115 protein-coding genes and 1 tRNA gene (2 of these 116 cut by a window edge) are annotated in these 113407 nt (G+C 69.3%); 46 read left to right on the forward strand and 70 right to left on the reverse strand.

Translation table 11 applies throughout. The features are described from left to right. The 12 genes from QY307_01475 to uvrA form a co-directional block, all read right to left on the reverse strand. On the reverse strand, nucleotides 1–145 hold the beginning of the coding sequence (locus QY307_01475; protein ID WKZ82950.1) for an ABC transporter permease. The gene continues 857 nt to the left of window position 1, outside the view; only the first 145 of its 1002 coding nucleotides appear in the window; it begins with the start codon at nucleotides 143–145; its stop codon lies off the left edge, out of view. A gap of 164 nt (nucleotides 146–309) precedes the next feature. Further along, complete coding sequence (locus tag QY307_01480) at nucleotides 310–2256, reverse strand: ABC transporter substrate-binding protein (protein ID WKZ82951.1); 1947 nt, start codon at nucleotides 2254–2256, stop codon at nucleotides 310–312. 56 nt (nucleotides 2257–2312) lie between these two features. After that, entirely contained in the window at nucleotides 2313–2546 is a 234-nt protein-coding gene (gene secG, locus QY307_01485) for a preprotein translocase subunit SecG (protein ID WKZ82952.1), read from the reverse strand. 98 nt (nucleotides 2547–2644) lie between these two features. Next, nucleotides 2645–3403 carry a 2,3-diphosphoglycerate-dependent phosphoglycerate mutase gene (gene gpmA, locus QY307_01490; protein ID WKZ82953.1) on the reverse strand — a complete coding sequence of 253 codons (759 nt, stop codon included), beginning with the start codon at nucleotides 3401–3403 and terminating at the stop codon, nucleotides 2645–2647. A 31-nt stretch (nucleotides 3404–3434) separates the two neighbouring features. Next, complete coding sequence (gene tpiA / locus QY307_01495) at nucleotides 3435–4205, reverse strand: triose-phosphate isomerase (protein ID WKZ82954.1); 771 nt, start codon at nucleotides 4203–4205, stop codon at nucleotides 3435–3437. Beyond that, nucleotides 4195–5376: a phosphoglycerate kinase gene (locus tag QY307_01500; GenBank protein WKZ82955.1), complete on the reverse strand. Its 1182-nt coding sequence runs from the start codon at nucleotides 5374–5376 to the stop codon at nucleotides 4195–4197. The genes tpiA and QY307_01500 overlap by 11 nt, the downstream gene beginning before the upstream one ends. Nucleotides 5377–5386: 10 nt before the next feature. Further along, nucleotides 5387–6346, reverse strand: coding sequence for a uridine diphosphate-N-acetylglucosamine-binding protein YvcK (yvcK, locus tag QY307_01505; GenBank protein ID WKZ82956.1), 960 nt, complete (start codon nucleotides 6344–6346; stop codon nucleotides 5387–5389). After that, on the reverse strand, nucleotides 6343–7209 hold the full coding sequence (gene rapZ, locus QY307_01510; protein ID WKZ82957.1) for an RNase adapter RapZ: 867 nt from the start codon (nucleotides 7207–7209) through the stop codon (nucleotides 6343–6345). Before rapZ ends, yvcK begins: the two co-directional genes overlap by 4 nt. A 39-nt stretch (nucleotides 7210–7248) precedes the next feature. Beyond that, nucleotides 7249–9075, reverse strand: coding sequence for an excinuclease ABC subunit UvrC (gene uvrC, locus QY307_01515; protein WKZ82958.1), 1827 nt, complete (start codon nucleotides 9073–9075; stop codon nucleotides 7249–7251). 43 nt (nucleotides 9076–9118) lie between these two features. Then, nucleotides 9119–11977: a hypothetical protein gene (locus QY307_01520; GenBank protein ID WKZ82959.1), complete on the reverse strand. Its 2859-nt coding sequence runs from the start codon at nucleotides 11975–11977 to the stop codon at nucleotides 9119–9121. Nucleotides 11978–12003: 26 nt separating this feature from the next. Continuing rightward, nucleotides 12004–12714: a class I SAM-dependent methyltransferase gene (locus QY307_01525; GenBank protein ID WKZ82960.1), complete on the reverse strand. Its 711-nt coding sequence runs from the start codon at nucleotides 12712–12714 to the stop codon at nucleotides 12004–12006. Further along, nucleotides 12711–15530, reverse strand: coding sequence for an excinuclease ABC subunit UvrA (uvrA, locus tag QY307_01530; GenBank protein ID WKZ82961.1), 2820 nt, complete (start codon nucleotides 15528–15530; stop codon nucleotides 12711–12713). Before uvrA ends, QY307_01525 begins: the two co-directional genes overlap by 4 nt. Before the next feature lie 136 nt (nucleotides 15531–15666). On the opposite strand from uvrA, the gene tatA reads away from it, so the two are divergent. Continuing rightward, nucleotides 15667–15846, forward strand: a complete 180-nt coding sequence (gene tatA, locus QY307_01535; protein WKZ82962.1) for a twin-arginine translocase TatA/TatE family subunit — start codon at nucleotides 15667–15669, stop codon at nucleotides 15844–15846. Nucleotides 15847–15950: 104 nt separating this feature from the next. Here tatA and uvrB read toward each other — a convergent pair whose 3' ends face one another. The 10 genes from uvrB to QY307_01585 all read right to left on the reverse strand — a co-directional run bounded on the left by uvrB (nucleotide 15951) and on the right by QY307_01585 (nucleotide 26994). After that, entirely contained in the window at nucleotides 15951–17963 is a 2013-nt protein-coding gene (gene uvrB, locus QY307_01540; protein WKZ82963.1) for an excinuclease ABC subunit UvrB, read from the reverse strand. A 41-nt stretch (nucleotides 17964–18004) separates the two neighbouring features. Next, nucleotides 18005–18592: a dephospho-CoA kinase gene (gene coaE, locus QY307_01545; GenBank protein ID WKZ82964.1), complete on the reverse strand. Its 588-nt coding sequence runs from the start codon at nucleotides 18590–18592 to the stop codon at nucleotides 18005–18007. A 9-nt stretch (nucleotides 18593–18601) separates the two neighbouring features. Continuing rightward, nucleotides 18602–18793 carry a hypothetical protein gene (locus tag QY307_01550; GenBank protein ID WKZ82965.1) on the reverse strand — a complete coding sequence of 64 codons (192 nt, stop codon included), beginning with the start codon at nucleotides 18791–18793 and terminating at the stop codon, nucleotides 18602–18604. Between the two features lie 46 nt (nucleotides 18794–18839). Continuing rightward, nucleotides 18840–20114, reverse strand: a complete 1275-nt coding sequence (rpsA, locus tag QY307_01555; GenBank protein WKZ83733.1) for a 30S ribosomal protein S1 — start codon at nucleotides 20112–20114, stop codon at nucleotides 18840–18842. Nucleotides 20115–20556: 442 nt separating this feature from the next. Then, on the reverse strand, nucleotides 20557–23166 hold the full coding sequence (gene polA / locus QY307_01560) for a DNA polymerase I (GenBank protein ID WKZ82966.1): 2610 nt from the start codon (nucleotides 23164–23166) through the stop codon (nucleotides 20557–20559). A 37-nt stretch (nucleotides 23167–23203) separates the two neighbouring features. Continuing rightward, the gene (locus QY307_01565) at nucleotides 23204–23476 is read right to left on the reverse strand and encodes a hypothetical protein (GenBank protein WKZ82967.1); all 273 of its coding nucleotides are present in this window, start codon (nucleotides 23474–23476) and stop codon (nucleotides 23204–23206) included. A gap of 61 nt (nucleotides 23477–23537) precedes the next feature. Continuing rightward, nucleotides 23538–23620: transfer RNA gene (locus QY307_01570), tRNA-Leu, on the reverse strand. Between the two features lie 21 nt (nucleotides 23621–23641). Beyond that, complete coding sequence (locus QY307_01575) at nucleotides 23642–25345, reverse strand: NAD+ synthase (GenBank protein WKZ82968.1); 1704 nt, start codon at nucleotides 25343–25345, stop codon at nucleotides 23642–23644. Between the two features lie 42 nt (nucleotides 25346–25387). Further along, the gene (locus tag QY307_01580; GenBank protein WKZ82969.1) at nucleotides 25388–26188 is read right to left on the reverse strand and encodes a hypothetical protein; all 801 of its coding nucleotides are present in this window, start codon (nucleotides 26186–26188) and stop codon (nucleotides 25388–25390) included. 59 nt (nucleotides 26189–26247) lie between these two features. Next, complete coding sequence (locus tag QY307_01585; protein WKZ82970.1) at nucleotides 26248–26994, reverse strand: cytochrome c biogenesis protein CcdA; 747 nt, start codon at nucleotides 26992–26994, stop codon at nucleotides 26248–26250. A 68-nt stretch (nucleotides 26995–27062) separates the two neighbouring features. Between QY307_01585 and QY307_01590 the strand changes: the two genes are divergently transcribed. Both QY307_01590 and QY307_01595 read left to right on the forward strand, forming a co-directional pair. Then, the gene (locus QY307_01590; GenBank protein ID WKZ82971.1) at nucleotides 27063–27389 is read left to right on the forward strand and encodes a tRNA-binding protein; all 327 of its coding nucleotides are present in this window, start codon (nucleotides 27063–27065) and stop codon (nucleotides 27387–27389) included. Between the two features lie 5 nt (nucleotides 27390–27394). Further along, complete coding sequence (locus tag QY307_01595; protein WKZ83734.1) at nucleotides 27395–28636, forward strand: MFS transporter; 1242 nt, start codon at nucleotides 27395–27397, stop codon at nucleotides 28634–28636. Here QY307_01595 and QY307_01600 read toward each other — a convergent pair. Both QY307_01600 and nth read right to left on the reverse strand, forming a co-directional pair. After that, a complete protein-coding gene (locus tag QY307_01600) occupies nucleotides 28578–29891 on the reverse strand; it encodes an MATE family efflux transporter (protein ID WKZ82972.1) in 1314 nt (437 codons plus the stop codon). The two genes, QY307_01595 and QY307_01600, sit on opposite strands and share 59 nt — an antisense overlap. 2 nt (nucleotides 29892–29893) lie before the next feature. Next, a complete protein-coding gene (nth, locus tag QY307_01605; protein ID WKZ82973.1) occupies nucleotides 29894–30562 on the reverse strand; it encodes an endonuclease III in 669 nt (222 codons plus the stop codon). A gap of 87 nt (nucleotides 30563–30649) precedes the next feature. Between nth and QY307_01610 the strand changes: the two genes are divergently transcribed. Then, nucleotides 30650–31402, forward strand: coding sequence for a hypothetical protein (locus QY307_01610; GenBank protein WKZ82974.1), 753 nt, complete (start codon nucleotides 30650–30652; stop codon nucleotides 31400–31402). Here the strand turns inward: QY307_01610 and QY307_01615 are convergent. Then, the gene (locus QY307_01615) at nucleotides 31392–31859 is read right to left on the reverse strand and encodes a hypothetical protein (protein ID WKZ82975.1); all 468 of its coding nucleotides are present in this window, start codon (nucleotides 31857–31859) and stop codon (nucleotides 31392–31394) included. The genes QY307_01610 and QY307_01615 overlap by 11 nt on opposite strands. A gap of 85 nt (nucleotides 31860–31944) precedes the next feature. Here QY307_01615 and QY307_01620 point away from each other — a divergent pair, with 85 nt between their 5' ends. Next, nucleotides 31945–32826 carry a DMT family transporter gene (locus QY307_01620; GenBank protein WKZ82976.1) on the forward strand — a complete coding sequence of 294 codons (882 nt, stop codon included), beginning with the start codon at nucleotides 31945–31947 and terminating at the stop codon, nucleotides 32824–32826. Here QY307_01620 and QY307_01625 read toward each other — a convergent pair. After that, nucleotides 32791–33105 carry a hypothetical protein gene (locus tag QY307_01625; protein ID WKZ82977.1) on the reverse strand — a complete coding sequence of 105 codons (315 nt, stop codon included), beginning with the start codon at nucleotides 33103–33105 and terminating at the stop codon, nucleotides 32791–32793. The two genes, QY307_01620 and QY307_01625, sit on opposite strands and share 36 nt — an antisense overlap. Before the next feature lie 75 nt (nucleotides 33106–33180). Between QY307_01625 and QY307_01630 the strand changes: the two genes are divergently transcribed. Then, the gene (locus QY307_01630; GenBank protein WKZ82978.1) at nucleotides 33181–34857 is read left to right on the forward strand and encodes an FAD-dependent thymidylate synthase; all 1677 of its coding nucleotides are present in this window, start codon (nucleotides 33181–33183) and stop codon (nucleotides 34855–34857) included. On the opposite strand, the gene QY307_01635 is transcribed toward QY307_01630, so the two are convergent. Next, nucleotides 34854–35066 carry a hypothetical protein gene (locus tag QY307_01635; protein ID WKZ82979.1) on the reverse strand — a complete coding sequence of 71 codons (213 nt, stop codon included), beginning with the start codon at nucleotides 35064–35066 and terminating at the stop codon, nucleotides 34854–34856. The genes QY307_01630 and QY307_01635 overlap by 4 nt on opposite strands. Nucleotides 35067–35121: 55 nt before the next feature. Between QY307_01635 and QY307_01640 the strand changes: the two genes are divergently transcribed. Then, complete coding sequence (locus QY307_01640) at nucleotides 35122–35964, forward strand: ArsA-related P-loop ATPase (GenBank protein WKZ82980.1); 843 nt, start codon at nucleotides 35122–35124, stop codon at nucleotides 35962–35964. Next, entirely contained in the window at nucleotides 35961–36959 is a 999-nt protein-coding gene (locus QY307_01645) for an ArsA-related P-loop ATPase (GenBank protein ID WKZ82981.1), read from the forward strand. Before QY307_01640 ends, QY307_01645 begins: the two co-directional genes overlap by 4 nt. Nucleotides 36960–36966: 7 nt before the next feature. Here the strand turns inward: QY307_01645 and dnaE are convergent, their stop codons facing one another. Further along, a complete protein-coding gene (gene dnaE / locus QY307_01650) occupies nucleotides 36967–40431 on the reverse strand; it encodes a DNA polymerase III subunit alpha (protein ID WKZ83735.1) in 3465 nt (1154 codons plus the stop codon). A 162-nt stretch (nucleotides 40432–40593) separates the two neighbouring features. Here dnaE and QY307_01655 point away from each other — a divergent pair, with 162 nt between their 5' ends. Together QY307_01655 and QY307_01660 are read left to right on the forward strand one after the other, a co-directional pair. Beyond that, nucleotides 40594–41493: a DUF2090 domain-containing protein gene (locus tag QY307_01655; protein ID WKZ82982.1), complete on the forward strand. Its 900-nt coding sequence runs from the start codon at nucleotides 40594–40596 to the stop codon at nucleotides 41491–41493. Between the two features lie 4 nt (nucleotides 41494–41497). Then, nucleotides 41498–42514: an ATP-dependent 6-phosphofructokinase gene (locus QY307_01660; GenBank protein ID WKZ82983.1), complete on the forward strand. Its 1017-nt coding sequence runs from the start codon at nucleotides 41498–41500 to the stop codon at nucleotides 42512–42514. Nucleotides 42515–42530: 16 nt separating this feature from the next. Here QY307_01660 and QY307_01665 read toward each other — a convergent pair whose 3' ends face one another. Genes QY307_01665 through QY307_01680 form a run of 4 tightly spaced genes read right to left on the reverse strand, consistent with a single transcriptional unit; the run spans nucleotide 42531 to nucleotide 44598 of the window. Next, nucleotides 42531–43436 carry an RluA family pseudouridine synthase gene (locus QY307_01665; protein ID WKZ82984.1) on the reverse strand — a complete coding sequence of 302 codons (906 nt, stop codon included), beginning with the start codon at nucleotides 43434–43436 and terminating at the stop codon, nucleotides 42531–42533. After that, complete coding sequence (lspA, locus tag QY307_01670) at nucleotides 43433–43903, reverse strand: signal peptidase II (protein WKZ82985.1); 471 nt, start codon at nucleotides 43901–43903, stop codon at nucleotides 43433–43435. The genes QY307_01665 and lspA overlap by 4 nt, the downstream gene beginning before the upstream one ends. Next, nucleotides 43882–44256, reverse strand: a complete 375-nt coding sequence (locus QY307_01675; GenBank protein ID WKZ82986.1) for a TraR/DksA family transcriptional regulator — start codon at nucleotides 44254–44256, stop codon at nucleotides 43882–43884. The genes lspA and QY307_01675 overlap by 22 nt, the downstream gene beginning before the upstream one ends. A gap of 45 nt (nucleotides 44257–44301) precedes the next feature. After that, nucleotides 44302–44598, reverse strand: a complete 297-nt coding sequence (locus QY307_01680; protein ID WKZ82987.1) for a DUF167 domain-containing protein — start codon at nucleotides 44596–44598, stop codon at nucleotides 44302–44304. Nucleotides 44599–44904: 306 nt separating this feature from the next. On the opposite strand from QY307_01680, the gene ileS reads away from it, so the two are divergent. Next, entirely contained in the window at nucleotides 44905–48090 is a 3186-nt protein-coding gene (gene ileS, locus QY307_01685) for an isoleucine--tRNA ligase (GenBank protein ID WKZ82988.1), read from the forward strand. 19 nt (nucleotides 48091–48109) lie between these two features. Here the strand turns inward: ileS and QY307_01690 are convergent, their stop codons facing one another. From QY307_01690 to mraZ, 18 genes are all read right to left on the reverse strand, one after another. Beyond that, nucleotides 48110–48361 (reverse strand): YggT family protein, encoded by a 252-nt coding sequence (locus QY307_01690; GenBank protein WKZ82989.1) that lies wholly within the window; start codon nucleotides 48359–48361, stop codon nucleotides 48110–48112. A gap of 4 nt (nucleotides 48362–48365) precedes the next feature. After that, nucleotides 48366–49094 (reverse strand): cell division protein SepF, encoded by a 729-nt coding sequence (locus QY307_01695; protein ID WKZ82990.1) that lies wholly within the window; start codon nucleotides 49092–49094, stop codon nucleotides 48366–48368. Nucleotides 49095–49099: 5 nt separating this feature from the next. Next, nucleotides 49100–49765 carry a YggS family pyridoxal phosphate-dependent enzyme gene (locus QY307_01700; protein ID WKZ82991.1) on the reverse strand — a complete coding sequence of 222 codons (666 nt, stop codon included), beginning with the start codon at nucleotides 49763–49765 and terminating at the stop codon, nucleotides 49100–49102. Continuing rightward, nucleotides 49750–50376: a polyphenol oxidase family protein gene (locus QY307_01705; GenBank protein ID WKZ82992.1), complete on the reverse strand. Its 627-nt coding sequence runs from the start codon at nucleotides 50374–50376 to the stop codon at nucleotides 49750–49752. The genes QY307_01700 and QY307_01705 overlap by 16 nt, the downstream gene beginning before the upstream one ends. Continuing rightward, nucleotides 50373–51467, reverse strand: a complete 1095-nt coding sequence (gene ftsZ / locus QY307_01710) for a cell division protein FtsZ (GenBank protein WKZ82993.1) — start codon at nucleotides 51465–51467, stop codon at nucleotides 50373–50375. The genes QY307_01705 and ftsZ overlap by 4 nt, the downstream gene beginning before the upstream one ends. Nucleotides 51468–51570: 103 nt before the next feature. Next, nucleotides 51571–52323, reverse strand: a complete 753-nt coding sequence (locus tag QY307_01715) for an FtsQ-type POTRA domain-containing protein (GenBank protein WKZ82994.1) — start codon at nucleotides 52321–52323, stop codon at nucleotides 51571–51573. After that, the gene (gene murB, locus QY307_01720) at nucleotides 52320–53222 is read right to left on the reverse strand and encodes a UDP-N-acetylmuramate dehydrogenase (protein WKZ82995.1); all 903 of its coding nucleotides are present in this window, start codon (nucleotides 53220–53222) and stop codon (nucleotides 52320–52322) included. Before murB ends, QY307_01715 begins: the two co-directional genes overlap by 4 nt. Continuing rightward, nucleotides 53219–54583 carry a UDP-N-acetylmuramate--L-alanine ligase gene (gene murC, locus QY307_01725; GenBank protein ID WKZ82996.1) on the reverse strand — a complete coding sequence of 455 codons (1365 nt, stop codon included), beginning with the start codon at nucleotides 54581–54583 and terminating at the stop codon, nucleotides 53219–53221. The genes murB and murC overlap by 4 nt, the downstream gene beginning before the upstream one ends. Next, nucleotides 54576–55643 (reverse strand): glycosyltransferase, encoded by a 1068-nt coding sequence (locus QY307_01730; protein ID WKZ82997.1) that lies wholly within the window; start codon nucleotides 55641–55643, stop codon nucleotides 54576–54578. Before QY307_01730 ends, murC begins: the two co-directional genes overlap by 8 nt. Then, entirely contained in the window at nucleotides 55640–56809 is a 1170-nt protein-coding gene (gene ftsW / locus QY307_01735; protein ID WKZ82998.1) for a putative lipid II flippase FtsW, read from the reverse strand. Before ftsW ends, QY307_01730 begins: the two co-directional genes overlap by 4 nt. Further along, the gene (gene murD, locus QY307_01740; GenBank protein ID WKZ82999.1) at nucleotides 56809–58089 is read right to left on the reverse strand and encodes a UDP-N-acetylmuramoyl-L-alanine--D-glutamate ligase; all 1281 of its coding nucleotides are present in this window, start codon (nucleotides 58087–58089) and stop codon (nucleotides 56809–56811) included. The genes ftsW and murD overlap by 1 nt, the downstream gene beginning before the upstream one ends. After that, entirely contained in the window at nucleotides 58086–59132 is a 1047-nt protein-coding gene (gene mraY / locus QY307_01745) for a phospho-N-acetylmuramoyl-pentapeptide-transferase (protein WKZ83000.1), read from the reverse strand. The genes murD and mraY overlap by 4 nt, the downstream gene beginning before the upstream one ends. Continuing rightward, complete coding sequence (gene murF, locus QY307_01750; protein ID WKZ83001.1) at nucleotides 59129–60463, reverse strand: UDP-N-acetylmuramoyl-tripeptide--D-alanyl-D-alanine ligase; 1335 nt, start codon at nucleotides 60461–60463, stop codon at nucleotides 59129–59131. The genes mraY and murF overlap by 4 nt, the downstream gene beginning before the upstream one ends. Continuing rightward, nucleotides 60460–61908: a UDP-N-acetylmuramoyl-L-alanyl-D-glutamate--2,6-diaminopimelate ligase gene (locus tag QY307_01755; GenBank protein ID WKZ83002.1), complete on the reverse strand. Its 1449-nt coding sequence runs from the start codon at nucleotides 61906–61908 to the stop codon at nucleotides 60460–60462. The genes murF and QY307_01755 overlap by 4 nt, the downstream gene beginning before the upstream one ends. Then, nucleotides 61901–63601 carry a penicillin-binding protein 2 gene (locus QY307_01760; protein WKZ83003.1) on the reverse strand — a complete coding sequence of 567 codons (1701 nt, stop codon included), beginning with the start codon at nucleotides 63599–63601 and terminating at the stop codon, nucleotides 61901–61903. The genes QY307_01755 and QY307_01760 overlap by 8 nt, the downstream gene beginning before the upstream one ends. Before the next feature lie 64 nt (nucleotides 63602–63665). Continuing rightward, entirely contained in the window at nucleotides 63666–64079 is a 414-nt protein-coding gene (locus QY307_01765) for a hypothetical protein (protein WKZ83004.1), read from the reverse strand. After that, nucleotides 64079–64996 (reverse strand): 16S rRNA (cytosine(1402)-N(4))-methyltransferase RsmH, encoded by a 918-nt coding sequence (gene rsmH / locus QY307_01770; protein WKZ83005.1) that lies wholly within the window; start codon nucleotides 64994–64996, stop codon nucleotides 64079–64081. The genes QY307_01765 and rsmH overlap by 1 nt, the downstream gene beginning before the upstream one ends. Nucleotides 64997–65093: 97 nt before the next feature. Further along, nucleotides 65094–65549, reverse strand: coding sequence for a division/cell wall cluster transcriptional repressor MraZ (mraZ, locus tag QY307_01775; protein ID WKZ83006.1), 456 nt, complete (start codon nucleotides 65547–65549; stop codon nucleotides 65094–65096). Between the two features lie 170 nt (nucleotides 65550–65719). Here mraZ and QY307_01780 point away from each other — a divergent pair, with 170 nt between their 5' ends. The 4 genes from QY307_01780 to QY307_01795 all read left to right on the forward strand — a co-directional run bounded on the left by QY307_01780 (nucleotide 65720) and on the right by QY307_01795 (nucleotide 67969). Continuing rightward, complete coding sequence (locus tag QY307_01780; protein WKZ83007.1) at nucleotides 65720–66466, forward strand: SDR family NAD(P)-dependent oxidoreductase; 747 nt, start codon at nucleotides 65720–65722, stop codon at nucleotides 66464–66466. 10 nt (nucleotides 66467–66476) lie between these two features. Then, nucleotides 66477–66779, forward strand: a complete 303-nt coding sequence (locus QY307_01785; GenBank protein WKZ83008.1) for a lipopolysaccharide assembly protein LapA domain-containing protein — start codon at nucleotides 66477–66479, stop codon at nucleotides 66777–66779. A 57-nt stretch (nucleotides 66780–66836) separates the two neighbouring features. Continuing rightward, nucleotides 66837–67340: an HNH endonuclease gene (locus QY307_01790; GenBank protein WKZ83009.1), complete on the forward strand. Its 504-nt coding sequence runs from the start codon at nucleotides 66837–66839 to the stop codon at nucleotides 67338–67340. A 62-nt stretch (nucleotides 67341–67402) separates the two neighbouring features. Beyond that, nucleotides 67403–67969, forward strand: coding sequence for a recombinase family protein (locus QY307_01795; GenBank protein WKZ83010.1), 567 nt, complete (start codon nucleotides 67403–67405; stop codon nucleotides 67967–67969). A gap of 18 nt (nucleotides 67970–67987) precedes the next feature. Here QY307_01795 and QY307_01800 read toward each other — a convergent pair whose 3' ends face one another. Then, nucleotides 67988–68596, reverse strand: a complete 609-nt coding sequence (locus QY307_01800) for a hypothetical protein (GenBank protein WKZ83011.1) — start codon at nucleotides 68594–68596, stop codon at nucleotides 67988–67990. Between the two features lie 221 nt (nucleotides 68597–68817). On the opposite strand from QY307_01800, the gene QY307_01805 reads away from it, so the two are divergent. From QY307_01805 to QY307_01815, 3 genes are read left to right on the forward strand one after another with little or no spacing between them, the layout of a single operon-like run. Further along, nucleotides 68818–69717, forward strand: a complete 900-nt coding sequence (locus QY307_01805) for a MoxR family ATPase (GenBank protein WKZ83736.1) — start codon at nucleotides 68818–68820, stop codon at nucleotides 69715–69717. Further along, entirely contained in the window at nucleotides 69717–70886 is a 1170-nt protein-coding gene (locus QY307_01810; protein ID WKZ83012.1) for a DUF58 domain-containing protein, read from the forward strand. Before QY307_01805 ends, QY307_01810 begins: the two co-directional genes overlap by 1 nt. Continuing rightward, complete coding sequence (locus QY307_01815) at nucleotides 70871–73234, forward strand: DUF3488 and transglutaminase-like domain-containing protein (GenBank protein WKZ83013.1); 2364 nt, start codon at nucleotides 70871–70873, stop codon at nucleotides 73232–73234. Before QY307_01810 ends, QY307_01815 begins: the two co-directional genes overlap by 16 nt. A gap of 16 nt (nucleotides 73235–73250) precedes the next feature. Here the strand turns inward: QY307_01815 and QY307_01820 are convergent, their stop codons facing one another. Together QY307_01820 and QY307_01825 are read right to left on the reverse strand one after the other, a co-directional pair. After that, nucleotides 73251–73742 (reverse strand): MerR family transcriptional regulator, encoded by a 492-nt coding sequence (locus QY307_01820; GenBank protein ID WKZ83014.1) that lies wholly within the window; start codon nucleotides 73740–73742, stop codon nucleotides 73251–73253. A 72-nt stretch (nucleotides 73743–73814) separates the two neighbouring features. After that, entirely contained in the window at nucleotides 73815–74147 is a 333-nt protein-coding gene (locus QY307_01825) for a DUF3040 domain-containing protein (protein ID WKZ83015.1), read from the reverse strand. A gap of 87 nt (nucleotides 74148–74234) precedes the next feature. Here QY307_01825 and QY307_01830 point away from each other — a divergent pair, with 87 nt between their 5' ends. Genes QY307_01830 through QY307_01850 form a run of 5 tightly spaced genes read left to right on the forward strand, consistent with a single transcriptional unit; the run spans nucleotide 74235 to nucleotide 77207 of the window. Next, a complete protein-coding gene (locus tag QY307_01830; GenBank protein WKZ83016.1) occupies nucleotides 74235–74849 on the forward strand; it encodes a histidine phosphatase family protein in 615 nt (204 codons plus the stop codon). Between the two features lie 50 nt (nucleotides 74850–74899). Continuing rightward, complete coding sequence (locus QY307_01835; GenBank protein ID WKZ83017.1) at nucleotides 74900–75325, forward strand: hypothetical protein; 426 nt, start codon at nucleotides 74900–74902, stop codon at nucleotides 75323–75325. Nucleotides 75326–75359: 34 nt separating this feature from the next. Next, entirely contained in the window at nucleotides 75360–76118 is a 759-nt protein-coding gene (locus QY307_01840; protein ID WKZ83018.1) for a hypothetical protein, read from the forward strand. Beyond that, nucleotides 76115–76390 carry a hypothetical protein gene (locus QY307_01845; protein ID WKZ83019.1) on the forward strand — a complete coding sequence of 92 codons (276 nt, stop codon included), beginning with the start codon at nucleotides 76115–76117 and terminating at the stop codon, nucleotides 76388–76390. Before QY307_01840 ends, QY307_01845 begins: the two co-directional genes overlap by 4 nt. Before the next feature lie 28 nt (nucleotides 76391–76418). Further along, a complete protein-coding gene (locus QY307_01850; GenBank protein WKZ83020.1) occupies nucleotides 76419–77207 on the forward strand; it encodes a thioesterase family protein in 789 nt (262 codons plus the stop codon). A gap of 17 nt (nucleotides 77208–77224) precedes the next feature. On the opposite strand, the gene fabF is transcribed toward QY307_01850, so the two are convergent. From fabF to QY307_01890, 8 genes are read right to left on the reverse strand one after another with little or no spacing between them, the layout of a single operon-like run. Beyond that, on the reverse strand, nucleotides 77225–78472 hold the full coding sequence (gene fabF / locus QY307_01855; GenBank protein WKZ83021.1) for a beta-ketoacyl-ACP synthase II: 1248 nt from the start codon (nucleotides 78470–78472) through the stop codon (nucleotides 77225–77227). Then, complete coding sequence (gene acpP / locus QY307_01860) at nucleotides 78472–78717, reverse strand: acyl carrier protein (protein ID WKZ83022.1); 246 nt, start codon at nucleotides 78715–78717, stop codon at nucleotides 78472–78474. The genes fabF and acpP overlap by 1 nt, the downstream gene beginning before the upstream one ends. A gap of 44 nt (nucleotides 78718–78761) precedes the next feature. Next, nucleotides 78762–79502, reverse strand: a complete 741-nt coding sequence (gene fabG, locus QY307_01865) for a 3-oxoacyl-[acyl-carrier-protein] reductase (protein WKZ83023.1) — start codon at nucleotides 79500–79502, stop codon at nucleotides 78762–78764. After that, nucleotides 79499–80569 (reverse strand): beta-ketoacyl-ACP synthase III, encoded by a 1071-nt coding sequence (locus QY307_01870; GenBank protein WKZ83024.1) that lies wholly within the window; start codon nucleotides 80567–80569, stop codon nucleotides 79499–79501. The genes fabG and QY307_01870 overlap by 4 nt, the downstream gene beginning before the upstream one ends. A gap of 14 nt (nucleotides 80570–80583) precedes the next feature. Then, on the reverse strand, nucleotides 80584–81513 hold the full coding sequence (locus tag QY307_01875; protein ID WKZ83025.1) for an ACP S-malonyltransferase: 930 nt from the start codon (nucleotides 81511–81513) through the stop codon (nucleotides 80584–80586). After that, complete coding sequence (locus QY307_01880) at nucleotides 81513–82196, reverse strand: LiaF-related protein (GenBank protein ID WKZ83026.1); 684 nt, start codon at nucleotides 82194–82196, stop codon at nucleotides 81513–81515. Before QY307_01880 ends, QY307_01875 begins: the two co-directional genes overlap by 1 nt. Further along, nucleotides 82193–82561: a DUF1232 domain-containing protein gene (locus QY307_01885; protein ID WKZ83027.1), complete on the reverse strand. Its 369-nt coding sequence runs from the start codon at nucleotides 82559–82561 to the stop codon at nucleotides 82193–82195. The genes QY307_01880 and QY307_01885 overlap by 4 nt, the downstream gene beginning before the upstream one ends. Continuing rightward, nucleotides 82558–83481, reverse strand: a complete 924-nt coding sequence (locus tag QY307_01890; GenBank protein WKZ83028.1) for an ROK family protein — start codon at nucleotides 83479–83481, stop codon at nucleotides 82558–82560. The genes QY307_01885 and QY307_01890 overlap by 4 nt, the downstream gene beginning before the upstream one ends. Before the next feature lie 109 nt (nucleotides 83482–83590). On the opposite strand from QY307_01890, the gene QY307_01895 reads away from it, so the two are divergent. Beyond that, entirely contained in the window at nucleotides 83591–84010 is a 420-nt protein-coding gene (locus QY307_01895; GenBank protein ID WKZ83029.1) for an Hsp20/alpha crystallin family protein, read from the forward strand. 104 nt (nucleotides 84011–84114) lie between these two features. Here the strand turns inward: QY307_01895 and QY307_01900 are convergent, their stop codons facing one another. From QY307_01900 to QY307_01930, 7 genes are all read right to left on the reverse strand, one after another. Beyond that, nucleotides 84115–84312: a hypothetical protein gene (locus tag QY307_01900; protein ID WKZ83030.1), complete on the reverse strand. Its 198-nt coding sequence runs from the start codon at nucleotides 84310–84312 to the stop codon at nucleotides 84115–84117. Further along, nucleotides 84305–85477, reverse strand: coding sequence for an ArsA family ATPase (locus QY307_01905; GenBank protein ID WKZ83031.1), 1173 nt, complete (start codon nucleotides 85475–85477; stop codon nucleotides 84305–84307). The genes QY307_01900 and QY307_01905 overlap by 8 nt, the downstream gene beginning before the upstream one ends. Continuing rightward, nucleotides 85474–85917, reverse strand: a complete 444-nt coding sequence (locus tag QY307_01910) for an SRPBCC family protein (protein ID WKZ83032.1) — start codon at nucleotides 85915–85917, stop codon at nucleotides 85474–85476. The genes QY307_01905 and QY307_01910 overlap by 4 nt, the downstream gene beginning before the upstream one ends. Nucleotides 85918–85965: 48 nt before the next feature. Further along, nucleotides 85966–86721 (reverse strand): metallophosphoesterase, encoded by a 756-nt coding sequence (locus QY307_01915; GenBank protein WKZ83033.1) that lies wholly within the window; start codon nucleotides 86719–86721, stop codon nucleotides 85966–85968. After that, nucleotides 86721–87917 carry a 4Fe-4S double cluster binding domain-containing protein gene (locus QY307_01920; GenBank protein ID WKZ83034.1) on the reverse strand — a complete coding sequence of 399 codons (1197 nt, stop codon included), beginning with the start codon at nucleotides 87915–87917 and terminating at the stop codon, nucleotides 86721–86723. The genes QY307_01915 and QY307_01920 overlap by 1 nt, the downstream gene beginning before the upstream one ends. Nucleotides 87918–87937: 20 nt before the next feature. Further along, complete coding sequence (locus tag QY307_01925) at nucleotides 87938–88129, reverse strand: hypothetical protein (GenBank protein WKZ83035.1); 192 nt, start codon at nucleotides 88127–88129, stop codon at nucleotides 87938–87940. A gap of 74 nt (nucleotides 88130–88203) precedes the next feature. Further along, on the reverse strand, nucleotides 88204–89436 hold the full coding sequence (locus QY307_01930; GenBank protein ID WKZ83036.1) for an NYN domain-containing protein: 1233 nt from the start codon (nucleotides 89434–89436) through the stop codon (nucleotides 88204–88206). Nucleotides 89437–89506: 70 nt separating this feature from the next. Here QY307_01930 and QY307_01935 point away from each other — a divergent pair, with 70 nt between their 5' ends. The 13 genes from QY307_01935 (at nucleotide 89507) to QY307_01995 (ending at nucleotide 103013) form a co-directional block, all read left to right on the forward strand. Continuing rightward, complete coding sequence (locus QY307_01935; protein ID WKZ83037.1) at nucleotides 89507–90976, forward strand: M1 family metallopeptidase; 1470 nt, start codon at nucleotides 89507–89509, stop codon at nucleotides 90974–90976. A gap of 62 nt (nucleotides 90977–91038) precedes the next feature. Then, nucleotides 91039–92445, forward strand: coding sequence for a decarboxylating NADP(+)-dependent phosphogluconate dehydrogenase (gene gnd / locus QY307_01940; protein WKZ83737.1), 1407 nt, complete (start codon nucleotides 91039–91041; stop codon nucleotides 92443–92445). Then, nucleotides 92442–93875 carry a glucose-6-phosphate dehydrogenase gene (gene zwf, locus QY307_01945; GenBank protein WKZ83038.1) on the forward strand — a complete coding sequence of 478 codons (1434 nt, stop codon included), beginning with the start codon at nucleotides 92442–92444 and terminating at the stop codon, nucleotides 93873–93875. Before gnd ends, zwf begins: the two co-directional genes overlap by 4 nt. A 36-nt stretch (nucleotides 93876–93911) precedes the next feature. Continuing rightward, nucleotides 93912–95030 carry an NAD(P) transhydrogenase subunit alpha gene (locus QY307_01950; protein ID WKZ83039.1) on the forward strand — a complete coding sequence of 373 codons (1119 nt, stop codon included), beginning with the start codon at nucleotides 93912–93914 and terminating at the stop codon, nucleotides 95028–95030. Beyond that, the gene (locus QY307_01955) at nucleotides 95030–95335 is read left to right on the forward strand and encodes an NAD(P) transhydrogenase subunit alpha (protein WKZ83040.1); all 306 of its coding nucleotides are present in this window, start codon (nucleotides 95030–95032) and stop codon (nucleotides 95333–95335) included. Before QY307_01950 ends, QY307_01955 begins: the two co-directional genes overlap by 1 nt. Continuing rightward, nucleotides 95332–96705, forward strand: a complete 1374-nt coding sequence (locus QY307_01960; GenBank protein ID WKZ83041.1) for an NAD(P)(+) transhydrogenase (Re/Si-specific) subunit beta — start codon at nucleotides 95332–95334, stop codon at nucleotides 96703–96705. Before QY307_01955 ends, QY307_01960 begins: the two co-directional genes overlap by 4 nt. Continuing rightward, nucleotides 96705–97307, forward strand: coding sequence for a nitroreductase family protein (locus tag QY307_01965; protein WKZ83042.1), 603 nt, complete (start codon nucleotides 96705–96707; stop codon nucleotides 97305–97307). The genes QY307_01960 and QY307_01965 overlap by 1 nt, the downstream gene beginning before the upstream one ends. A 30-nt stretch (nucleotides 97308–97337) precedes the next feature. Continuing rightward, on the forward strand, nucleotides 97338–98504 hold the full coding sequence (gene metK / locus QY307_01970) for a methionine adenosyltransferase (protein WKZ83738.1): 1167 nt from the start codon (nucleotides 97338–97340) through the stop codon (nucleotides 98502–98504). Between the two features lie 55 nt (nucleotides 98505–98559). Further along, nucleotides 98560–99681, forward strand: coding sequence for an ABC transporter ATP-binding protein (locus QY307_01975; GenBank protein WKZ83043.1), 1122 nt, complete (start codon nucleotides 98560–98562; stop codon nucleotides 99679–99681). Continuing rightward, on the forward strand, nucleotides 99678–100352 hold the full coding sequence (locus QY307_01980; GenBank protein WKZ83044.1) for an ABC transporter permease: 675 nt from the start codon (nucleotides 99678–99680) through the stop codon (nucleotides 100350–100352). The genes QY307_01975 and QY307_01980 overlap by 4 nt, the downstream gene beginning before the upstream one ends. Beyond that, complete coding sequence (locus QY307_01985) at nucleotides 100349–101080, forward strand: ABC transporter permease (protein WKZ83045.1); 732 nt, start codon at nucleotides 100349–100351, stop codon at nucleotides 101078–101080. Before QY307_01980 ends, QY307_01985 begins: the two co-directional genes overlap by 4 nt. Nucleotides 101081–101173: 93 nt before the next feature. Beyond that, the gene (locus QY307_01990) at nucleotides 101174–102088 is read left to right on the forward strand and encodes an ABC transporter substrate-binding protein (protein WKZ83046.1); all 915 of its coding nucleotides are present in this window, start codon (nucleotides 101174–101176) and stop codon (nucleotides 102086–102088) included. Nucleotides 102089–102248: 160 nt separating this feature from the next. After that, complete coding sequence (locus tag QY307_01995) at nucleotides 102249–103013, forward strand: TrmH family RNA methyltransferase (protein WKZ83047.1); 765 nt, start codon at nucleotides 102249–102251, stop codon at nucleotides 103011–103013. On the opposite strand, the gene QY307_02000 is transcribed toward QY307_01995, so the two are convergent. After that, nucleotides 103010–103408 (reverse strand): cupin domain-containing protein, encoded by a 399-nt coding sequence (locus QY307_02000; GenBank protein ID WKZ83048.1) that lies wholly within the window; start codon nucleotides 103406–103408, stop codon nucleotides 103010–103012. The two genes, QY307_01995 and QY307_02000, sit on opposite strands and share 4 nt — an antisense overlap. Before the next feature lie 102 nt (nucleotides 103409–103510). Between QY307_02000 and QY307_02005 the strand changes: the two genes are divergently transcribed. Continuing rightward, nucleotides 103511–105127: a DEDD exonuclease domain-containing protein gene (locus tag QY307_02005; GenBank protein WKZ83739.1), complete on the forward strand. Its 1617-nt coding sequence runs from the start codon at nucleotides 103511–103513 to the stop codon at nucleotides 105125–105127. Here the strand turns inward: QY307_02005 and QY307_02010 are convergent. Further along, the gene (locus QY307_02010; protein WKZ83049.1) at nucleotides 105037–106098 is read right to left on the reverse strand and encodes a pyridoxal-phosphate dependent enzyme; all 1062 of its coding nucleotides are present in this window, start codon (nucleotides 106096–106098) and stop codon (nucleotides 105037–105039) included. The two genes, QY307_02005 and QY307_02010, sit on opposite strands and share 91 nt — an antisense overlap. A 44-nt stretch (nucleotides 106099–106142) precedes the next feature. Between QY307_02010 and QY307_02015 the strand changes: the two genes are divergently transcribed. The 8 genes from QY307_02015 to QY307_02050 form a co-directional block, all read left to right on the forward strand. Next, on the forward strand, nucleotides 106143–108128 hold the full coding sequence (locus QY307_02015) for an AAA family ATPase (protein ID WKZ83050.1): 1986 nt from the start codon (nucleotides 106143–106145) through the stop codon (nucleotides 108126–108128). A 74-nt stretch (nucleotides 108129–108202) separates the two neighbouring features. Next, complete coding sequence (locus QY307_02020) at nucleotides 108203–108607, forward strand: thioredoxin domain-containing protein (GenBank protein ID WKZ83051.1); 405 nt, start codon at nucleotides 108203–108205, stop codon at nucleotides 108605–108607. Beyond that, a complete protein-coding gene (locus QY307_02025; protein ID WKZ83052.1) occupies nucleotides 108607–109302 on the forward strand; it encodes a prolipoprotein diacylglyceryl transferase in 696 nt (231 codons plus the stop codon). The genes QY307_02020 and QY307_02025 overlap by 1 nt, the downstream gene beginning before the upstream one ends. A gap of 25 nt (nucleotides 109303–109327) precedes the next feature. Continuing rightward, nucleotides 109328–109972, forward strand: a complete 645-nt coding sequence (gene ccmA / locus QY307_02030; protein ID WKZ83053.1) for a heme ABC exporter ATP-binding protein CcmA — start codon at nucleotides 109328–109330, stop codon at nucleotides 109970–109972. Beyond that, nucleotides 109969–110622 (forward strand): heme exporter protein CcmB, encoded by a 654-nt coding sequence (locus QY307_02035; GenBank protein WKZ83054.1) that lies wholly within the window; start codon nucleotides 109969–109971, stop codon nucleotides 110620–110622. Before ccmA ends, QY307_02035 begins: the two co-directional genes overlap by 4 nt. 35 nt (nucleotides 110623–110657) lie before the next feature. Continuing rightward, complete coding sequence (gene ccmC / locus QY307_02040) at nucleotides 110658–111323, forward strand: heme ABC transporter permease CcmC (GenBank protein ID WKZ83740.1); 666 nt, start codon at nucleotides 110658–110660, stop codon at nucleotides 111321–111323. Nucleotides 111324–111435: 112 nt separating this feature from the next. Beyond that, nucleotides 111436–111846: a cytochrome c maturation protein CcmE gene (locus QY307_02045; GenBank protein ID WKZ83055.1), complete on the forward strand. Its 411-nt coding sequence runs from the start codon at nucleotides 111436–111438 to the stop codon at nucleotides 111844–111846. After that, nucleotides 111843–113407 carry the 5' portion of a heme lyase CcmF/NrfE family subunit gene (locus QY307_02050; GenBank protein WKZ83056.1) on the forward strand. 403 nt of this gene lie beyond the right edge of the window, so the window shows 1565 of its 1968 coding nt (coding positions 1–1565); the start codon lies at nucleotides 111843–111845; its stop codon lies beyond the right edge, outside the window. Before QY307_02045 ends, QY307_02050 begins: the two co-directional genes overlap by 4 nt.

Genomic DNA, 113407 nt, shown 5'->3' on the forward strand with positions numbered 1-113407 from the left:
TAGTCTCCGGCTTGATACGAGGGTTGCTCTTCAGCCGATCCAGGGGGTCGCCGCCGGTGTTCTGCATCAAGGTGAACGTGATGACGGAGAGGGCGACGATCGTCACCAACCCGTAGACGAGGCGTCGCACCACGTACTGCAGCACCGAGATTCTCCCCTTCCTGGACCCCTCACCGGGAGGAGCGGTCGCCGGAGTATAGCGAGCGACACCCTGGCCCGACCGGCTGCGGATCACGGTCGCAGCGCGAGGCCAACGGAGAGGGGGCCCGCCTTGCGGCGGGCCCCCTGCTCACTCGAATCAGGAACGGATCACTGCTCAGCCGGGCTGTACCAGAGCTCCATGTTCCAGGTGACCGCCGAACTGGTCGGGTTGTGCTTGAAGTTGCCCACCCGATCGCTCCACGCCGCACCCGGGTCGAGCCGGGCGTACAGCGGGATGAACACCGCCTGATCCGCCAGGATGTTCTCCATCTCGGCGATGTAGGCGATCAACGCCGTCTCGTCGACGGTGGAGTTCGCCAGGTCACGCAGTTCGGCAAACCGCTGCGAGTGCTCGTCCACGAGCCCGGGGCCCTGGTCGTAGTTGCCCTGGCCGGTCACGGCCGGCGAACCGTAGCGGTAGTAGTTGTAGCCAGCGGGCGGCGACTGCTCGCCATCCCACACGTCGTGCATCCCGATGAGCTCCGAGAAGCCCGGAGCACCGACCCATGCCCACTCGCCGAGGTCGAACGAACCGAAGTCCGTCGTCTCGCCGAAGAACAGGGTGCTCGGCTCGAGAGCGATCGTGAACTCGAGCGGGAAGCCGTACTGGTCCTCGGTGAGCGCGCTCACGTCGGCGAACATGCCAGAGAGCAGCTGTGCGATCTGCTCACGGGCCGCGTTGCCGGCCGTGGTCGAGAACACCGAACGCGGCGGCGTCGTCGCGCAATCCACGCCGTCCTTCGAGCAGAGCTCGTTGAGGAGGTCGGCCGCCTTCTGCGGGTCGTAGTCGTACTGCGCCCAAGAGCCCTGGGACAGAGTCGGGGAGAAGACGTCGACATAAGAGTCGATCGGCTCCACCTGGCCGGCGAGGATCTCGTCGACGAGCAACTCCTTGTTGGTCAGGTGCGCCACCGCCTGGCGGTACTCCAGGTGCTCGTTGTAGGAACCACCGTTCTTGAAGAACCGGTTCTCACCGAACTGGAAGTTCAGGTGCTCCCAGACGGCGCCCGAGAGCACCTCGACCTGGGCACCCTGCGGCGCCAGCGCCTGCAGCTCTTCGATCGTGCCGATCGAAGGCGGCGGGTTGATGATGTCGACTTCCTTCTCCTTGAAGGCGTTGACCAGGGTCGTCGAGTCCGGAACGAACTGGAACACCACGCTGTCCAGGTAGGGCAGCGTCTGACCGGTGGCCGGATCCTTGCGCCAGTAGTTCGGGTTGCGAACCACCTTGAGGAACTGACCCTTCTCGTAGGACTCAAACATGAACGGACCACCCGACAGCCACATGGTGTCGTTGTAGTCGTTCACGAAGTCGGAACCCTCGACGTCATGCTTCGGCAGGATCACCCCGAAGATGAACTCGAACTGGGTGGTCGGGGCGGCGAGGGTGTACTCGAACGTCTTCTCACCAGGAGTGGTGGAGATGATGTCCTCGTACACCGTCTTGGCGATCGGCAGGTCCTCGTCCATGATCATCTCGTACGTGAACTGGAAGTCGTCACCCGTGATCGAGGTGCCGTCCGCCCACATCGCCTCGGGGACGATGTTGTACCTGACGGTCATGGTGCAGTCTGCGTTCACCGTCACGCCGCCGTTGGCCACGGTCGGCAGCTCGGTGACCAGCACCGGAATCCGCTCCAGGGTGAACCCGTCGACGGTCGCAACGCCGGTCCAGTAGGCGTTGCCCACGATGGACACGATGAAGTTGTTACCGCCCGGGATGAACGTGTTCAGCGTCGGGGGCTCCTGCTCGTTGGCGTAGATCACCTCGCCGCCGTACTGGATCTCGGGATCCGTCGGCTCCGGATAGGTCACCTCGGTGGCCATCTCCGAAGTCGGGGCCGGCGACGGCTCGCAGGCCGGCCCGGCCTCGGTCGTGGTGGTCGTCTCACCAGCCGTGGTCGTGGTCTCCTCCGCGGCCTTGGTGGTCGTGGTCTCGGCTGCTGCAGTGGTGGTCGTGCCGGCGTCGTCGTCGCCACAGGCGACGACCACCAGCGCGAATGCCAGCAGCAGGCCCAGCCACGCCACACCCCGGCGTTGCTTGTTGTGCTTCAAAGCGCTCTCCTCCTTGTTGGTTCGCCCGGAAACGGGCCATCGTCCCCCGAAGGGCTTCATTCGAGCACCCACGCCAGGGCGAGGGTGGTGAAGGCGAAAAGGACGGCCACGGTCACCGTGATCCGGTTGAGGTTGCGCTCCGCCAGGGTGGAGCCTTGCACTCCACCCAGCGGGCCCATGCCCCCACCGAACGCCTCCGAGATCCCGCCACGGCCGGCGTGCAACAGCACGAGACCGATCAAGGTCAACGAGAGGACGAGGTGAAACGCGATGGCAATCGCCGCGATCAAATGGCTCCCTTTCCAAACGCGCAGCCCGCGTCTCGGCGGACCGCAGCCGCAAGTATGAATGAGCGGACCCCCCGCCGCAAGTCGTTCGGGGTGGTCTCTCAGGAAGTAGGAGAGACCCGGGCCTGGGCCGCCACCTCTGCAGTGGCGGCGACGACGGCGGCGGGATCGCCCAGATACCTCGACTCCTCGGGGCGCAGCCGCCCGTCCAGTCGATACACCAGCGGGATCCCGGTGGGGATGTTCAGGCCGGAGATCTCATCGTCTGAGATCCCGTCGAGATGCTTGACGAGGGCGCGCAGGCTGTTGCCGTGGGCCGACACCAGGACCACCTCCCCGCCGAGGAGGTCGGGCACCAGCCGGTCGTGCCAGTAAGGGAGGAGGCGCTCGACCACCTGCTTCAGGCTCTCCGACGCAGGCAGCAGGTCGGGTGCCAGGGCGGCGTAGCGCTCGTCGTGGGAGGGATGCCCGGGATCGTCCTCGGGCAGCGGAGGCGGGGCGACTTCGTAGGAGCGCCGCCAGGTGTGCACCTGCTCCTCTCCGTGCTGTGCCGCCGTCTCCTTCTTGTTCAGCCCCTGAAGCGCCCCGTAGTGACGCTCGTTGAGGCGCCAATGGAGGTGGACCGGGATCCAGAGCCGGTCGAGCGCCTCGAGGGTGAGGTGCAGCGTTGTGATGGCCCTGCTGAGCACAGAGGTGTGGGCCACCGTCGGCTCCAGCTCGGCGGCGGCGATCAGCCCCCCTGCGGTGGCGGCCTCCCGGCGGCCCCGCTCGGTGAGCCCGACATCGGTCCAGCCGGTGAAGCGCCCGTCCCGGTTCCACTCGCTCTCTCCGTGGCGGAGCAGGATCAGCAGGCGGCTCATGGCCGACAAGGTACCAGGGGCGGATCGAGCCTCACCGGCGGTAGCGGATGATCGATGCGAACTGGTCGGGGTCGAGCGAGGCGCCCCCCACCAGTGCCCCGTCGATGTCGCGCTTGGCCATGAACCCGGCGATGTTGCCGCCGTTGACCGAGCCGCCGTACAAGATGCGTAGCGACTCGGCGGCGTCGGCGCCGTGGATCGCCGAGACCACCTCCCGCAGATGCCGGCATGCGGCTCCGGCGACGTCGGGATCTGCGGTGCGGCCGGTCCCGATCGCCCACACCGGCTCGTACGCCACCACCATGCTCGCCACCGACTCGGGTGACATCCGGCGCAGCACCACCTCCAGCTGCCCTCCGATCACCGCCTCCGTCTCCCCGGCTTCCCGCTGGTCGAGCGACTCGCCCACGGCAACGATGGGGGTCATCCCGGCGGCGTGCACAGCCACTGCCTTCCGGGCAACGGTTGCGTCTTCCTCTCCGAACATGGCGCGCCGCTCGGAGTGACCGACGATGACGAAACGCACCCCCAGGCTCTTCAGCATCCCGGGCGACACCTCACCGGTGTAGGCCCCCGCCTCCTGCCAGTGGACGTCCTGGGCGCCGAGGCGGATCGGCACGTGATCCGACTCGATCACCGTCTGCGCCGAGCGCAGGGCGGTGAACGGCGGGCAGACCACCACCTCGACCTTCTCGTAGTCCTCCGGCTCCAGCCGGTACGACAGCTTCTGCACCATCTGGATCGTCTCCAGATGGGTGGCGTTCATCTTCCAGTTGCCTGCGATCAGATCCTTACGAGCCATCGTCCCTCCGCAACACCTCGACGCCGGGCAGCGACCCGCTCTCGATCAGCTCCAACCCGGCTCCACCGCCGGTGGAGAGGTGCGACACCGCCCGGTCGAGGCCCAGGCCGCGCAGGGCGGCCACGCTGTCGCCCCCGCCCACCACCGAGTAGGCGCCCGAGCCGGCGACCGCCTCGGCGATCGCCCTGGTGCCGGCGGCGAACGGCTCCCACTCGAACACCCCCATCGGCCCGTTCCAGAAGATCGTGTCCGAGCCGGCGAGGATGGCGGCGAACCGGCGGGCCGTCTCGGGACCGATGTCGAGCCCGAACCGACCATCGGGGATGGCGGTGGCGGGCACCACGCGATGGGCGGCGTCGGTGGCGAAGCGGTCCGCCACCACGATGTCGACCGGCAGGATCAGGCGAGAACCGTGTGCGGAGTCGAGCACGTCGCGCACCTCGGAGACCAGGTCGGGCTCCACCAGGGACTCCCCCACCCGGTATCCCTCGGCAGAGAGCACCGTGAAGCACATGGCTCCCCCGACCAGCATCACGTCGACCTTGGGAAGCAGCGCCCGGATCACCCCCAGCTTGTCCGACACCTTGGCGCCGCCCAGGACCACCACGAACGGCCGGTCCGGCGACCCGAGTATCCGCTCGAAGGCCTCGACCTCGGCGATGAGCAGTGGCCCGGCAACCGAGGGAAGCCTTTCGGCCACGCCGACGGTCGAGGCGTGGGCCCGATGTGCCGAACCGAAGGCGTCCATGACGAACAGGTCGGCGAGGCCGGCGAGCCGGTCGGCCAGCTCCGGGTCGTTGACGGTCTCCCCCGATTCGAATCGGGTGTTCTCCAACAGCACCACCTCGTCGCCGATCGCCTCGACCGCTGCTGCGGCGCCGGGCCCGGCGACGTCGGGTGCGACCGTCACCGTCAGGCCGCTCAACTCCGACAGGCGCCTCCCCACGGGGGCCAGCGAGAACGCCGGATCGGCACCCTTGGGCCGGCCCAGGTGGCTGCACAGGACGACCCGCCCCCCATCCCTTCGGATCCGATGCACCGTGGGCAGGGCGGCGAGAAGCCGGAAGTCGTCGGCGACCTCCCCCTCGGCGAGGGGAACGTTGAGGTCGGCTCGCACCAGCACCGTGCGGCCCGCCACGTCGATGTCGTCGAGAGTGGGAAGCGGTTTCACCGGCGAGAGGTCACGCTAGCCGCCGGAGCAAGGCGCCCAGGCGGGCCGGATCGTGGGCGGGCCACTCGGTGTCGGCCCGGGCGAGGTCGGCACGCTCCACGGCGAACCCGGATTCGTCCCCCGCCTCGACCCTGGCGAGGCCCGACGGCACCTCGAGCGGGCCGTCGTGCACAACCACGACGTCGGGCAGCCGCAGGCCTCCCACCCGACAGAGGGCCGTCACGTGATCCTCGGCGCTCATCCCCAGGGTCTCGCCGTCCTGGGTCGTGAGGTTGCACACGTAGACCAGCCGGGCCGCCGCCTGGTTGACCGCTTCGACGATGCCGGGGACCCGCAGCCCGGCGATCAGCGAGGTGAACAGGCTGCCGGGCCCGATCACGATCTGATCGGCGGCGGCGATGGCGCCCAGGGCGGCGGGGGTGGCGACGGCGGTGTCGGGCAGCACGCGAACCAGGCCGATGCGGCCCCGGGAGGTGGCCACGGCCACCTGGCCCCGCACCACCACCCCGTCGACCTCGGCCTCGAGCGTGAGCGGGATCGGAGCCGTTGGTATCACCTGGCCGCGCGCGCCCAACAGGCGCCCGGCCGCTCCCACCGCGTCCTCGAAACCTCCGGTGATCTCGGTGAGGGTGGCGATGAGCAGGTTCCCCATCGAGTGCCCGGCGACGTCGCCGGACTCGAACCGGAACTCCATCAGGTCGCGCCACAGCGAGGGCTCCGGGGACAGCGCCAGGAGGGCACGCCGGATGTCCCCCATGGGCGGGAGGTCGAGTCCGGTCGCCAGGCGGCCCGACGATCCGCCGTCATCGGCGACGCTGACCACGGCGCTCACCGAGCCGGCGTAGTCGAGGATCGCCTCCAGTGCCACGGCCAGCCCGTGCCCACCGCCCAGGGCGGTGACCCGGAGCCCCTCGAACCCCGCCTCGAGTTCGGCCAGGTCGGTCTCGGTGAGCAGGTCGGTTCCGATCATCGTTCCAGGTCCCGATGCCGCCGGGTCACCTCGCCGAATCCCAGGCCCTGTAGACGGCGCGCCAGCTCCTCCACGATCGCCACCGAGCGATGCCTCCCCCCGGTGCAACCGATCCCGATCGCCAGGTACGCCTTCCCCTCCACCTCGTAGCGGGGGATCAGGAAGGAGAGCATCTCCGTCGCCAGGTCCAGGAACCGCCGGGCGTCGCCCGGGTCGAGCACATAGCGCGCCACCGGTTCGTCGAGCCCGGTGAGAGGGCGCAGCGACTGGTCCCAGTGAGGGTTGGGAAGGAAGCGGACGTCGAGGAGGAGGTCGAGCACCCGGGGCACTCCGTGCTTGAACCCGAACGAGGTGAGCGACACCCGCATGGGACGCGGCTCGCTGCTCCCTGCGAAAGCCTCCTCCACCGCTTGCCGAAGGCCATGGACGGTGCGATCGGAGGTGTCGACGATCACATCGGCGCGCTCGCGCAGCACGGCGAGTGCCTCCCGCTCGGCGGCGATCGACTCGGTGACCGTCGCCCCCGCCACCGGATGCGGGCGGCGGCTCTCCTCGAACCGGGTGGCGAGCACCTCGTCGTCGGCGTCCAGGAAGAGGAGCGTCGTGGGAACCCCGTCGGCGGCGATGCGCCGCATCACCTCGTCGAGCTCGCCGAAGTCGAGGCCGCCTCGCGTGTCGACCACCACCGCCAGGCGATGCCGCTCCCCCTCCCCCAGGTCGGCCCTTCCGACCACCTCGGCGATGAGGTCGGCGGGGAGGTTGTCGATCACGAAGAAGCCCAGATCCTCCAGGACCTTGGAGGCATGGGACCGGCCCGCCCCCGACATCCCCGTGATGATGACCAAGTGTGGACGGCGCCTCATGGTCGCTCCGGCGTACTCGACTGCACCCGAACCAGCATCTCAGCCTCCTGTGAGGACACGGCGCAACTCACCGGCCACGGCTCGGGGCACCACAGCCGCCAGCTCGTCGATGTTCGCCTCCCCCATCCGCCGCAGCGAGCCGAAGGCCTTGAGCAGCGCCCGCTTGCGGGCCGGTCCGATTCCGGGAACCTGATCGAGCACGGAGTCAACCATACGACGACCACGCAGGGTCCGGTGGTATCCCACGGCGAACCGGTGGGCCTCGTCGCGGATCTGCTGCAAGAGATGCAGAGCCTGGCTGCCCCGACGGATTCGGACCGGGTCCGGACGCCCCGGCAGCCACACCTCCTCCATGCGCTTGGCCAGGCCGGCCACGGGCACTTCGATGCCGAGTCGCTCCACGACGCTCGCCGCCCGGCTCACCTGCCCCACGCCGCCGTCGACCAACACCAACGATGGCGGGTAGGCGAACCGCCCCCGCTCCCCCACAGGCCGCTCCCGTTCGGCGAGCAGGGCGCCAAACCGCCTGGTGAGGATCTCCTCCATAGAGGCGAAGTCGTCCTGCCCTGCCACGGAACGAACCTCGAAGCGCCTGTAGTCGGAGGGACGGGGCAGCCCGTCCTCCATCACCACCATCGAGCCCACCGTGTGTCGCCCCTGGATCGTGGAGATGTCGAACGCCTCGATGCGCAGAGGCGGCTCGGGGAGGCCAAGCTCCTCCTGGAGGCTGCGCAGTGCACGTGCCCGGGCGCCGTGGTCGGAGGCGCGCCGCAGGCGGTGACGGGAGAACTCCTCGCGGGCGTTGACGCGCGCCGTGACCATGAGCCGGGCCTTGGCACCGCGCTCCGGCACCCGTACCCCCACCCTCGAACCGCGCCGCCGGGAGAGCCACGCGGTCCACACTTCCACGTCTTCCGGGAGCTCCTGGACCAGGACGTGCGATGGTGGGCGCTCCTCCCCGTACACCTCACGCAGCAGGTTCCCGATCAGTTGGGGTGTGGTCAGGTCCTCCACCTTGTCGACGACGCTGGTGGCCCGTCCCGTGACCCGGCCGTTGCGGACCGAGAGCACCACCAGCACCGCCTCCAGGTCGTCCTCCTCGATGGCGATCAGGTCGAAGTCCTCCCGTCGCGGAGATGCAACCTCCTGGCGCTCCAGGGCCCGTTCCACGGCGGCGAGGCGATCCCGAATCCGTGCCGCCTTCTCGTACTCCATCGCCTCCGATGCGCTTGCCATCTCGGAGCGCAGCTCGGCCACCACTCCGTCGCTGCGACCGGAGAGGAAGTCGGACAGCCCCTCGACATGGCGTCGGTACTCGTCGGCGCTCACCTTGCCGACACACGGTCCGCTGCAGCGCTCGATGTCGAACAGCAGGCACGGCCTTCCCAGGGCCGAGTGCCGCTTGAACTTCCCGTTGGAGCAGGTCCGAACCGGGAAGGTCCGCAGCACCAGATCGAGGGTCTGGCGGATGGCGTAGGCGTGGGCGTAGGGCCCGAAATGGCGGTTTCCGGGACGACGCCGGCCCCGCATCACGGTGGCCCGCGGCCACTCCTCGCTCGTCGTGATCGCCAGGTACGGGTACGACTTGTCGTCGCGCAGCCTCACGTTGAATCGAGGCCGGTACTTCTGGATGAGGGTGTGCTCGAGGATCAGGGCCTCGACCTCGTTGTCGGCGACGATGGTCTCCACGGACTCGGCGGCCTCGACCAGGGCCCGGGTGCGAGGCGGAGCGTCGACGCCGAAATGCCCTGCGACCCGCTTGCGCAGCGACTTGGCCTTGCCCACGTAGAGCACCGCCCCGGCGGCGTCACGGAACATGTAGGCGCCAGGGGCGTCGGGCAGCTCCGCGGGGGGAGGACGGCGCACCCGCCGAGTCTACGAGCGGTGGGCCGTCAGCAGAAGGCGGCGCTCACAGGCCCCAGTAGTACTCGGGGATGCAGTAGATCGCCAGCATGTACCCCAGCCAGGGCAGCAGGCACCAGGGCACCAGCCAGCACGACTTGCGATGGATCAGCTCCCACTCGTAGCCGTGATCGACGTACCACCAGCCGAGGAACGGGAAGAAGAACACCGGGAACCACCATCCCCACCACGGTGTCAGCCAGCCGACCCAGTAGACCACCCATCCGAAGTAGATGAACGCCAGGCCCCACATCCACGGCTGCCACCACGGGCGGCGCACCGCCCGGTACCACAGGTACAGCCCCGCCCAGGGGAGCCAGAAGACGGGGAAGAGCAGGCCCCACTCGGGAGCCCCTACCACGTACATGGCGACTGCGGCACCCACCAGGTGCCCGCCCACCCAGTACCACATCCACGGCCGCCACCAGGTCCTATGCCGTGCCCACCACCAGGCGCCCCAGGGGACGATCACGAACCAGGGCAGCAACGCCCACCACCACCAGTTGGGACGGAAGAACCACAGCCCGGCGAGCAGGAAGGGGACCCACAGCCAGCACACCACGAACCATGGCAGCCAGCAGGTCCACCACTCCTCCTCCTTGTAGTGGTTGAACACCACGCACAGGAGGCTCAGGGCGAAGAAGAGAAGGATGACGAAGCACCACCAGGGTCCCCAGAGCGGGATCCACCAGGCGAAGAACGGGATGAAGGCGAAGGGCAGGATCCAGCACCACTTGGGGCCGTGGATCTCACGCCACGAATATCCGTGGGACACGAACCACCAGCCGAGGAACGGGAAGAACACGACCGGGAGCCACCAGGCCCACCACGGGGTCAGCCAGCCGACCCAGTAGAAGGTCCAGACCACGTATCCGAGGCCGAGGAACCACATCCAGGGTTGCCACCAGGGCCGCCGCCGGGCCCGGTACCAGAACCAGAACCCGACCCAGGGCATCCAGAACAGCGGGAAGAGCAATCCCCACTCGGGCGAGCCGACCAGGATCATCCCCAAGGCGAGGGCCACCAGGTAGGCACCCACCAGGTACAGGTACCAGGGCCGCCACCAGGTGCGGCGGCGGGCCCACCACCAGGCGTATCCGCCGACCACCGGGAACCAGGCGAGGAGGGGCACCCACCACCAGGCGGGCACCCACCACCACACCCCGGCCAGCAGGAACGGCACCCAGATGAAGATGACGATGAACCAGAAGATCCAGCAGGTCCACCACTCGTAGGTCTTCAGCCACAGGTAGAGCACGCAGATGAGGAACGCCACGAAGAGGATCAGGATCGTCCAGCACCACCAGCAGGGGTCGGTGGTGGTCTCCGGGGTGAACCGCTCCCGGGTGCGGGTTCCGGTCGTGGCGGCGGGAACCGTCGTGGTGGTCGTGCTGGTGACGCTGGCGACCGGCTGCGAGGTCTCGGTCGTCGCCGGCTGAGTGGTCGTGGTCTCCTCGACCACCGTGGGCGGCGGCTCCAGCTCTTCGCCGGTGGTGCAGTCGTACACGGGGTGGTTGCCGTCGTGACTGGCCGGATCGTCGGTCGGGACCACGTCCTCCGGCTGGATGGTCACCACCTGCGAGGTGTACTGGAACTGGCCGTCCTCGGTGGCCTGGAAGCCGCCGTCGAGCGAGATCTGGAACGGGTTGCCGTCGTACTCGAACGGCGTGCCGAACAGGATCGACCCATCGGAGAGGATGAACGCCGAGGCCCCTTCGAACGGTCCATCGGCACCGGAGCCGAACACCTCCGACTCCCCGGCGTGGGTCTGGAATCCGACGTACCGAGACGGATAGGGAGCGTCGGGACCGTCGAACAGTCCGACCTGGAGGTAGTCGCTCCAGTATCCGACCGGTGGCATGCCACCCCAGGGAGTGGCCGTGCTCACGCGGAACCACAGTGTCCCGTCGCCCTTGTTGACGAAGGGGGTCACCCCGGTCGGGTCGAACTCCCCGGGCAGACCGGGGACGAAGGTGCGCGGATGCGACGGCCAGAACGAGTCCTGGCCCAGGGGCACGCCCGGAGCCGTGATCACGGCGTCGCCGGCGCCCGAACCCCAGCGATGATCTCCGGCGTAACGCACCCCGATCGTCGGTGGCGGGAACCCGGGGACGAGGGCACTGGTTAGGGCGACCCCGATGATGATCACCGCCCCGTACACCAGGAAGAACCCGTTCAGTTCCTGGGGAAGCACCTGCCCCCCGTTGAACAGGTAGAAAGCCAGCCTCCACGGGTCGGGTCCGTAGGTCAGGCTCATCACGAACGAGGCCAGGTTCCAGGTGTCGTCGGGGAACTGGCTGAGGGCGATCCACTGCGCCAGGCCGGCTATCAGCAGCGGGAAGTCCCACTGGGAGTAGACCATGTCTCCGCTGCCGGTGGTGGGCTGGCGGAACCCGCTCACCGATCCCGGCATCGGGATCTCGTCGCCGAGCACCACCGTGGCCACGGCATAGGGCTGGTTGAGCATGGGACCGCCGGCGGTGCCGCCGACCACCATGCCGTCGCCCTCGGTCACCCCGTCGCCGATGTCGGGCAGGGTGTCCGGGTCCTGCCACATGACGTAGTTGAGCCCGACGGCGGTGGGAACCGTCCACGGGGCGTCATCGGCCGAGATGGTCGCCGGCTTGGAGGCGTCGCCTCCCCGCCCGAAGCGAGAGGTGTCGTCACCGACCGGGTTCAGCGTGGTGGCGAACTGCTCCGCCTGGTCCGCGGAGAGGTTGAGCTGGCCCTCGAGGAGATCGACGAGCTGGGTGGTGTCACCGGCTGCGGTCTGGTACCCGGAGGCGATCGCCGGCGTTGGTGGCAGCAGCACCGCCACCAGCATCGTGGCCAGGATCAACACCGAGATCCGGGGCTTGCCCCTCACACGCCTCCCCACGCGACGGCCCGAGGCTAGCGAACCTCTTCGTCCGATGTCGGGTGCACTCGGCGCCATCTGCCGCCCAGGAGCCTCGGGATGCCGACCTGGGCAGCGAGGATGGAATCGCCGCCGGCGAGCACCGGCCGCTCCTCGAGGGTCTCGAGACACCACCCGGTGGCGGCGAACGACGAGAGCAGCGAACCGACCGGGCGGTGATGGAAGCGGACCCGGCGCCCTCCGGCCGGTTCGTCGCTGTGGCCGGGCGCCAGGTAGGCGCCCCATCGCCACGAGACCTCACCATCTTCGGGGTCGATCAGCGGACCCGAGGCGGGGGCGGTGAACACCGGATGGTTGAGCACCACCGCCAGCCACCCGCCCGGGGCCACCACCCGGGCGACCTCGGCCAGGACCGGCTTCGGGTCGTGGAGGTGCTCCAGGACCAGGACCAGGTAGGCGCCGGAGAAGGTGCTGTCACCGAAGGGGAGAGACTCAAGGTCGGCCACCGCCACCAAGCCCCCGTCCGATGCCCGAGCGGCCAGGTCACGGGATCGATCCACGCCGACGGTCTCCCCGAACCTGCCGAGAAGGCGACCATCACCGCAGCCGCCGTCGAGAAGGATCCCGGTCGCCTTCTGCGGGATCAGGGATGCCAGCAGCGGATCGACGTCCTCCCGGTAGGCGGGATCGTCGGCGACCTCCTCGACCCACCAGGCGGCGAGGTCGCCGTCCCAGGCATCGCTCACAGCAGGTCGCGCAGGAACTTGCCGGTGTAGGACTCGGGCACCTCGGCGACCTGTTCGGGGGTACCGGCCGCCACCATCCGGCCCCCCTCCTCGCCTCCCTCGGGGCCGAGATCGAGGATCCAGTCGGCACACTTGATCACATCGAGGTTGTGCTCGATGACCAGCACGGTGTTGCCCGTGTCGACCAGGCGCTGCAGCACGCCGAGCAACTTGTGCACGTCCTCGAAGTGCAGACCGGTGGTCGGCTCGTCGAGGATGTAGAAGGTGGATCCGGTGGAGCGCTTTCCCAACTCCGAGGCAAGCTTGACCCGCTGTGCCTCACCTCCCGAGAGCGTCGGGGCCGGCTGCCCCAGACGGACGTAACCCAGCCCGACGTCGTACAGGGTCTGGAGCACCCGGGCGATCGGGGGCTGATTCTCGAAGAACTCCAGGGCCTCGGTGACCGACATGTCGAGGACGTCGGCGATGGAATGCCCCCGCCACAGGATCTCGAGGGTCTCCCGGTTGTAACGCTTCCCCTTGCACTGGTCACATGTGATGTACACGTCGGGCAGGAAGTGCATCTCGATCTTGATGGTGCCGTCGCCCTTGCAGGACTCGCAGCGGCCCCCGGCCACGTTGAACGAGAACCGGCCCGGCTTGTAGCCGCGACTGCGTGCCTCGGGCACCGACGAAAACAGAGTGCGGATGCGATCGAACACCTTGGTGTAGGTGGCGGGATTGGAACGAGGCGTGCGCCCGATCGGGGACTGGTCGATGTCGATCGCCTTGTCGATCTGGCCGATGCCCTCGACCCGGCGATGGCGCCCCGGCAGCTCACGCGATCCGTAGAGCTCGAAGCGCAGCGCCTTGGCCAGGATCTCCTCGACCAGGGTCGACTTGCCGCTCCCCGAGACCCCGGTCACCGCCACCAACAGGCCGAGCGGGATCTCCACATCGAGGTCGCACAGGTTGTTCTCCGACGCCCCGACGATCGTAAGGAGGCGATCACCGGGAGGGCGCCGGGCTTCGGGAACGGCGATCGAGCGCCGCCCGGCCAGGTAGTCGCCGGTGATCGAGGCCGGCTCGGAGGCGACGTCTGCCACCGTCCCCTCGGCGACGATCTGGCCGCCGTGCTCGCCGGCGCCGGGGCCGATGTCGACGATGTGGTCGGCGACGCGGATCGTCTCCTCGTCGTGCTCGACCACGATCACCGTGTTGCCGAGATCGCGCAACCTCACCAGGGTCTCGATGAGGCGCTGGTTGTCGCGCTGATGGAGGCCGATCGACGGCTCGTCGAGGATGTAGAGCACCCCCACCAGCCCGGAGCCGATCTGGGTGGCGAGACGGATCCGCTGCGCCTCGCCGCCGGCCAGGGTCGCCGCTCCCCGGCCCAGGGTGAGGTAGTCGAGACCGACGTCGAGGAGAAAGGCGAGGCGCGAGGTGATCTCCTTCAAGGCGGCGGCGGCGATCGCCTGTTCCCGGTCGGTCAGTTCCAGGGAGGCGAAGAAGGCGTGGCAGGCACGCAGCGAGAAGGAAGACACCTGGTGGATGTTGCGGTCGCCGACGGTCACCGCCAGCGACGCCGGATTGAGGCGGGCGCCATCGCAGGCCTCACAGGGGACCAGCCGCATGTACTGCTCGAACATCTCCCGGGCGCCATCGCTGTCGGCTCCCTCATGACGCCTGGTCAGCCAGGGAATGAGGCCCTCATATGCCGTCTGATAGCGGCGCGGTCGACCGAACCGGTTGACGTACTGGACGGTCACCGGATCCTCGCCGGCCCCCTCGAGGACTATCTTGCGGGCCTCGTCGGAGAGATCACGAAACGGCGTGTCCATGTCGAAGCCGTGGCGAGCGGCCACACCTTCGAGGACCCGGGTGAAGTAGGACGAGCGATGTCGCCCGACCCAGGGGACGATCGCACCCTCTGCCAGGGAGCGCTCGTCGTCTGGCACCGCCAGCCGCCAATCGACCTGGAAGCGAGTGCCCAGGCCGTTGCAGGAGCGGCAGGCGCCGTACGGCGAGTTGAAGGAGAAGTTCCTGGGCTGCAACTCCTCGAAAGAGATCCCGCAGTGGTCGCAGGCGAGGTGTTGCGAGAAGTCGGTGGCCGGCCCGCCTTCGACCTCGACGGTGGCGGTGCCTTCGGCGAGCCGCAGGGCGGTCTCCATCGAGTCGGTGAGCCGGCGGCGGATCGACTCCTTGGCCACCAGGCGGTCGACCACGACCTCGATGGTGTGCTGGAAGTAGCGGTCTAGCCGGATGTCCTCGGTGAGGTCGCGGACCTCGCCGTCGATACGGGCCCGGGAGAAGCCTTCGAGGGCGAGTTCCTTGAGCATGCCCTCGTACTCACCCTTCCGGCCCCGCACCACCGGAGCCAGCACCTGGAACCGGGTGCCCTCTTCGAGGCGCATGATCTGGTCGACGATCTGCTGCGGGGTCTGGCGGGCGACGGGCCGGCCGCACTGGGGGCAGTGGGGGATGCCGATCCGGGCGTACAGCAGACGCAGGTAGTCGTGGATCTCGGTGACCGTCCCCACCGTCGATCGGGGGTTGCGGCTGGCCGTCTTCTGGTCGATCGAGATGGCCGGCGAGAGGCCGTCGATGGAGTCGACATCGGGCTTCTCCATCTGGCCGAGGAACTGGCGGGCGTAGGCGGAGAGGCTCTCTACGTACCGCCGCTGCCCCTCGGCGTAGATGGTGTCGAACGCCAGGGAGGACTTGCCCGACCCGGACAGCCCGGTGAACACCACCAGGCGCCCGCGTGGGATCTCGAGGGTGATGTTCTTCAGGTTGTGCTCGCGCGCACCCCTGATGACGATGGAGTCCTGCGGCATGCCCGTCCCCTGAGGCGAGGGCGGCGATTGTAACGGACCCCCGAGAGTGAATCTCAGGCGTGGGATTCCGCCGGGCGGCATTCCGGTGGGTCGTGGTGCCCTACACTCCGAGGACAGCCAAGAGAGGGACCGTCACATGTTCCGTCAGATCGGAGCCGGGGAGATCATCCTCATCCTCGCCGTCCTCCTGTTGCTGTTCGGCGCCAAGAAGCTGCCCGAACTGGCACGATCCCTCGGGAAGTCGGCCCGTGAGCTGCGCCGCGGCCTCAAGGACGACGAGGACGCCGAGCCGACCGCCGACGACACCAAGTCCTGACGCCCGGACCGCCGGGTGCTCGGCTGGAGGCCCCCAGGCCTTGGTCGTGTGGTTTCCCCTCCGGCCCTCCGCGCCACCTCCCCGGGGAGGGAGCCTCGCCGGGCTCAGCCGGTGGCTCGCGAGACCTCCCGCAGCTCCCGCTTGAGCTCGTCCACCTCATCGCGCAGTCGTGCCGCGTACTCGAAACGCAGCTCGGCGGCCGCCTCCCGCATCTCCTCCTCCAGACTCCGGATGAGCCGACCCAGGTCGTCCACCGGCAGGTCGAGCTCGGGGCGTCGACCCAGCTCGCGACGCCTCCGCTCCACCGCGGGCGCTTCCTTGGTCTGGATCAGCTCGAGGATGTCGGAGACCTTCTTGCGGATGGTCTGTGGGTCGATCCCGTGCTCGGTGTTCCATGCCACCTGCCGGGCACGGCGTCGGTTGGTCTCGTCTATGGCGCGCCGCATCGAGTCGGTGACGGCGTCGGCGTACATCACCACCTGGCCGTCGACATTGCGCGCCGCCCGGCCGATCGTCTGGATGAGCGACGTCTGTGACCGCAAGAACCCCTCCTTGTCGGCGTCGAGGATGGCGACCATCCCCACCTCGGGAAGGTCGAGGCCCTCGCGCAGCAGATTGATCCCGACCAGGACGTCGTACTCCCCCAGTCTCAGATCGCGCAGGATCTGCACCCGCTCCAGGGTGTCGACGTCGGAGTGCAGGTAGCGAGCCTTCACCCCCACCTCGAGGAGGTAATCGGAGAGATCCTCCGCCATCTTCTTGGTGAGCGTCGTGACCAGGACCCGCTGGTCATGCTCGGTACGGGCGCGGATCTCCTCGAGCAGGTCGTCGATCTGGCCCTTGGTCGGCCGCACCACGACCTCGGGATCGACGAGGCCGGTGGGTCGGATGATCTGTTCGACGATCGTGTCCGAGTTCTCCCGCTCCCACGGCCCGGGGGTGGCGGACAGGAAAACCGCCTGGCGGGTTCGCGCCAGCCACTCGTCGAAGCGCAGCGGACGGTTGTCCATCGCCGACGGCAGGCGGAAGCCGTGCTCCACCAGGACCGTCTTGCGACTGCGGTCGCCCTCGAACTGCCCGTGCAGCTGCGGGATCGTCACGTGGCTCTCGTCGAGGACCATCAAGAAGTCGTCGGGGAAGTAGTCGAGCAGGGTGTACGGCGGCTCCCCCGGCGCCCTGCCGTCGAGATGGCGGGCGTAGTTCTCGATCCCGTTGCAGTAACCGAGCTCGCGCAGCATCTCGAGGTCGTAGGCGGTCCGCATTCGCAGCCTCTGGGCCTCGAGCAGCTTGCCGGCCTCCTCGAGGTCCGCCAGCCTGTCCGCCAGCTCGACCTCGATGGAGGCGATCGCCTGCAGGCGACGCTCCTCGGTGGCGACGTAGTGGCTCGCCGGGTACACCCACAGCTCGCTCGGCTCACCCAGCACCTCCCCCGTGACCGGGTTCAGCTGCAGGATGCGCTCGACCTCGTCACCGAAGTACTCGACTCGAAACGTGGTCTCCTCGTAGGCGGGCATCACCTCCAAGGTGTCGCCCTTCACCCGGAAGCGGCCCCGGATCAGGTTCACCTCGTTGCGCTCGTACTGGATGTCGACCAGGCGGCGCACCGCGTCCTCGAGGGGGTACTCGACCCCCCGCACCAGGCGCAACAGTTGCCCTTCGTACTGCTCGGGCGAGCCCAGCCCGTAGATCGCAGAGACCGAGGCCACGATCACCACGTCGCGCCTGGTGAGCAGGGCGGCGGTGGCGCTGTGTCGCAGGCGATCGATCTCGTCGTTGACCGAGGAGTCCTTCTCGATGTAGGTGTCGCTCTGCGGGATGTACGCCTCGGGCTGGTAGTAGTCGTAGTAGGACACGAAGTACTCGACCCGGTTCTCCGGAAAGAACTGGCGAAACTCGTTGGCGAGCTGGGCGGCGAGGGCCTTGTTCGGCGCCAACACCAGAGTCGGCCGTTGGATCTTCTCGATCAGCCAGGCGACGGTGGCCGACTTCCCCGACCCGGTGATGCCCAACAGCGTCTGGAAGCGCTCACCCGATTCGACACCTCGTGCCAGGGCGGCGATGGCCTCCGGCTGGTCACCGGCAGGCTCGAAGTCGGAGACGACGCGAAAGGGGGGCACGGCGTGAGGATATCGGCAGGGGGCGACAACCAGGGACCGACTCAGTCGACGGCGGTCACCGCCTCATCCCAGACCCGGCGGCACTGCTCCTCGAGAGCCGCGAGGTCGCCCGAGTTGTCGATCACCCACTTCGCAAGTGCCAGCCACTCCCCTCGCTCCGGCTGGTTGGCCATCACCTTGCGCACCAGTGCCTCGGTCATCCCTCCCCGGCCGGCGGCCCGGTGCAGGCGAACATCGTCGGGAGCGTCGACCACCACCCAAGGCCAGCCCCGACCGGGAAGATCGACCGGGATCGGAACCTCCACGACCACCACTCGATCGGAGTGAGTCGCCTCTTCGTGCAGGATGGCGGTCCGAATCAGCGGATGGGTGATGCTCTCGAGCGCCCTCAGAGCGGCCGGGTCGGCGAACACGATCTCGCCCAGGAGGCGCCGATCGACGGCGCCGCCGGCGTCTGCAACCTCGGGCCACGCCTCCAGCACCCGTGCCGCCCCCGGAGTTCCCGGCGCGATGACCTCGTGACCTTTCAGGTCGGCCGAGACGACGACGGCTCCAAGTGCCGCAAAGCATGCGGCAGCGGTCGACTTCCCGCTTCCGATACCGCCACCGAGAAGGAGCCGGTCGGCCACCGGCGCAGGCTAACCGGCAGAGCCGGCCGAGTCGGGATAGGAGACGAAGGTGCCGCCCTCGACGTTTGTCCACTGCCAGGCGAGACCGCCACGCCAATGGATCGAGACCGGCTGCTCGTCGGTCGGCTCTTCGGAGGCCTCCCCGGCGTCGACCGAATGCTCGCCAGGATGATCTGCTGGCGGGTGGGCTCCTCGCTTCATCGGCCGACCATCGGCAGACGGGCAGGAACCCTTGAGCCGGAGGCGGCTACTTGCGGCCGATCCCCCGCTGCTTGAGCTCCTCCAGGATCGCCTCGAGCGAGGCGTCGGCGTTGAACGAAGGCTCCGGCGGCTTCTCCTCTTCCCGCTCGAACTCCTGGACCCGCTTGCGCTTGCCGCCGCCGGCACCGGCGGCAGGGCGAGCCTCGTCGTCCTGCCACTGGCTCCGGTTCTGCCACTCGGGAAGCGCCTGCTTGATGGAGAGGCTGATCCGCCGACGCTCTCCGTCGATCTCGGTGATCTTGACCTTGACCGGCTGTTCGACCGAGAGCTCCAGCTCGGGGCTGTCGACGTGATGCATCGCGATCTCCGAGACGTGGACCAGGCCCTCGACTCCGTCCGCAACCGAGACAAACGCCCCGAACGGAACCGTCTTGGTGACCGTCCCATCGACGACGTCGCCCACGCCGTGGGCCCCGCTGAACGACTCCCAGGGATCCTCGCGGGTCTGCCGGATGGAGAGCGAGATCCGCTCCCGATCCAGGTCGACCTCGAGCACCTTGACCTGAACCTTGTCGCCCACCTGGACCATCTCGCCGGGATGGCTCACGTGCTGCCATGAGAGCTCCGACACGTGCACCAGGCCGTCCATTCCGCCCAGGTCGACGAAGGCGCCGAAGTTGACAACCGACGAGACGACGCCGTCACGGATCTCGCCGGCCTTCAGGTCGTCGAGGAAGGCCTGGCGCTGCTCGGCCTGCTCCTCCTCGAGGAAGGCCCGCCGGGAGAGCACCACGTTGTTGCGGTTCTTGTCGAGCTCGATCACCTTGGCCTCGAGCGACTCCCCGATGTAGGGGTGCAGGTCTCGCACACGCCGCAGCTCCACCAACGAAGCGGGGAGGAAGCCGCGCAGGCCGATGTCGACGATGAGCCCTCCCTTGACCACCTCGATCACCTGGCCGGTGACCGTGCCCCCCTGGTTCATCACCTCTTCGATGCGACCCCAGGCGCGCTCGTACTGGGCCCGCTTCTTCGACAGGATCAACCGGCCCTCGGAGTCTTCCATGGTGAGCACCAGCGCCTCGATCTGCTCGCCCACCTTGACCAGCTCGGCGGGGTTGACCGCGTTGCGGATCGACAGCTCCTTGGCGGGGATGATCCCCTCCGACTTGAACCCGATGTCCACCAGGACCTCGTCGGGATCCACCCGGACGACGGTCCCCACCACCAGGGTGCCCTCCTTGAGCTCGACCACGGTCTGCTCGACGGCGGCGGCGAAGTCCTCGGCGGTGAGATCGTTGGCCACGTCGCCCAGGGCGCGCATGGCGGCTGCAGGATCTGCCACGTACGGCCCGGGTCGGGCCGAAGGGCTCGCCGGGGCGGGTTCGGGCGCAGCCTGCTCCTCCTCCGAAGAGGGCTCGGTCGCCGCTGCGACCTCCACCGGCTCTGGCGCCTGGTCCGGCTCGGGAGATGGTTCGGTCGCCGCTGCGACCTCCTCCGGGTCGGCGGTCTGCTCCGCCTCTGGAGAAGGCTCGGACGCGGCGGCGGGCTCGGCCACCGTTTCGTCCGATTCGGGAGCGGCTGCCACCTCGGTGGTGTCAGCGGGCTCGGGGGCTTCGCCTTCTGCCGATTCGTCGGCAGCGGGCGCGTTCACGGTCTGGTCGGTCATGGGTTTGGGTTCACCTCGAACGGGAAACTCTCCGAGCGCGGTGCACCCGAAGGCGTTGGAAGCGTACCACAGCGGACCCTGGCCCCGTCCAGGCGGATCAGCCCTTGGTGTCGGCGAGGCTGCGGCCCGTCGCCAGATCGACCACCAGCGGCACCGAGAGGGTGACGATGCCCTCCATCGACCCCTTGAGCAACCCTCCCACCTCGGTGGCGTCACCCTCGGGAGCCTCGACCACCAGCTCGTCGTGGACCTGCAACACCATGAAGGCCCCAGTCCCCTCCAGCGCCTCGGCGACGACGATCATCGCCTTCTTGATGATGTCCGCCGCCGAGCCCTGGATGGGGGCATTCAGCGCCATGCGCTCCCCGGCCTGGCGTTCCCGGAAGTTGTCCGAGGTGAGCTCGGGGAGGTACCTCCGCCGGCCCAGGATGGTCTCGGTGTAGCCGAGGTTGCGGGCATCGGCCACGATCGAGTCCATGAAGCGACGCACCCCGGGGAACTGGGCGAAGTAGGCCTCCAACTGCTTCTGTGCCTCCTCCTGAGGAATCGACAGACGCTGCGAGAACCCGTAGGCCTCCATGCCGTAGAGGAGGCCGAAGTTGACCACCTTGGCCCGGCGCCTCATCTCAGGCGTCACCTCGTCCTGGGGCACTCCGAACACGCGCGCCGCGGTCTCGGTATGGACATCGGCCCCGGCGCGAAATGCCGCCTCGAGCGCCGGCTCGCCGCTGAGATGGGCGAGGATCCTCAGCTCGATCTGGCTGTAGTCCGCCACCACGAAGCAGCGCCCCTCGCCGGCCACGAAGGCGCGTCGGATGGTGCGACCCTCCTCCGACCGGACCGGGATGTTCTGCATGTTGGGGCGCTCCGATGAGATGCGGCCGGTGGCGGCACCGGTCTGGTTGTACACGCAGTGGATGCGACCATCGGCGCCAATGAGCGGCAGCAACCCGTCGACGTAGGTGGAACGCAGCTTCTCCAGCTCACGGAAACGCAGCATCCGCTCCACGATGGGATGCTCGTCGGCGAGCCGCTGCAAGACCGAGGCGTCGGTCGACGGCTGGCCCTTGGGGGTCTTCTTGAGCACCGGGAGCGCGAGCCGATCGAACAGGACCTCCCGCAGCTGCAGTGTCGAGTTCAGGTTGAACGGCCCGCCTGCTTCCCGGTGGATCTCCGCTTCGAGGGCGGCGAGCCGGTCGCGCAGCGTCGTTCTCAGTTCTCCCAGATACTCGCGGTCGACCCCGATCCCGGCTTCCTCCATCAGGGCCAACACCCTCACCAGGGGCAGCTCGACCTCCTCGAAGAGGGCGGTGCCACCCCTGGCCTCCAGCTCGGCGCCCAGCGGCTCGACGAGGCGGCCGATGGCGACGGCCCGCCGTCCCGCGGCCTCCAGGTCGGGACCCTCCAGGTCGAAGGCTCCCTGGGCGCCGCCACTCGAAGCGGATCCGGACGGCCCGATCTCGATGCCGAGGATGCGGCCGGCGAGGTCGGCCAGGGTCTGGACTCCGGCATCGGGATCGACCAGATGGGCTGCCAGGAGGGTGTCGAAGGCGAGACCCCTGAAGTCGAGATCGGCCTCGAGTAGCGCCCTCACCAGGGGCTTGGCGCCGTGCAGTGCCTTGTGGCGCTCAGGGTCTGCGAGCACCCCGACGAGGCTCCCCAGCCGACCGAAGGGCACGTAGGTGGCGTCATCCCCGGCTGCGACCATCACCCCGATCAGATCGTCGCCCTCCCACACCGGCTCCAGGGCGATGAGCCCTTCTCCGGCTGCCAGCAGGGCGGCATCCCCGTCCCCCGCCGTGACGGAGACGTCGATCACCTCGTCGACACCCGGTTCTGATCCACTCACCTCCTGGAGGCGCTGCCAAAGCGAACGAAAGGCGAGCGCGTCGAACAGGTGCCTCACCTCCTGGGGGTCCCAGGCGAGCGGTCTCATCCCCTTCAGGTCCGCCTCGATGGGCACGTCGTCGACGAGACGGATCAGCTCGCGATTGAGGAACACCTGTGACCTCGACGCCTCGAGGTTCTGGCGCAGCTTGGGGCTCATCTCATCCAGGTGCTCGTAGATCCCCTCCAGGTCACCGTGCTCGGCGACGAGGCGCGAAGCAGTCTTCTCCCCCACGCCGGGCACACCCGGGATGTTGTCCGAAGGGTCGCCCCGCAGTGCGGCGAAGTCGGCGTACCGGCCGGGTTCGACGCCGTAGCGCTCCTCCACATAGGCGGCATCGGCCATCACCGTGTCGCTGATGCCACGACGCGTGTAGTAGACCGAGATCGGCCCCCCGGCGAGCTGGAAGGCGTCGCGATCGCCGGTGACTATCAGCACCCGCCAGCCCTCGGCGGCGGCTCTCCTGGCGAGGGTGGCGATGACGTCGTCGGCCTCCCACCCGGGGGCCTCGAACTGGGGGATGCGCAGAGCCCCGGCCACTTCCCGGATCAGGGGGAGCTGGGAGCGGAAGAGGTCGGGAGCGGCCGCCCGCTGCGCCTTGTACTCGGGGAACCGCTCCCTACGGAAGGTGGGGGTGGGTGTGTCCCAGGCGACGGCAAGGGCATCGGGGTGCTCCTCGGCCAACAGCTTGATCACCATCGAGGTAAACCCGAACACGGCGTTCGTCACCTGCCCCGAAGGGGTGGCCAGATCGCTGGGAAGGGCGTAGAAGGCCCGATAGGCAAGCGAGTGACCGTCGATCAGGGCCAGGGTGCGCACGGGGCGATGGTAGGGACCACCGACAGGGCGCTGCCCGTCACTCCAGGCGAGCGGTCAGCCCGGCGATGCGCCTCTCCAGGCGCACCCTCTCGCTTCGGAGCACGACCAGCAGGGCCTCGAGCCGGGCGACGTCGCCTGCGGTGACGGCGGCGTCCTCCCTCTCGATGGGCCCGCCCACCGCAGCGTCCCGTCGGGCGTCGTCGTCGAGGTGGCGGTGAACGACCAGCTCCTCTCCGGTGAGCCTGATCTCTTCGTCGAGATGCGTCATCCGGTCGAGAAGCCGCAGCAGGCGGCGCTCCAGGCGGGACATTCCTCCGATCCTACGGGGCGAGATCGAGGAGCAATCACCCGCCTGCGGCTCGGGTGAACCGTACCGGGAGTGGGAGTCGAACCCACACGGGCTTTCGCCCAACGGATTTTGAGTCCGCCGCGTCTACCATTCCGCCATCCCGGCGCCCGACCGATGATACGGGTCTCACCAGCCCCGGAAGCGGTTGGTGATCGGAAGGCGTCGGTCGCGGCCGAGAGCCTTGGTGGTGATCTTCACCCCGGGAGCGGCCTGGCGGCGCTTGTACTCGTTGCGGTCCACCATCGTCGCCACCCGCTCCACCTGCGCCCGGTCGAACCCGGCGGCCACGATCTGACGAATCGACATGTCGTCCTCCACGTACCTCTCCAGGATCGGATCGAGCACCTCGTACGGGGGCAGCGAGTCGGTGTCGAGCTGGCCGGGACGCAGCTCGGCCGATGGGGGCTTGTCGATCGACGCCTGGGGGATGACCTCGCCGTCACGGTTTCGCCACCTCGCCAGGTCGTACACCAGGGTCTTCCACACGTCCTTGAGGACTGCGTACCCACCGACCATGTCGCCGTAGATGGTGGCGTAACCGACGGACATCTCGGACTTGTTCCCGGTGGCCACCACCATGTGCCCGAACTTGTTCGACAGTGCCATGAGGATCGCCCCCCGGATTCGTGCCTGCAGGTTCTCCTCGGCCACTCCGGGCTCGCTTCCCTCGAACACGCCTCCCAGGACGTCGAGGAACCCCTCGAACGGCGGCTCGATGGGGATGCGGTCGAAGCGGATCCCGAGGTTGCGAGCAAGGTCTTCGCTGTCGGTCTCGGAGCCCTCGCTGCTGTGTCGCGAGGGCATGGTGACTCCCCACACCCCCTCCGGCCCAAGTGCATCGGCGGCGATGGCTGCGGTGAGCGCCGAGTCGATGCCACCCGAGAGCCCGACGACGACACCAGAGAACCCGTTCTTGCGCGCGTACCCGCGCAGCCCGCACACCAGGGCCCGATACACCTCGGCGATGTCGTCCATCGGGGTGTGCGGTTCGGGAAACGGCTCCGGTTCGCCTTCGAGCAGGTCACCGTCGGCGACCAGGGTCGAGACCACTTCGGTCCGCCCCTCACCTGTGATCGGCAGGTCCACCCAGAACATCTCCTCCTCGAACTGCGCCGCCCGGTAGAGAAGTCCGCCCTCGGCGTCGAAGACCATGCTCTGGCCGTCGAACACCAACTCGTCCTGAGCCCCGACCAGGTTGAGGTAGACCAGAGGCACGCCGGCCTCCCGAGCGCGGGTGGCCAGCATCTCCTCGCGCTCCCGGCCCTTGCCGCGGTGATACGGCGAGCCGTTGATGTTGAGCAGCAGCTCGGCGCCGGCTGCTGCCTGGCGAGCTGGGGGGCCATCGGCCACCCAGATGTCCTCGCAGATGGAGACGCCGACCACCACGCCGTTGACCTGCCACAGGGCATCGGCGGTCGCTCCGACTGCGAAGTAGCGATCCTCGTCGAACACTCCGTAGTTGGGCAGCCGGCCCTTGTGGTAGATGCCTCCGATCCGACCTCCCTGGATCAGGGCGGCGGCGTTGTGGACGCGTACGTGGCCGGCATCGTCGGGAGGCAGCGCAGACCGATCGACGAATCCGACCACGGTGGTGACATCGCCGGCGGCCCGTGCCAGCCGGTGGAGCGCCTCGATGTTGGCGTCCACGAACGCCGTCCGCAGCACGAGGTCCTCGGGCGGATAGCCGGTGATGGCCAGCTCCGGGAGCAACAACACGTCGGCCTGGCACTCCTCGGCCCACTCCATGGCTTCGGTGATCCGGGCCAGATTGCCCTCTATGTCCCCGACGACGAGATCGATCTGGGCGCAGGCGACTCGCAGGAAGTCCATGAGCGTCAGGCTAGGCGGCAGCCGACCCCGACCTACGGCAGCTCATGTCGACACCGGTTCCGCCAGCGACTCCACCCATCCTCGGGCGGTGCCGCCGGGCCAGCGCGCCACGACCTCGGCCCCCGGCACCGCCTGGCGGTGCAACAGGGCGAGGGCGACCGTTCCGTCGGGAACCGGGGCCACGGTCCCCAGGCTGCCCGCCTCCGCCTCTCCGAGAAACACCTCGGCGCCGTCGGGAACCTGAGCCGCCGGGAAATCGATCCGACGCAGATGACGGTTGACATGGCCGCGGCTGTCGATTCGAGCCACCAGTTCCTGGCCGAGGTAGCAGCCCTTGGTGAAGGACACCGCTTCAGCCACCAGCCCGGTCTCATGGGGGATGGTGTCCTCGCCCACATCCCTCCCGAACTTGGGCTCACCGGCCACGATCCGGTGGGCGGCCACCTGTTCGGCGGTGAGCCAAGGCCCGCGCGCCCCTGCCATCGCCCTATGGGGTGCGGTCCCGGGTAGCGTGATCACGGGCCCTTCGGCTGCGAGTTCCCAATGGGGCCGGTCGTCTTCCCCTCTGCCCCAGAATGTGTCCAGGGTCTCGCCCGGTTCCACCCGGGCATCGGTCCGGAACAGGAACCTGCGCAGGGCGTCGACGACCACCGGGGCTCGGTCGAGCTCGCAGAGGAGGCCGGCCCCGGACTCGGCTCGCAGCACCCAGACGATGGCCCGCAGCTTGCCGCGGGGTTCCAGCAGGAAGGACCTGGCCACCGCACCCGGAGCCGACCCGGCCACGTCGGCGGAGAGCTGGCCATCGAGAAAGGCGACCGCCTCGGGGCCTTCAACCCAGACCACCTGGTGCGTGCTGGCCGACCACCCCGAAGCGAGCGGAACCGGCAAGGGTCGCCGGTCGCTCACACGTTCCACAGGAATTCGGGAAGAACCTGCTGAAACCACCGATTGAGGGCCACCAGGCGCCCGGTCACCATCAGCACCCCGAACCCTGCGAGGAGGGTGCCCGAGGCGAAGGTGATCGCCTTGAAGTGCCGCTTGAACCAGCCGAAGGCCGAGTAGGCCCGGGTGATCGCCAGCGAGGCGATGAGGAACGGGATGCCCAGCCCCATCGAGTACACGAAGAGCAGCACCATCCCCTGTCCGACCGTCTCCTGAGTACCGGCCACTGTGAGGATCGCCGCCAGGGTCGGCCCGATGCATGGGGTCCAGGCGAACCCGAACGCGACACCCATGACCGGCGCCGCCCACGGGCCCAGCCGGGAAGGGCGTACCTCGACCCGGCGCTCACGCATGAACGGCAGGAGCAGCCGTGGGTTCCACAGCGCCGAGAAGGCGATGAACACCCCGAAGACGATCACCAGCCACCCGGCGATCGTGGTGATCGTCCCCTGGTTGCGCAACAAGGTGCGGCCCACCGTCGTGGCGGTGGCGCCAAGCGCCACGAACACGGCGGTGAACCCTCCGACGAACAGGGCCGTGGAACCGAGCATTCGACGGGTCGATGCCTTCCCCTCGGCGAGGTCGGCGGCGGTGTAGCCGGACATCATCGACAGGTAGCCGGGGAGAAGCGGCAGGACACAGGGCGACAGGAAGGAGAGCGCGCCGAAGACGAAGGCGGCGATGACGTTGACGCTGGCGACTTCCATTACGGCTCCGGTCGACTCCCTGCTCAACGGTACCGGGGGCGCCGGTGTTCCCGGTAACCTCGCCGAACGTGCCCAACATCGACGACTGGAGTTCCCTGCAGGTTCGCGCCGGCACCGTGCTGCGCGCCGAGCCGAACGACGGCGCCCGTCAACCCGCCTACCGGCTCTGGATCGATTTCGGCCCCGATGGTGTCCTGCAGTCGTCGGCGAAGATCACCGACCGATACACCGCCGAAGAGCTGGTCGGGCGCCAGATCGTGGCCGTGACCGGCTTCGAGCCGATGCGGGTTGCGGGTTTTCGATCCGACGTCCTGGTCCTCGGAGCGCTCACCTCCGAAGGGGTCGTCCTGCTGCGGCCGGACCACCCCGTCGCTCCCGGCGCCGAGGTGGCTTGACCCGAGTGGCGGGCAGCCGCCTGCCTCGGTTCGGCCCGGGAGACCTGGGAGCTGTGGTGTTGCTGGCGGTGGTGGCCCTTGCCCAGGGCTGGTCCGGGGCGGTGCTCACGCACGTGCTCCCGTTTCTCCAGGCGGATTACGACCTGACCGACGCCAGGGTGTTCGACCTCATGACCGTGGTGCGGGCGGCCTCCCTTGGCGCCCTTGCCTTCTCCTGGTGGGGAGACAACCGGGGACGGCGCCTCCCACTGCTCGCCGCCTTCGCCCTGTTGCCACTGGCCAACCTGGCCTCGGCCTTCGCCACCGGCCCGGGCGCCCTCGCCGTTCTCCAGTCGGTGGCACGCCTGGCGACGATCGCCGTCTCCGGGCTGGCCCTGGTGGTGCTCGCCGAACAGGTGCGGCCGGCGGTGAGGGCCCATGCCACGGCCATCTACGTGCTGTTCGGCGCCATCGGGACCGGACTCGGCTTGCTGTTGAGGCCGCTCGGCGCGGAGGGTGACGGGTGGAGGCTGCTCTTCGCACTCTCGGCGCTTCCCCTGGTTGCCCTGCCGATGCTGCTCAAGCGCCTCCGAGAGCCCGAGTTGTTCGTTCGCCCCAAGACGAGGCCGCCTCTGACGGCGGTGCTGCGCTCGATCCACGCCCGCCGCTTCTGGCCGATGGCCGCCTTGTCGTTCGCCGTCTCCGCCTACACGACCCCGGCAGCCAACCTGGCACTGGTGCGCCTGGAGGGTGCCCTCGCCTGGTCGCCAGGTTCGGCGTCCCTGCTGGTCGCCGCCGCCTCGGCTCCCGGGGTCCTCGCCGGCCTGGCGATCGGGGGGCGGATGGCCGACGCCCTGGGCCGACGCCCCACCGAAGCCCTGGCCATAGCCACCGGGGTCGGCGGCGGCCTCGCCTTCTACCTGATCGACGGCGGGTGGCCGCTGGCTGCCGGAATACTGCTCTCCAATCTGGGAGCGTTCGCTTTCGCCCCCGCCTTCGCCGCCCACCGCGCCGAGCTCTTCCCCACCGAGTTGCGCGCCACCGCCTCGGCGTGGATCGTCAACGCCTCCATCGTCGGAGGGATCGCCGGATTCGCCGCCGGGAGGTTCGTGGTCGATGCCTGGGGGATCGACCGGACCGTGTCGGCGCTCGGGCTGATGCTGCTGGGCGCCACGGCGCTGCTGCTGGCCCTCCCTGAGACCAAGGGGATCAGCCTGGGACCGAGTGCAGCGGACCACCCGGAGCCCACCTCCGCCACGCCAGAGTGAGCGCACGAACCCCGAGCAGAACCATCACCCCCCACCACACGCCCGGCAGGCCCCAACCCATTGGTATCACGAGCAGGAAGAAGGCCGCCCCCGCCGCCGCCGCCCCGACCATGGCCAGGGCCAGGTACCTGAAGTCTCCCACACCGATGAACACGCCGTCCCAGGCGAAGACGACCGCTCCCAGGGGCTGCATCACGATGAGGATCCACAGCGATCCGGATATCGCTTCCTCAACTGCCGGGTCGGAGCCAAACCAGGCGGGGATGAACGGCGAGAGCGCGGCCAGGACCAGCGCCGTCAGCATCCCGAACCCGAGGCCGAGCACGAGTACCCGATCGGCCACCACCACCGCCTCCCCCCGACGGCCCCCTCCGATCATCCTTCCGATCAGTGCCTGGGCGGCGATGGCCAGGGCGTCGAGCGTGAGGGCGGTGAGGAGGAACACCTGCGAGAGCACCTGGTGGGCGGCGACGGCGACCTCGGAGATCCGAGCCGCCACCGCAGTCGCCATGGTGAAGGCGCCCATGACCGCCGTCACCCGGATGGCGAGATCACGACTCACGGAGAGGAAGAACCGCACCTCGCCGGCGACCGGGCTCGCCCCCACCAGCCCGAATCGCTCTCGGCTCCGCAGCAGGAGGACCGCGAAGGCTGCAGCCCCGACGTACTGGGCGACGACCGTCGCCCAGGCGGCCCCGGCCACGCCCCAGCCGAGGCCGAAGATGAGTATCGGATCGAGGACCAGGTTGACGGCATTGATGCCGAGGGTCACGACGAACGGCGTACGGGTGTCCTGATAGCCGCGGTACGCCCCATGTGCGGCGCGCACCAGGAGCACGGCCGGTGCGGCCAGCGCCCGGATGCCCACATAGGTGATCGCCGCCGACGCCACCTCTCCCTGGCCACCCAGCAACCCGACCAGGGATGCGCCGGCAACCAGGAGCACTCCGGTGAGCACCACGCCGGACCCGCCGGCGATGAGGAATGCGGTGACCGCCGAGCGACCGGCGGCGGCGAGGTCTCCTGCGCCGACGGCCTTGGCCACGAGAGCGGTGGTGCCGTACTCGAGGAAGTCGAATACGAAGAAGGCGACAGCAAACAGTGCCGCCGCCACACCCAGGCCGGCAAGCGCTTCGGTGCCTACCCGGGCGACGAACCCGGTGTCCACCAGGCTGAGCAGCGGGTCGGCCACCAGCGACCCGAGAGCAGGGAGAGCGAGGCCGGCGATCTCCCTGTCGTACCTCGAGCCGCCCAAGGTCACCCCGGACCCGGGGTCTTGTCCGGGAACGGACAGAGGTCTGCCAGGTCGCACTCCCAGCATCTCGGGCGCTTGGCATCGCAGGTGTCCCGGCCGAACTGGATGAAGCGCATGGAGACCCCCACCCAGACCGACCGGGGGAAGAGATCCTTGAGATCCGACTCCACCTTGGCGGGGTCGGTGGCAGCGGTCAGGCCAAGGCGTCGCGACACCCGCCCGACGTGGGTGTCGACGGCGATGGCCGGTTTCCCCCAGGCCTCGGCGAGCACCACGCTGGCGGTCTTGCGCCCGACTCCCTTCAGCGACACCAGGCTCTCCATGTCGTCGGGAACCTCTCCGCCGAATCGATCCACGAGTTCGGAGCAGAGTTCGATGACGGCACGAGTCTTCTGCCGGTAGTAGCCGGTGGGCCTCACCACACCTTCGACCTCCTCGGGGTCGGCGGCCGCCAGATCCTCCGGGGAGGGCCAGCGGGCGAACAGGACCGGAGTGACTCGGTTCACCGTGTCGTCGGTGGTCTGGGCGCTCAGGACCGTCGCCACTAGCAGCTGCCATGGGCTGCCGTGGCGCAAGGCGGTCTCTATCTCCGGGTATCGGCGCCGCAGTCGCCGCAGCACGGTGCGGGCGCGTCTGCCGACCGCCTCCCGATCTTCGGGGGATGGTTGCATCGGCTGGGGATGCTAGGCGGCGAAGCGGGTGCCACCGGCCCCCGGATCGGGGCCACTAACCTGCCGATCCCAACCCCCTCGCCCCCCTTGACCCAACGACCTCAGGCTCCATCGCTCGCCTTTCACGCCTCGCGCATCGTCATAGATGCCGGCGTCCTCATGGTCCTCGGAGCCATGAGCCTTCCCTTCGTCCGCTCGCCGGCAGGCGATCGCTCCGCCATCGAACTGGACGCTCTCCCGACCCTGTTGCTGGTGCTTCCGATCTTCGCCGTGACCATGATCCCCGACCACGCACGGCCCCTTCCGAGGCCGATCGGCTGGGGCGCACTCGTCCTGGCACTGGCCGCACTCCCCTACTCCCTGGTGAAGTACCTCGACTCGGCGGTCCTGGCCGACACCCTCGATGGCAGCCTCGGACTGGGAGCTCGCCTCCTCGTGTTCGGCGCACTGGTGACCGTCGTCGGGGTGGCGATAGGCCTCACCCGGACCTGGCTGGGTCTCCCCACCGCAGGCTCCGTCACCCGCAATCCCTCGGTGGCGCGCCCCCGGCGCGCCCCGGCGGCGCCGGTGCCGGCGAAGCAGGGCTCCGTCGAACAACCCGCCCAACCCCGACCACGTTCGCCCGAACGCCCGCTCGCAGACGTGAATCCGTTCGAGGCCCCTCTGTTCGACACGCTCGAGATCCCCGACCTGAGCGGGCCACCGAAGACGGCCGGTAGCCCGGCACCGCCACCAGACGAGCCCGGGAGAGTCTTCGACATCGAAGCCGCCGACCCACCCGACGACCGCCATCCCGGTCACGGAGCCGATGGCTCCGGGTCGGAGACGCCTACAGCGTGAAGGGGATGCCGAAGGCGATGTAGAGCAGGCCGGCGACGACCTGCCAGAAAGCTGCCGGGTTGGGCGGCGGTCGCAGGCCCTTGCGCAGCCGCTCCCGTGGGTCGCGTGGCCGCCTCCCCTCACCCTCCCCCGACATTCCGTTCTCGTCCGACGGCCGCCCGCCGAACATCGACCCGAACGCCCCAACGGCGATGTTCCCGTATCCACCGCCACGCGCCCCGCCGGTGAGCAGCAGGGTGGTACCGGTGAATATCGCCGTGTAGCCGATGGCGTGTTCCAGTCGGGCGCTGCTGAAGGCGAACACGGCAAGGCCCACCACGACTATCCCGATGAGCCCGATCCCGAAGAGGCGCAGGTATGCGGGGAACCTCTCGCCAAGTGGAGGTGCGACCATCTCCCCGGTCCTCTGGTCCCAGCGGCGGCGATCGAGAAAGCGCTCCGGTCGCGGTGTCGGCATCAGGCGAGCGTAGAAGGAGCCGAGCGATGTCGACGCCTCTGCATGCCCGACCGGCATCTTCAGACTCCGCACGTATCCTGGGGCGATGCGCAGACCCGCAGTCGCCGTCGCGGCCCTCGGGCTCGCCTCCTTCCTCTTCGGTGCCACCTTCGTGATGGTCAAGGACGCCATCACGGTGCTGCCCCCACTCGGCTTCGTCGGGTGGCGGTTCAGCCTCGGAGCCGCCGCCCTGCTCGCAATCTCGCGCCCCAGGCGGCGTACCACGGTGCGCCACGGTGTCGTGGCGGGACTGCTGCTCTTCGCCGGGTACGCCTTTCAGACCAGAGGCCTGGTGGATACCACCGCTTCGGCTTCGGGCCTGATCACCGGGCTGTACGTGGTGTTCACCCCGCTGCTGGCGGCCGCCGTCGCTCGCCGCCGTCCCCGGCTGGGGGTGATGGCCGGTGCGCTGGTGGCGTTCGCCGGGCTGGTCGCCCTCACCTCGTCCGAGGGCCTCCGAGCCAGGCCGGGCGACCTGTGGACCCTGGGAGCCGCCATCGCCTTCGCCGGGCACATCGTCTATCTCTCCCGGGTGGCGAGACATCATCCGGTGATCGCCTTCACCGGGGTACAGCTCGCCGTGGTGGCCTTCCTCGGCTTGACCGGCTCCCTCATCCTCGAGGAGTTCGCCGTGCCAGGCGGAGCGAGCGTCACCGCCCTTCTGGTGACCGGGTTGGCGGTCAGCGGAGGAGCCTTCCTGCTGCAGGTGTGGAGCCAGACGGTGATCGGCGCCGCTCGAACCGCTCTGGTACTCGCCCTGGAACCGGTGTTCGCCGCCGTGGCCGGTGCCGTCATCCTCGGCGAGAGGCTGGGGACGGGAGGCATCCTCGGAGGACTGCTCATCCTGATCGGAATCCACGTGGTGCTGGCGGCGACGGGTGACGAGGACGACCTACCCGCGGCCGAGGCCGTCTCTGCCGCCCACTGAGCGGTCGAGCGCATCCCTGTCCCGTCGCCGTTCCAGGGTCTGCTGCACCTGACGGGCGGCGCGCAGTGCCAGCACCAGCAAGAGGAGTATCAGTGCGAGGATGGCGAGCAACTCGGGGCCATCGAAGTAGGAGGTGCGACAGTCCGAGAGGCCGCCCCCTGAGCAGATCCCCAACCCGTCGCCACCACCGGCGAGGTCGAGCAGGACGATCATGGGAAGCACCGCCACGGCGATGATGGCGGCGATGAGTCCGGCGACGAAGAGGCGAATCGGGGTCATCGTCTCCTTCACGCTAGACGGCATGCCGCCATGGGCCTTGCCGCCGGGCATCCGCACCGTCTACCGTCGCCGGTCGTGACCCCCAGCGAGCCGAACCCCCGGCCCACCACCCCGCTGCTGCACCATCGCGAGGATTTCGCCGGCGCCGAGGAGAGGGTTCTCCGGCGCTTCTTCACCAACACCACCGAGCCGGTGTTCGCCCTCATCAACCTCCCCGAGGTCGTGAAGGGAGCGCTGTTCGCCCGCTACAGCCGGTCCCCCAAGTCGCTGCGCCGACTCTTCCTCGACGAGTTCTACGAGGCGCCCGAGGCAGGCGTGGCGGCCATCGCCGAGAGCATCGACGAGGAAGACGCCTCGGTGCGTACGCGGCGCGCCGAGGAGCTGTACGGGCGGATGTTCACCGACTACGGCGACGACTCCGTGGCGCAGCTCGGTGGCATGCACCTGGCCTGCGAACAGGCCTCCAACGTGTTGACCAAGGTCCTGGAGTGGGGCCGCCTGGCCGCCTACCTGGAACAGAGCACCCGCTACATGTTCTATGACAAGCACCTGGGTGGCCGCTATCGCTACACGGTCCCACCGGAACTTCTCGGCCATCCGCTCGAGACCGAGTTCCGACGGGTCATGGACGGCCTGTTCACCACCTACTCGGGACTCACCGAGAGGCTGACCCGCTATTACGAGACCCTGCACCCCAAGGCCGATGGCGACTCCGACTTCGTGTACCGGAGCACGATCCGGGCGCGGGTCTGTGACGACCTGCGCGGCCTGCTACCGGCGGCCACCATCTCGAACGTGGGGATCTACGCCTCGGGGCAGGCATACGAGATGCTGCTGGTCAGGATGAACGCTCACCCGCTCGCCGAGGCGCGCGCCTACGCCGCCATGATGCTGGCCGAGCTGCGCAAGGTGGCGCCCGCCTTCTTGCGGCGGGTCGACATCCCCGACCGGGGTGGCGACTGGTCGCGATTCCTGGCAGAGACCGCCGCCGGGGTGGCGAGGTCGGCCGAGGCCGTAATCGACCACGAGCCTCGGAGCCGGCCCGAGGTGGTCCTGGTCGACTGGGATCGGGATGCCGAGAGCAGGGTGGCGGCGGCCGCCCTGTACTCGGTCACAGATCTCCCCGCCGACGATCTGCGGCGAGCCGTCGACGCAATGGATGAGGCGACGCGAGCAGCGATCGTGGCCGCCTATGTGGGGGATCGCCGCAACCGGCGCCACAAGCCTGGCCGCGCCATGGAGGCTCCGACCTACAAGTTCGACATCCTCTGCGACTACGGCATCTTCCGGGACCTGCAGCGCCACCGTCTCCTCACCCTGGAGTGGCAGCGACTGGGCACCCTTCACGGGTTCGTCACGCCGGAGTCCGTCATCGACATCGGTGCCCAAGGCTCCTGGCATGCCGCAATGAAGGAGGCGGGCGATCTGCACCGGCTGCTGGCCGATTCGCTGGGACCCGACACCGCCCAGTACGCCGTTCCCTTCGCCTATCGGATCCGCTTCTACATGCAGATGAACGCCCGCGAGGCATTCCATCTCATCGAGCTGCGCACTGCCCAAGGTGGCCACCCCGACTATCGGCGGGTGTGTGCCGAGATGCATCGCCTGATCCGCGACCAGGCCGGGCACCGGCTCATCGCCGACGCCATGAAGTTCGTGGACCACGGAGAGCACAGCCTGGGCCGCCTCGAGGCGGAGCGGCGCGCAGCGGCTCGCCGCGCCGCCGTCGGAGTCGCCGATCCCGGTGTCTAGGTGCTCAGCGGTAGCCGCAGCACCAGGTAGCCGCCTTCCACCGAGGCCTCGGCATCGGCCACGAGGCTGTAGTCCAGGTAGTCGTCCTGGGCGGCGGCGAGAAAGGCCCGGCGGGCCTCTCCCTCCAGAGGGGGAACTCCCCGCTCCTTGACGGCAACGGCGCGGCGGCGGAACCGCTCCCGGAACCGATCGACATCGAACTCGGCCAACTCATCCTCCACTCGGGGCACCCAGGCTAGGCGCGTATCCGCCTAGCCTCGGAATGTGCTCGACCGGCGTCTACTCATCGTCACCGGGAAGGGAGGGACCGGCCGCTCCGCCATCACCGCCGCCATCGCCATCGCTGGTGGCCGCCAGGGACGGCGGGTACTCACCCTTGCTGTCGACTCCGGCGTCGGGCTGGCGCACCATCTCGGCAGCGAAGGCATCGGCCCCGATCCACAGCGCATCGGTCACGTTGCCGTAGCCAGGGTCGACCCGGCCCGGGCACTCGATCAGTACCTGCGGCTCCGCACCCGGCTGCCCGCCGCGGGGAGCGCCGCTCGGGTCTTCTCGGCCCTGGCCGACGCCGTGCCCGGCGTGCGCGACACCCTGGTCCTGGGCAAGATCGTCTACGAGGCCACCCGGCCCCACTGGGATCTTGTGGTGGTGGATGCCGATCCGACCGGGCGCATCCTGTCGCGACTGCGCGCCGGGGCCACGGTACGCCGTCTGGTCTCACGAGGGCCGGTGCGGGAGGAAGCCGAGTGGTTGGAACGAGTGCTGGCCGACCCCAGCCACACGGCGGCGGTGCTGGTGGCGACTCCTGAGGATCTGCCGGTGCGCGAAGCGAACGAGTTCCGAGATGCCATCGACACCGAACCGCTGGTCGCCATCGGCGAGGTCGTCGCCAATCGTGTGCTCCCCGATCCAGACTTCACCGCAGCGCAGGCGCGAGCCGCCACGGGCTCGGCGGGGGCGATGGCGACCCTCCACCTCGGCCTACACCGGTCCCAGCGGGCGCCGCTTCGAGCACTTCGGGCCCGCCGGCATCTGCCCTTCCTCTTCGGCCTGCACACGCCGGCCGAGGTGGCGGAGAGCCTCGCCGACCTGGTCGAGCAGCCATGACTGCGGTGACCCTGGTCATGGGTGCCGGTGGCGTCGGCAAGACGACCGTGGCCGCCGGCCTCGCCGCCCTGGCCTCCCGAAGAGGGCGCCAGACCCTGGTGATCACCGTCGATCCTGCACGCCGCCTCGCTGACGCACTCGGCGCCCCGGCTGGAGACACACCCACACCCGTCCCCGGAATGCCTCGACTACACGCATCGATGGTGGACGCAGCCGCATCCTGGGAGGCCACCGTGCGCCAGCATGCAGATCCGGCTACGGCCGAGCGGCTGCTGTCCAACCCCTTCTTTCGCGCCGTTGCCGACCGGTTCCCGGCGGGCCAGTCCTACGCGGCAGCCGAAGAGGTGACCCGGCACACAGCCTCCGGAGACTTCGAGGTGATCGTCGTCGACACGCCACCCTCCGAGGGCGGCCTCGAGTTCCTCTCCGCACCCGAGAGCATGCGCAGCCTGGTGGCAGGGCGAGCGCTGCGGCTGCTCACCGGTGCCAGGATCCCCGGACGCCGGCTGTTCTACTCGGTCACTACCCGGCCCGCCCTCCGCATCGCCGACTCGATCCTCGGCGGACGCCTCCTCGAGGATGTGGCCGAGTTCCTCATCGACCTGAGCACCATCTACGGAGGGGTCGCCCGGCGCTCCCGAGAGGTGGAAGAGGTTCTGCGTGCGGCCTCTCCCGTGGCGGTGGCCACACCCGAGACCCACGCCGTTCACGAGGTGGAACGCATGCTGGGTCACACCGGATGGCCGGTGCCACCCGTCGTGGTGCTCAACAGGATGCTCCCTGCCGACTGGGCGAAGGCCGGAGCCGGCAGCGGACCGCTGGCCATCAACGTGAGCCGCTGGCGTGCCGAGGCCCGTCGCCACGAGTCCTTGCGTCGCGCCCTGGCGGCCACGACCGGAGCGGAGCCGGCGGTGCTCCCCTGGTTGGCCACTCCCCCCGATACCCCGGATGCGCTCGCCGACATGATCGAGGCGGCAGGACTGCAGGTGGCCTAGTCCGGCTTCAGGCGAGAACGGAGTCGGCCCCCAGGAGAGACCGCAGGTCTGCGTAGAGGGCGGCCCGAGGCTCCACGGTGTGCCCCTCGCCGAGCCGGACGACGGTGACCCCCGAATCGCCCTGTAGATGGGCGTACACCGGCACCGTACCGGGGTGGTCGGCGAGGATCACCCGCAGTCTGTGGACGACCTCCGGCGACATCGCCGACGCCCTCATCCGCAACCGCACCGCCTCTTCCGCCTCCAGGACCGGCTCGGACACCTCGAGGGCGACCAGTTTCACATCGTCGCCCTTCTGGTCGACCCGGGCCTTCACCACCACGACGGCGTCATCACGCACCATCGGGCCGCTCTCCACGACCACGCGCGGGAAACACACGACTTCGGCCGACGCCTCCAGATCCTCCAACTGGAAGAAGATCATGGCCTCGCCCGCCTTGGTGTACCTCCGGGTGATCGAGGTGACGATGCCGCCCACCGTGACCACTGTGCCATCGGCGAGGTCTGCCACCGTGGAGAGCGGGTTGCGGGCGAGGGCACGGAGCTTGGACTCGACTCCGAGGAGCGGATGGTCCGACACATAGAGCCCGAGCATCTCCTTCTCGAAGGCGAGCCTGAGCTTCTTGTCCCACTCGACGTTCGGAATCTCCACCACCCCGCGCTGCACGGCCGACTCGTCGCCTCCAAAGAGGGAGTACTGCCCCATGTCCTCGGCGCGTCGGCGCCCGACCACGGCGTCGATCATCTGCTCCGCCACCAGGAGCAGGCCCTGGCGGGGCACACCGGTGCTGTCGAACGCCCCCGCCTTTATCAGGGACTCGATGGTGCGCTTGTTCAACACGGAGACGTCGACACGATCGATGAACTCCTGGAATGTGGCGAACGGCCCGTTCTTGACGCGCTCCTGGACGATCAGATCCACGACACCCTCGCCGACGTTTCTCACCGCCGAGAGCCCGAAGGTGATCGCGGCGTCGGCCGCCACGAAGTCGGAGGCGGATGCGTTGACGTCGGGAACCCTCACCGGTATCCCCATCGTCCGGCACTCGTTCAGGTAGACGGCAGTCCGATCCTTGTCACGCTTCGACGAGGTGAGGAGCGCCGCCATGTACTCGGCCGGATGGTGGGCCTTGAGCCAGGCCGTCTGGTACGCCACCAGGGCGTAACCGGCGGCGTGGGGCTTGTTGAACCCGTACCCGGCGAAGTGAGAGATCAGATCGAAGAGGCTCTTTCCCAGTGCGGGCGGATGACCCTTGGCCACACATCCGTCGACGAACTTCTGCTCCTGCTCCGCCATGACCGAAGGGATCTTCTTCCCCATGGCCTTGCGCAGTTGATCCGCTTCGGCCATGGAGAAGCCGGCCATCACCTGCGCCGCCTCCATCACCTGCTCCTGGTAGACGATGATGCCGTAGGTCTCGTCGAGGACCGGCTCGAGGGCGGGATGCGGGTACTCGACCGGAGCCCGACCGTTCTTTCGGTCGGCGTACATGTTGTGGGTACCAGCGCCCAATGGCCCCGGCCGGTAGAGCGAGATCAGGGCCATGAGGTCCTGGAAACGGTCGGGTCGAAGGCTTCGCATCAGGGTCTTCATCCCGGCGCCCTCGAGCTGGAACACCCCGGTGGCGTCCCCCCGCCCGAGCATCTCGTAGACCATCGGGTCGTCCAGCGGCACGCCATCGATGTCGAGCCGGGTGCCGGTGTTCTCCTCGACCAGCTCCAGACATCGCTCGATGGTGGTGAGGTTGCGCAGGCCGAGGAAGTCCATCTTCAGCAGGCCGAGCTTCTCGATGGCGTGCATCTCGAACTGGGTGACGACCTCGGCGTCGTCCCCCTTCCGCTGGATGGGGACGATCGAGGTGAGCGGCTCCGGCGAGATGACCACGGCGGCGGCGTGGATCGAGTCCTGGCGGCGCAGTCCTTCGAGCCCGCGCGCGGTGTCGATGATCCGACGCGCATCCGGATCGGCCTGGTAGAGGTCCCGCAGCCCAGAGGCATTGGAGTAGTACTCGCGGACCGCTCCATCGGCTTCGGGGCCTGGGGGCTGCAGGCACTGGTCCAGCGTGGCGTCGCGCCCCAGTATCGAGGGCGGCATCGCCTTGGCGACACGGTCGCCGAGGGCGTACTGATAGCCGAGGACTCGTGCGGAGTCGCGCAGGGCCTGGCGACCCTTGATCGTGGAGAAGGTGATGATCTGGGCCACACGATCGGATCCGTATCGCTCGGAGGCGTAACGGATCATCTCTCCCCGATACCGCTCGTCGAAGTCCATGTCGATGTCGGGCATCTCGCGGCGACCCGGATTGAGGAACCGTTCGAAGATCAGGCCGTGCTCCAGAGGGTCGATCGCCGTGATGCGGAGGCAGTAGGAGACGATGGACCCGCCTGCGGAGCCGCGCGCCGGTCCGGTCCGGATCCCGTTCTCCCTGGCGTGCCGGATGAGATCCCAGACGATGAGGAAGTACGCCGGGAACCCCATCTCCTCGATCACCCGGAGCTCGTACTCGATGCGTTGCACCACGACGTCCGAGAGGTCGGCGCCGTAGCGGGCATGCGCCCCCTCCATCGTCAGGCGCCGCAGCAGCCCGGCCTCGGTCTCGCCCTCGGCGACAGGGAACTGCGGCAGCAGGATCCGGCCGAACTCCATCTTCACATCGGCGCGCTCCGCCACCAGCAGGGTGTTGTCACACGCGGCCGGGAACTCCTCGTCGGGGAAGAGCGCCCGCATCTGGGCTGCGGACTTCACGTGATACCCAGAGCCCTGGAAGGCGAACCGCTTCGGATCCGACATCTCCGAGCCGGTCTGAATGCACAGCAGTGCGTCATGGGCCTCGGCTTCTGACTCGTGCGTGTAGTGGCAGTCGTTGGTGGCGAGCAACGGGATGCCGACCTGGTGCGAGATCGCCAGCAGGTCGGGAAGGACACGCCGTTGTGCCTCCACTCCGTGATCCATGATCTCGACGAAGAAGTTCTCGCGGCCGAAGATGTCCTGATACATCCCGGCGACCCGCTTCGCCTCTTCGAAGTCGCGCTCCCCTCCCCGGTTCCCCTCCTCACCGGAGGCGTCCGGGGCCAGCAGCTGCGGAACGTGACCGCCGAGACATCCCGTGGTGCCGATCAGTCCGGCCGAGTGGCGCGCCAGCAGTTCGAGGTCCATTCGAGGCTTGTAGTAGAAGCCCTCCAGGTAGGCGGCACTCGCCAGGTGGATCAGGTTGGAGTATCCCTCCTGGGTCACCGCCAGCAGGGTGATGTGGTACTTGACCTCATCGCGCCGGGAGGGCCGGTCGAACCGGGAGCCCGGGGTGAGGTACCCCTCCATGCCGATGATCGGCTTGATCCCCGCAGCCACCGCCTGCGAGTAGAAGTCGATCGCTCCGTACAAGACGCCGTGATCGGTGATCGCCACAGCCGGCTGGCCGTCGGCGGCGGCGGCCGACACGACGTCTCCCACCCGGGCGGCTCCGTCGAGCATCGAGTACTCGGTGTGGAGGTGGAGGTGGGCGAAGCTGCGATCCGACACGGGCTCCTCGAAGTGAATTACAGGCGTGTGAGTGGCGACGATACCAGCAGGCCACCTGCCCGCGAGGAGGCGCCGGGGGCGGTCGTAGACTCGGCTCCAGCTATCGGGAGCAACATGGGACCAGGGTACGACGGAAGCCTGTTCATCCTCGCCTTCGACCATCGCGGAAGCTTCAAGTCCAAGATGTTCGGGATCTCGAACGAGACCGACGACGACCGACGACGGCTCCAGGCGGCCAAGCGGCTGGTGTGGCAAGGGTTCCTCGCCGCCGCCGACATCGGACTGCCAGAAGGGGCCGGCATCCTCGTCGACGAGGAGATGGGGGCCCCGGTCGCCAGGGAAGCGAAGGAGCGCGGGGTCATCCTCAGCATGCCCGTGGAGATGTCAGGTCAGGACGTCTTCGACTTCGAGTACGGCGACGATTTCGACACCCACATCGAGGCCTTCGGTCCCGACTTCTCCAAGGTGCTCGTGCGGTGGAATCCGGACGACCCGGCCGAAACCCGCGACCTGCAGGGTGAGCGTCTGGCTCGGCTCGGACGCTGGCTCGCTTCGACGGGCCGACGTTTCCTGTTCGAGCTCCTGGTGCCGGCATCCGCCGGGCAGCTTGCAGCGGTCGGCGGTGATCAGGGCCGGTACGACACCGAGATTCGCCCCGGCCTCATGCTGGAGACGATCGCCGACATCCGGGAACGGGGCATCGAGCCAGACGTGTGGAAGATCGAAGGCATCGACGACCAGGACGACTGTCGGCGTGTGGCCGAACTGATCACGGCGGACGGAAGGGATCGGGTGATGGCGGTGGTCCTGGGGCGCGGTGCCGACGACCAGCGCGTGGAGCACTGGCTTCGCGCCGGCGCTCCGGTACCGGGGTACGCCGGGTTCGCCATCGGACGCTCGATATGGTGGGATGCGGTCGCGGCCTGGCGCGATGGCGAGGCGTCCGAATCCGAAGCGGCGGAGACCATCGCCTCCCAGTACCTGAGGTTCATCACCGTCTACCTGCAGGCTTGAAGCCGTGACCATCGGAATCCTCACCGCCGGAGGGGACTGCCCCGGTCTCAATGCGGTCATTCGGGCTGTGGGCACCCGAGCCGCCCACAGCGACGCCGGACCGATCCTCGGATTCCGCAACGGATGGCAGGGCCTGGTGGAAGGAGATCTGCTCGAGCTCGATCGCGAGGCGGTGCGCGGGATCCTCGGTCGCGGAGGCACCATCCTGGGCACCTCGCGATACGACCCCTTCGTTCACGGGTCCGGCATCGACGAGGTCAGAGCCGGCTTCGAGCGGCACGGCCTCTCCGCCTTGGTGGTGGTCGGAGGCGATGGGACCATCCGCACCGCCCGCCTGCTCGACGACGCCGGGCTCCCGATCATCGCCGTACCCAAGACGATCGACAACGACATCCCGGCCACCGACGTCACCTTCGGGTTCGACACCGCCGTTCAGATAGCAACCGACGCCGTCGACCGCCTCACCACCACCGCTGAGGCACATCACCGGGTGATGCTGGTGGAGGTCATGGGAAGGACGAGGGGCTGGATCGCCCTGCATGCCGGCATGGCCTCGGGCGCCGATGTGATCCTCATTCCCGAGCATCCACTCCCCCTGCCCGAGGCCGCCGAGTACATCTCCACAAGGGACCGGACAGGGCACCACTACTCGGTGGTGGTGGTGGCCGAGGGGTATCCCAGCCCGATGGCGCGTCGGCTGCCGGTTGACGACTTCGGCTTCGAGCGTCTGGGCGGTGTCGCCTACGCCGTGGCGCCGGTTCTCGAAGACCTCACCGGCTTCGAGACGCGGGTCACGGTGCTCGGACACCTGCAACGGGGGGGCACACCGACCGCCTTCGATCGCGTGCTCGCCACCCGCCTCGGTGTCGCCGCCGCCGACCTGGCTCTCGCCGGCAGGCACGGCCTGATGGTGGCGGTCCGCGGAGAGGACATCGTCCCGGTGGCAATGTCCGAAGCCTGCATCGAACCGAAGGGGGTTCCTGCCGACCTGTACGACGTGGCCCGCACCATGTTCGGTTGACGGGGGTCGAAGCAAGTCACCCCGTGGTGCCGGGGCCGGAGCGAGCGGTGAGGACGGCCTCCGCCAGGTCCGGCGGCAGCGGCGAGGCCACATCGATCCTGTCCCCGCCGACCGGATGATCGAACGCCAGTCGCTGGGCGTGCAGGAACATCCTGGGGCTCCCGGTGGCGATGCCGTACACGCGGTCACCCGCCACCGGCAGACCGATCGACGCCAGATGAACCCGGATCTGATGGGTGCGCCCCGTCTCCAGCGTGAGGCGCAGCAGGGTCCAGTCGCCGAGGGCCTCCTCGACGCGATAGTGGGTCCTGGCGGGCCGACCGCCGAACGCCACTCGACGCCGTGTCGGGCGGCGCCGATCCCTGTCCAACGGCGCATCCACAGTGCCCGAAGGCGCCGGCGGGGTCCCCCGCACCAGGGCGAGGTACTCCCGGGTCACCTCGCGGCGCCGGACCATCTGGCGCAGCCCGGCGTGTGACGCCGCAGTGAGCGCCACCACCATCAGCCCCGAAGTCTCGCGATCCAGCCGGTGGACGATCCCCCACCTCCCCTCGTCGCCGACGCCTCGCACCTCGGGCCAGCGATGGAGGATGCCGGCGGCCAGGGTGGGCCCGGGGTCGCCTGCCCCTGGATGGACGACCACACCGGTCGGCTTGTCGATGACCGCCAGGTGTGCATCCTCGTACACCACGGCGAAGTCGACCGGGACCGGCGCCAACAGCTCCTCGGCCACCGCCGGTTCGAACTCGATCACCTCGCCCGGAGTCACGGGACGACGGAGGGTGTCGACCACGATCCCGTCGACGGCGACGCCTCCCCCTTCGATCAGGCGGCGCGCCGCCGCTCGACTCACTCCCCCGAGACGGCCGAGTGTTCGATCGAGCCTCTCGCCCCCGTAGTCGTCGGGGACGACGATCCTCATTTGCGGACAGCGGCGAGCACGATCAAGAGGCCGGCGCCGATCGTGATCGCCGAATCGGCCAGATTGAACGCCGGGAAGAAGGAGAAGTCGACGAAGTCGACCACGCCCCCGTCGAGCAGTCCTGGGCCGCCGAAGACCCGATCGGTGAGGTTTCCCAGAGCCCCCCCCATGACCAGGCCGAGGGCGACCGCTTCGGGCCGGGCCTCGATGCGACGCATCAGGACCATGACGAACCCGATGATCGCAAGCGCTGCCAAGGCGATCAAAGGCCCTGCTCCTTCGAGCAGGCTGAAGGCGGCTCCCGTGTTCTCCAGGTATCGCAGTTCGAGGAACCCGTCGATCAGGACGACCGGAGCGTCCTGCAGGGCCTCACTCGCCCACCACTTGGTGAGCTGGTCCAGGGTGAGGACGCCTGCTGCCGCTGCCGCCGAGAGATGCAGGGGCTTCAACGGCGCATCGAGGCGCACTTGACGCACAGCTTCGTGTACGGCAGAGCGTCGAGCCGAGCGACTGGAATCGAGGTGCCGCACTGATCGCAGTGTCCGTAGGTTCCGTCGGCGATGCGCCCCAAAGACTCTTCCACACTGAGCAGGATGTCCCGGGTGTTCTCCAGGATCGAGAGCTCCTTCTCCATCTCGAAGGCCAGAGAGCCGCCCTCCGCGGTGTTCGGGTCGGGGCTTCGGTCCGACGAGGTCTCGGTCAGGCGAACCTCTTCGCGCTCCTCCTCGATCTCGCGGATCACGTCGAGCAGCCGGACTCTCTCCTCTTCGAGACGCTTGCGGAAACGATCGGTGGTGGACTTGGCCAGGTCCCGGGCCATGAACAGGCTCCTGTAGAAGGCGGGCGACGATAGCACGGGGCCGGGTCAGTCCGGCGCCGACGCCGGCGGCGCCTCCATGGCGGCACGCGCCTCGGCGAGCGAGAGGCCCGAAACCAGAACCGTCTTGCGGCGACCGGATCGACCATGGATCACCTCGGCAGACCCGGCACCGAGGTGAGCGGCGACCAGCCGTCCGACCGCCCGATTCGCACGGCCGGCCTCCGGCGGGACCGCGGTGCGAACCCGGAGGGCGCCGCCGTGTTCGCCCACGACCTCGTCGCGCGATGCCCCCGGCACCACCCACACCTCCACCAACACCCCGTCGGGATGCGACCGCATCATCCGACCACACTAGGAGGCATCGATCCCGGCTCGCACTGCTATCTTGCCAACCGAAGCGCAGAAGGGGACGGGCCCACTCGGAGACGGGGCGAAGCGAGCCGGCAGAAGGTGCGAGGCCGGCGCCACCGACCGAAGGGGACATCACCCCGGAGCTGCGGGAAGAAACGGGAATCCGGAGTAGACCCCGCCGAGCTGGTCCCCCGATACGGGACCGACGAGGGGCCGCCCCTTGGGGACGGCAAGCCGGGTGGTACCGCGGGCCACGGCCCGTCCCGGCGGCACCATGCCGACCGAGGACGAGACAGGATGGACCACAACCGCCCCTTCGAGCGCATCCCACCGGAGGTCTCCTTTCCCGAACAGGAGCACTCCATCCTCGACCTGTGGGACTCCCTCGACGCCTTCTCCGAATCGGTCCGCTCGCGACCCGCCGACAAGGAGTTCACCTTCTACGACGGCCCGCCCTTCCCCACTGGGAGCCCCCACTACGGGAACCTGCTCGCCGGTGTCCTCAAGGACGTCGTACCCCGCTACTGGACGATGCGGGGACACCGCGTGGAGCGGCGTTTCGGTTGGGACACCCACGGACTCCCCATCGAGATGGAGGTGCAGAGGGAGCTGGGCCTCAACGGGCCGGAGGACATCAGACGTTACGGGATCGATCGCTTCAACGAGGCCTGCCGGGCGCGGGTCATGGCCAACACGGAGCCCTGGCAGGCGATCACGAGACGAATCGGCCGGTGGGTCGATTTCGAGAACGATTACAAGACCATGGACCCCGACTTCATGGAGTCGGTGTGGTGGGTCTTCCGCGGCCTCTGGGATCGCCAACTGGTGTACAAGGCCTTCAAGGTCCTCCCCTATTCGTTCGGAGCGGCGACGCCGTTGTCCAACTTCGAGGTCAACCTCGGTGGGTACCGGGACGTCGAAGACCCGTCGCTCACCATCCGCCTGGAAGTGACCGAGGGTCGGGGTCCGGTGGAGACGGGCGACTCGCTGCTGGTGTGGACGACCACTCCATGGACGATGCCTTCCAACCTCGGTGTCCAGGTCGGCCCCGAGATGGTCTACCGGCGGGTGGTGACGCCTCTCGGCGGACACTCCGGACCGTTCTGGGTTGCCGACGCCAGGGTGGCCGCCTACTGGCCGGATGGGGCCGAGACCTCGGCATCGGCGATCGGAGCCGACATGATCGGCACCCGCTACCGACCGGCCCTGGAGCACTTCGCCGCCCTCGCCGATGACGGCGCCTTCGTCGTCCTGCCCGGTCCCGACGTGAGCACCGAGGAGGGCACCGGCCTGGTGCACACCTCGCCGGCTCACGGCGAGGACGACTTCATGGCGTTCGAGGAGGCCGGACTGACCCGGCTGCTCGTGGACCCGATCGACGAGCAGGGTCGCTTCACCTCGGAGGTCCCGGAAGTGGCCGGCATGAACGTCAAGGACGCCGACCCGGTGCTGGTGCGTCTCCTCGATGGCCGCGGCGCCCTGGTGCTGGAGGAGAGGATCGTCCACTCCTACCCGTTCTGCTGGCGCACCGACACCCCGATCATCTACAAGGCGATCCCCACCTGGTTCGTCGCCGTGGAGAAGATCCGCCACCGCATGGCGGAGCTCAACGACTCGATCCACTGGGTGCCGGATCATGTCGGGAGCAAACGCTTCGGCAACTGGCTGGAAGGAGCGCGCGACTGGGCCATCAGCCGCAACCGCTTCTGGGGATCCTGCATCCCGGTGTGGGAGTGCGAGCACTGCGACCACGCCGAATGCGTCGGCAGCCTGGACCAACTCGAAGCGCTCTCCGGCGCCAGGCCCTCAGATCTGCACAAGCACGTGGTGGACGCCATCACTTTCCCGTGTGGGGCTTGCCCGGGGACGATGCGCCGCGTGCCCGAGGTCCTCGACGTCTGGTTCGAGTCGGGCGCCATGCCGTACGGACAGAGTCACTACCCCTTCGAGAACAAGGAGAGGTTCGAAGCCGGGTTCCCCGCCCACTTCATCGCCGAAGGGCTCGACCAGACACGGGGCTGGTTCTACACGCTGGTGGTGCACGCCACCGCCCTCTTCGACCAGATCCCGTTTCGCAACTGCGTGGTCAACGGCCTGATCCTCGCCGAGGACGGCCGCAAGATGTCGAAGAGCCTCAAGAACTACCCGGATCCGTTCGACCTGCTCGAGGCGACCGGCGCCGACGCCCTGCGGGCGTATCTGATCAACTCGCCTGTGGTGCGGGCCGAGCCGCTGCGTTTCTCCGAACGAGGGGTGCGCGAGGTGGTGCGCACCGTGATGCTCCCCTACTGGAACGCCTACTCGTTCTTCACCACATACGCAGCCGCCGAGTCACTGGGGGTCGCCGACCTTGTCGCCGCCCCATCGCCGGCCGACCGCCCCGAGATCGATCGCTGGATCCTCTCGGTCCTGCAGAGCCTGGTCAAGAGGGTCAACGAGAAGATGGAGGGCTACTACCTCTACGACGTGGTTCCGCCACTGATCGAGTTCGTCGACGATCTCACCAACTGGTACATCAGACGCTCCCGGCGGCGCTTCTGGACCGGCCGATCGGGTGGCGGCGGAGATGCCCTCTCCGCCTTCGCCACCCTCTACGAGGTGCTGGTGACCTTTGCCCGACTGATGGCGCCCGTCCTGCCGTTCATCACCGAGGTGATGTATCAGGACCTCGTGGCCGCTCGCACCGAAGGGTCCCCTGTGAGCGTGCACCTTGCCGACTACCCGGAAGTGGACCCCACCCTGATCGACGAGGGCATCGAGGACTCGATGGCCGTGGCCCGCCGGGTGGTCGGGCTGGGAAGGGGCCTGCGCGTCGAGGAGGGGGTGAGAACCCGACAACCACTTCCCCGACTGACTGTGATCGCCCACGATCCGGCCGTGCTGGCGGCGGCGGGTTCTCACGCCGACCTGATCGCCGAAGAGCTGAACGTGAAGGAGGTGCTCACCTCGAGCGACGAAGGCGCTGCCTCTCGCCTGGGAGCAAAGCCCAACTACCGATCGCTGGGGCCCCGCTTCGGGTCCCGCATGGGGGAGATCGCGGCTGCCGTGGAGGCCCTGAAGCCGCACGAGGTCGAAGCGGTCCTGTCGGAAGGCCGTGTGGAGGTGGCCGGCGAGGTGCTCACCGTCTCGGACCTGGCCGTCACCCGCGCCCCGCTGCCCGGCATCGTGGTCGCAGCCGACGAGCTGCTGGCGGTGGCGCTCGACACCACCATCACGCCCGACCTACAGGTCGAGGGACTCGCCCGTGAGCTGGCCAAGCTGGTCCAGGCCGCCCGCAGGAAGGCGGGACTCGACGTATCCGACCGAGTTCGGCTCAGATGGTGGAGCGACTCGCCGCGGGTGCAGGCGGCGATGGAGGCCTACGGCGAGTGGTTGGCGGGCGAGGTGCTGGCCACCACGGTTGAGGTCGGAACCTCGGCGATGAAGACTGCGGATGCCGCCGGCGAACCGGTGGCCATCGAGGTGGAGCGCAGCCCCGGCTGATCGCTGCCGGCAGCAGACCTCAGCAGATGGCGCCGGCGAGCACCCCGAGACCCAGGATCAGGATCAGGGGCGATAGGTCGAGCCCAGCGCCACCGACCCGCACTGGGGGGATGAGGGCGCGCAGGGGACGCAACACCGGCTCGGTCACTGCGCGCAGCGCCGAGCGGACACGCGCCACCGGGTGGTCATAGGACACCGGGATCCACTCGAGAACGATCCGGGCAAAGACGACGAGCGAGTAGACCTGCAGGACGAGGCAGACGGCCCTCACCGGATCAGGCCTCTTCTGGGGCCTGGTAGTAGCCGAGATCCTTGAGCCGGCGGCGCTCGTCGCGACTCAGGTTCACACTGCTCGGCGTGACCAGCACCACTCCCTGGCCGATCTTGCGCATCGAACCTCCGAGGGCGTACGTGAGCCCGCTGGAGAAGTCGACGAGTCGTCGCACCATGGCCGGTTCCACCTTGCGCAGGTCGAGCACCACGGGGATGTTCGCCCGAATGTGATCGGCGAGTACCTGGGCATCGTTGTAGGAACGAGCCACGATCACCTGGGACTCGAGCTCCGAGGAGCTCACGGTACGCACCAGCGGTCGCTCCCCAGGCTGCATGGTGACCCCGGCATCGGAGAGCGCCCGGTCGGCAACCGGCCGGCGGCGGGCCGTGAGTGGCGGTTCCACCCTCCGCCCGGCTACGCCCTCATGCTCTCCGCGGAGTTCGGTGGGATCTTCGAACATGCTCTCTGCATGTCGGTATCCGCCGGCGCCTTCCACCCTCACCGTGGACGACTCGGCGGGAGGAGCGGTCGGTTCCGGGGGCCGCGCCCGCAACGGGCCCCGTTGCGGCTGAACCACCTGCTGACGGGGCTCGGCGGCGCGGCGGACCTCGGCGGTCGGTCGTGCCGGCGGCCGGCGCTCCGGTTGTCGTGCCTGTGGTGTCGCCTCGTAACCGACCGAGTCCTCGTCGACCAAGCCCAGGTAGAACATCGTCTTCTGCCAGATGCCCATGGGGCTCAAACCTCTTTGGGAGATTGTCGAAAGATAGCCCGTCCCACCCGCAAGATGGTGGCACCCTCTTCCACGGCCACCTCGAAATCGCCGCTCATGCCCATCGAGAGTTCGGTGAGACCGGGAAGATCGGGCAGCAGGCGATCCCTCAGCAGGCGAAGTGCGGCGAAGTGGGGACGGGCCGCTTCGGGGTCGGGATCGAGGGGGGCCATCGTCATCAGCCCCCGGACCTCGATGCCCGCGATGCGGGCCTTCTCCACCAGTTGAGCCGCCTCGGCAGGCGAGACGCCGCCCTTCTGCGGCTCCCCGGACACGTTCACCTGGACCAGCGCCGGTGGGGGCGGTCCGTCGCCAGACCATCGCTCGATCAGCTGGGGCCGATCCAACGAATGCAGCAATGTGACCACGGGACGCACCCGAGCGACCTTGTTTCGCTGCAGTCGGCCGATGAAGTGCCACCTCACGTCTCCGGGAAACAGGGAGGCACGATCGGCCAGCTGATCGGCCCGGTTCTCCCCGAAGTCGCGCACCCCTGCTGCATAGACCATCCATAGGTCGTCCAGGGCCGCCTCCTTCCCCACGACCACGAGCGTCACCTCGGAGGGGTCGCGACCACTGCGCATGGCCGCGGCTGCCACACGCGACCTGATCGAGGTCAGCCCGCCAACCATGCCACCGAGCCCTGACGCGCCGTGGTCCGGTCGCGCCGGAAGGAGTGAAACCCCGAGTCCGACATCGTGCACATCCCGGACCGCCAGACCTCGATGCCGTCGAGCGACCGAGAGATCGAGGCGACCAGATCGACCGAAGGCGTGCCCCATGCCGTGCCGGCGGCCTCGTCGGGGAACGCTGCCGCCACCTCTGGACCGACCTCGAAACAGCAAGGACCGATCCCGGGCCCGATGGCGGCCAGCTTCGGTGGCAGGTCGGCCTGTTCCATTGCGACCCGAAGTGCATCGACCACCCCGGCTGCCGCCCCCCGCCAGCCGGCATGGGCGATGCCGACGCCTCCCTCGGCGATGAGGACGACCGGATAGCAGTCGGCCGTGGCCACGACCAGGGGGAGCCCGGAGGTGGTGGTGAAGGCCGCATCGGCGCTGCCCAGCAGGCCGGGAGCACTCGCCCGCACCACGCGAGCCCCGTGAACCTGACGCAGCCATGCCCAGCCGTCGGATACACCAACCGCATCGGCGAAGCGCCGACGAGCCTCGGGATCGGACCGCGGATCCCCATCTGCCGCCTCTCCGAAGGCGACCCCGGCGATGCCGTCGGGCCGGATCATCCCTGAAGGAAGTCGGGGATCTCCAGGTCGTCGAGGGCGGGACCATCTGGAGCCTCGTCTTTCGGCTCCCTCCTGCCGGTGCCGGGCAGTTCGACCGAAGGTGCCTTGAACTTGGGGCGATCAGGGGAACCGCCCGTTGGCCGCCCGAACCCGGCAGCGATCACCGTCACCCTCATCTCCTCGGCCAGGCTGTCGTCCACCGTCGCCCCGAAGATCACATTGGCGTCAGCCGTGCAGTGTTCGGCAATGGCGGTGGCCGCCTGATTGACCTCGTGGAGCGACATCGAGGAGGGCCCGGTGATCGAAAGGAGCACCCCGCTGGCTCCCTCCACCCCCGTCTCCAGCATCGGGCTGGAGATGGCCTTCTCGGCTGCCTGTGCCGCCCGGTTCTCGCCGGTCGCCCGACCGATGCCCATCACCGCCGAGCCGGCGCCCCACATCACGGCCTTGACGTCGGCGAAGTCGACGTTGATCAAGCCGGGCGTGGTGATCAGATCCGTGATCCCACCCACCCCCTGGAGAAGTACCTCGTCGGCCATCATGAAGGCATCCATCATCGGGAGGTTGCGGTCGGCCTGCTCCAGCAGCCGCTGGTTGGGGATGACGATGAGGGTGTCGACCGCGTCGCGCAGAGTCGAGATCCCGGTCTCCGCCTGGACGGAACGCCGACGACCTTCGAATCCGAAGGGACGCGTCACCACGGCCACCGTGAGCGCTCCGAGGCTCCGAGAGATCTCCGCCACGACCGGTGCCGCCCCGGTACCGGTGCCGCCGCCCTCGCCGGCGGTCACGAACACCATGTCGGCGCCACGAAGGGCGTCCTCGATCTCCTCACGATGGGCCTCGGCAGCCGTCCGACCCACCTCCGGGTCGGCCCCGGCCCCTAGGCCCCGGGTGAGATCACGCCCGATGTCGATCTTGACGTCGGCATCCGACATGAGCAGCGCCTGAGCATCGGTGTTGACCGCGATGAACTCGACGCCCCGCAGTCCGGCATCGATCATCCGGTTGATGGCGTTCACGCCGCCGCCGCCGACACCGACCACCTTGATGACGGCCAGGTAACTCTGCAGGCCGTCGTTGCTGGTCATGGCGCTTCCTCCCCGGGCACCCGATGCGCCCAAACCGTGTCGCGGGTGCGAGCCCGCCGGCATCGTCCCACAGGATAGTGGACCCTCGACCCGAGCATCACTCTCATCCGCCGGAACCTTCGACCTCGCCTCCAGGGTTGGATCCGGCACCGAGGGGAACCACGACCGGGCGCAACGGGGCGGAGACGTCGACGGTGGCTCCGACGGGGAGCTGCTGCTGGAGCAGGGCGCGTAGGGCGCGTCCCTTGTCGGCCAGGTCCACGGGCGTTCCGAACCGCACCGGGTGGCCGAACGCCTCGCTCCACAGCTCGGTGCCCTGCAGGCGGAGGGTCATCGTGCCGCCGATGTCGTCGCGCAGCACACCGGCCAAGGCGACCACCTCGCGCCACAGGGAGTCTTCGGGCCGCTCGCCGGGCTCGTGGTCGCCGGTGCCGATGGCGGCACGAAGCAGCCCGCCGCCTGCCGTTGGAGCTCCCTGGAGAACCATGCCGTCGCCGGCCACGAGCATCCATGCCGACTGCCCTTCGATCCAGACGGCGGGACTCCGCTCGAGGACCTCCACCACCAGCCGGTCCGGCCATACCCTGGTGACCCTCGCCTCGGACACCCACGGATCCTCGGCGATCGAGGCTTCGAGGGCCCCGGTGTCGATCCACACCAGGATGGCACCGTGTCCGACGCCGCCCGCCTCTACGCGGGATGCCGGATCGGAACGCACGGCCCCGACGATCTCGATGCTGCGCAGCGACAGCCAGGGTGAATGGAGGGCAAAGCCGACGCCGGAGACGACGGCGAGCACCACCCAGGGCCAGAGGCGAATCCGTCGGCCCGGCGGAGCCGGGTCGGGGACGCTCAATCGAAGTCTCCGACGAATCGCAGCTCGACGTCGAGAACGATTCCGGTCGCCTCCTCGACCCGTCGCCGTACCTCCTCGACGAGAGAGCGGATCTCGGCGGCCGTCGCCCCGGGCCCGGCCACGAAGAAGTTGGCATGGCGCTCGCTCACCTCGACGGCGCCGATCCTCAAGCCTTTGAGGCCCAGCGAGTCGATGAGCCGACCCGCCGAGTCGCCCGGCGGGTTCTTGAAGACGCTGCCGGCGTTCAGCGTGCCCCCGGGCTGGTTCAGGCGACGCCAGCGCGTCACCTCGCGGAGTCTCGCCTCCACCTCACGCCGGGTGGAGTGCTCGGTACGGAATCGGGCTGAGACCACCATCTCGCCTTCACCCAGGTCGGAGTGTCGGTAGGACATCGCCAGATCTGCCGGCGTCCGGTTCGACGCCCGTCCTGACCCGAGGTCGAGAACGCGCGCCTCCAGCAGCCATCCGGCGGTGTCGCTGCCGTGACAGCCGGCGTTCATGCGCACAGCTCCGCCGACGCTTCCCGGGATGCCCACGAAGAACTCGAGGCCGGACCGACCGCGGCGCGCCGCCTCCCGGGCGACCGCCGGAAGTGGACAGCCGGCGCCGGCGTCGACGGTGCCATCGGTGGCAACATGCGTCTGCGCCATCCCGGGTCCCGGGCGGATCACCACGCCGTCGAAACCCTGATCGGACACCACCAGGTTGCTTCCCCGCCCCAGGACCAGAACCGGGACCCCTCGATCGGCGGCCAGCGAGGCGGCGCCGACCGCCTGCTCCTCGTCGTCCACCTCGATCATCCACCTCGCCAGCCCGCCCACCTTGTAGGTGGTCAGGGGTGCCAGCGGCACGTCCTGGCGAATCCGGCCCCGCTCGTCAGAGGCGGTGGATGCGTTCACCGCGACGCAGCCAGCATGGGCAACAGCTCGTCGGCGACGAGGGTGATGTCCCCGGCGCCGAGAAGCAGCACCAGGTCGCCCGGCTCGGTCTCGGCGGCGATCGCCCGCGCCAGATCGATCCGATGCGGCACGTAGGCGACGTTTCCGCCCACCCGAGTCGCCGCCTCGGCCACCAGGCGCCCGGTGACACCGGGGATCGGGGCCTCTCCGGCCGGGTACACGTCGGTGACGAACACCCGGTCGGTCGTGGCAAGCGCTTCGCCCAGAAGCGCACCCTGATCGGCGGTCCGGGTGAATCGGTGCGGCTGGAAGACGGCCATCACGCGCCCCGAGTGACCCTGGCAGGCGGCGGCGATGGTTGCCCTCACCTCGGTCGGATGGTGGGCGTAGTCATCGACCACCAGCACTCCGCCGACCCGCCCTCTCACCTCGAAACGCCGCCGGACCCCGGCGAACGCCGCCAGCCCTTCGGCAGCGGCACGCACATCCATGCCCATCTCTCCGAGGAGGGCGAGCACCCCGGCGGCGTTGCGGGCCACATGCTCGCCCGGCTTGGGGATGGCGACCGGCACCTCGTCACCTGCCCCTCGGAGCACGAACCGCACCGAGCCCGGCCCGTGCGCCAGGCCCTTGATGCGCCAGGTGGCATCGGCAGCGGTGCCGTAGGAGGTGGATCCGACGGCTTCACCCACTCGACGCGACCCAGGATCGTCCGCACAGACCACCACCGGCCCGGTGACGGCGGACGCCACCCGCTCGAAGGCGGACATCACCGCCTGGAAGTCCCCGTAGTGATCGAGGTGGTCCGCTTCCACGTTGGTGACCACCAACCCGCCAAGCGTCAACGAGAGAAAGGTCCCGAACGCCTCGTCGGCTTCCAGAGCGAAGATCCCCTCCTCACCGAGGTGGGCGTTGGTGGCGAGGTCCGCCATCTCCCCGCCCACCATGAACGATGGGTCGCGCCCCAGAGAGCGCAGGGCGGTCACCAGCATGGCGGTCCCTGTGGTCTTGCCATGGGTGCCGCTCACACCCAGCGTGGGCAGGGCGGCGGAGATGGCGGCGAGCAGCCGGGGACGCAACCACACCTCGACCCCGGCGGCTCGGGCCGCTCGGAGTTCGGGATCCCTTTCGGGCACCGCGCTGGATGCCACCACCAGGTCCCACTCCGTGGCGCGTTCCGGTCGCGATCCCAGCCAGGTCTCGACCCCGGCGGCGGCGAGGGCGAACAGGGCCGGACCCGGCTTCAGGTCGGACCCCGTCACTCGATGCCCCGCCTGGGCGAGGATCTTGGCCAGGCCGGACATGCCGGCACCGCCGGCGCCGACGACGTGAACGCGGCGTGCCGATATCAACTCAGGCAATTGCCACCTCGAGCAGGTGATCGGCAACGGCGTCGGCAGCCCCGGGGGCTGCAACCGAACTGGCGGCCGTTGCCATCGCCGCCAGCCGACTCGGGTCGCTGGCCAGGGAGGCAACCACCCCGGGCAGGTCCCCGAGGGCTCCCTGCCGCACTACGAGCGCCGCTCCGGCCGCCTCGAGGAACGCCGCGTTGGCTCCCTGGCCGACCCGGTCCAGGGGAACCAGGACGGCGGGAGTTCCCGTGGCCGCAAGCTCGCTGACCGTCATCGCCCCGGCGCGGCAGACCACGAGGTCGACAGCGGCGTAGAAGAGGTCCATGCGATCCTCGAAGGGGAGGCGTTCCCACGGTAGCGACGGCCTGCCGGCTGCGGAGTCGACACCGGCGGCCTGCGGTCCGGTGAGGTGGAGGAGATGAGCTCCATCGAGGGCGGCGATGGCAGGGGCAATCCGGTTGAGCACGAAGGCCCCCTGGCTGCCACCGAGCAGGCCGACGACGAACCCGTCTTCCGACAGACCGTACCGGGCGCGTGCCGCCACGCGGAGGCCTTCTCGATCGAAGGAGGCGATCTCCTGGCGCAACGGGTTGCCGACCACCAGCGACCGAGGCAGTCGCTGTGCCGGGCCGGGAAGACCGAGCAGCGTGAGACGGGCGCGTCTCGAGGCGAACCGGGCCGCCAGGGAAGGGTGGGCGTTCTGCTCGTGGACCACGAAGGGGACTCCGGCCCTTCGCGCCGCGACGGCGGCGGTGACGGTCACGTAGCCGCACATTCCCAGGACCACTCGTGCCTCACAGTCCCTCAGGACCTGTTCCATGGCGACGGCCCCCCGATGGACCACCGCGGGGATCCGGAGATTCTCCAGGCTGGCGCTGCGACGCAGGCGGGTCAGTTCGAACGAGTGGAACCTGTAGCCGGCGGCAGGCACCGCCTCCGACTCGAACCGATCACCGCCGAGAAAGACGATCTGGCGTCGATCGGTCCCGCGACGCTCCAGTGCGGCTGCTATGGCCAGGGCGGGCAGGACGTGACCGCCGGTTCCGGCGGCGGCGATGGCGACACTCACCGGGCCCCCACATCGATCTCGACGGGGTGACGCGCCGCCGACATAAGCACGCCGACCCCGACCAGCGAGATCACCAGAGAGGTGCCTCCGTAGGAGACGAACGGGAGGGGCACCCCGGTGATCGGCAGTAGGCCGGTCACGCCACCGACGTTCACGATGGCCTGCATCGACAGCCAGGTGGTGATGCCGACCGCCACCAGGCGCCCGAACGGGTCGGTGCAGTTACGCGCTATCGAGATGCCGGCGACGGTGAACACGGTGAACAGGGTCGCCACCGCCAGTGTCCCCACCATGCCGATCTCTTCCCCGAGGATGGCGAAGGCGAAGTCGGTGTGGGCATTGGGTAGGAACGACCAGCGCGCCCGGCTGGCCCCCAGGCCCACTCCCCACACCCCGCCGGTGCCGAGAGCGACCAGGCTCTGGAGGGCCTGATAGGAAGTGCCAAGGGGGTCGCGCTGCAGGTCGAGGAAGGCGGTGACCCGAGCCCACCGGTACGGCGATGTGTAAGCCAGCAGGAAGGCTCCGGCGCCTGCCGAGAGGGCACTTCCCAGCACCAGCCGAAGAGGGATGGTCGAAGCGGCCAGGATGGCAAAGCCTCCGGCCGCCACGAGCAGCGTGGTGCCGAGGTCCGGCTGCAACATCACCAGCACCCCGACGGAGCCCACCGAGGCGAGCAGCGGCCACAGGAAGGGCCACAGGCGCGTCATGTTGCGCTCGTTGCGGCTCACCAGGGTGGCGAGGAAGAGGATCGTCGTCAGCTTGGCCAACTCGGAAGGTTGCAGCGACACCGGACCCACGACCAGCCAGCGGGTGGCCCCGTACATGCGGATCCCGAACCCGAGCACGGCAACCAGGAGAGCGAGGCTGATCAGGAACAGCGGAAACGAGGCTCTCCGCCACCAGCGAAGCGGCACGAAGGCTGCGGCCACCATCCCGGCGATCCCGACGACCAGGCCCACCAACTGCCTCTTGAAGTAGAACAGGCCGTCGCCGCTCTCGCGCAGACCGACCACGGAGGAGGCAGAGATGAGCACCCCGAGCCCGACCACTATCAGGAGGCCGACCGGCACCAGCACGAAGCCGATCGAGCGCGACACTCCCTGGGCGTGACGCGTGGCCTGCCGGAGGGCGGCGCGTGAGGTGGTGATCGAAGCAGTCCCGGCCATCAGGAATCCTCCAGAGACGCCACCGCGGTCGCAAACCGATCCCCGCGATCGGCGTACGAGGAGAACATGTCGAAGGAGGCGCAACCCGGGGCGAGCAGCACCGTGTCCCCGGGCTGGGCAATGGCTTTGGCGATGGCGACAGCCTCGTCCATGTCCGAGGCGATGACCACACCCTCGCCGGCGGCGGCAAGATCGTCGGCCGCCTCACCTATGGCCACGACTCCGCGCAGGTTGGGTCGTTTCGGAAGCAGGGACAGGTCGAGCCCCTTGGCGCGACCCCCTGCGATCAGCACCACGGACTCGTAGGCATCGATGGCAGCCAGGGCCGCGTGCGGGTTGGTCGCCTTGGAGTCGTCCACCCAGGCGACGCCCCGGAGCATGGCCACCACCTGGCGCCGGTGGCGACCAGGCCGGTACGCCCTGGCCGCCGCTTCCACACCGGCGGGGTGGGCTCCGATGGCGAGGGCGGCGGTGGCTGCGGCAGCAAGGTCGACGAGGAAGGCGGCGTCTGTCCGGGCCAGGTCTTCCACCGGGATCTCGACACCGGGAGCCAGCAGCATCCCGCCGTCGACGCCCCACCCGCCCTCGGGCAACCGAACGCCGCTCACGGGCACCCGGCGGGCCGTCGCCTCGCGGACTACGGCCACGGCGCCGGCATCGTCGGCGTCGTAGACGACGATGTCGTCACCATCCTGCCGTTCCAGTATCCGCCTCTTGGCGGCGAAGTAGCGCTCGACGGACCCGTGCCAGTCGAGATGGTCGGGTGCCGCGTTGAGCAGGACCGCCACCGGGGTGTGAAAGGTGTCCACGAACCTCAGTTGGAAGGACGACGCCTCCACCACCAGCACTTCGTGCTCGCCGCCGACGAGTGCCGAGAGTGGATCTCCGATGTTTCCCGCCGCCGCCGCTCTCAAGCCGGAGGCCACCAGCATCGCAGTCGCCACCTCGGTGACGGTGGTCTTGCCGTTGGTGCCGGTCACCGCGAGCACCGGTGCCTTGCAGTTGCGAAAGCCGAGTTCGAGCTCGCTCCACACCGGCAGGCTCGCCTCCAGGGCGGCCACCAGCGGCGGTGCATGCTCGGGCACTCCCGGGCTGGTCACCACCAGCTCGATGCCTTCCAGGTACGACGCCTCCCAGTCGCCCGTCAGCACGGAATCGGCCTCGGTGCCCCGAACCGCCGAGGGGTCGAGGTCGTAGAGGACCACCTTCTCGCCGAGGTCGTGCAGCAGCCTGGTGGCGGCGCGTCCGCTGACCGCTGCCCCGACGACCAGGACGGTCATCCGATGCCTCCCGATGTGATGAAGTCGCCGTAGAACAGACCGAGGCCGAGGGCCACGAACAGCCCGGCGAGTATCCAGAATCGCACTATGACGGTGGTCTCCGGCCATCCCTTCAACTCGAAGTGATGATGTATCGGCGCCATGCGGAAGATGCGCTTCCCCCAGCCCCGGAATGCCCCCACCTGGAGGATCACCGACACCGTCTCCATCACGTAGAGGCCACCGAGCACACCGAGGAGCAGGTGCGTGTTGGTTAGCAGCGCCATGGCCGCCATGGCGCCGCCCAACGCCTGCGACCCGGTGTCCCCCATGATGATCTTCGCCGGAGCCGCGTTCCACCACAGAAAGCCGAGACAGGCGCCGACCAGCGCCGCCGACATCACCGCCAGCTCCAGGGTCCCGGCGACCTCGTAGAACTCGGGATGGCGGAACTGCCAGAAGGCGATGATGACGAAGGCGCCGAAGACGAGGGCCGCCGATCCGGAAACCAGACCGTCGAGTCCATCGGTGAAGTTGACCGCGTTGGCTGCTGCGGTGAGGAGCAGCAGCACCCACACCACGTAGAACCAGCCGAGATCGATTCCGAGCGGACGGGTGAATGAGATCTCGGTGGTCACCTCGTACCCAACCGCCCCCCAGGCGAACAAGGCGGAGATGAGCAGCTGCCCGGCGAACTTGGACCGTTTGTTCAGGCCAAGGTTTCGCTCCCGCGAAACCTTGGAGAGGTCGTCGAGGAACCCGATGAGCCCCATGCCGACGAACGCCAGCAAGACCAGCAGTCCCGGCACCAGGAACGGCTTGAAGTTGATGCTGATGGCGCCGGAGGGGTCCCGCAGGTCGACGTGACCGGCAAGCCATCCTGCGGTCACCGCCAGGATCATCACCAGGCCCCCCATGGTCGGGGTGCCCTGCTTGTGGGCGTGGTCGACCTCGTCCTGGATGAACTGTCCGATGCCGTGCCTCCGGAAGTGCCGGATGACCAGCGGCGTCATGAGGATGGTGACACCGAACGAGGTGGCGGCGGCGAGGAGCATGGCGATCATGGGCGTTCACCCCCGAGCATGGCCGCCACCGACTCCAGGCCGGCGGCGCGCGAGGCCTTCACCAGCACCACATCCCCCGGGCGGAGCCGCGACGTGAGGTGGTCCACCGCCGACTCGACGTCGGCGAAGGAACGCGAGCCGGCGCCCGCCCCCTCGCCCAGACCCGGATCATCGCCGACGACCAGCACCTCGAAGCCGAGGCCGGCCGCCAGACGCCCGACATCCCGGTGCCACCTCGGCGACTCGGTGCCGAGTTCGTGCATCTTGCCCAGCACGGCGAAGTGACGTCCGGGCATGGCGGCGACGGTCTCCAGTGCGGCCGCCATCGACGCCGGGTTGGCGTTGTAGGCGTCGTTGACGATCCTCACCCTGCCGGTTCCGACCCGCGCCTCGACCACCTCCATCCGCCAGGGAGAGACCACTGCAGCCTCCAGGCGCCTGGCAGCGGCGTCGAAGTCGATGCCGGCCGCCACCGCTGCCGCGACTGCGGCGGCGGCATTGACCGCCTGATGGCGCCCGGCAACCCCAAGCCGGATCGGCACCGCCCGCGCTTCGTGCTCCAGGACGAAGGAGGCGCGGCCCGAGTCGTCGACCATCACCGAGACGGCGCGGACATCGGCGGTCTCCTCCTCACCGAAGGTGATCGTCGGCCCGGCGACACCTCGGGCGAGCGACGGCTCGCCGGCAGGAAGCACCGCCACCCCGCCGGGCTCGAGCGCCTCCACCAGTTCCCACTTCGCCCGACGGACGGCGTCGAGGTCCCCGAAGGTCTCGAGGTGCGCCGGCCCGATGTTGGTGATCACTGCGACGTGGGGCCGGATGACCGGAGACAGCGCCGCGATGTGGCCGACACCGCGACTGCCGACCTCGACCACCAGCACCAAGGCTCCTTCGGGACACCCCAAGATGGTGAGGGGCACCCCGACCTCATTGTTGAAGGAGAGGGGCGCGCCATGTCCGCCGGGACCGACAGCGGCGACGATGAGATCCTTGGTCGTCGTCTTCCCGGAGCTGCCGGTCACCGCCACCACCCTTCCGTCGAACTCGTCACGCCGCGCCTCGGCCAGGGCGAGCAACGCCTCCTGCGGCACGGCGACCTCGACGCCGGGCGTTCCGTTTTGGAGCCGACCCGGCTCGGCGAGGGCGGCCACGGCCCCGGCGTGGAAGGCGGCTCCGATGAATTCGTGCCCGTCGAGCGAGGCTCCTCGAACGGCGACGAAGAGGTCTCCGGGGACGACGCGACGGGAGTCGACCTCGACCCCGGTGACGACGGCAGACCCGTGCCGGGTCCCGCCGGCGATCGTGGCCACCCGGTCGAGGTCCCACTTCATCGCCCGGCCTCCTCTCGCACCACCTGGCGATCGTCGAACGGGAGCACCCGGTCACCGAAGTCCTGGCCTTGCTCGTGGCCCTTGCCGAGCACCAGGACCATGTCGCCGACTCTCGCCGATTCCAACGCAGTTCTGATGGCCAGCCGCCGGTCGACCACGGTGACCACTTCGCCGGGGCCGTCGGCACCGCCGGCCACGGCTGCGACCACCGCCTCCGGATCCTCGGAACGGGGGTTGTCTGAGGTGAACACCGCCAGGTCGGCCTGGCTGGCCGCCGCTCCCATCAGGGGCCGCTTGGCGCGGTCCCGATCCCCTCCGGCTCCGACCACCACGATCACCCTTCCGGCATCGGCCACGATCTCGCGCGCCGATGAGATGGCCGCGGCGACCCCGTCGGGCGTGTGGGCGTAGTCGACGACCACCGAACAGTCGAGCGGGGTGGGCACCAACTCGAACCTACCCGGTACGGGAGGTACCGACGCGAGTCCAGCGGCGATCTGCTTCATGGGAACTCCAAGCATCGCAGCACAACCCGCCGCCACTGCGGCATTGGCGATGTTGAACCTGCCCGCCAGGGCGACCCGGAATCGCCCGTCAAGACCACAACCCTCGAGCGTGAACTCGGACCCGGCCAGCCCGAGGGCCGTCGAGGCCACACGCAGGTCGACTCCGGACCCGGTGCCGACCCTGATCGACGGAATCGACAGTCGGGCAGCAATGCGGTCACCAGCAGGATCGTCGATCCAGACCACGGCGTTGTCGCACAACTCGAAGAGTGTCGCCTTGGCGGCTTCGTACGACTCCATGTCGCCATGGAAGTCGAGGTGATCCTGGGACAGGTTGGTGAAGGCGCCGACGGCGAACCGGGTCCCGCTCACCCTCCCCATGGCCAGCCCGTGCGACGAGACCTCGACGGCGGCAACGTCGATCCCTGATTCCACCATCTCGGCGAGGAGCCGCTGGAAGTCCGACGCCTCCGGTGTGGTGCGTTCCATGGGAAGCGAGCGATCGCCGAGCTGCGCCCCCACGGTTCCCATGACCGCTGTCGGGATGCCGGCGGAGCGACAGGCGGCGCCGACGAGATGGGTCACGGTGGTCTTTCCGTTGGTGCCGGTGACCCCGACCACCCGCAGCCGGCGAGAGGGGTCGCCGTGGACGAGCGATGCCAGCGGTCCCAGAGCCGCCCTCGTGTCGGGAACCACCAGGGCAGGCACTCCGATCGCCGACCCGGCGTCCTCGACACATACGGCTGCGGCGCCGGCGGCGATGGCGGCCGGTACGAACGAGTGGCCGTCGGCGGTGCCTCCCCGGATGGCGACGAAGAGGCTCCCCGCTCCCACCACCCGGGAGTCGTGATCGACGTCGAGGATCGAGACCTTCTCGTCCCCAATCAGTGTCGCCCCGCAGGCAGCGGCGAGTCGGCCGAGGTTCGTGCCGTCAGCCACCTGGAGGCACTCCCAGCTGGTTGAGGGCGGCGAGCGTCACCGCGGCGAACACCGGGGCCGCCCCCTTGCCACCGCTGGCATCGGTCTGCGGGGAATCGAGGACCACAGCCACCACCACCCGCGGATCGTCGATGGGAGCCATCCCGATGAAGCTGGCCACGACGTCGTCCTCGCTATAGACCCCGGACTCCTCCAGGTACTTCTCGGTGGTGCCGGTCTTCCCACCGACACGGTATCCAGGAACGGCCGCCAGCGAACCGGTGCCGTGGCTCACGACCTCTTCGAGCATCAGACGCAGCTTCTGCGCGGTGTCGGCCGAGAGCACCCGTCGCTCCACCTCCTCCACCGCTTCCTGACGGCCATCGCCGTCGACGACGCGCTGCACGAGTCGCGGCTGGACCCAAACACCGTCGTTCGCCAGGGTGGCGTACACCATGGCCATCTGCAGCGGCGTGACCGCCAGGCGATACCCGATGGAGGTCGAGGCGAGGCAGGTGGTGGCACACCAGTCCTGATGCGGACGCAGCACGCCGGATGCCTCTCCCGGGTAGTCGACGCCGGTGGGCGAGCCCTGGCCGAACGAAGCCATGTAGGTGTGGAGCCGGCGCGCCCCCAGCAGGTCACCGATCAGGATCGTCCCCAGGTTCGACGAGTAGGTGACGATCTCGGTGACGCTCAGCGCCGGGGCGTGCTCGGTGACATCTTCGAACACCGTGTCCTGGATCACTATCTCGTCGGGGATGTCGAAGGTGGTCCCCGGCACCACGACGCCCGATTCGAGGGCTGCTGAGATGGTCACCACTTTCTGCGTCGACCCCGGCTCGAACACGTCGGTCACGGCTCGGTTTCGCAGGGCCTGCGGGGTGATCGTGGTGCGGTCGTTCGGGTCGTAGCTGGGTAGGTTGACCATGGCCAGGATCTCGCCGGTTGCGGGATCGATGACGACCACCGAGCCGGAGCGGGCCCCGGTGCGTTCCAGGGCTGCGGCCAGCTCTCGCTCTGCGGCGTACTGGATCTCCGACTTGATGGTGAGCACCAGATCGCTCCCCGGCTGCGCCGGCTCGACCAGGTACTCGCCCTGCGGAATGGCCAATCCCTGCGGATCTCTCTCCACCAGAAGCGAACCGGGACTCCCCGCGAGTGCTTCGTCGTAGAAGAGTTCGAGCCCCTCCAGGCCCTCGTTGTCGTCCGCCCGAACGAAGCCGACCACATGAGCAGCCAGGGAACCTGCCGGATACACGCGTTTCGGCTCCGTCAGGAGGTGGATTCCGGGAAGCCCGGCCTCCCTCACCGCCTCACCGACCGCCAGGTCCAGCTGCCTGGCCACGTAGACGAACTCGCCGTCCTGAGAGAGATCGCGCTCCAGGTCGGTTCGGTGGCGACCCACCAGTGGCGCCAGGGTCTCGGCGACGGCTGCCGGATCGGCGATCTCCCGCGGGTTGGCGTAGATCGTCACCGAGTCGACCGTCACCGCCAGCTCACGACCGTCCCTGTCGAAGATCGTCCCGCGGTCGGCGGCGAGGGTCTGTCGGTCGAGACGCTGATCGAGACCACGGGCGGCGAACGTCTCCGCCTGCGCCCCCTGGACCACCGTGAGGCGATAACCCACCAGGGTCCACATGACCACGAGCACCACCCCGATGGAGAACAGCCGGGCACTTCCGGCCTGGCCCACCGGACGCTCATGACTCATCGCTCCTCCTCGGCGTCGGGACTCTTCCCCGCCGCCCCGTCCCGGCGCCCGACGGGGCATGCGTCTACGGCTGAGCGCCGAGCAGGCTCTTCAGGTCCGACCAGCGCTGCTCGATGTCCGGACCTGGCGTCCCCAAGCCGGGGACCTCCACGCGTCGGATCTCGATCGGATACACCATCCCTGCCTCTTCGGCGAGACGAGCGATCCGCTCCGGCGACTGCAACTCGGCCACCTGCAACCGCAGATCCCAGTACCGAGCCTCCTCGGCTTCGATCTGACGACGCACGTCCTCGAGCACGAACGCCGACCGGTCGAGGGCGACCCTCGACGACACCATCAAGAAGAACACCGCGGCGACGGTGAACACCATGCCGAGGACACCACCCAACCTGCGCCGACGCGAACGGGGTCCGATGACGACGTGGAATCCGTTGCGGTGACGCAGGGGGACGGCGAGCGGTTGCGAGCGGGCGACCATCAGATCTTCTCCGCCGCCCGCAGCCGGGCGCTGCGCGCCCGGTGATTGGCGGCCACCTCGGCATCACCCGGACGAAGGGCGCCGCGGGTGAGCAGGCGGAGCTCGGCGGTGTGGCCGCAGGCACAGACGGGCAGGTCCGGAGGACAGATGCATGCCCTGGCGCCGGAAGCGAAGCGCCGCTTCACGATGCGGTCCTCGAGGGAGTGGTAGGAGATCACGACGATCCGGCCTCCCGACCGCAGCACACGCAGAGCGGCGTCGAGGGCGTCGGCAAGTGCGCCCAGCTCGTCGTTGACGGCGATGCGAAGTGCCTGGAAGGTTCGCCGAGCCGGATGACCCCGCTTCCGGGCCCGAGCCGGCACCGCACCTGCGACGACCTCGGCGAGCCGTGCCGTATCCCCGATGGGACGGGCGGCGACGATGGCAGCGGCGATGCGACGGGCGTTCGGTTCCTCTCCGTACCGGCGAATGATCCGTTCGAGGTCCTCGACATCTGCCTCATCGACGAGCCGCCCGGCATCCGTCGGGGTGTCCGGGCCCATTCGCATGTCGAGTGGGCCGCCGTGTGCATAGGAGAACCCTCGCTCCCCCACGTCGAGCTGATGGGACGAGACACCGAGGTCGAACATGGCTCCGCCGATCTCATCGATTCCCTCCTCTTCCAGGACCCTCTCCAGGTTTCGAAAATCGGTGTGGTGCAGGGTGACGCCGCTCAGCCCGGCCAGGCCCGCTCGCGAGTCCGGGTCGCGGTCGATGGCCACCACCCTCGATCCGGGTCGGGCATCGAGCAACGCCCGGGTGTGACCGCCCCCACCGAAGGTCGCGTCGAGCACAACGCCAGGCGCGGCGCCGATCAGGATCTCCTTGACCTCGGCCACCATCACCGGCCGGTGGTACTCGGCGGTGGACCGATTCATCGCCAGCCCCCCGGAGCGCTGGCGCCGGCAGGGAGGCGGGCGGTTTCCGGGGCCCTCCTTCCGGCATCCAGGGAGCTGGCGCTGATCCGGTCCACATTCAGACTCCTTCCTCACTGAGCGCTTCCTCGATCCCCGAGTACAGGTCGTCGGCGGTCTCCTGGTTGGCTGCCCAGCTGGCTGCGTCCCAGATCTCGATCCGTTCGAACACCCCGACCACCACGACGTCCTTCTCCAGACCGGCGTAGGCGCGCAGCGGCTGCGGGATCTGGAGTCGACCCTGCTTGTCGGCCTGCAGGTCCGCGGCCGACCCGAAGAACGCCCTTGCGTAGTCGCGATTCCGGCGATTGGTCCTGGGCAGCCGATTGATGCGGGCGGCCTCCTCCTCGAACCGATCGGATGGGAAGACGTAGAGGCAACGCTCCTGACCCTTGGTGACCACGACCCCGCGAGCGACCCGATCGCGGAACTTCGAGGGCATCACGATGCGGCCCTTGTCGTCCACGGTGTGCTGATACCAACCGAGGAACACCTCGATCTCCGCCCTTCTCTGCACCCTGATCGGGGAATCTCTCCCCCTGCCGAGCCACGAGCGTGTCCCGGCCGTTCTCCACTTCGCGCCACTTTGCCCCATAGATCCCCACTTGTCAACCACATCGTTCCCCAACCGACCCACTGCGTCCCATCGGTGGCTCGGTCGGTTCCACCGACCGATACGCTCTGGCCGTGCTCGAAGGCCGCCGAATCGTCGTGACCGGAGCCTCCTCCGGGATCGGGAGAGCGCTCGCCGCCGCCTACGCCGCCCATCGAGCAACCGTCTGGGCGGTAGGAAGAGACACCGACCGCCTGGCTGCAGTGGCCGCAGCCACCGGGGCGACGGCGGTGCCGGCCGACCTGACCACGGCCGCCGGCCTCGCAGCGGTGACGACGAGGGTGGCGGAGGCAGGCGCACTCGATGTCGCCGTCCACGCCGCCGGGGCACTTGGGCCGGTGGGTGTGCCGTTGCGCGACTACCCCGACCGAGAGTGGCGAGAAGTGATGCACACCAACCTCGACGCGGTGCACCGTCTACACCGGTCACTGGGACCTCTCCTCGACCTGGGCCATGTTCCGACGGTGATCGCCCTGTCCAGCACCGTGGGGCGCCAGGGTCGCGCCGGCTGGGGGATGTACGCCATCTCCAAGTACGCCCTCGAAGGCTGGGTGGCAGTGCTCGCCGACGAGTGGAAGCAGGGACGGGTGTACTCGGTCAACCCGGGAGGAACCCGAACCCCGATGCGCGCCGAGGCCAGGCCCGACGAGGACCCGACCACCGTGCCGACACCCGAGGAGATCACGCCCCTCTTCCTTCGCCTGGCGCACCCGGCCGCCCCGGAGTCGACCGGGGTGCTCCTCGAGGCGCGCCACTGGATCGGCAGAGATCCTTGGGAGGGGTTGGGCGCCGACCCGACACCGACGTCGCCTTCGCCCTAGCATCACCCCCATGAGCACCGAGACGCGAGAACGCAGGACGCGCTGGGCGGGACCCGTGCTGCTATTCACCTTCGTCGTGATCCCGTTCGTGATCCTGGTCTTCTCCAACACCGACGGCGTCACCGTCTCCTGGGCGGGTTTCGACTGGGAGAACGTGCCCCTGTGGCTCGCCCTGATGGCGGCATTCGTCGCCGGCGCCATCGGCACCCGCGTGTTCAGCTGGGTCTGGAAGGCCTGGCGACGGCGACGCCGGCGGCACGAGGCGGAAGCCGAGTATCTCCGCGCCCAGGCGGCATCCGCCGACGAAGGCTGACCTCCCCGGGTTCGGCCACGGTGCCCGAGGCGGGGCCGCTGGTATCGTGATCGCCGAATGGCTCAAGCGCTGGTGCTGAACGCGTCCTACGAGCCACTGACCGTGGTGTCGCTCCGACGCGCCGTCGTGCTGCTGGTGCGCGACAAGGCAGAACTGGTCCACGCCCGCGAGCAGACCTGGCGGTCCGAACACCTCGAGCTCCCCGTGCCGGCCGTGATCCGGCTGCGCAGATACGTTCGCGTGCCCTACCGACGGCGCGTGGCTCTGAGCCGCAGAGCCGTGTTCGCTCGCGACCGAAACCGGTGCCAGTACTGCGGCTCGGAGGCGGAGAACCTGGACCATGTAATCCCCCGCTCCCGAGGGGGCGAGCACACCTGGGAGAACGTCGTCGCCGCCTGCCGGGCATGCAACGCCCTCAAGGGCGACCGCACCCCGGACGAAGCCGGGATGGGGCTCAGCGCTTCACCCGACGCCCCCCGCCAGTCTGCCTGGATCCTGGTCGGACTCGGGGCGCCGCCACATCCCTCATGGGATGCCTATCTAGGCGCCGCCGCTTCCTGACCCTCGGCAACTCAGCGCATCCTCACCATCACTTTCCGTGGTGATATCATCCACTCGAGGAGGTGCCCGAATTGCGCTTGGTGGGCTACGTGCGGGAGACCGCCGACCGTTCCGATCCCCGATCGGCGTTCGCTCAGCAGGAGGAGTTGCGGCGCCACGCCGCCGATTCCGGTGACCTCCTGGTGGCGGTGTGCCAGGACACCCGGCAGCAGGGCGCCCCCACCGCCCGTCACGGCTTCTTCTCGATGCTGGGCGTCATCGCCTCCGGTGCCGCCGACGCCGTGCTGCTCCCTGGCGTCGCCACCCTGTCCAGCGACGAGATCGTCCAGGAGATCCTGCTCTGGGACCTCCGCACCCGAGGGGTACGCGTGATCTCGACGCTGGAGGCCGACCGAGCCATGCTCGATGCCGGTGGCGAGCCGGATCCCGCCCGCATGCTGATCCGCGATGTGCTCACCCGCGTCGGCGAGTACGCCGCCGACGTCGCCCACCTGAAGCCGGAACCGGCGTCACCGCCGCCTGCCGACGTCCTGGTACGCATCATTGGCGCCGACCACGCCGAGGTCCGCCTCGCAACGTCTCCAGCCGGGGACGCAGCGCAGTTCGATCCGGCCGAAGCGAGCCACTGAGGGCGGCAGCCGGGAGGCTCAGTCCGGTCGCAGAGCGGCCATGACCGCCCGAGCCAGAGCGTAGGGTCGACCGGCGGCGACCAGGGCGGACCCAGCCCCCCGCGAACCGTCGTGGCGTTCCAGGATCACGGTGACCGCCACCGAGCCCTCGGCCTCGCACACCGTCATCGCAATCAGGCGTGCCGGACGGCCCTCCACCAGTGCCCCCACCGCCGCCACCACCGCCTCGCTCACCGATTCGTCGTCGGCGGGAGCCCGACGCGAGTAACGACGGCCGTCGACGGCGGTAGCCGTCACCACCACGCCCGCATCCGACTCGTCGACGGCCAGGGAGGCCAACCGGTGTGCCGTGGCGGCCTGCGACTCCCCGACCAGGTCGGCGGGTGCGGCAAGGATCCGGGGGGACTCGGCGGGTTGGTCGGCCTCGTCCTGTGCGGCCAGGCGTGAGGTGAGGCCGTGCTCGGCGAGCACCCTGCGCACTTCGGCTCCAACTACAACCGGATCGGCATCCGGGTCAAGGCGAACCACCACACCCGACGAAGCCTCGACCGACCGGTCGAGTTCGGCGGCGGCGACACCGGGAACGGCCCGCAGTGCCTGCTGCAGCGTTTCGGACGTGAGGGTCAAGGAGTCCACCCGATGTGGTCGATGAAACACCCAGGGTAGCGTCACCCGCCACTCTCGGCGGCGGTGGACTCCAGCAGGCCGAAGGTCGAGCGCAAGCCCCACGCGCTGATAGTCTCCCCGGGCCGGATCGAGGAGGACCGTTGACCACACCGCCGGTAGGCCAGGCCGAACTCGACTGGTTCGCCGCCCAGTTCGATGCCGTCGCCGGCAACGTCGAGCGCGTGATCCAGGGCAAACGCCTCGTGGTCGACCTCGTGGTCATGGCCCTCATCTCCGAGGGTCACGTCCTCGTCGAGGACGTCCCCGGGGTCGGCAAGACCCTGCTCGCCAAGTCGCTGGCGCGCAGCATCGACTGCTCCTTCCAGCGAGTCCAGTTCACGCCCGATCTGCTCCCGTCCGACGTGACCGGCGTCTCGGTGTGGGATCGGGATCGGGGCGGGTTCGTGTTCCGCAGGGGACCGGTGTTCGCCAACATCGTCCTCGGAGACGAGATCAACCGTGCCAGCCCCAAGACGCAGGCAGCCCTGCTGGAGGCGATGGAAGAACGTCAGGTGACCGTGGACGGGACCACGCACCACCTTCCGCCGCCGTTCATGGTCGTCGCCACGCAGAACCCGATCGAACACGAAGGGACCTACCCCCTGCCCGAGGCACAGTTGGATCGCTTCATGGTGCGGTTGGTCATGGGGTACCCGTCGCGCACGACCGAGCTGGAGATCCTCGACACCCACGGACGCGGCTCGTCTCTCGACTCCCTGAAGCCCGTCGTCTCCGGCGCCGAGGTCGGGCGGATGATCGACATGGCTCGACGGGTGTACGTCTCCGATGCCATCAAGCAGTACCTGGTGGACACCGTGGAGGCCACGCGCACCGACCCCGACCTCCTTCTCGGTGCGTCGCCGCGCGCCACCCTGTTCCTCCAGCGGATGGCTCGCACCCGCGCCGCAGAGCAAGGACGCCACTACGTCACCCCGGACGACGTGAAGACCATGCTGCGTCCGGTCCTGACCCACCGCCTCATCCTGAGACCCGAGGCACAGATGCGAGGGATCGCCATCGACGACGTCGTCGACTCGGTGGCCGCCGGAGTCCCGGTGCCAGGGAGCGGGGTCAGAGCCTGATGCCGACGGGACGCGGGTGGGCCGCCACCGGCGTCGCCGCAGCCCTGCTCCTGCTCTGGGTCGGTTTCGGCGAGATCGAACTGATGACGACGGCCATGTTCCTGCTCGCCGCGGTGACGGTGGGAACGATCTTCGTGCGGCTCAACACCCCCGAGGTGCTCGTGGCGAGACGCCTGGCACCGGCGCAGATCCATGCCGGCGACACCGTCGTGGTGGAGCTGGAACTCGTGCCCTTCGTGGGCAGGAGGTTGCGCAACGTAGCCGTCGTGGACGCCGTTCACGGGCTCGGTCTCGCCCGCTTCGCCGCCGGGAGCCTCGCCCCGCTCCAGCCAGTGGTCGCCAGATACGAGGTGGAGTGCCATCGCCGTGGCGCCTACGAGGTCGGCCCCGCGGTGGTGACGGTGAGCGACGCCTTCGGCCTCAGCGAACGGAGCCGTCGGGTGGGGACCGCAGACCGGCTGGTGGTGTACCCGATCGTCGAGAAGCTGATGGGACTCCCGCGGATGCACGGCCTGGAGGCGAGCAGGCACCGCAATCGACCAGTGTTCTCACCGACCGGATCTCACGACTTCTACACGATGCGGGAGTATCAGGTGGGTGACGATCTGCGAAAGGTCCACTGGCCATCGTCGGCACGGCGGGACACCCTGATGATCCGTCAGTTCGAGATCCACCCTCAAGAGAAGGCACTGGTCGCCCTCGACCCCAGGCATGGCACCGACCCCGAAGCATTCGAGCAGGCGGTGATCGGCGCCGCGTCGGTGCTGACCCATCTCTTCTCTGCCGGGTTCTCCACCGAACTCGCCTTCGGTTCGACGGTCGAAGGTGCCGCCAACGGCGACGGGTACCGCCATGCCATGGATCTCCTGGCTCGGGCGACGCCGACCCACGACCCTGATCCGACCAGGAGCCTGATGCGGCTGCGTCGGCGTCACGGTGGCGGCATCCTCCTGCTGGTGACGGCGCGGCTCGATGAGACGGCTCTGGCCGCCTACCGGGCGCTGGCTCCCGGGTTCGGTCGCAGGATCGTCCTCACCGCCGATGATGCCGACGGGCAGCTACTGGCCACCCTGGTGAATCTGGGGGCCCTCCCGGTGGTCGCCCCACCAGGCCGAGCGTGGGCGACGCCGTGGACACGGGCGATGGAGCTCTCATGGTCTACCGCCTGACCTGGATCGCCGGAATCGGCGCCATCGCCCTCGCCCTGGGGCGCGTGTCGCGTCTCCTCCAGCCCGCCGAAAGCGGGCTGCCCTGGCAGGTCGTGGTGGTGGTGGCTGCGATCCTTGGCGGTGGCCTCACCGCTGTCGCCAAGGCAAGGAGAGCTCCCGGCTGGGTGATCGCCGTCATCGACCTGGTGGCCATGGTGCTGCTGGTGGTGCGCATCGCCGCCCCGGAGACGACCCGGTGGCTGCTGCCCACCTCGGCCTCTCCAGGCGCCATCGGGGAACAGCTCGCACTGGCGCGCGATGCGATCAGATCGGGGGTCGCCCCGGTTCCTCCGGTCGACGGGATCATCGCCATCCTCGCCGCCGTCTTCTGGCTGCTGGGAGCGCTGCTGGTGTGGGGCCTTCGCTCCGACAGACCCTACGCCGCCGTCCTGACTCCGCTCGTGGTGTATCTCGAGTTCGCCGTGATGGACCGCAGGGCCGCAGGTTGGTGGACCACCGGATTCATGGCGGCCATCGGGCTGGCCCTGATGGCCGTTGCGGTCGACCGGCGGGGTGCAGCCACCGGGCGCCTCAACGGTGGCAGGCGCCTGCTCGTCCGCACCCTCCCCGCCATCGGTGTGGTGACGCTGACGGTCACACTGGCCACGGCGTTGGTGGCCGTATCGGCGGCAACCCCGCTGGTGCCTCGCAACGGCTACCTCGACTGGCGCTACACGGGTGGGCTCACCGGGGACTACTTCGGGAGCGTCTCCTACAACCCGTTCGTCGGGATCCGTCAGCAGCTCATCTCCCCCACCAACGTGCCGGTGTTCCTGGCCACCGTCTCCGGCGACCTTCATCCCGAAGAGATCTACTGGAGGCTGATCACCCTGGACACCTTCGACGGAGAGCAGTGGTCGGTGGGCAAGGACGCCAAGGTCCTGGCGCCCGAGGACCTCAAGTCCTACGAACCTTCAGGGCACGCCTTCGCCGGAGAAGTGGGCACCGTCCTGGCCGACATCACCATCCACGGGCTGGTGATGGACTGGATGCCCGCACCATACGCCCCAGTCGCCGTCAGTTCCGCCAACGACGCCGTCGAGCACGGGTTCCGAGTGAAGGGCGACGACGCCTCCTTGCGCTACGCCCCGATCACCTATCAGGGGATGTCATACACGGTCCGGTCCCAGGTGCCGCGACCCGAGGTCGACGCCCTCGCCCGGCGCCCCGATGGTGCCCTGTCGACGATCTTCGCCGAGGCGGTGGCTGCGAATCGGCTCGACCTGGATCCGACACCGCGCCTCGTCACCACCCGACCGGCACCGGACCGCGAGATCTACCTCGAACTCCCCGAGACGGTGGGCCCCGACCTGCGCTGGCTGGCGTACTCCATCACGCAGGATCTGGAGACCGAATTCGAACGCGCCCTGGCACTGGAGTCGTTCTTCCGCGACGGGGCTGCCTTCGCCTACTCGACCGACGTGGAGACCGGCCACGGCGCCGTCGACCTCGAGGCCTGGCTCCTCGATCCGTCGAGCCCCAACTACCGGACCGGCTACTGCGAGCAGTTCGCCACCGCCCTGGCGGTGATGGCCCGGGCCGTCGGGATCCCGAGCCGAGTGGTGCTCGGTTTCACCCCGGGCACCCTCCTCGAGGATGGGCGCCTCCTCGTGCGCGACCGCAACGCCCACGCCTGGGTGGAGATGTGGATGGGCGGTCAGGGCTGGGTGCGGTTCGATTCCACACCACGAGCCGACGGCGCCGGCTTCGGAACCGGCGAGAGCCTCGGTCTCGACCTCTCGACCCTGGCGCCCGACATCGACGCCGTTCCCCAGCCCAACGGTGACGACCCAGCGCCGCCCATCGCCGGAGACCTGGGCGAGGGCGGCACCGCGACCGACACGACACCGGAGGAGGCGCCGGTGGGACAGGCTTCGCCCGGCCCTGCTTCGGTGTGGCTCGACCTCGCCCTGGCAGGTATTGCCTTGGTACTCGCTCTGGTCCTCGTGGTCCCTGGTGCCAAGTGGCTGCGCCGGCGTCGGCGCCTTGCTCGGCTCGGTGCAGGTGACATCACCGCTGCCTGGCATGAGATCGTCGATCGAATGGCCGATCTGGGCCACGGCCCCACCCCGGCGACCACACCGATGGAGTTCGCCCGTGGCATTGGAAGGGCCGTCGAGCCGTTGGCGACGTTGTACGGGGCTGTCGAGTACGGTCCGTCACGCGATGCCGACGCCGGGATGGTGGCGCTGGCGGTTCGCTCCCTCGATGGTGCCGAGGAGACCCTTGCTGCACGCTTCTCGCCGTGGCGACGCCTCACCGCCCGGCTCAGACCCGCCTCGCTGCTGCGGCGCCGCCGCAACGGCTGACTCCGGGCTCGTGCGGTCAGCCCTGGGCGGCTTCTCCCTGCACGTCGTCCTCGACGCGACGCAGCATTAGGAGGAACTGTTCGCGGTCCAGCTCGAACCGGGTCACGTCCTCCTCCACCTCCCGGGTGATCTCATCGATGGCGACGAAGAACGCCAGCTGCCCTTCGCGCAGGGCATCGATCAGCTCCTCCTCGTCGGAGGCGACCCTGAAGATCGACTTGCCGTCGGTGACCAGCTTGACCTCGGCGAGATGCGAGTCCATGTCCGCCGTGCGTCGCAGATAGTCCCAGGCACGCCGCACCCGCTGTACCGACATGCCGTTGTCCAGGAGCGAGCGGACGACGCGCAGGGCGACCAGATCGCGGAACGAATAGAGACGCCGCTTACCGGGTCGGCCGCCGGTTCCCTGCAGGGATGGAACCACCAGCCCCACTCGGTCCCAGTAACGAAGTTGGTGCGCGGTGCACCCGGTCAACCGACAAGCCTGCTGAGCACTGAACGCCTCCAAGACCTTCCCTCTCCCTGTCGTGGCCAAGGACGAAGCTGCGTCCGTGGCGGAGTCTTCCCGAGAACGGCGACTCTAGCGGTCCCGTCGCCGCCGCCGCAGCCTGGAGGCGAAAGAATCCGGCGAGCCGACGCCCACACCGAACCGGCGGCGCAGGATGGCCACGGTCCAGGCGGCGGCCGCCACCATGGCGGCGAAGCCGAGAAGGGCGACCAGGGTCTGCCGGGTGAAGAAGCCGAGCATCAGAGCGAAGCCGATGACGAAGAGCAACACTGCCCAGCGGAGATTGCGAGAAGCGGTGGTGGCGACCCTGGCATCGCGCACCGAAGCGGCGAGCTTTGGATCCTCCTGATAGAACTGCCGCTCTATCTCCTCGAGGATCCGCTGTTCTCTGTCGTCGAGGGGCATCGCAGGTCTCCGCTCTTCGGGAGCCGATTATACCGGTGGTCGGGGTCACAAACCTGCAGCGAGTGCCCGTCCCTAGACTCGTCCGCCGTGCTTCACAGCCTCCATCTCGTGCGACACGGCGAGGTGCACAACCCGGACGGAGTCGTCTACGCCGACCTACCCGGGTTCGTCCTCTCCGACCTCGGGCGGGAACAGGCTCGGGCCGCCGCGGCTCGAATCGGATCCCTGGGGGCCGATCTGGTGGTCACCTCCCCGATCGCCCGGGCACGCGAGACTGCGGCGCCGATCGCCGCCGCCATCGGCACAACCCCCATGGTCGACGAGCGGCTTCGTGAGTGGGATCTGTCGCGCCGCTGGGCCGGGGTGCGCTGGGTCGACCTCCCGGGACGCTTCCCGGGCGAGGTCGAGGCCTACCTGGCCGACCCGGCCAACCTCCCCTTCTCCCCGGAGAGCATCGACGAAGTCGGACGACGGATGAGCGCCGTCGTCGACGGCCTGGGACGGTCCCACCCCGGGAAGGTCGTGGTGCTGGTCTCCCATCAGGATCCGGTGCAGGCACTGCGCCTCTCCCTCCGTGGGATCTCCTGGTCTTCGCTGTCGGTGGACAAGCCGGGACATGCCTGCGTCATCACCCTGGTAGCCGATGGCCTGGCGTGGGATGAGGTGGCTGCCTGGGAGCCCGCGGCCGACTCACCCACCTGATATCGGGTTGGCCCTACAATCCGGCGACCGCCGGGAGAGGAGAGTCGAAGGTGAGGCGTCTGATCGGAGCTTGGGCCGCGGCGAGCCTGCTGTTGACGGCGTGTGCCAGCGGGCCATCGGCGTCGGCGATCGCCCTCGACCAGCAGCCGGCGACCACGACGACCACGGAGCCGACCGATGCCGGAATCTTCGTGGTGCGGATCACCAACGGGAGCTTCTCCCCGTCCAACGTCACCCTGGACCTGAACGAATCCTGGATCGTGGAGTGGCACCACGAGGACGCCCCGCGTGAGTACACGCTGATCGCCAGCACCCGCGGCGAAGACGGCAAGCCGATCTTCGAGAGCCCCCTGCTCAAGGAGGGCGACACCTTCCGGTTCGATTTCAGCGAGCTCGAGCCCAAGCTGTACCGATACTTCAGCCTCATCGGGAAGCAGCGGATCCCCGGCTTCATCGACACCAGACCGGAACGCTGATCCGCCTCTCCGTCCGACGGGGGATAATGGACCGGTGCCGCTTGCACCGCTCATCGTCACCTCACTCGTCGTCGCTCCGATGGTGTTCGGTGCCGTACTCCTAGCGCTGACCCCGGCGCCGTTCTCGTCCGATGCCGCCCTCCTCCTGGCGGCCGGCAACACGATCCTGGGGACGATCGTCGCCGTGGGGTTCCTTCTGGCCCGCGCCCGCTGGGCCCGTGACCTAGGACTTGCACTGGCACTGCTCTGGGTAGGGCTGGGAGTGGTCGGCGAGTCGCCCTGGCATTCGGCCTCGGTGGTACTCGGAGCAGGGCTCCTGGCGGCGATGGCCGGCCCCTGGCCGCAGCGCTGGCTTCGGCGGCTGCCCGCCACCGAAGCCCCTCCTCGGGCGGCCGCCGCTCTCCTCTTCGCGCTGGTCTCGGTCCCGACGCTGCTCGCCATCGCATCTCCCACGGGCGTGACCTGGGCCTCCTGGGCGTTCGCCGCCTGGTGCCTGCTTCTCGCCTGGGCGGTGGCTCGCGCCGTCCCCGGTGCATCGACGGCGGCCCGCTTCGCCCACCCGGTGCTCGCCATCGCCATCGCCTACGCGGCGGGTCGCTACGGAGGAGCAGTCGCGGTGGCGTCCGGCGCGGTCGTCGCCGTACTCGCCTGGCAGCGGGAAGTTCGGGTGGCTGTGGCTCCGCTGGTCCCACCCATGGCGGGTGAAGCGGTTCGCTTCCCTCCGGAACTGGCGCCCGCCGCAGTCCTCGAGGCCGCCGGACTCGACCGGTCGGGCAGACCGGAGAAGCCATGAAGCTCCCCAACCCCTGGTTCCTGATTCCGGTGGTGGTTGCGGCGGTCACCGGCGGGGTCATCGGGTTCTACGTAACCGACGCCTCATGCACCGCGGGCTGCGCGCCGGCGGCCGTCTCCATCGGCCTGGTGGTCGCCCTCGCCTGCGCTGTTGGCGTCGGGGTGGTCGCCGTGCTGGCGGCACGATCCCTGGGCGAGTGGCGCAACCTGGCCGATCGCGAGCTCACCGTCCCTGTCGAGGGTCCGCCCGAGGAGCGGCCCCCGACGTGCTGAGAACTGCTCCTGCTCCGAGGAGCCGGCGATGACCTTCGCTGCCGCCACCGCACTGCGCCGCCTCGAAGACGGTGTCTGGGAGGGTTCCATCGCCCCAGGATGGGACATCGCCGGCGCAGCCAACGGCGGCTACCTTCTGGCGATCGCCGCCCGAGCGGCGTCGCTCACCTGCGGCCGGATCGACCCGGTGACCGTGACCGCCCACTACCTGGCACCCGGGAAGCCGGGGCGAGTGACCGCCCACGTCGAGGTGGTCAAGTCGGGGCGGCGCTTCGCCACCGTCTCCACGGAGCTCAGGGATGCCTCTCGCCCGCTGCTGCGCATGCTCGGCTCGTTCTCCGACCTCGACGACGCGACCCCGACCACGGAGCTCATGGGCTCCGGTCCTCCCGATCTCCCCCCGGTCGCGGAGTGCCTGCCGGTGACCCCCACCGAGACCTTCCCCCCGCCGTTCATGGGTCGGGTCGACCTCAGGCTCCCCGCCCAGACGCTCTCCGGATGGGGAGAGCCGGGCCCTCCACGGGTGGCCGGATGGTTTCGTCTCGGCGAGGCCGAGCCCATGGACACGACCGGGCTGCTGGTGGCGGTCGACGCCTTCCCGCCCACCATCTTCTTCGCCGGGCTGCCCGTGGCCTGGGTGCCCACCCTGGAGCTGACCGCTCACATCCGGGCCCGGCCGGCGCCGGGATGGCTGCGCGGTGCCTTCTCCACCAGGTTCGTCACCGGCGGGTTCCTGGAGGAGGACGGCGAGGTGTGGGACTCAGAGGGTCGCCTGGTCGCCCAGTCCCGCCAGTTGGCCCTGCTGCCTCGCACCTGAACCCGCGCCGGCCATCGTCATTCGTGGGCGGTGAACACCAGGGCGACGTTGTGGCCCCCGAAGCCGAACGAGTTGGTCATCGCCGACCGCACCCGATGTGGCCGCGAGACGTTCGGCACATAGTCCAGGTCGCACTCCGGGTCGGGGGCCTCATGGTTGATGGTCGGCGGCAGCACCCCGTCGCGGATGGCGAGAATGCAGGCCAGTGACTCGAGGGCACCGGCACCACCCAGGAGGTGACCGGTCATCGACTTGGTGGAGGAGACCGGCACCGAGTAGGCCGCCTCACCGAACACGGCCTTGATGGCGGCGGTCTCGGTCGAGTCGTTCGCCTGGGTAGAGGTCCCGTGGGCGTTGATGTAGTCGATCTCGGTCGGCGCCATCCCGGCGTCGTCGAGCGCGGCCTGCATGGCCCGCGCCGCCCCTCCCCCGCCGGGGCGGGGCAGGGTGATGTGATATCCGTCCGAAGACATCCCGTAGCCGGCGAACTCGGCGTAGATGTGGGCACCGCGCGCCAGGGCGCGCTCGCGCTCCTCGAGGATCAGGGTGGCGGCGCCCTCTCCCATCACGAAGCCGTCGCGGTCCGCGTCGAACGGGCGGCATGCCCGCTCCGGCTCGTCGTTGCGCGTGGACAGGGCACGCGCCTGCCCGAAGCCGGCCAGGGCGAACTCGCAGATCGGAGCCTCGCCTCCTCCGGCCACCATCACGTCGGCGGCGCCACGACGGATGATCTCGGCGGCGTCACCGATGGCGTTGGCCGAGGCGGCACATGCGGTAACGGTGCAGATGTTCGGACCAAAGAGGTGATAGCGAATCGACACCAGGCCGGCCGCCATGTTGGAGATGATCTGTGTGATCGACAGCGGACTCACCCGGTCGGGTCCGCGCTGACGCATGGTGTCGATCCCCTCCTGGAACGAGATCATGCCGCCGATCCCGGAGCCGACCGCCACCCCGGCGCGTAGCGCCTCCGGGTCGGTCTCCCCGTGGTCGATCCCGGCGTCGGCCAATGCCTGGTGTGACGACGCCCAGAAGAACTGGTCGTATCGGTCGAGGCGTCGAGCCTCCTTGCGCTCGATGTACTCCTCGGGATCGAAGTCGGCCACCTCGGCTGCTATCCGGGTCCGCATCGCCGAGGCGTCGAAAGCGGTGATGGGCCCAACCCCCGAACGCCCAGCCAGAGCGGCGCTCCAGAACGACCCGACGTCCCCGCCCAGCGGGTTCACCGTGCCGAGGCCGGTGACGACCACCCGGCGACGCTGCATCAGGCCCCGAGCTTCTGAATCACGGCGTCGACGGCGGCACCGACCGTGGTGATCGACTCGGCCTCTTCGTCGGGGATGCTCACTCCGAAGGTGTCCTCCAGCGCCATCAGCAGCTCCACCACGCCCAGCGAGTCGACTTCGAGGTCCTCCTCGAACCGCGCTGCCGGGTTGATCCGGTCGCGATCGAGCCCGAGCTCGTCGACGAGCAGGTCGGTCATCTTTGCTTCCACTTCGGCTCGGTCCATGCCGTGGCTCCCTCCGGGTCTGGTTTCCTACTGGTCATCCCGCCTCACATGGCGAGGCCGCCGTCCACCACCAGCACCTGGCCGGTGACGTACGAGGCATCTTCCGAGGCAAGATAGCCCACGGCCGCCGCCACTTCGGACGGTGTGCCGAACCGGCCGAGGGCGATGGAGGGCAGTGCCGCCTGGCGCACGCCTTCGCCCAGGGCGTCGGTCAGTTCGGTGGCGATGAAGCCGGGGGCGACTGCGTTCACGGTGATGCCGCGCGAGCCGACCTCCTTGGCCACGGATCGCGTGAACCCGATCAGTCCGGCCTTGGCGGCCGAGTAGTTGGCCTGCCCGGCGTTGCCGGCGATGCCGGCGACCGAAGTGATGTTGATCACCCGACCCCAGCGAGCCTTCAGCATCGATCGCAGGACCGCTCGCGTGCAGTGGTACGCCGAATCGAGGTTGGTGCGCAACACCGACGCCCAGGCTTCGGGTCGCATCCGCACCAACAGGTCGTCGGCCGTGATCCCGGCGTTGTTCACCAGCACCTCCACCGGGCCCAGGGCGGACTCCACCGCCGAGAACATGGCCGCCACCGCATCGGCATCGCCCACATCGCCCCCGACCGCCAGCGCCACACCGCCGGTGGCGGCAATCGCCTCGACGACCTCAGCGGCGGCGTCGGGACGCTTCACATAGTTGACGGCGACTCGATGGCCGTCGGCCGCCAGGCGTTGGGCGATGGCGCGGCCGATGCCTCGAGAGCCGCCGGTCACCAGTGCCACCCGCCCGTCGCTCAACCCGACCTCCCGTGGGCGGCGACGTTGGGAAGCACCAGGTCGAGGCCGGTTGCGGTCGTCGGGGGCAGGTGGGCGTCGGACGAGCCAAGCGGTTCCACCCGCGGCCCCCATCGATACACGCACGCGGCCCAGGTGAAGCCGGCCCCGAATGCGGCGAAGACGATGTCGGTCCCTGGCGTGATGCGGCCTTGCTCCAACGCCTCGGTGATGGCGATGGGAATCGTCGCCGAGGATGTGTTCCCGTACGACTCGATGTTGACGAAGACCTTGGCCGGGTCGAGGGAGAGCCGGCGAGCGGTGGCATCGATGATCCGCACGTTGGCCTGATGCGGGATCAGCAGGTCGATGTCCTCCAGCTTCAAGCCGGCCTTCTCGACCACCCGCATCGATGCATCGCCCATGGCCGTGACCGCCCGCTTGAAGACCTCGGGCCCCTCCATGAGAAACGAGGGGGTCTGCTGGCGCAGCGGATTGCCTTCGGTGCCGCTGGCCGGGACGTAGAGAAGATGGGCCGCGGTGCCATCGGAACCGAGCTCGAAGGAGAGCAGGCCACCCTCCTCGTCGGATGCCTCCAGCACCACCGCCCCGGCGCCGTCTCCGAAGAGGACACAGGTGGACCGGTTTCCGAAGTCGAGCCAGAAGGACAGCTTCTCGGCGCCGATGATCAGCACCCGCCGGACGCCGCCGGCACGGATCAGCTGGTCGGCGTGGGAGAGGGCGAAGAGGAAGCCGGAGCAGGCGGCATTGATGTCCATGGCTGCGGCGCGCGATGCGCCGATCTTCGCCTGTACCAGCGTCCCGGCACCGGGCACCAGGCGATCGGGCGTGCAGGTCGCCAGCAAGAGCAGATCGACCTCGTCGGCGGTGCGCCCGGCCGCCGCCAGGGCATGCTGTGCCGCCACCGCAGCCATGTCCGACACCTCGACGTGGGCGATCCTGCGCTCCTTGATCCCGGTGCGGGTGGTGATCCAATCGTCACTGGTGTCGGTGAGGGTCTCCAGGTCGGCGTTGCTCAGCACGGCGGGGGGAACACACTTCCCCCAACCGGTGATGATCGCGTTTGGCATCCGACCTCCTCCGCTCAGGATACGGCAGCGAGCCGTTGGGCGACTTCCCCCACGTCGGCGAGCGTGGAGACCACGAGCACCTCGGCACCCTCCACCGACCTCCTGGCCAGGCCCGCGGTTACATCGCCCGGTCCGACATGGACGAAGGTTCCGATGCCGGCAGCGGCCATCGCATCGAGGGACTTGGCAAAGAGCACCGGTGAAGTGAGCTGGCGGAGCAGGGCAGATCGCGGGTCGGATCCATGGGGGGCGGCGGTGGCGTTCGACCACACCGGGAAGGCTCCGGAGCCGAAGCGGGTGGTCGCAACCGCCTCGGCCAGGTCGGCGGCGGCAGGCTCCATGAACGGGGAGTGGAAGGCTCCCGACACCTTGAGCGGAATCACGCGGCGGATGCCGTGGTCGGAAGCGTGGGCCGCGGCCCATTCGAGATCGGCGGCACCACCGGCGACGACAGCCTGTCCAGGGGCGTTCATGTTGGCCACCCATAGGCGACCTCCCGAGCCGCGGCACGCCGCCGCCAGGCCCTCTGCCTCCTCGAAACCGGCGCCGAGCAATGCCGCCATCCCCGAGGGCTCGACGTCGGCGGCGGTGCTCATCGCCCTGCCCCGGGCCGCCACCAATGCCAGCCCCTCGGAGAAGCCGAGCACCCCGGCCGCCGCCAGGGCCGTGTACTCGCCCAGGGAGTGGCCGGCAGCCGCCGCCGGGGAAGGAGACACCCTCGACAGGGCGGCGAAGAGTGCGAAGCCGAGTGCGAACAGGGCAGGCTGCGCCACTTCGGTTCGTGTCAGCGCCTCTTCGGGACCCTCCAGGCAGACGGATCGGAGCGACCATCCGAGGACGGCATCGGCGGAGTCACCGAGCAGATCGGGCATCGCATCGAAGAGATCCGCCCCCATGCCCACGAACTGGCTCCCCTGTCCGGGGAACAGAACCGCATGGGGCATCACCGCCACCGTCCGGAGTGCTTGACCTCGACCCCGCCGAGAGCCACCAGAGCCTGTACCTCCAGGCGAGGGGCACCCGAACCGACGGCGTTGCGATCGGTGGTGTCGTCCCACCCGCCCAGCAGCGGCAACCCCCGGATCTCGACGAGCCAGCCGCGGGGAACGAGGATGGCGACGCTGCCGAGGAGGGCGGTCACCGACACCTCGGCTCCGCCGGGCACCGGAAGCGCCTCGGTCAGATCGAGGGTGATCCCACCGAGGATCGAGGTGAGCGATGCCCGCCGAAACGAGTGCGACCTGGTGGCGAGTCGTGCTGATCCGAGGACGGCGATGCCGTCCACCTCCTCGTCATCAGACGGTCGGATCCCGTAGCGGCGTCCCCATCCCAGCAGGATCCAGAGTCCGACCAGCACCAGGGTGACCGGCCACACATAGTCCCAGGCGTCGGCACCGAAGAGACCCGAGGTGACGCCGAGCAGGCCGAGGCCGGCTCCGACCAGGACCAGCGTGCTCGCCCGAGGCCCTCGCGCCGAGGCGAAGTGGAAGACGCCGAGGGCAACGATCGCCGCGGGCCACCAGCGGGCCAGCGCATCCCCGGCATCGAGGGCACCGGCGGAGTCGAGCAGGAACACGACCCCGAGTGTGACGACGACCGAGCCGAAGAGGAGGCGACCGGCGTTCAACCTGCCACCGCCTCGGTCAGCCGACGCAGCCGTCCCGGCATCAGCGACTCGAGCGTCTCCACCGCCTTGGTGAACGCCTCCAACCCGGCCTGGTCCCCGTCCCAGTGTTCTCTGACCAACTCGTCGCCGGCGGCGCGGACCAGCCGCAACGCCGCCATGGCGAGGACGGCGGCGTCGTCGATGCGACCCAGCACGGGAAGCCGGGCCGGGATCAGGTCCCAGGGGATCAGGGCGTAGGCGACGGCTCCACCGGCGAACGCTCTCGCCCGGGCCGGAACCCGAGGGTCGATCGCCAGACGCCAGATCAGGCGTGCCGACGCAGCCAGGGTCGTCAGCGCCTCCCGCAACCCAGATGGTGCCTTCATGTCGCTCCTCCTGCCGCCAGTGCCGCCCCGATCAGACCGGCATCACCGCCCAGGGCGCCTCGTTCCACCGGGGTCGGCCTCCTGTGGGCCGCCCCCGGGATGGACCCCATCATCGCCGCCCGAGCCGGGTCGAGCACCTCGTCGAGGAGTCCGACCGTGCCTCCGACCACCAGGACGTCCGGGTCGAAGACGCCGATCATCGCGCCCAGGCCGCGACCCAGCCATGACCCGACCTCGTGGACCGCCGCCGCGGCGTCAGCGTCGCCGGCTCGAGCGGCGGCGACCAGATCGACGCCACTCGGGGTCCGACCAGCGCATGCCGCTGCCAGGGCGCCGCGCGGGTCTGCAGCCGCCAGGAGCCGGGCGGCGCGATCGAGGGCCGTCCCTGATGCCATCGCCTCCCAGCAACCGCGGAGTCCGCACCGACACTCCGGGCCGCCTGGATCCAGGACCACGTGGCCGACCTCGCCGAGATGACCCCGCCCCCGCTCCACCGAGCCCCCCAGTGCCAACGATGCCCCGATCCCGGTCCCCACCGTGATCAGGAGCACGGCGCGATGCCCCCGGCCCGAACCCATTCGGGCCTCGGCCAGACACGCCATGTTGGCGTCGTTGTCGACCACCACGGGAACCCCCATGGCCTCGGCGACCCGGGTGCCGACCGCCACCCCGGTGCCGGGTCGATGGGGCATCCACGACACCACACCCTCGTCATGACGCACCAGCCCGGCCACACCGACCCCCACCGCCTCGGCATCCATTCCCGAGGCCGCGGTGATGATGGCATCGGGCACGTCGGCGAGGCTCGCCGGCGTCGGGAGGTCCGTGCGGTCCAAGAAGTGATCCGCCCCCTCGATCAGGGCAAGGCGCAGGTTGGTGCCGCCGACGTCCACGGCCACCGTTCGAGGTACTCCGGGCATGACCGGATGCTATCCGCTGTGCATCTCATCGTGGCTTGTGATCCAATCTATCTTGACGACACTCAAGTTATCGTCTATGTTACGGCTGAGAACCGAAAGGAGGAAGGAGATGATCGTGGATCTCGCCCCGTTCGATCCGTTCGCCATGCTGCGCGACATCGACCGGCTCGTCGAGCGAACCCCCGCCAGCCCCACTCGCTGGTTGCCCCGAATCGATGTCTTCGATCGGGAGAAGGAGCTCGTGGTACGAGTCGAGGTCGCCGGCATCGACCCGAACGACATCGACGTGACCGTCGAAGACCGCACCCTGACCATCTCGGGAGAGCGCCATTTCGACGAGACCACACAGACCAACGGGTTCCATCGCCGGGAGATCTTCGCCGGCGAGTTCAAGCGGACACTGGTCCTGCCCGAAGGTCTCGATGCCGGCGAGGTGAGCGCACACGCCGACAACGGCATCCTCGAGGTGACCGTTCCCCGTCGGCCGGAGGTTCTGCCCCGCAAGATCAAGGTCGACGTGGACGCCTGAGCGATCTCAGCCCGATGCGAAACCCGGCCCTCCAAGGGCCGGGTTTCTCGGTTTCGCCGGAAGCGATCCCCGGGGCACGAGTAGGCCGTCGCCGCCAGGCCCGCTCACTCGACGTCGATGTGCTGCGGACCGCTCCCCTCCTCCTGGGCGTCATCGTGAGCTGGGGCCGAGCCGATCTCCTCGAGGAAGGCGCTCACCCCGGCAACGACCTCTATCGCCGCCTTCATGAAGTGGAGCCCGGCACGCTGCAACCCGCGCCGCGTTGCGTCCCCGATCTCGTGGCCTTGGTGATGCTCATCCACGGCGATCTCCGAAACGAACCCAGAGTTCACCTTCGCTGAGCCTGGCACCGATCAGCTCGCGCCGGCGCAGAGAGTCCGGCAGTGCCAGGGACCGCCGGTAAGGCCCGACCGTCACGTAGACGTCGTCGTGGTGTCGCATCACGTCCACCTCGCCCTTCTCGGCCAGGGGCAGGCGCAGGGCCAGCACCACCTCTCCCCCCTCCTCGAAGACTCGGAACGGATCCGCTTCGGCGAGGCGGTCGGTCGGATCCAGATCGCGGTAGAGCTCCTCCCCCACGATTCGCAATCGGTCCACGCCGACCATCTCCTCGTCGAACAGCCGCAGGTGGAGGCGGGACAGATCGGCGAAGGCCTCGTCGACTGTGGTCAGATGCTCCGCCTGTACCTCTCGCCAGCGCTTGAAGTAGGGGTCGGTGACCTCCTCGGGAATGATCCGGTTGACCACGGCCGCATCCACGGCGTAGCCGAACAGTCCCAGGTACGTGTAGGTGCGGCGCGCCTCGCTGACCACCATCTTCTCCAGGTTCATCACCAGCCGGGCACTGGTGATGGCGGGGTCGGCGAGAACCCTCCGCACCCCGGCTATCCGGCCGTAGAACCCCTCCCCGGCCTCGAACACGTCGTCGCCGGGTAATGGCATGGACATCACCCGCGACAGGACCGGCCTGACGACACGCGCCACCCTGCGCTCCAGCGGGAACAGCTTCTCCATGTACCAGCCGAGCACGTCGGGAAGGCTGAGCAGGCGGAGAGTCTCCGCGGTGGGGGCGCAGTCGACGACGACGACGTCGAAGGCGCCGGACGCGACATGATCCTGGACCTCGGCCAGAGCGAACAGCTCGTCCATGCCCGGCAGGACCACCAGCTCCTCGGCGGCGATGCCCTGCGCGCCACCCCAGTCGAAGAGATCGGCCAGGTAGTCGCGCACCTTCCCCCAGTGGGTCTCCAGGCGACGCTGGGCATCGATCTGCTGGCCGAGCAGGCCCGGCACGATCTCGGTCGGAGTGTCCTCGAGGGGGACGGAGAAGGCATCGGAGAGGCTGTGTGCCGGATCGGTGGACATCACCAGGGTGCGATGGCCCAACTCGGCGCAGCGCAGGGCAGTGGCCGCCGCCACCGTCGTCTTGCCCACGCCTCCCTTGCCGGTGATGAGGAGCACCCTCATCCGGCGCTCGCCAGCTCCTCGGCGCGTCGCGTCAAGCCGCGCAGCGCCGCCTGGACGATCTGCTTCTCGGCCTGCCTCCTGAGGAACCCGGGCACGGCGAATGCGGGCTTCACCCGGAGGGCGTACACCACCTCGGTTCCCCCATCTCGCGCGCTGAACTCGTAGTAACCCTCCATCTCCTCGATGTCCTCTCCGGGCACTGCGCTCCATGAGATGCGATTCGGGGCCTGGTACTCGTATTCGAGCTCGTAGGTGATCCGCTTGATGAACCCGTCGACCTCGAAGCGGGCGCGCCCTGCCCTGCCGTCGGCATCGGTCTCCAGGATCTCGACGGCGGCCACGCCGGTAGCCCACTCCGGGTAGGCGGCGAGATCGGCCGCCACCGAGAAGACGACCTCCGGGGGGGCGGCTGCCTCCGAAGTGCGCACGGTTCCATCCATGACAGCGAGGCTAGCGAGACCCGCAGGGAAACCGCCGGGCCGGGGCCATCAAGGAAAGTGACGAACCGGTCGCCCCGTTGCTCGAAAGTAGCCGACGTTGTGGCATGCCGTTCGCCCCACGCGCCATCGAGTCGCCTGCGGCTGGTGCACGTCACCGAAGTAGTGCCAGCGCGGGCCGCTCTCGAGCAAGTACTCCTTGACCGGAGTCGAGCCCTTGGGCAGGCCTCCGACGACATCGGTGCACAACTGGGGAACCGCCGGCGCGACGTGGGTGCACAGGACGTCCACATCGCCGAGCGAGTCCAACCTCTCCCGCATCGCCTCGTCGGACACCTCTCCGGGCCCGCCCACCGAGGGAAGCCCTCCGCCGACGACCCCGATCCGAAGACCCTCCACCTCGATCACTCCGCTCTCGACGAAGCGCACCCCTTCGGGAAGAGCCGCCGCCAGCAGGCCGGGATGGTCCACGTTGCCGAAGGTCACCACGGCGCCGGAACCGGCGAGCGCCGCCGCCGCCTCGGCGTGTGCCTCATCGATCAGAGACCGGTAGGCGTGGCGAATCTCTTCCTCGCGCCCGGCAGCGATGTCGCGCATCACCCGGCGAGCGCCCTCCCAGTCATTTCTGCTGCGGAGTTCGGCGACGCGGGCAACGGCGTCGCGCCCTGCCACCTCGGCGAGCATGCCCTCGTGGGTGCGATGATCGACGAAGTTGAGCAGATCGCCGAGCACCAGCAGAGGCTCCCCCAGGGCCGCCACCTTGGCGAGAGCGCCAAATGCCCCGTGGACGTCCGACACCAGCAGCATCACTCCAGGCTACCGGTCGATGCCAGAGCAACCTCCTGGCGGACGTGGACGTCGGTCTCCGTCGCCGCCATCACCCCCAGTACCGCCCGCGCCCCATCCGAGCCGGTCCGGCCCAGGGCCCAGGCGGCGTGCCCTCGCAGCACGGGGTCGCCGTTTCTGCCGTACCCGGCGAGCACGCCCACGGCGGCCGCTCCACCGGAGTTTCCCAGCGCCACCAGCAGGTTGCGGCGCAGCCAGCGGGCGTCGTTTCCGGGCACGTAGAAGCCGGCGAATCGGCGACGCAGCGTGCCATCGTCGAGTCCCAGCAGGGCGCCGGCATCATGGCGGCCCTTCGTCGGCGCTGCCGCCTCCAGGAGACGAGATCCCGGTGGGCATGCTTCCAGGCAGTCGTCACAGCCGTAGAACCGGTCACCGACCGCTGCCCGCAGTGGCCGGGGAATCCATCCTGGCGCCTGGAGGAGGGCCGAGATGCAGCGACGAGCGTCCACCACCCCGGGTGCCACGATGGCTCCGGTCGGACACGCCGGCATGCATGCCTCACAGCGTCCACAGGTGCGCCGCATGGGCTTCGTGATCGGCAGCGGGGCGTCGGTGGCAACCGACCCCAGGAGCACCCAGGGACCTGCCCCCGGAACCAGGACCATCGCACTCTTGCCTCGCCAACCGACGCCGGCACGCACCGCCGCCGCCCGATCCACGAGGCGGGAGTCGTCGACGAGCACGGTGGCGCGATATCCCTCCTGCTCGAGGAGGGCCGCCACCGCATCCAATCCGACACCGAGCGGGGCGTAGCCGTCGACGGCGGCGAACCGGGCGACGCGCACCGTTCCGGGCTCGGCCGGGCCCGGGCCCCCGGCTTCGGGCAGGTAAGGGCGTGCGGCGACCACCAGGCGCGCCGCCCAGGGGAGAGACCGGCGGATGTCGGAGGAACGGTACGGGCGCTTGAAGGTGAAGCCGAGATGCCCGCTCCTCCCCGAAGCCACCGCCTCCTCGATCCCCCGGCGCGCACCGTGGAAAGGCTCGACACCGGTGACGCCGACGGCACTGCACCCATGGTCGGCGAGGGATCTCACCACCAGGCGGGCCAGGTCGGCAACATCGGGAGCGGGCGGGATGACACCACTGACCCTCGATGGGATGGCTGGGGACTCAGCCGATGCCGTCGTACACCCGTCACCGGGACCAGGCAGGCTCATCGGAGCAGGCTAGGCACCGCCTACTCGTTGACGGCGCGGCGCACCAGGCGCAGGCGCGGTACGAGACCGACCTCGGCGAGGGCCTCGAGGGCGATCACCTGATGACGATCCACATCGACCGGGCCCGGCCATCGTTCGAGCAAGTGCCCGACGACGCAGTCGCCACATGCCTCGCTGTGCTGCAGGGCGCACTCGTCGCAATCGATCCGCATCGATCTGCCTCCTCCTCGGCTGACAAGGGTGAAGGTAGGACGGAGGTGTGACGGATTTGGCGTTCACCCGACCTTCAGCGGCGCTCCCGCTCCCAGTTCGCCACCGCGGTGGAGTACAGCGTCAAGGCTCCACGCTCGGCCGCCGCCTCCCGTACGGCGCGATCGTTGGACACCACCACGACGCCAGGCGCCGCCATGGCCACGATCTCCTCGTCGGCGGTCACTCCCGGCTCGGTGAATCGAACGGTCACGCCCGGCACAGCATCGTGCTCCGAAGCCTCGGAGGGTGAGTCGAACACGATTGTCACATGCCGCCGGCCGGCCGCCGACTGCAGCCTGCGGGCGACCAGCTCCACACGCCGCCTCATCAGAGGCAGGTCCGGTTCGGTTCCATCCTCGATGAGGGCGAAGCCCAGGTTGTACCCATCGAGCACCAGATGGATTCGAGGGCGGTGAGAGAGGACCGCTGCCACCGCCTCTGCCTCTTCGGGCCCGACACCCGCGGGCAGCGAAGGCGGCACCTCCACGGGATGGGTGGCAACGCCGTGTGGCGGCTCACCCCGATCCCCCACCCCCGCCGCCATCTCCATCAGGTCGAGGCGACGCGCCAGCTCCAGGCCGGCCATGCCGAGGCCGGGCAGGATCTCGGGCGGCTCGATTCGCTCCTCCGCCTCACGACGCAGTCGGCGCTCGCGGTCGAGGGCGGTCCGCGCCTGGTCGTTGGCATCGACGAGGGCTGCGATCTCGGCGCGTAGACGATCGCCGTCCTTTGCTGCTCGCTGTTGCACGGCCAGGATCTCCGCCTTGAGAGCCTCCTCCCCCTTTCTCTCGGCGCGAACCGGAGCGCCCGCCTCTCGCCGCAGGGCACGCTCCCGCGCCTCGGCATCCGCCAGCTTCTTGCGGGCGGCGGTCAGCTCCCGCTTCATCACGACCGCGCGCTCCTCGGAGGCGGCCCTCTTCTGGTCCGCACCTTCGGCCTGGCGCACCCCCGCCGCCGCCCCAGCCTTCCAACCGAACTCGGCGAGCCTCAGCTCCCACCCCGGGGGCCGCACCAGAAGGAGCGCCGACGCCTCTTCGGCTCCACCCTCCAGTGCCTTGCCGGCATCGGACCACTGCTCCAAGGCCTTCTCGCGCAGCCAGGTGTGCTCGTCGATCGCCTCGAGCAGGCGGATCTGGCGGGGAGGCGTGAGCTCGCCTCTGGCGACGACCTGAAGCGGCTGGGGCACCCGGTCGGGCTCCATCCGCGCCAGGGCGTCGCGTGCGGCCTCCAGGGCCCTGCGGTACAGGTGACGAGGTTGGAACCTCATCGCCCGACGCTATCACCCCGGAAGGGAGGCGGCTGATCTGGTAGCGCCGGCAGCGAGTATCTTCCGGCCGATGCCCCGGCTCCCCCTTGCCATAGCGATGATGGCGCTCCTCGCCTCCTGCTCCACCGGTTCGAACGGTGCCGTCACGACCTCCCCGAGTCCGATGGCAACCTCGACCGTTCCCGTCACCGCCGGGGAGACAACCTCCACAACCGAGGTCACGCCCGGCGTCTCCGCCTCCGGTGTGGGCGACTCGTACTTCCCCCTCCTCGGCAGTCCCGGACTCGATGTCGACCACTACGCCATCACCCTCACCACCAGCCCCGACCTGTCGGCCATCGCAGCCGCCGAGACCGTGATCGAGGCCACAGCACTCACCGACCTGTCGGTGTTCACGCTCGATTTCGTCGGGCTGGAGATCGATGCTCTCACCGTCGACGGGACGGCGGCCGAGTACACACGCGACCAGGAAGACCTGGTGATCACACTCCCGACGACCATCGGTGCCGGCGAGGGGTTCACGGTCGCCGTCGAGTACCACGGCACACCGGAGCTGCGCCTCCTCGAGTCGATCGGAATCGAAGCCGGATGGACCGTCGTCTCCGACGGGCTCTATGTCTTCGCCGAGCCCAATGCCGCACACACCTGGTTCCCCGGGAACGACCACCCTTCCGACAAGGCGACGTTCACCATCACCGCCACCGTGCCCGATGGTCTGGTCGCCGTATCCAACGGCGAGCTGGTCTCCGAGTCGGCCGCAGGGGGAATGGCGACGTTCACCTGGGAGATGGACTCCCCGATGGCGACCTACCTGGCGCTGCTCGCGGTCTCCGAGTACCGCAGGGTCGAGTCCGAGGGCCCTGGCGGCATCATCCTGCGCGACTACCTCCCGGTCGACTTCGGCGACACCGTTCCCTCATCATTCCAGCGCACCGGCGAGATGATCTCACTCTTCGAGTCGTGGTTCGGGCCCTACCCGTTCGATCGCTACGGGCACGTGGTCGTGACCGGCTTCCCCGGGGCGATGGAGAACCAGACGATGAGCATGATGGGACGCCTCGCCCTCGACGAGTCGACCGTCGCCCACGAGCTGGCACATCAGTGGTACGGGGACAGCGTGTCTCCCTCGCGCTGGATGGACGTCTGGCTCAACGAGGGTTTCGCCACGTTCGCCGAGCTTCTCTGGCTGGAACACACGGAGGGGACGGCGGTCATGACCGCCTACGCATCCAGCCTCCACTCGGTCCTGGAACAGACGGCCGGGGCGATATCGGACCCGGGAGTGGCCAACCTTTTCGGGGCCGATGTCTACTGGCGAGGCGGCCTCACACTCCATGCACTCCGGGTGGAGGTGGGCGACGCCACGATGCGCCAGATACTCACCGAGTACCACGACCGGTACCGGTACGGAAACGCCACCACGGAGGATTTCATCGCCGTGGCCTCAGAGGTGGCGGGCCGCGACCTCGGCGAGTTCATCATGGACTGGCTGGATGCCCGCCGCATGCCGGCGTTCCCCGGGGGACCCTCCTCCGGTTAGCCTGACGGCCCATTCCAAGGAGCGTCGTGACCGCCGACGTCGGACTCATCGGCCTGGCCGTGATGGGTCAGAACCTCGCACTAAACCTCGCCGACAAGGGCTACTCGGTCGTGGTCCACAATCGGACCACGACCAGAACCGCCGAGTTCCTGGCAGGACCGGCGGCAGGCCACACCGTCACCGGTGCCGACACCCTCGCCGACCTGGTGGCGGCGCTGGTGCGCCCGAGGCGGATCATCATGATGGTGAAATCGGGCCCGGCGGTCGATGCCGTCCTCGCTGGACTGACACCACTCGTGGCACCTGGCGACGTAATCGTCGACGGAGGAAACAGCCACTATCTCGACACGGCGCGTCGGGTCGAAGAGATGGCGGCCAGGGGCATCGCCTTCATCGGGGCCGGAATCTCCGGCGGTGAAGAGGGAGCCCGTCACGGCCCCTCGATCATGCCCGGGGGCAACGCCGCCGGCTGGCCGCAGGTACGCGAGATGCTCCAGGCGATCGCCGCCAAGGTTGCCGACGGCACACCGTGCTGTGACTGGGTGGGCCCCGGCGGGGCCGGTCACTTCGTCAAGATGGTCCACAACGGCATCGAGTACGGCGACATCCAACTGCTCGCCGAGGCGTACCACGTGATGCGCGCCGGGATGGGGCTCCCCCACACCGCCATGGCGGAGGTGTTCGCCGACTGGAACCGGGGCCGGCTCGACTCCTACCTGGTCGAGATCACTGCCGCCGTACTCGGCCATGAGGTCGACGGTGCACCCCTGGTCGAGTCGATCCTCGACGCCGCCGGGCAGAAGGGCACCGGACGGTGGACGGTCGAGGAGGGCCTGAGGGAGGGGCAGCCGGTGACTCTCGTCGCCGAGGCCGTGTTCGCCAGGGCGGTATCGTCGCTCATCGACGAGCGGCTCGTTGCCGAGGGCCGCTTCCCCGACGCGCCGGGCTCCATCGATTCCGGACCGGCGGCGATCGCCGACCTCGAGGCCGCCCTGTACGCATCCAAGGTGGTCGCGTACGCCCAGGGATTCATGCTGCTCGCCGCCGCATCCAGGGAGCACGGATGGCACCTCGACCTGGGGGGAATAGCACTGCTGTGGCGCCAGGGCTGCATCATCCGGGCCGCCTTCCTCGAGCCGATTCGGGACGCCTACCGCCATGAGCCCGGGCTGGCCAACCTCCTGCTGGCGCCGTACTTCACGGAGGCGGTGCGACACTCCCAGCCCGGCTGGCGCCGCACCGTGGCCGCGGCGGTGGGCGCCGGGATCCCCACGCCTGCCTACTCGTCGGCCCTGGCCTTCTTCGATTCGTACCGCTCGGGACGCCTACCCGCCAACCTGATCCAGGCACTGCGCGACTACTTCGGCGCCCACACCTACGAACGCGTCGATCGCCCCCGGGGTGAGTTCTTCCACACCGACTGGACCGGTCGCGGCGGAGAGGTCACCGCCGGCTCCTACGAGGCATGACCCACGACGCCCACCTGTTCGTGGTGTTCGGCGGCACCGGCGACCTCGCCCGCCGCAAGCTTCTGCCCGCCCTGTTTACGCTGCTCGCCGAGCCCGGCTGTCGCCTTCTCGGGGTGGCGGGGGCGGAGATGGACACCGACGAGTACCGGGTGTGGGTCGCCGGGGCGCTGATGGATGCCGGGGTCGAGGAGTCCGCGGCGAAGCGGTGGGCGCACGAGCGGGTCTGGTACCGGTCGGTGCCACGCCACTCGGAGTTGGACGCCGTGGCCGAACAGGTGGCCCGGATCGAATCCGATGGGGCCACCCGAGGCAACCGGGTCCTCTACCTGGCGCTGCCGCCTGCCGCCTTCGGCCCTACGATCGAACGGATCGGCCGTGCCGGACTGGCTCGGGGGGCAGGCTGGTGCCGGCTGGTGGTCGAGAAGCCGTTCGGAACCGACCTCGAGTCGGCGCAGACATTGAACGAGACCATCCACGACCACTTCGAAGAGGAGCAGGTCTACCGGATCGACCACTACCTGGGGAAGGAGACCGTCCAGAACCTCCTGGTGTTTCGCTTCGCCAACCCCCTGTTCGAATCCTCATGGAACCGGGACCGGGTTCAACGCGTCGAGATCACGGTCGCCGAGGAGCTCGATGCCTCGGAGAGGGGCGAGTACTACGACCGGACCGGGGTGATCGGCGACATGGTGCAGAGCCACCTCGCCCAGTTGCTCACGCTGGTCGCCATGGAGGCGCCGTCCACCTTCGCCGCCGACGCCGTTCGCGACGAGAAGGTGAAGGTGTTGCGCTCGATCCGCCACATCCCTGCCGGGGCCGTGGTTCTGGGTCAGTACGGAGCAGGAACGGGCGCCACGGCCCATACGCCCGGGTACCGCGCCCACGAGGGAGTGGCGTCCGACTCGCCCACACCCACCTACGCCGCCATCAAGGTCTGGATCGACAACTGGAGATGGCAGGGCGTGCCGTTCCTGCTGAGGACCGGGAAGGCTATGGCGCGGCACCTCACCGAGATCGCCGTGGTCTTCCGCAGCCCGCCGGTTTGTCTGTTCCACTCCGTGGTCGACGACTGCCTCGGCGCCGGCGACGTGCTCCGACTCGTGCTCCAACCAGACGAGGGTTTCTCCCTCCACATCGATGTGAAGCGTCCCGGGAGCGCCACATCGGCTCAGCGCATCGCCCTCAGCTTCTCGTACGCCGAGGAGTTCGGCCGCATCCCCGAGGCGTACGAGACGCTGCTGGCAGACGTCGTCGAGGGCGACCAGACCCTCTTCGTGCGACACGACGAGGTGGAGGAGTCCTGGCGGCTGTTCGCTCCGCTGTCTCACCAGGACATGCCGCTTCATGGCTACCAGGCCGGCTCGTGGGGACCCTCGGCAGCCGATGCGCTGATCGACAGCGGACCCAAGGGCTGGTTCGCCGAACACTGATCGGGACCCCTCCAGCAGCCGTTAGCCTTCCACCCGATGCTGATCCGCATCCACCTCGAGGGCCGTCCGGGGGAACGACGCGTCGCCGTCGCCCCCCGCGAGGCGCGCCGTCTGGTGGAGATGGGCAATCGGATCCTGGTTCCCGCCGGGGCCGGTGCCGGCGCCGCCTTTCCCGACGCCGACTACGTCGCCGCCGGAGCCGAAGTGTTCGCCGGTGCACCACCACGGGCCGAACTGCTCCTCGGAGTGGGACCCCTCACCGCGGCCGACGTCGCCGGGGTCGAAGCCGCCGCGGGCTTCTTCGACCCGCTGGGAGACCCCGCCGGCATGGCAGCGGTGGCGGCAACGGGTGTCACCGCCCTGGCGATGGAACTCGTCCCCCGCACCACGCTCGCCCAGTCGATGGACGCCCTCTCCAGTCAGGCGACCGTCGCCGGCTATCAGGCTGTCCTCCTCGCCGCTTCGGTGCTTCCCCGAATGTTCCCGATGCTCATGACCGCTGCCGGCACGATCAGACCCGCCCGCGTACTGGTCCTCGGTGCCGGGGTCGCCGGCCTCCAGGCGATCGCCACGGCGCGCCGGCTGGGGGCGGTCGTCAGCGGATACGACATTCGGCCGGCGGCACGCGAACAGGTGGAGAGCCTCGGAGCACGGTTCGTGGGCGGGCCCGTCGAGGCTGCTGCCGAGGGTCAGGGCGGGTACGCCTCCGAGGTCGACGACGCCACCCGAAGCGCGCAGCAGGAGGCCCTGGCGGCCGCGGTGGCGGAGTCGGATGTGGTGATCACCACGGCACAGGTCCCGGGGCGGCGGGCGCCACTGCTGGTCACCGCCGCCATGGTCGAAGCGATGCGTCCCGGGGCAGTGGTGGTCGACCTGGCGGCCTCCACCGGCGGGAACTGCGAGGCGACCATCGCCGACGAAGCCGTCTCGGTGGGGATGGTCACAGTGCTGGGCCCGACAGATCTCGCCTCCGGTGCCGCCGGCGACGCCTCCGAGATGTACGGCCGGAACCTGGTGGCGCTGCTCGACCACCTGATCACGGATGGTGCCCTCGTCATCGATCCCGAGGATGAGATCGCAGCTGCGGTGTGCGTCACCCGCGACGGGTCCGTACAGGATCCCAGGGTGCTGGCGGCACTGGAGGGGGCACGCTGATGCTCGATCCGCTGGTCGTCGGCGTGGTGGTGTTCGTGCTCGCCGCCTTCGTGGGGTTCGAGGTGATCACCAAGGTGCCCCCCACCCTGCACACGCCGCTGATGTCCGGCTCCAACGCCATCTCCGGGATCAGCCTGGTCGGGGCACTTGTGGCCACCGGGATCGAGAACGACGCCCTCGCTTCGACGCTCGCCGTGGTGGCGGTGGCCGCAGCCACGGTCAACGTGGTGGGAGGCTTCCTGGTCACCGACCGGATGCTCGGGATGTTCCGCCGGCCCCGGAAGAACGACGGGGAGACCAGGTGAGCGCCGAGACCCAGACGCTCCTCTACCTGGCTGCGGCGGTGGCGTTCATCGTCGGGCTCAAGCGCCTCGGCTCCCCTCGTACCGCCCGATCCGGCAACGCCGTGGCCGCCCTGGGAATGCTGCTCGCCGTGGTCGTCACCCTCGTCGACGCCGAGGTCTCGTGGGTCCTGGTGGGAGCCGGCATTGCCGTGGGGGCGGTCGTCGGAACGGTGCTCGCCGTCCGGGTCCAGATGACGGCCATGCCTCAGCTGGTGGCGGCGTTCAACGGCTTCGGTGGGCTCGCCTCCGCCCTGGTGGCCGGAGCCGAGTTCTCCCGCATCGGCGCCGTCGGTGCCCCGGTCGACGTGCTGGTCACCATGTCGCTCTCCGTCCTCATCGGGGCCATCACCTTCACCGGCAGCCTGGTCGCCTACGCCAAGCTCCAGGGCCTGATCGGCGGCTCCCCGATCACCTACCCGCTGCAGAAGCCGCTCAACCTGCTCCTCTTCCTCGCCGGCGCCGGGCTGTCGGCGTGGGTGGTCGCCGATGGGGCGGCCTGGGCGTTCTGGGCCACGGGCGGCATCGCCTTGGTGCTCGGCATCCTGGCGGTGATCCCGATCGGTGGAGCGGACATGCCGGTGGTGATCGCCCTGCTCAACTCGCTCTCGGGCCTGGCTGCGGCGGCCGCCGGATTCGTCATCCAGAATCAAGCCCTCATCATCGGGGGCGCCCTGGTCGGAGCGTCCGGCCTGATCCTCACCAGTCTCATGACCGAGGCGATGAATCGCTCTCTGGCCAACGTGCTGTTCGGGGCGTTCGGCGGCGGCGACGGCGGGGGCGGAGGCGCCGCAGCCGGCGGGGCAGCGCGCTCCACGACTCCCGACGACCTGGCGATCGCGGTCGGTTTCGCCGAGACGGTCGTCGTCGTGCCCGGATACGGCCTCGCCGTGTCCCAGGCGCAGCACGACCTCCGCTCGGTCGCCACCGCCCTCGAGCGCCGGGGCGTGAAGGTGCTCTACGGCATCCATCCCGTCGCCGGGCGCATGCCCGGGCACATGAACGTCCTGCTGGCGGAGGCCGACGTCCCCTACGACCAGCTGCTCGACCTCGACCAGACCAACGCCGTTCTCGGCCGCACCGACGTCGCCCTGGTGCTGGGGGCGAACGATGTGGTCAACCCGGCGGCACGCGACGATCCGGGCAGTCCGATCTACGGGATGCCCATCCTCGAGGTGGACCGTGCCCGGCTGGTGGTCGTGGTGAAGCGCTCCCTCTCTCCGGGCTTTGCCGGGATCGACAATCCGCTGTTCTACGCAGAAGGAACCCAGATGCTCTTCTCCGACGCCAAGAAGGCCCTGACCGACCTGGAAGCCGCACTCGAGACCATCTGATGGAGTTCCGAGAGGCGCTCCGGCGCCGCCGGATGGTGAGGCGTCACACCGGTGAGCCGGTGCCTCCCGGCACCGCCGAGCGGGTCGCCGCCGCCGCACTTCGTGCTCCTTCGGCGGGATTCGCCCAGGGCGTGTCGGTGATCCTGGTCTCCGACAGGGAGCGGATCGCCGCCATCGCCGCCGCCTGCGGCGAGCCCGCCAACATCGGCCGCGGCCGGCAGCCCTGGCTGTCGACGGCCGGGGCGATCCTCGCCATATGCGTGGAGCCGGGGCGCTATCGAGATCGTTACGCCGAGCCCGGCAAGGACCCTGCCGCCCTCGAACCGATCCCCTGGTGGTGGGTGGACGCCGGGGCATCTCTCATGGGAGTCCTGCTCGCCGCCGTCGACGAGGGCCTGGCCGCCGGGTTCCTCGGCGGCCACGCCACCGGCGGTGCCCGCCCCTTGCTCGGCCTGCCGGAAGAGGCCCTCCTCGTCGGACTGGTGACTCTGGGACCGGGAGCAGATCACCCGCCGTCGTCATCACTGCGAAGGGGCCGTCGCCGGGGTGCCATCCATGTCGACCGCTGGTCCGAAACGGGTGATGCCGAGCCCGCCCGCTAGCCTGCCGTTTCGAACCTCGAGGTAGCCGCAATTCGTCGTACGCTCTTCACCAGCGAGTCGGTCGCCATGGGCCATCCCGACAAGGCCTGCGACCAGGTCTCCGACGCCGTCCTCGACGCAGTCCTCGCCCAGGATCCGCAGGCGAGGGTCGCTTGCGAGGTGATGCTCGCCGCCGACTTCGCCGTGATCGCCGGCGAGGTGTCCTCGACTGCAGCGGTGGACCACGAGGCGATCGCACGCGAGACACTGCGCAAGATCGGTTACACCAAGGCGGCAGGATTCGATGCCGATAGGGCACCGATCACGATCGCCATCCAGCGGCAGAGCCCGGACATCGCCCGCGGGGTCGATCGGGGCGCCGAGATGGGCGCCGGAGACCAGGGGATGATGTTCGGCTACGCCATGTCGGGCACGCCCTCGCTGATGCCCCTGCCGATAGTGCTCGCCCACGCCCTGGTGGAGCGCCAGGCAGCGGTGCGGATGTCCGGGGAGATCGCCGAACTCGGGCCCGACGCCAAGAGTCAGGTCACTGTCGCCTTCGAAGCAGGCGAGGTGACAGGCCTCGACTCCGTCGTCCTCTCCACCCAGCACGGGCCGTCGTGGGACGACCGTCAGGACCTGCTCGCCGAGGAGGTGAGAGCGCGGATCCTGGAACCGGTGCTCGGCGAGCTGCTCGCCACCGAGACGCAGGTCATGGTCAACCCCACCGGGCAGTTCTCTATCGGCGGTCCTGCCAGCGACACCGGCCTCACCGGTCGCAAGATCATCGTCGACACCTATGGGGGTTGGGCGAGGCACGGGGGCGGCGCCTTCAGCGGGAAGGACGCCACCAAGGTCGACCGTTCGGCCTCCTACATGGCCCGTTACATCGCCAAGAACGTGGTGGCTGCCGGCCTGGCCAGGGAGTGCGAGGTCCGCCTCGGATACGTCATCGGCAGGCCCGAGCCGACGATGGTGACCCTGGACTGCAAGGGCACCACCGCTGCCGGGGTGGCCGAACAGGAGATCGAAAGCGCCCTGCGCGACGTGTTCGGGTCGCTGACCCCGCGTTCCATCATCGAGACCCTCGACCTGAGCAGGCCGATCTTCCTGCCCACGGCGTGCCACGGGCACTTCGGAAGGAACCCCGACCAACCGGCGGGGCACTTCCCATGGGAGCGAACCGACCGGGCGGCGGACCTGGCCGCCGCCTTCTGACCCGACACCCGATCGAGCCGCGGTGTGGGAGACGCCGACCTCCTAGTCTCGCCCGGTGGCGACCGAGGCCGTCGAACAGACACCGATGATCCGGCTGGCGGGGGTGGGAAAGGACTACCCCGGCAGCGACACGCCCGCCGTGACCGCCCTCGACCTGGATGTCGCCGAGGGTGAGATCGTCGTCCTGATCGGACCTTCGGGGTGTGGGAAGACCACCACCCTCAAGATGATCAACCGCCTCGTCGAACCGACCCGGGGGCGGATCGAGGTCGCCGGCGAGGACGTGACCGCCCGCGCCGCCCCGGAGCTGAGGCGGAGCATCGGCTACGTGATCCAGCAGGTGGGTCTCTTCCCCCACCGCACGATCGGCGACAACGTGGCCACCGTGCCGCGCCTGCTCGGGTGGGATCGAAACCGGATCCGGGAGCGTGTCGCCGAGCTGATGGCACTCGTCGAGCTGAACCCGGATCTGATCCACCGCTTCCCGTCCGAGCTCTCCGGTGGCCAGCGGCAGCGGGTGGGAGTGGCGCGCGCCCTCGCCGCCGATCCGCCCGTGCTACTCATGGACGAGCCGTTCGGTGCCGTCGACCCCATCGTGCGGGAGCGGCTCCAGGACGAGCTCTTGAGGCTGCAGCAGAGGCTGCACAAGACGATCGTCATGGTGACCCATGACCTCGACGAGGCGATCCGCCTGGGAGATCGCCTGGCGATCCTGGGAACCGGTGGAGCGCTGCATCAGTACGCCACGCCCGCCGAGATCCTCGAGCGGCCTGCAGACGGGTTCGTGGCCGGCTTCCTCGGGGACGAGCGAGGCCTGCGGCGGCTCTCGCTGATCCCGGTGTCCGCCATCCCCCTGGAGGTGGGGCCGGTGGTCGCTCCCGACGCCACGGCCGAGGCGGCACGCGCCTGCATGGAGCGCTACGACGTCGACTGGTTCGGTGTCGCCGACGGGAGCGGGCTGGCGGGTTGGGCGTGGGCATCCGATCTCCCGGCCACCGGCGGTCTGGGTTCGGTGTCGCTGCGGCCGTTCGCCACCCGCCTCGATCGAGCCGACTCGCTGCGACGAGCCCTCGACACCGTGATCGGGTCTCACACCCGCGTGGCTCCGGTGTTCGACGGCGACCGCTACCTGGGCATGGTCACCGCCGATGCGATAGCCCGCCAGGTGGCTTCATGATCGGAGCCCTGTCAAGCGCCACACCGATACTCGACTGGGAGTGGATTCGGGGTCACTGGGACGACATCGGAGGACGGGTCGTCGAGCACCTCGCCCTCACCGGCATCGCCCTCGGCGTCGGACTGGCGGTCTCGCTGGCGTTGGCGGGCGCCATCTTGCGGTTCCCGGGTATGCGGGGGCCGATCACGTGGAGTGCCGGAGCCCTGTACACCATCCCCTCGCTGGCGCTGTTCGCCTTCCTGGTCCCGATGACCGGTTTCGGGATCCTCACCGCCGAGATCGGCCTGGTCTCCTATACGCTGCTGATCCTCACCCGCAACATCCTCGCCGGAATCGAAGGCGTCGACCCGGCGGTACGGGAGGCTGCCGAGGGGATGGGTTACGGCCCGCAGCGGCTCTTCTGGCGAGTGGAGCTCCCGCTGGCACTTCCGGTGGTCATCGCCGGGATTCGCGTGGCTGCGGTCACCACGATCGGCCTGGTGACCGTCACCGCCCTCATCGGTCAGGGTGGCCTCGGCTTCTTCATCCTCCGGGGCCTGAGCCGGTCCTTCGAGACCGAGATCATCGTCGGCACCGCGCTCTCGGTGGTGCTCGCCACCGGTGTCGATCTACTGCTTCTGGGCGCCGAGCGTTTGGCGACCCCCTGGGCGCGCAGGGGAAGGCCCGCATGATCGAGTTCATCGCCGACGTGGCGCGCTGGTTCGTCGACAACTGGGACGGGTCGACCGGGTACCTGGTGCGGACATGGGAGCACATCGTGGTCTCGGGAACGGCGCTCCTGGCGGCAGCGGCGGTCTCCCTGCCCTTGGGGGCGTGGCTGGGCCACACCGGGCGGGGCGGGACGCTGGCGGTGAGCCTGGTGAACGTGGGTCGCGCCCTGCCGTCGTTCGGGATAATCGCTCTGGCCCTCCCGTTCACCATCCGGCTGGCGGACGCCGTCCCCTTCATCGACAGCGGGCTCGGTTTCCTTCCTACGTTCGTGGCCCTGTTCGCCCTGGCACTGCCACCGATCTTCACCAACACCCATGCCGGCATCAGATCGATCGAACCCGAGACGGTCGACGCAGCGCGGGGAATGGGAATGAGCGAGCGGCAGATCCTCCTCGAGGTGGAGCTCCCCATCGCATCGCCGGTGGTGCTGGCCGGCCTGCGAGTGACCGCCGTCCAGGTGGTGGCGACGGCCCCCCTCGGTGCCCTGGTTGCATACGGGGGGCTTGGACGCTTCATCATCGACGGGTTCGCCGTGCGCGATGGAGTGCAGATCTTTTCCGGTGCCGTCCTGGTGGCGCTGCTCAGTGTCCTCACCGAGGGCGCCTTCGTCCTTCTCGAACGCAGGTTGACGCCGCAAGGGGTGAAGCCCACGAGCCGGGCCGAGGCCTCCCCAGCCCTCCCCCACTGAAGCCTTCGGGAATGCCCGAAGGTGCCCCACTGTTACAGCCCGGGGGCGCGGCCGCGCGGCCGGACCCATCACGACCAACGAGAGGAGCGACCCATGCGGACAGGCATCCGCAGGCGGTCCGTCGGGGCGATGCTCGTCGCCGGAGTGCTGGTGTTGGGCGCTTGCGGCGACGGATCGGGTGACGGAACCGAGGAACGACCGACGATCACGGTCGGATCCACCAACTTAGGAGAGCAGCTGATACTTGCCGAGATCTACGCCCAGGCCCTTGAAGGCGCCGGCTACCCGGTGGAGCGATCCTTCAACCTGGGATCTCGCGAAGTGGTCAACCCGGCCCTGCAGACCGGTCAGATCGACCTGATGGCCGAGTACACGGGATCCCTGCTCACCTTCAAGGGAGGCACTCCCTCGACCGACCCTGACGAGACATTCGCCGCCCTCCAGGCCGCCATCGAACCCGACGGGCTGGTCGCCCTCGCCTACTCACCGGCCGAGGACAAGAACGGATTCGTGGTCACCGCCGACACGGCGGCCCGTCTCGGCCTGACCAAGGTGAGCGACCTGCAGGCCCACAACGGCACCCTCGTCCTGGGCGGCCCCCCGGAGTGCCCGCAGCGGGAGTTCTGCCTGCTCGGGCTGGAGTCGGTGTACGGCCTCGAGTTCTCCGACTTCCGGCCGCTCGACGTCGGAGGCTCGCTCACGGTCGAGGCCCTCGACGGTGGTGAGATCGACGTCGCATTGCTCTTCACCTCCGACGGCGTCATCGCCGCCCGCGGGTTCGTGCTCCTCGAGGACGACAAGCTCCTGCAGCCGTCGGAGAACGTGGTCCCGGTGCTGCGCCAGGAGATCGTGGAAGCCTACGGATCAGAGTTGACAGCCCTGCTCGACGCCGTGAGCGCCAAGATCACCACCGACGCCCTCAGCGAACTCAACAAGCGTTACGGCATCGACGCAGCCGACCCCGAAGACCTCGCCAGGGAGTGGCTCGAGGCCAACGGCTTCCTGTAGACGACCGATCCCGCCCGCCAGAGGCGCCGGGGGCCGAGGGCCCTCGGCGCTTCTGCGTCGGGTCCGGTTGGATGAGGGCTTGACGCCGACCATCATCCAGCCGGTGCCCTCGTCCAGCCCCAGTCGCTCGGATCCCATTCAAAGCCCGACCAACCCGCGGGTGAAGTCTCTCGTCAGGTTGCGCCAGAGGAGGGAACGCGACCGAACCGGCCGGTTTCTGGTCGAGGGGTTCCGGGAGCTGACCCGCGCCGCCGACTCCACCGTCGAGGTGGAGACGCTGTTCGTCTGCCCCGACCTCTATCTCGGAGAGGGGGAGGGCCGCCTCGTCGATCGGCTCGCCGTCTCCGGGGTGGAAGTGGTGGAGGTTGCCGAGACCCCTTTCCGCAAGGCCTCCTATCGGGACCGTCCCGAGGGTCTGCTGGCGGTGGCCCGCCAGTTCCCCACGAGCCTCAGTGCCCTCGACCTCTCCGGTCCGGCATTGGCCCTGGTGGCCGAGTCGATCGAGAAGCCGGGCAACCTGGGAACGATGTTGCGCACCGCCGACGCCGCCGCCTGCACCGGCGTCGTCGTCGCCGACCCGGCCACCGATCCCTTCAACCCCAACGTGGTTCGGGCGTCGCTGGGGACCCTGTTCAGCGTCCCCCTGGCCGTGGCGACCACCGGCGAGGCCGTGGAACACCTTCGCTCCTCCGGTGTGCGGATCCTGGTGGCGTCGCCCGATGCCGAACTCCCCCACTACCTCGCCGATCTCACCGGGCCGGTGGCGTTGGTGGTGGGAAGCGAGCAGTACGGCCTCAGCGACGCCTGGTTGGCGTCGGCCGACGAGCGGATCACGATCCCGATGCCCGGATCGGTGGACAGCCTCAACGCGGCGATGGCCGCTGGGATCCTTCTCTTCGAGGCCCTGCGCCAGCGCGCCGGCTAGTCGAGGACCGCCCGGTACTCGGCGTCGCTCACCTTGCGCGGCAGCCACTTGGTGGCTCCACCATGGGTGATGGAGAGGTGGATCATCGGCGAGTCCGGCGGCGCCCCATGCCAGTGCACCACCCCTGCCGCGGCGTGAACGGCATCCCCCGGGCCGGCGACGACGGCGGGCTCTCCCTCCGCCTGGACCACCGCCCGACCCGCCACCACGTACAGGACCTGGCCTGCGGGGTGGCTGTGCCAGTCGCTGCGCGCTCCCGGTTCGAACGACACGCCCAGCACCGCCAGGTCGTCCTCGTCGTGGGGTTCGTGGTGCGATCCGAACCACACCCGCCCGGTGAAGTGCTCGTCACCGGCCGGCGACCAGTCGATCTCCTCTGCCCTGCGATGGGTCAACCTTCCTCCTCGAACGGGTCGGGCATGGTACCGGATGTCCTTGTCACCGAACACCTGTTCGTACTACAGTCGGTGGCCCGCGGGAGGACCTCGGTGGCCACGATGGCCCAGCGCAGCTTTCAGGATCTCTCGGCTCCCCTCGCCGATGTCCCGTTCTGCGTGCTCGACATCGAGACCACCGGGTCGGCTCCGGGCGACCTGGGGATCACCGAGATCGCCGCCATCCGCTACCTGGGAGGATGCGAAACCGGAAGGTTCCAGACACTGGTCGACCCCGGGCTCCCGATACCGCCGTTCATCACGGTTCTCACCGGCATCACCCACGCGCTCCTGGTCGGCGCCCCCAAGCTGGCCGAGGCGTTCCCGTCGTTCCTCGAGTTCCTCGGCGACGCCGTCGTGGTTGGACACAACGTGCGGTTCGACATGTCCCACCTCCAGGCGGCCTCGGTCGCCCACGGCTACGGCCGGATCCCCAACCGCACCGTGGACACCCTGGGGATGGCGCGACGCCTCCTCGCCGGGGAGGTGCGCACCATGAAACTCGGGGCACTGGCCGCCTACCTGCGCTCCCCGGTCACCCCCACCCATCGCGCCCTGGCCGACGCCGAGGCCACCGCCCACGTCTTCTGGGAGCTGCTGGGGAGGGCGGGTGCGATCGGCGTCACCCATCTCGACGACCTCCTGGCGATGCCAACGGCGCGGGGCAAGGCCGACTACCGCAAGATCGCCCTCACCGACCGGCTCCCGAGACGGCCCGGGGTCTACCTCTTTCGAGATCGGAAGGGTGAGGTGTTCTACGTCGGGAAGGCGCTCGACATCCGCTCCCGTGTCCGCTCCTACTTCTACGGAGACGACCGTCGGTCGGTGGCACAGATGCTGCGCGAGCTGGACGCCGTCGACCACCAGGTGTGCGCCAACGAGATCGAGGCAGAGGTGACCGAGATCCGCCTCATCGCCGAACACCGTCCCCGGCACAATCGCCGATCGAAGCCGCCTCGCAGCCCGCATTTCGTGCGGCTCACGGCCGAAGAGTTCCCCAGGCTGTCTCTGGCGCGCACCATCGCCCCCGGCGCCCTGCTCCACCTGGGGCCCTTTCGCAGCGCCGCCGCCGGGCGAGCCGTCATCGAGGCACTATGGGATGCAACCAGGATTCGCCGCTGCTCCCATCCGCCGGGGAGCAGGACCGGTCCGTGCTCCTTCGCCCAGTTGGGACTGTCCCTCTGCCCGTGTGACGGCACGCTGCCCGCCGCCAGGTACCGACCGGTTGTGACCGGCCTGATCCGTGGTGTCACCGAGGATCCTTCGCTGCTGCTCGACCCGCTCGAAGCCCGCATCTCGTCCCTGGCACGACAGCGCCGGTTCGAGGAGGCCGCCTGGGTGAGGGACCGTCACCGCGCCCTGGCGACGGCGATCGAGCGGCGCCGCGCCTGGAGGTCGATGCAGCACGCGGGCCTGATGCGCGCCGAGGGTCCCGCCGGCGGGGCGATCATCGATCACGGACACCTGGCGGGCGCCTGGGCTCCCGGAGACGGCCTGCCCCTCCCCACGATGGCGGCCGGCATTGCCCCCACCGAGATCCCGCGCACCACCACCGAGGCCGAGGAGGCGCACCTGCTGTGGCGATGGCTCTACTCGGGCGGGGTGCGACTTGCCGATGCTTCTGCGTCGCTCTCGCTCCCGGCACGGCCGGTGCCGGGACTCACCCGCATCGCCGTGTGATCGAGGGCCTTCTCCAGGGTCGGCCGGTCGAGGTTTCCTCCCGACAGCACGACCACCACCGGCCCCTTGCCGGGAACCAACCCTGCGAGCAGGGCAGCCACACCCACCGCTCCGCCGGGCTCGACCACCAGGCGCAACCCGTCGAAGACGAGGCGTATCGCCACCAGCACCGCCTCGTCGGTGACGGCGGCGGCACCTGCAAGGAGCCGCCGGTTCACCTCGAAGGTGATCTCGCCCGGCGTCGGGACCAAGAGGGCGTCGCATATCGTCACCGGGCGGCCCTCCGCCGAGACCCGCTTCCTGGCGGCCAGCGACAGCACATGGTCGTCCCAACCCACCGGTTCCACTCCGAACAGGGAGGCCCCAGGAAGGTCGGTCTCGAGGGCGATGCCGATCCCTGCCGCCAGTCCGCCGCCACCGAGCGGGACCACGACCACCGGGTCCTCGATGCCTGCGGCGACACAGTCGGCGGCGATCTCGATCCCCACCGTTCCCTGGCCGGCGATGGTTCGGGGGTGGTCGTACGGCGGGATGAGCGTGGCCCCGGTCTCTCCGGCGATACCGGCGGCGATCTCCTCCCGGCTCTCGGTGGCGCGGTCGTAGAGCACCACCTCGCCGCCATGGGAGCGGGTGCGCTCCAGCTTGACGCCCGGGGCATCGGCGGGCATGACGATGGTGGCGGCGACCCCGAACCGGGCCGCCGCAGCCGCCACCCCCTGGGCGTGGTTGCCCGACGAGTAGGCGACGACCCCCCGCCTGCGCTCCTCCGGGCCGAGCAGGGTCAGGAAGTGGCAGGCTCCCCGGAACTTGAAGGAACCGGTGACCTGCAGCATCTCCGGCTTCACATGCACCGGCCGACCGACCGCCGCAGACAGGGTCGGGGCGTCGAGCAGTGGGGTCCGCACCGCCAGACCTGCGATGGAGGCGGTGGCGGCCCGCAGGTCATCGATCGTCGGCGGTGCCGCGGCCATCGGGCGACGGTAGCGGACCGGCTCCGGGCTACGCTGCCGCGCCGATGCGCCTCACCATCCGAACGGGCAGCGACCAGGTGGCCCGCGCCGACCGCGCCCTCCTCGCCGCCATGGGCTTGCCCGGAGGCGGCGTGGTACGGGTCGGCCGCACCCACGCCCTGGTGCGCCCGGGCGACACCGCCCATCCCAACGATCTGGTGCTCCCCGCCGACGTCGTGGCCAACTCGGGCGTCGCCGCCGGCACCTCCCTGGATGTGCCCCGGTCCAACCTTCCCGGGGCACGCCGGGTCGTGTTCGCGGGCGAGAGCCTCCCCGGCGACAGGCGACACCTGGCCCGGGCACTGCAGGGACGACCTCTCACCGCCGGCGACAGGCTCACCATCACCCCCGGAGAGGGATCGACCCCTGTCGCTCTCGAGGTCCTGGAGGTGGATCCCGACGGCGCCGCCCTGGTCGGAGGCGGCACGCTCCTGCTCACGGCCGGCGACGGGGAGGGGTCGGCGCTCACCGCCCACGACCCCGGCCTGGTTCCCGGCGATGGGCCCACGACCGCCCAGGCCCTGGTCGCCGGGCTCGACTCTCAACTGGAGACCCTCTCCGGATGGCTGCGCCTGCTCACCGGAGCCGAGGCGCTCCCCAAGGCCTGGGGCCTCCCCAGGGTGGCCGGGGTCGTGCTTGAGGGGCCTTCCGGATGTGGCAAGTCCGAGCTGGTCGCCGTCGCCGCCGAACGCGCCGGCGCCACGGTCCAGGAGGTGACCGTCGACCTGGTCTTCAAGCCCGAGCGCCTGGTCGACGTCCTCGACCGGGCGGTGAAGGGATCCACCCCGCCGCACGTGCTGTTCGTCGACCGTCTCGATGCCGTGGCGGGCGCCGACGGCCTCTTCCGAACCCAGGCGGGGGCGATCATGCGCTGGTTCCTCGACGCCGTGGCCGACCGCGACGGTGTGGCCTGCGTGGTCGGCGTCACCTCGGCAGACGCCCTCGACCCGTCGGTGTCGGATTCACCTCTGCTCCCGCGCACGCTGGCCGTTCCGCCGCCTGACCTGAAGCGGCGACGGATGCTCCTCGAGGCGGCCCTCGCCCGCGTGCCCCACGGCGAACTCGACCTCGATGCCCTGGCGGCGCGCACCGCAGGCTTCTCCGGGGCCGACGTGGTCGCAGCCGTGGTGCATGCCTCTGCGCTCTCGGTGGGTCGAGGTGACCCCATCACCGACGATCTGCTCGGGGAGTCGATCGCCGCCACACCCCCCTCACTTGGCGCCCTTCCCGGCGGGGAGATCCCCGCCCACGGCTTCGAAGCCGTGGCCAACCTCACCGAGGTGAAGCAGCGACTCACCGAAGCCGTCATCTGGCCGATCACCGACCCGGGGCGCTTCGCCCGCCTCGGGATCGAACCTCCCCGCGGCCTCCTGCTCCACGGGCCTCCGGGTACCGGGAAGACCTTCGTCATCGGAGCCCTGGCCCACGAGTCGGGCGCCGCCTTCTTCCCGGTGAAGGGGGCCGAGTTGCTCGACAAGTACGTGGGCGAGTCGGAACGGGGCGTCCGGGAGATCTTCGCCCGGGCGCGGGCCGCGGCCCCCTCGATCCTCTTCTTCGACGAAGTCGACGCCCTGGCCCCGGTGCGGGGACGCAGCACGACCTCGGTCACCGACAGCGTGGTGGCGGCACTTCTGACCGAGATGGACGGCATCACCGGCCGCGGCGACGTCGTCGTCATCGGTGCCACCAACCGCATCGACCTGGTCGACCCCGCGCTGCTGCGACCGGGAAGGCTCGAGTCTCACATTCACCTGGGACTGCCGCCGACCGAGGCCCGCCGGGCACTGCTCGCCATCACCGACCTTCGTTTCGCCCCCGAGGTCGACCTCGACGCCCTGGCCGAGTCGACCGAGGGGCTCTCCTTCGCCGATCTCACCGGCCTGCTGCGTGAGGCGGCACTGCAGGCACTTCGCTCCGACCCGGCGGCGATGGCGGTGTCCACGGCCGACCTCGCCGCCGCCCGTTCGGCTCTCTCCGGAGGCGGGTCCTGAGACGCCTCGTATCCGCCACCACCCTGGCGCTCGTCCTGGGGGCGTGTGGCGCCGGCACCGGGTCACCCGACGAGGTGCCCCCTCTGGAGCCGATCGACCCGGCGGCGATGGAGACCATCCTCGCCGCATCCGAGCGCCCGATGGTGGTCAACGTCTGGGCCTCGTGGTGTGCCCCGTGCCGTTCGGAGGCGCCGCTGCTCCGGACGGCGGCAGAACGCTGGGGCGACGAAATCCAGTTCTTCGGGATCGACGTGCGAGACGATCAGGCCGGCGCCAGGGCGTTCATCGCCGAGTTCGGTCTCGACGGCTTCGAGCACCGCTTCGACGCCACCGGAGCCGTGCCTGCCGCCCTCGGGGGCTCCGGCGTCCCCCTCACCTTCTTCTTCCGGTCCGGAGGCGAACTGGCCCATCTCCACCGCGGAGTGATCGACGAGCGAACCCTGGCACTGTGGATCGACGAGCTCCTGGCCGGCGGGTGATGGAGTTCGGGCTCCTGGCCGCCGCTGTGCTCGCCCTCGGGGCGCTGCGGCTGGCGCTGTTGCCCGAGGGGGCGGATGCGGGGCGCCTCTGGGACCTGGCGCTCACGGCGACGATCGCCGGTCTGGCGACGGGCCGGCTCGCCGCCATGGTCGCCTCGGGCGTGAATCCGCTCACCCATCCGCTGGACGTCCTGGTGGTCCGCGGTGGTGTGAGCACCGCCGCCGCCACGTTTGGTGCGCTGGCCATGGCGGCCTGGCGTTCCCGAGACGATCTCTGGGCGACCCTCGACGCCCTGGCCGCCCCGGCCCTGTACGCGCTCGCCGGGTGGCATGCCGGGTGTGTCTTCACCGGATCCTGCCTGGGAACCGCCACCGACCTCCCCTGGGGCGTGGCCGCAACCGCAGGCAGCGTGCCGCGCCATCCCACGGAGGCCTACGCCGCCGTCCTCCTCCTGGTCGCCGCCACCGCGGTGTGGCTGCTCCGCCGGAATGGTCGTACCCGTGCCGGGGTGCTGGTGTCTGCAGCCGCCGTCGCCGTCGCCGCCATCCGCCTGGCGACCGAGCCGCTCCGGGCCTCCTTCGGTTCGGGGCGCACCACCTCCTACGCCATCGGACTTGCCCTTTCGGTCGGCCTCCTCGCCTGGCGACGGTGGCGCCCAGACGGCTACGAGGGTGGACGGCTTCTCCCCCGCTGAACACCCCCCGTACACTCCACGGCCGATGACCGGCTCGCTGATCTCCCTCGAAGGCGTGGCACTGCGCCGAACCACGACCCTCATCCTGCGCGCCGTGGACCTCGAGGTGGCTCCCGGCGAGGCCGTCGGCCTCTTCGGTGCCAACGGCTCCGGCAAGACCACCCTGCTGCGTCTCATCGCCACGCTGGCAAGACCATCGGCGGGCTCGGGCCGGATCCTGGGCGCACCCCTCGGTACGGGAGCGGTGGAAGCGGTCAGGCCTCGGATCGCCCTGATCGGCCACGAGCCGGCGCTGGCCCCATCGCTCACCCTCGCCGAGAACCTCCGCCTCTTCGCCAGGCTCTCGGGCGCCGAACCGGAGGCCGCGGCCCGGGCGCTGGACGAGGTCGGGTTGGCGGGCGCCGCCGGGCGCCGTGCCGACCAGTGTTCGAACGGGATGCGGCGCCGTGCCGAGTTCGCCCGGGTCGCCCTCACCGAGCCCGAGGTGCTGCTGCTCGACGAGGCGCACGTCGGCCTCGACCCGGCGGCGGCGACGCTGGTCGAGCGCACCGTCGCCGCCACCCTGGAGCGCGGCGGCTGCGCCATTGTCGTCTCCCACGAACGAGAGAGAGTGGCGCCGCTGATATCTCGGTCGGTTCTGCTCGTCGACGGGCGGCTGGAGGCGGCATGATCCGCCATGCCCTGACCCTCTTCCGCTTCCAACTGGTCGAGGAACGCCGCTCCGGCGAGGTGGCCATGGTCCTGACTCCCTTCGGTGCCGTGGCACTGCTGGTGGTGCCGATGGCCGTCGGGATCGACACTCCCCTATTGGATCGCATCGGCCCCGGGCTCTTCTGGGCCGTGGTGCTGCTGTTCGGCACCTTGGTCACCCAACGCCAGAGCGCCTTCCCCGACCGGGCGCGGCGAGACGCCCTCACCCTGCTCGGCGTCGACCCGGCGGCCCGCTTCGCCGCCTCGGCGGCCGCCGCCGCCATCCTCCTGCTCGCCTTCGAGGTGGCGATGGGGGTGGTGACCGTCTTTCTCTACGACCCGAAGGTCACCGGATGGTGGTGGATGGTGCTGCTCCTCCCGCTGGTGGCAGGTGGTCTGGGACTGTTGGGCACGCTGGCCGGAAGCGTGGCGACGGGCTTCAGGGGCGGGACGCTCGCCCCCCTGCTGGTGGTGCCGCTGGCGGTCCCGATGCTCCTCGGGGCGGCCCGAGCCACCGAAGGCTTGCAATCCGGCGACGGTATCCTGCGCTGGATCCTGCTGCTGGCGCTGATGGACTTGATCCTGGCCCTGGCAGGGGTGCTCACCGCCCGCCCGCTGGAGGAGTCGTGATCAGACCTCTCGACCTCGCCGCCGCCCTCACCCTGATGGCGGCCCTGGTCCTCGGCCTGGTGGTGCCGCCGGACGCCGTCCAGGGCGACCTGCAGCGGATCATGTACGTCCACGTGCCGTCGGCGTGGCTGGCGTACCTCGCCTTCGGGGTGACCCTGGTGGGCAGCATCGCCTGGCTGGTCACCCGCCGCATCGCTTGGGACCACATCGCCGGGGCGTCGGCCGAGATCGGCGTGGTGTTCACCGGGCTGGCGCTGGTGACCGGGAGCATCTGGGGTAAGCCGGTGTGGGGTGTGTGGTGGACCTGGGATGCCCGGCTGGTGCTGACGGCGGTGATGTTCTTCGTGTACCTGGGCTACCTGGCGCTGCGCCGGGCGATGGCCGAGCCAGCGCGGCGCGCCACCCGGGCGGCGGTGTTCGGCATCGTCGCCGCCGTACAGATCCCCCTGGTCCACTTCTCTGTGATCTGGTGGCGCGGACTGCACCAGCCACCGACGGTGCTGCGCCCCGACGACCCCCAGATCGACGGCCCACTTCTCGCCGCCCTCCTCGCCGCCGTCTTCGCCTTCACCGTCGCATACGCCGCCCTCTTAGGCCGCCGGCGGCACCTGGCCCGGTTGGAGGATGAACTGATGGCGCTCCCCGGAGCGAGCGAGCAGGTGGCCGGAGCCGCCATCGCCGAACCCGGAGCGATGTCATGAGCGACTGGGGTTGGGTGGCGCTTGCCCAGGCGATCGTCTACGCGACGCTCGCCTCCTATGTGGTGAGCCTGGCGCTTCGCACCCGGAGGGCGACCAAGGCACTGGGGAAGCGATGAGGCGGTACCGTCTGTTCATCGTCGCCACCGCCGGATTGGCAGTCGTGCTCATCGGGTTCCTGGTCGCCAACCTGGGGGAGAACCTGGTCTACTACCGCACCCCGTCCGAGGTGGCCGACGCCACCGAGCCCGGGCCCGACCGTTTCCGTCTCGGCGGCCAGGTGGTGCCCGGATCCATCGTCGAGAACGGTGCCACCATCCTCTTCGAGGTCGGTGACGGCAAGGAGATCGTCGCCGTGGAGCACTCGGGGGCCCCGCAGCAGCTGTTCCGGGAGGGGATCGGGGTGGTCGTCGAAGGGACCTGGGACGGAACGGTGTTCCGCTCAGACTCGATGATCATCAAGCACGACGAGCAGTACCGCACCGAGGACGGCAGCGTGTACACCCCCGACTCGCACCAGCCGTGACCGCCGCGCTCGGCTTCTCGGCCCTGGTGACGGCGCTGGTCTCCGCAGTCGCGCTCGCCTTCACCGGTCTGCGCGCGTTCGCAGCAGGCGGAGGGCCGAGGGCTCGATTCCGCCTCCCGGTGTGGGGGCTGCTGGTTGGTGCAGCCGCCGCCATGGTGTGCCTCGAGTTCGCCCTCCTCACCGACGATTTCTCCATCGAGTACGTCGCCCGCAACCACAGCACCACTTCCCCGCTGCTGTTCACCATCGCATCGGCCTGGGCGGCCCTCGAGGGGAGCATTGTGCTCTGGGGCCTGGTGCTCGCCGTCTTCACCGCCTGGGTGTACCGCACCGTCGGCGACGGAGACCGCATCGGGGCGGCCGCCCTGGCGGTGATGGGCCTGGTTGCGGTGTTCTTCTTCGGGCTGATGCTCACCGCCGCCAACCCGTTCGCCACCATCTCGCCGGCGCCGGTCGAGGGCGCCGGGGCCAACCCGCTGCTGCAGAACCACCTGCTGATGGCGTTCCACCCCCCGATGCTGTACCTCGGATACGTGGGGCTGACCGCCCCCTTCGCCTTCGCCATTGCCGCACTGCTCGCCGGCGACGGCAGCACCGCCTGGCTGGAGCGCACCCGCCGCTGGACGCTGATCGCCTGGAGCTTCCTCACCCTGGGGATCCTCCTCGGGGGGTGGTGGTCGTACGAGGTGCTGGGATGGGGCGGGTACTGGGCCTGGGACCCCGTGGAGAACGCCTCCTTCCTCCCCTGGCTCACCGCCACCGCCTTCGTCCACTCGGCGATCGTGCAGCGTCGCCGGGGGATGCTCCAGGCGTGGAACGTGGCCCTGGTGATCGGGACCTTCGCCCTCACCATCTTCGGCACCTTCCTCACCCGATCGGGGGTGGTCGCCTCGGTGCACTCCTTCACCCAGTCGGCGGTCGGGCCGGCCCTGCTCGGGTTCCTGGTGGTGGTGCTCGCCGCCGGGTTCGGGCTGTTCGCCTTCCGCGGCCATCTGGTGTCGTCCACACCGCGTCTCGACTCGCTGGTGAGCCGTGAAGGCGCCTTCCTGCTCAACAACCTGGCCCTGTCCATGTTCGCCTTCGTCGTGCTCCTCGGGACCATCTACCCGATGATCCTGGAGGCGTTCACCGGCGACCGGGTCTCGGTGGGGGCGCCCTGGTTCGACCGTGCCGCCATCCCGATCTCTCTGGTGCTCCTCTTCGCCGCAGGGATCGGGCCGGTGATGCCGTACCGCCATGCCCGGGGGACGGTGCTCTGGGAGCGTACGCGCGGGCCGCTGCAGTTCACGGCGGTCGCCTCCGTCGCCGCCGTGCTCGCCGGGCTGCGATCGGTGGCGGTGTTGCTCACCTTCGCCCTGGCCGCGTTCATGATCTCGACGATCGCCCGGCAGGCCCACGCCGCGGCACGCTCCCGGCCCGAGCGCTACTCCACGGCCGTGGCACGGCTCTACGGCTCCGACCCCGGCTACTGGGGAGGGATGGTGTCCCACATCGGGGTCGCCCTGGTGGCGGTGGCGATCGCCTTCTCCGGCTCCTTCGACTCCCGCCAGACCATCGAACT

This window comes from Acidimicrobiia bacterium, assembly GCA_030584185.1.
In the GTDB taxonomy this organism is placed as follows: Bacteria; Actinomycetota; Acidimicrobiia; order Spongiisociales; family UBA11373.

Excerpts from the sequence above, each read along its gene's own strand:
- gpmA (WKZ82953.1), bottom strand. The coding sequence starts at position 3,403 with ATGAGCCGCCTGCTGATCCTGCTCCGCCACGGAGAGAGCGAGTGGAAC.
- tpiA (WKZ82954.1), bottom strand. The coding sequence starts at position 4,205 with ATGGCTCGTAAGGATCTGATCGCAGGCAACTGGAAGATGAACGCCACC.
- yvcK (WKZ82956.1), bottom strand. The coding sequence starts at position 6,346 with ATGATCGGAACCGACCTGCTCACCGAGACCGACCTGGCCGAACTCGAG.
- rapZ (WKZ82957.1), bottom strand. The coding sequence starts at position 7,209 with ATGAGGCGCCGTCCACACTTGGTCATCATCACGGGGATGTCGGGGGCG.
- uvrA (WKZ82961.1), bottom strand. The coding sequence starts at position 15,530 with ATGCCGCAGGACTCCATCGTCATCAGGGGTGCGCGCGAGCACAACCTG.
- tatA (WKZ82962.1), top strand. The coding sequence starts at position 15,667 with ATGTTCCGTCAGATCGGAGCCGGGGAGATCATCCTCATCCTCGCCGTC.
- QY307_01550 (WKZ82965.1), bottom strand. The coding sequence starts at position 18,793 with ATGAAGCGAGGAGCCCACCCGCCAGCAGATCATCCTGGCGAGCATTCG.
- rpsA (WKZ83733.1), bottom strand. The coding sequence starts at position 20,114 with ATGCGCGCCCTGGGCGACGTGGCCAACGATCTCACCGCCGAGGACTTC.
- QY307_01565 (WKZ82967.1), bottom strand. The coding sequence starts at position 23,476 with ATGTCCCGCCTGGAGCGCCGCCTGCTGCGGCTTCTCGACCGGATGACG.
- QY307_01575 (WKZ82968.1), bottom strand. The coding sequence starts at position 25,345 with ATGGACTTCCTGCGAGTCGCCTGCGCCCAGATCGATCTCGTCGTCGGG.
- QY307_01585 (WKZ82970.1), bottom strand. The coding sequence starts at position 26,994 with ATGGAAGTCGCCAGCGTCAACGTCATCGCCGCCTTCGTCTTCGGCGCG.
- nth (WKZ82973.1), bottom strand. The coding sequence starts at position 30,562 with ATGCAACCATCCCCCGAAGATCGGGAGGCGGTCGGCAGACGCGCCCGC.
- QY307_01615 (WKZ82975.1), bottom strand. The coding sequence starts at position 31,859 with ATGCCGACACCGCGACCGGAGCGCTTTCTCGATCGCCGCCGCTGGGAC.
- QY307_01620 (WKZ82976.1), top strand. The coding sequence starts at position 31,945 with ATGCGCAGACCCGCAGTCGCCGTCGCGGCCCTCGGGCTCGCCTCCTTC.
- QY307_01625 (WKZ82977.1), bottom strand. The coding sequence starts at position 33,105 with ATGACCCCGATTCGCCTCTTCGTCGCCGGACTCATCGCCGCCATCATC.
- QY307_01645 (WKZ82981.1), top strand. The coding sequence starts at position 35,961 with ATGACTGCGGTGACCCTGGTCATGGGTGCCGGTGGCGTCGGCAAGACG.
- dnaE (WKZ83735.1), bottom strand. The coding sequence starts at position 40,431 with ATGCTCGACGGAGCCGCCCGGGTGGGAGACGTCGTGTCGGCCGCCGCC.
- QY307_01655 (WKZ82982.1), top strand. The coding sequence starts at position 40,594 with ATGGGACCAGGGTACGACGGAAGCCTGTTCATCCTCGCCTTCGACCAT.
- QY307_01665 (WKZ82984.1), bottom strand. The coding sequence starts at position 43,436 with ATGAGGATCGTCGTCCCCGACGACTACGGGGGCGAGAGGCTCGATCGA.
- QY307_01675 (WKZ82986.1), bottom strand. The coding sequence starts at position 44,256 with ATGGCCCGGGACCTGGCCAAGTCCACCACCGATCGTTTCCGCAAGCGT.
- QY307_01680 (WKZ82987.1), bottom strand. The coding sequence starts at position 44,598 with ATGATGCGGTCGCATCCCGACGGGGTGTTGGTGGAGGTGTGGGTGGTG.
- ileS (WKZ82988.1), top strand. The coding sequence starts at position 44,905 with ATGGACCACAACCGCCCCTTCGAGCGCATCCCACCGGAGGTCTCCTTT.
- QY307_01695 (WKZ82990.1), bottom strand. The coding sequence starts at position 49,094 with ATGGGCATCTGGCAGAAGACGATGTTCTACCTGGGCTTGGTCGACGAG.
- QY307_01700 (WKZ82991.1), bottom strand. The coding sequence starts at position 49,765 with ATGGTTGGCGGGCTGACCTCGATCAGGTCGCGTGTGGCAGCCGCGGCC.
- QY307_01705 (WKZ82992.1), bottom strand. The coding sequence starts at position 50,376 with ATGATCCGGCCCGACGGCATCGCCGGGGTCGCCTTCGGAGAGGCGGCA.
- ftsZ (WKZ82993.1), bottom strand. The coding sequence starts at position 51,467 with ATGACCAGCAACGACGGCCTGCAGAGTTACCTGGCCGTCATCAAGGTG.
- ftsW (WKZ82998.1), bottom strand. The coding sequence starts at position 56,809 with ATGGCCGGGACTGCTTCGATCACCACCTCACGCGCCGCCCTCCGGCAG.
- murD (WKZ82999.1), bottom strand. The coding sequence starts at position 58,089 with ATGACCGTCCTGGTCGTCGGGGCAGCGGTCAGCGGACGCGCCGCCACC.
- mraY (WKZ83000.1), bottom strand. The coding sequence starts at position 59,132 with ATGATCGCCATGCTCCTCGCCGCCGCCACCTCGTTCGGTGTCACCATC.
- murF (WKZ83001.1), bottom strand. The coding sequence starts at position 60,463 with ATGAAGTGGGACCTCGACCGGGTGGCCACGATCGCCGGCGGGACCCGG.
- QY307_01760 (WKZ83003.1), bottom strand. The coding sequence starts at position 63,601 with ATGAGTCATGAGCGTCCGGTGGGCCAGGCCGGAAGTGCCCGGCTGTTC.
- QY307_01765 (WKZ83004.1), bottom strand. The coding sequence starts at position 64,079 with ATGGTCGCCCGCTCGCAACCGCTCGCCGTCCCCCTGCGTCACCGCAAC.
- rsmH (WKZ83005.1), bottom strand. The coding sequence starts at position 64,996 with ATGAATCGGTCCACCGCCGAGTACCACCGGCCGGTGATGGTGGCCGAG.
- QY307_01785 (WKZ83008.1), top strand. The coding sequence starts at position 66,477 with ATGAGCACCGAGACGCGAGAACGCAGGACGCGCTGGGCGGGACCCGTG.
- QY307_01790 (WKZ83009.1), top strand. The coding sequence starts at position 66,837 with ATGGCTCAAGCGCTGGTGCTGAACGCGTCCTACGAGCCACTGACCGTG.
- QY307_01810 (WKZ83012.1), top strand. The coding sequence starts at position 69,717 with ATGCCGACGGGACGCGGGTGGGCCGCCACCGGCGTCGCCGCAGCCCTG.
- QY307_01815 (WKZ83013.1), top strand. The coding sequence starts at position 70,871 with ATGGTCTACCGCCTGACCTGGATCGCCGGAATCGGCGCCATCGCCCTC.
- QY307_01825 (WKZ83015.1), bottom strand. The coding sequence starts at position 74,147 with ATGCCCCTCGACGACAGAGAACAGCGGATCCTCGAGGAGATAGAGCGG.
- QY307_01845 (WKZ83019.1), top strand. The coding sequence starts at position 76,115 with ATGAAGCTCCCCAACCCCTGGTTCCTGATTCCGGTGGTGGTTGCGGCG.
- QY307_01850 (WKZ83020.1), top strand. The coding sequence starts at position 76,419 with ATGACCTTCGCTGCCGCCACCGCACTGCGCCGCCTCGAAGACGGTGTC.
- fabF (WKZ83021.1), bottom strand. The coding sequence starts at position 78,472 with ATGCAGCGTCGCCGGGTGGTCGTCACCGGCCTCGGCACGGTGAACCCG.
- acpP (WKZ83022.1), bottom strand. The coding sequence starts at position 78,717 with ATGGACCGAGCCGAAGTGGAAGCAAAGATGACCGACCTGCTCGTCGAC.
- QY307_01870 (WKZ83024.1), bottom strand. The coding sequence starts at position 80,569 with ATGCCAAACGCGATCATCACCGGTTGGGGGAAGTGTGTTCCCCCCGCC.
- QY307_01875 (WKZ83025.1), bottom strand. The coding sequence starts at position 81,513 with ATGCCCCATGCGGTTCTGTTCCCCGGACAGGGGAGCCAGTTCGTGGGC.
- QY307_01885 (WKZ83027.1), bottom strand. The coding sequence starts at position 82,561 with ATGAAGGCACCATCTGGGTTGCGGGAGGCGCTGACGACCCTGGCTGCG.
- QY307_01890 (WKZ83028.1), bottom strand. The coding sequence starts at position 83,481 with ATGCCCGGAGTACCTCGAACGGTGGCCGTGGACGTCGGCGGCACCAAC.
- QY307_01895 (WKZ83029.1), top strand. The coding sequence starts at position 83,591 with ATGATCGTGGATCTCGCCCCGTTCGATCCGTTCGCCATGCTGCGCGAC.
- QY307_01905 (WKZ83031.1), bottom strand. The coding sequence starts at position 85,477 with ATGAGGGTGCTCCTCATCACCGGCAAGGGAGGCGTGGGCAAGACGACG.
- QY307_01910 (WKZ83032.1), bottom strand. The coding sequence starts at position 85,917 with ATGGATGGAACCGTGCGCACTTCGGAGGCAGCCGCCCCCCCGGAGGTC.
- QY307_01915 (WKZ83033.1), bottom strand. The coding sequence starts at position 86,721 with ATGCTGCTGGTGTCGGACGTCCACGGGGCATTTGGCGCTCTCGCCAAG.
- QY307_01920 (WKZ83034.1), bottom strand. The coding sequence starts at position 87,917 with ATGAGCCTGCCTGGTCCCGGTGACGGGTGTACGACGGCATCGGCTGAG.
- QY307_01925 (WKZ83035.1), bottom strand. The coding sequence starts at position 88,129 with ATGCGGATCGATTGCGACGAGTGCGCCCTGCAGCACAGCGAGGCATGT.
- QY307_01930 (WKZ83036.1), bottom strand. The coding sequence starts at position 89,436 with ATGAGGTTCCAACCTCGTCACCTGTACCGCAGGGCCCTGGAGGCCGCA.
- QY307_01935 (WKZ83037.1), top strand. The coding sequence starts at position 89,507 with ATGCCCCGGCTCCCCCTTGCCATAGCGATGATGGCGCTCCTCGCCTCC.
- gnd (WKZ83737.1), top strand. The coding sequence starts at position 91,039 with ATGGGTCAGAACCTCGCACTAAACCTCGCCGACAAGGGCTACTCGGTC.
- zwf (WKZ83038.1), top strand. The coding sequence starts at position 92,442 with ATGACCCACGACGCCCACCTGTTCGTGGTGTTCGGCGGCACCGGCGAC.
- QY307_01950 (WKZ83039.1), top strand. The coding sequence starts at position 93,912 with ATGCTGATCCGCATCCACCTCGAGGGCCGTCCGGGGGAACGACGCGTC.
- QY307_01955 (WKZ83040.1), top strand. The coding sequence starts at position 95,030 with ATGCTCGATCCGCTGGTCGTCGGCGTGGTGGTGTTCGTGCTCGCCGCC.
- QY307_01965 (WKZ83042.1), top strand. The coding sequence starts at position 96,705 with ATGGAGTTCCGAGAGGCGCTCCGGCGCCGCCGGATGGTGAGGCGTCAC.
- QY307_01980 (WKZ83044.1), top strand. The coding sequence starts at position 99,678 with ATGATCGGAGCCCTGTCAAGCGCCACACCGATACTCGACTGGGAGTGG.
- QY307_01985 (WKZ83045.1), top strand. The coding sequence starts at position 100,349 with ATGATCGAGTTCATCGCCGACGTGGCGCGCTGGTTCGTCGACAACTGG.
- QY307_01990 (WKZ83046.1), top strand. The coding sequence starts at position 101,174 with ATGCGGACAGGCATCCGCAGGCGGTCCGTCGGGGCGATGCTCGTCGCC.
- QY307_02005 (WKZ83739.1), top strand. The coding sequence starts at position 103,511 with ATGGCCCAGCGCAGCTTTCAGGATCTCTCGGCTCCCCTCGCCGATGTC.
- QY307_02010 (WKZ83049.1), bottom strand. The coding sequence starts at position 106,098 with ATGGCCGCGGCACCGCCGACGATCGATGACCTGCGGGCCGCCACCGCC.
- QY307_02015 (WKZ83050.1), top strand. The coding sequence starts at position 106,143 with ATGCGCCTCACCATCCGAACGGGCAGCGACCAGGTGGCCCGCGCCGAC.
- QY307_02025 (WKZ83052.1), top strand. The coding sequence starts at position 108,607 with ATGGAGTTCGGGCTCCTGGCCGCCGCTGTGCTCGCCCTCGGGGCGCTG.
- ccmA (WKZ83053.1), top strand. The coding sequence starts at position 109,328 with ATGACCGGCTCGCTGATCTCCCTCGAAGGCGTGGCACTGCGCCGAACC.
- QY307_02035 (WKZ83054.1), top strand. The coding sequence starts at position 109,969 with ATGATCCGCCATGCCCTGACCCTCTTCCGCTTCCAACTGGTCGAGGAA.
- ccmC (WKZ83740.1), top strand. The coding sequence starts at position 110,658 with ATGGCGGCCCTGGTCCTCGGCCTGGTGGTGCCGCCGGACGCCGTCCAG.
- QY307_02045 (WKZ83055.1), top strand. The coding sequence starts at position 111,436 with ATGAGGCGGTACCGTCTGTTCATCGTCGCCACCGCCGGATTGGCAGTC.